This window comes from Streptomyces curacoi (assembly GCF_001513975.1).
Classification (GTDB): Bacteria; Actinomycetota; Actinomycetes; order Streptomycetales; family Streptomycetaceae; genus Streptomyces; species Streptomyces curacoi.
The window spans coordinates 56,095-165,634 of sequence record NZ_KQ947990.1; the positions used below are offsets into that span (position 1 = coordinate 56,095).

At 71.0% G+C, this 109,540-nt stretch carries 111 protein-coding genes, 1 tRNA gene, 1 pseudogene and 1 riboswitch (1 of these 114 cut by a window edge); of the genes and pseudogenes, 68 read left to right on the forward strand and 45 right to left on the reverse strand.

Annotation, left to right across the window (positions count from 1 at the left end; genetic code table 11):
• The first annotated feature begins 785 nt into the window (after positions 1 to 785).
• From AQI70_RS23315 to AQI70_RS23330, 5 genes are all read left to right on the forward strand, one after another.
• The gene (locus AQI70_RS23315; RefSeq protein ID WP_062153227.1) at positions 786 to 1,523 is read left to right on the forward strand and encodes an LmeA family phospholipid-binding protein; all 738 of its coding nucleotides are present in this window, start codon (positions 786 to 788) and stop codon (positions 1,521 to 1,523) included.
• A gap of 218 nt (positions 1,524 to 1,741) precedes the next feature.
• On the forward strand, positions 1,742 to 1,822 hold the full coding sequence (locus tag AQI70_RS40935) for a putative leader peptide (RefSeq protein ID WP_351515640.1): 81 nt from the start codon (positions 1,742 to 1,744) through the stop codon (positions 1,820 to 1,822).
• A gap of 145 nt (positions 1,823 to 1,967) precedes the next feature.
• Positions 1,968 to 2,813: a sulfurtransferase gene (locus AQI70_RS23320; protein WP_062153230.1), complete on the forward strand. Its 846-nt coding sequence runs from the start codon at positions 1,968 to 1,970 to the stop codon at positions 2,811 to 2,813.
• A 62-nt stretch (positions 2,814 to 2,875) separates the two neighbouring features.
• On the forward strand, positions 2,876 to 3,166 hold the full coding sequence (locus AQI70_RS23325) for a DUF1416 domain-containing protein (RefSeq protein WP_004000115.1): 291 nt from the start codon (positions 2,876 to 2,878) through the stop codon (positions 3,164 to 3,166).
• Between the two features lie 86 nt (positions 3,167 to 3,252).
• Complete coding sequence (locus AQI70_RS23330; RefSeq protein ID WP_037887861.1) at positions 3,253 to 3,510, forward strand: DUF3099 domain-containing protein; 258 nt, start codon at positions 3,253 to 3,255, stop codon at positions 3,508 to 3,510.
• Between the two features lie 78 nt (positions 3,511 to 3,588).
• On the opposite strand, the gene AQI70_RS23335 is transcribed toward AQI70_RS23330, so the two are convergent.
• Positions 3,589 to 3,951 (reverse strand): DsrE family protein, encoded by a 363-nt coding sequence (locus tag AQI70_RS23335; protein WP_004000117.1) that lies wholly within the window; start codon positions 3,949 to 3,951, stop codon positions 3,589 to 3,591.
• Positions 3,952 to 4,215: 264 nt separating this feature from the next.
• Here AQI70_RS23335 and AQI70_RS23340 point away from each other — a divergent pair, with 264 nt between their 5' ends.
• The 3 genes from AQI70_RS23340 to ygfZ are packed head-to-tail and all read left to right on the forward strand — an operon-like array spanning position 4,216 to position 6,252.
• Positions 4,216 to 4,791: a heme-binding beta-barrel domain-containing protein gene (locus AQI70_RS23340; RefSeq protein WP_004000118.1), complete on the forward strand. Its 576-nt coding sequence runs from the start codon at positions 4,216 to 4,218 to the stop codon at positions 4,789 to 4,791.
• A 32-nt stretch (positions 4,792 to 4,823) separates the two neighbouring features.
• Positions 4,824 to 5,276: a Fur family transcriptional regulator gene (locus AQI70_RS23345; RefSeq protein ID WP_004000119.1), complete on the forward strand. Its 453-nt coding sequence runs from the start codon at positions 4,824 to 4,826 to the stop codon at positions 5,274 to 5,276.
• Between the two features lie 10 nt (positions 5,277 to 5,286).
• Positions 5,287 to 6,252, forward strand: coding sequence for a CAF17-like 4Fe-4S cluster assembly/insertion protein YgfZ (gene ygfZ / locus AQI70_RS23350; RefSeq protein ID WP_062153232.1), 966 nt, complete (start codon positions 5,287 to 5,289; stop codon positions 6,250 to 6,252).
• Between the two features lie 427 nt (positions 6,253 to 6,679).
• On the opposite strand, the gene dtd is transcribed toward ygfZ, so the two are convergent.
• On the reverse strand, positions 6,680 to 7,105 hold the full coding sequence (dtd, locus tag AQI70_RS23355) for a D-aminoacyl-tRNA deacylase (protein WP_062153234.1): 426 nt from the start codon (positions 7,103 to 7,105) through the stop codon (positions 6,680 to 6,682).
• Positions 7,106 to 7,263: 158 nt separating this feature from the next.
• Between dtd and AQI70_RS23360 the strand changes: the two genes are divergently transcribed.
• A complete protein-coding gene (locus AQI70_RS23360) occupies positions 7,264 to 7,887 on the forward strand; it encodes an RsiG family protein (RefSeq protein WP_062153236.1) in 624 nt (207 codons plus the stop codon).
• 99 nt (positions 7,888 to 7,986) lie between these two features.
• The gene (locus AQI70_RS23365) at positions 7,987 to 9,246 is read left to right on the forward strand and encodes a GNAT family N-acetyltransferase (RefSeq protein WP_062153237.1); all 1,260 of its coding nucleotides are present in this window, start codon (positions 7,987 to 7,989) and stop codon (positions 9,244 to 9,246) included.
• 196 nt (positions 9,247 to 9,442) lie between these two features.
• On the opposite strand, the gene AQI70_RS23370 is transcribed toward AQI70_RS23365, so the two are convergent.
• Positions 9,443 to 9,628: a hypothetical protein gene (locus tag AQI70_RS23370; RefSeq protein ID WP_062153240.1), complete on the reverse strand. Its 186-nt coding sequence runs from the start codon at positions 9,626 to 9,628 to the stop codon at positions 9,443 to 9,445.
• 189 nt (positions 9,629 to 9,817) lie between these two features.
• On the opposite strand from AQI70_RS23370, the gene AQI70_RS23375 reads away from it, so the two are divergent.
• Positions 9,818 to 10,708 carry a winged helix-turn-helix domain-containing protein gene (locus AQI70_RS23375; RefSeq protein WP_062153242.1) on the forward strand — a complete coding sequence of 297 codons (891 nt, stop codon included), beginning with the start codon at positions 9,818 to 9,820 and terminating at the stop codon, positions 10,706 to 10,708.
• Positions 10,709 to 10,719: 11 nt separating this feature from the next.
• Here AQI70_RS23375 and AQI70_RS23380 read toward each other — a convergent pair whose 3' ends face one another.
• On the reverse strand, positions 10,720 to 10,911 hold the full coding sequence (locus tag AQI70_RS23380) for a hypothetical protein (protein WP_062153244.1): 192 nt from the start codon (positions 10,909 to 10,911) through the stop codon (positions 10,720 to 10,722).
• Between the two features lie 175 nt (positions 10,912 to 11,086).
• On the opposite strand from AQI70_RS23380, the gene AQI70_RS23385 reads away from it, so the two are divergent.
• From AQI70_RS23385 to AQI70_RS23410, 6 genes are all read left to right on the forward strand, one after another.
• Positions 11,087 to 11,968 carry a winged helix-turn-helix domain-containing protein gene (locus AQI70_RS23385; RefSeq protein ID WP_062153246.1) on the forward strand — a complete coding sequence of 294 codons (882 nt, stop codon included), beginning with the start codon at positions 11,087 to 11,089 and terminating at the stop codon, positions 11,966 to 11,968.
• Between the two features lie 36 nt (positions 11,969 to 12,004).
• Positions 12,005 to 12,706, forward strand: a complete 702-nt coding sequence (locus AQI70_RS23390) for an HAD family hydrolase (RefSeq protein ID WP_062153249.1) — start codon at positions 12,005 to 12,007, stop codon at positions 12,704 to 12,706.
• A gap of 195 nt (positions 12,707 to 12,901) precedes the next feature.
• The gene (locus AQI70_RS23395; protein ID WP_062153251.1) at positions 12,902 to 13,783 is read left to right on the forward strand and encodes a GntR family transcriptional regulator; all 882 of its coding nucleotides are present in this window, start codon (positions 12,902 to 12,904) and stop codon (positions 13,781 to 13,783) included.
• A gap of 288 nt (positions 13,784 to 14,071) precedes the next feature.
• Positions 14,072 to 14,845, forward strand: coding sequence for an HAD family hydrolase (locus tag AQI70_RS23400; RefSeq protein ID WP_063801617.1), 774 nt, complete (start codon positions 14,072 to 14,074; stop codon positions 14,843 to 14,845).
• 46 nt (positions 14,846 to 14,891) lie between these two features.
• Entirely contained in the window at positions 14,892 to 15,503 is a 612-nt protein-coding gene (locus tag AQI70_RS23405; protein WP_062153255.1) for a TetR/AcrR family transcriptional regulator, read from the forward strand.
• A 61-nt stretch (positions 15,504 to 15,564) separates the two neighbouring features.
• Positions 15,565 to 17,571 carry a HelD family protein gene (locus AQI70_RS23410; protein ID WP_062153257.1) on the forward strand — a complete coding sequence of 669 codons (2,007 nt, stop codon included), beginning with the start codon at positions 15,565 to 15,567 and terminating at the stop codon, positions 17,569 to 17,571.
• A 43-nt stretch (positions 17,572 to 17,614) separates the two neighbouring features.
• Here the strand turns inward: AQI70_RS23410 and AQI70_RS23415 are convergent, their stop codons facing one another.
• Positions 17,615 to 18,457, reverse strand: coding sequence for a nitroreductase/quinone reductase family protein (locus AQI70_RS23415; RefSeq protein WP_062153259.1), 843 nt, complete (start codon positions 18,455 to 18,457; stop codon positions 17,615 to 17,617).
• A gap of 169 nt (positions 18,458 to 18,626) precedes the next feature.
• Between AQI70_RS23415 and AQI70_RS23420 the strand changes: the two genes are divergently transcribed.
• Entirely contained in the window at positions 18,627 to 19,250 is a 624-nt protein-coding gene (locus AQI70_RS23420) for an RraA family protein (RefSeq protein WP_062153261.1), read from the forward strand.
• 7 nt (positions 19,251 to 19,257) lie between these two features.
• Positions 19,258 to 19,797 carry an HAD domain-containing protein gene (locus AQI70_RS23425; RefSeq protein WP_062153263.1) on the forward strand — a complete coding sequence of 180 codons (540 nt, stop codon included), beginning with the start codon at positions 19,258 to 19,260 and terminating at the stop codon, positions 19,795 to 19,797.
• Here AQI70_RS23425 and AQI70_RS23430 read toward each other — a convergent pair.
• Entirely contained in the window at positions 19,766 to 20,659 is an 894-nt protein-coding gene (locus AQI70_RS23430) for an NAD(P)-dependent oxidoreductase (protein WP_062153271.1), read from the reverse strand. The genes AQI70_RS23425 and AQI70_RS23430 overlap by 32 nt on opposite strands.
• Before the next feature lie 49 nt (positions 20,660 to 20,708).
• On the opposite strand from AQI70_RS23430, the gene AQI70_RS23435 reads away from it, so the two are divergent.
• On the forward strand, positions 20,709 to 21,053 hold the full coding sequence (locus tag AQI70_RS23435) for a winged helix-turn-helix transcriptional regulator (RefSeq protein ID WP_062153273.1): 345 nt from the start codon (positions 20,709 to 20,711) through the stop codon (positions 21,051 to 21,053).
• 168 nt (positions 21,054 to 21,221) lie between these two features.
• Positions 21,222 to 22,205 carry a phosphotransferase enzyme family protein gene (locus tag AQI70_RS23440; protein ID WP_062153275.1) on the forward strand — a complete coding sequence of 328 codons (984 nt, stop codon included), beginning with the start codon at positions 21,222 to 21,224 and terminating at the stop codon, positions 22,203 to 22,205.
• 64 nt (positions 22,206 to 22,269) lie between these two features.
• On the opposite strand, the gene AQI70_RS23445 is transcribed toward AQI70_RS23440, so the two are convergent.
• Positions 22,270 to 23,193, reverse strand: coding sequence for an RNA polymerase sigma-70 factor (locus AQI70_RS23445; protein ID WP_062153277.1), 924 nt, complete (start codon positions 23,191 to 23,193; stop codon positions 22,270 to 22,272).
• The gene (locus AQI70_RS23450) at positions 23,190 to 24,104 is read right to left on the reverse strand and encodes an NAD-dependent epimerase/dehydratase family protein (protein ID WP_062153279.1); all 915 of its coding nucleotides are present in this window, start codon (positions 24,102 to 24,104) and stop codon (positions 23,190 to 23,192) included. The genes AQI70_RS23445 and AQI70_RS23450 overlap by 4 nt, the downstream gene beginning before the upstream one ends.
• A gap of 567 nt (positions 24,105 to 24,671) precedes the next feature.
• On the opposite strand from AQI70_RS23450, the gene AQI70_RS23455 reads away from it, so the two are divergent.
• The 3 genes from AQI70_RS23455 (at position 24,672) to AQI70_RS23465 (ending at position 26,612) form a co-directional block, all read left to right on the forward strand.
• Positions 24,672 to 25,373 (forward strand): helix-turn-helix domain-containing protein, encoded by a 702-nt coding sequence (locus AQI70_RS23455; protein ID WP_062153281.1) that lies wholly within the window; start codon positions 24,672 to 24,674, stop codon positions 25,371 to 25,373.
• 102 nt (positions 25,374 to 25,475) lie between these two features.
• Positions 25,476 to 26,138, forward strand: a complete 663-nt coding sequence (locus tag AQI70_RS23460) for a hypothetical protein (protein ID WP_062153283.1) — start codon at positions 25,476 to 25,478, stop codon at positions 26,136 to 26,138.
• 141 nt (positions 26,139 to 26,279) lie between these two features.
• Complete coding sequence (locus AQI70_RS23465; RefSeq protein WP_208607442.1) at positions 26,280 to 26,612, forward strand: DUF2516 family protein; 333 nt, start codon at positions 26,280 to 26,282, stop codon at positions 26,610 to 26,612.
• 228 nt (positions 26,613 to 26,840) lie between these two features.
• On the opposite strand, the gene AQI70_RS23470 is transcribed toward AQI70_RS23465, so the two are convergent.
• From AQI70_RS23470 to AQI70_RS23480, 3 genes are all read right to left on the reverse strand, one after another.
• Positions 26,841 to 28,142, reverse strand: a complete 1,302-nt coding sequence (locus AQI70_RS23470) for a PP2C family protein-serine/threonine phosphatase (protein WP_062153285.1) — start codon at positions 28,140 to 28,142, stop codon at positions 26,841 to 26,843.
• A gap of 297 nt (positions 28,143 to 28,439) precedes the next feature.
• Positions 28,440 to 29,516 carry a C40 family peptidase gene (locus AQI70_RS23475; protein ID WP_062153287.1) on the reverse strand — a complete coding sequence of 359 codons (1,077 nt, stop codon included), beginning with the start codon at positions 29,514 to 29,516 and terminating at the stop codon, positions 28,440 to 28,442.
• 186 nt (positions 29,517 to 29,702) lie between these two features.
• A complete protein-coding gene (locus AQI70_RS23480) occupies positions 29,703 to 30,497 on the reverse strand; it encodes a hypothetical protein (protein ID WP_062153289.1) in 795 nt (264 codons plus the stop codon).
• 458 nt (positions 30,498 to 30,955) lie between these two features.
• On the opposite strand from AQI70_RS23480, the gene mshA reads away from it, so the two are divergent.
• The gene (mshA, locus tag AQI70_RS23485) at positions 30,956 to 32,293 is read left to right on the forward strand and encodes a D-inositol-3-phosphate glycosyltransferase (RefSeq protein WP_062153291.1); all 1,338 of its coding nucleotides are present in this window, start codon (positions 30,956 to 30,958) and stop codon (positions 32,291 to 32,293) included.
• Positions 32,286 to 32,786 (forward strand): type III secretion system chaperone family protein, encoded by a 501-nt coding sequence (locus AQI70_RS23490; protein WP_062153293.1) that lies wholly within the window; start codon positions 32,286 to 32,288, stop codon positions 32,784 to 32,786. The genes mshA and AQI70_RS23490 overlap by 8 nt, the downstream gene beginning before the upstream one ends.
• A 14-nt stretch (positions 32,787 to 32,800) precedes the next feature.
• On the opposite strand, the gene AQI70_RS23495 is transcribed toward AQI70_RS23490, so the two are convergent.
• Positions 32,801 to 33,379 (reverse strand): hypothetical protein, encoded by a 579-nt coding sequence (locus AQI70_RS23495; protein WP_062153295.1) that lies wholly within the window; start codon positions 33,377 to 33,379, stop codon positions 32,801 to 32,803.
• A 24-nt stretch (positions 33,380 to 33,403) separates the two neighbouring features.
• Positions 33,404 to 34,219 (reverse strand): helix-turn-helix transcriptional regulator, encoded by an 816-nt coding sequence (locus AQI70_RS23500; protein WP_062153297.1) that lies wholly within the window; start codon positions 34,217 to 34,219, stop codon positions 33,404 to 33,406.
• 49 nt (positions 34,220 to 34,268) lie between these two features.
• On the opposite strand from AQI70_RS23500, the gene AQI70_RS23505 reads away from it, so the two are divergent.
• Positions 34,269 to 34,712: a DUF2000 domain-containing protein gene (locus AQI70_RS23505; RefSeq protein ID WP_208607425.1), complete on the forward strand. Its 444-nt coding sequence runs from the start codon at positions 34,269 to 34,271 to the stop codon at positions 34,710 to 34,712.
• Positions 34,713 to 34,723: 11 nt separating this feature from the next.
• On the opposite strand, the gene fxsT is transcribed toward AQI70_RS23505, so the two are convergent.
• The gene (gene fxsT, locus AQI70_RS23510) at positions 34,724 to 37,252 is read right to left on the reverse strand and encodes an FxSxx-COOH system tetratricopeptide repeat protein (protein ID WP_062153300.1); all 2,529 of its coding nucleotides are present in this window, start codon (positions 37,250 to 37,252) and stop codon (positions 34,724 to 34,726) included.
• A gap of 137 nt (positions 37,253 to 37,389) precedes the next feature.
• Entirely contained in the window at positions 37,390 to 38,649 is a 1,260-nt protein-coding gene (locus AQI70_RS23515; protein WP_062153302.1) for an MDR family MFS transporter, read from the reverse strand.
• Positions 38,650 to 38,811: 162 nt separating this feature from the next.
• Here AQI70_RS23515 and AQI70_RS23520 point away from each other — a divergent pair, with 162 nt between their 5' ends.
• Together AQI70_RS23520 and AQI70_RS23525 are read left to right on the forward strand one after the other, a co-directional pair.
• On the forward strand, positions 38,812 to 39,573 hold the full coding sequence (locus AQI70_RS23520) for a phosphoglyceromutase (protein WP_004000165.1): 762 nt from the start codon (positions 38,812 to 38,814) through the stop codon (positions 39,571 to 39,573).
• Positions 39,574 to 39,675: 102 nt separating this feature from the next.
• Positions 39,676 to 39,906 carry an Lrp/AsnC ligand binding domain-containing protein gene (locus AQI70_RS23525; RefSeq protein ID WP_062153304.1) on the forward strand — a complete coding sequence of 77 codons (231 nt, stop codon included), beginning with the start codon at positions 39,676 to 39,678 and terminating at the stop codon, positions 39,904 to 39,906.
• Between the two features lie 16 nt (positions 39,907 to 39,922).
• Here the strand turns inward: AQI70_RS23525 and AQI70_RS23530 are convergent, their stop codons facing one another.
• Positions 39,923 to 40,600, reverse strand: a complete 678-nt coding sequence (locus AQI70_RS23530) for an HNH endonuclease family protein (RefSeq protein WP_062153306.1) — start codon at positions 40,598 to 40,600, stop codon at positions 39,923 to 39,925.
• Between the two features lie 254 nt (positions 40,601 to 40,854).
• On the opposite strand from AQI70_RS23530, the gene AQI70_RS23535 reads away from it, so the two are divergent.
• Positions 40,855 to 41,130, forward strand: coding sequence for a hypothetical protein (locus tag AQI70_RS23535; RefSeq protein WP_062153308.1), 276 nt, complete (start codon positions 40,855 to 40,857; stop codon positions 41,128 to 41,130).
• A 116-nt stretch (positions 41,131 to 41,246) separates the two neighbouring features.
• On the opposite strand, the gene AQI70_RS23540 is transcribed toward AQI70_RS23535, so the two are convergent.
• The 3 genes from AQI70_RS23540 to phoU all read right to left on the reverse strand — a co-directional run bounded on the left by AQI70_RS23540 (position 41,247) and on the right by phoU (position 43,000).
• Positions 41,247 to 41,498 (reverse strand): SCO4226 family nickel-binding protein, encoded by a 252-nt coding sequence (locus tag AQI70_RS23540; RefSeq protein ID WP_062153310.1) that lies wholly within the window; start codon positions 41,496 to 41,498, stop codon positions 41,247 to 41,249.
• Between the two features lie 44 nt (positions 41,499 to 41,542).
• A complete protein-coding gene (locus AQI70_RS23545) occupies positions 41,543 to 41,791 on the reverse strand; it encodes an SCO4226 family nickel-binding protein (protein ID WP_062154095.1) in 249 nt (82 codons plus the stop codon).
• Positions 41,792 to 42,298: 507 nt separating this feature from the next.
• A complete protein-coding gene (phoU, locus tag AQI70_RS23550) occupies positions 42,299 to 43,000 on the reverse strand; it encodes a phosphate signaling complex protein PhoU (protein ID WP_062153312.1) in 702 nt (233 codons plus the stop codon).
• 418 nt (positions 43,001 to 43,418) lie between these two features.
• On the opposite strand from phoU, the gene phoR reads away from it, so the two are divergent.
• Together phoR and phoP are read left to right on the forward strand one after the other, a co-directional pair.
• A complete protein-coding gene (gene phoR / locus AQI70_RS23555) occupies positions 43,419 to 44,753 on the forward strand; it encodes a two-component system sensor histidine kinase PhoR (protein ID WP_062153314.1) in 1,335 nt (444 codons plus the stop codon).
• 5 nt (positions 44,754 to 44,758) lie between these two features.
• Entirely contained in the window at positions 44,759 to 45,430 is a 672-nt protein-coding gene (gene phoP, locus AQI70_RS23560) for a two-component system response regulator PhoP (protein ID WP_004000192.1), read from the forward strand.
• Positions 45,431 to 45,578: 148 nt separating this feature from the next.
• On the opposite strand, the gene AQI70_RS23565 is transcribed toward phoP, so the two are convergent.
• A complete protein-coding gene (locus tag AQI70_RS23565; protein ID WP_062153316.1) occupies positions 45,579 to 46,256 on the reverse strand; it encodes a copper chaperone PCu(A)C domain-containing protein in 678 nt (225 codons plus the stop codon).
• Positions 46,257 to 46,883: 627 nt separating this feature from the next.
• Here AQI70_RS23565 and AQI70_RS23570 point away from each other — a divergent pair.
• The 6 genes from AQI70_RS23570 (at position 46,884) to AQI70_RS23595 (ending at position 53,220) form a co-directional block, all read left to right on the forward strand.
• On the forward strand, positions 46,884 to 47,366 hold the full coding sequence (locus tag AQI70_RS23570) for a CarD family transcriptional regulator (protein WP_003953493.1): 483 nt from the start codon (positions 46,884 to 46,886) through the stop codon (positions 47,364 to 47,366).
• Between the two features lie 282 nt (positions 47,367 to 47,648).
• Entirely contained in the window at positions 47,649 to 48,425 is a 777-nt protein-coding gene (gene ispD / locus AQI70_RS23575) for a 2-C-methyl-D-erythritol 4-phosphate cytidylyltransferase (protein ID WP_062153318.1), read from the forward strand.
• On the forward strand, positions 48,415 to 48,912 hold the full coding sequence (ispF, locus tag AQI70_RS23580) for a 2-C-methyl-D-erythritol 2,4-cyclodiphosphate synthase (protein WP_062153320.1): 498 nt from the start codon (positions 48,415 to 48,417) through the stop codon (positions 48,910 to 48,912). Before ispD ends, ispF begins: the two co-directional genes overlap by 11 nt.
• A gap of 89 nt (positions 48,913 to 49,001) precedes the next feature.
• Entirely contained in the window at positions 49,002 to 50,399 is a 1,398-nt protein-coding gene (cysS, locus tag AQI70_RS23585) for a cysteine--tRNA ligase (protein ID WP_062153322.1), read from the forward strand.
• 89 nt (positions 50,400 to 50,488) lie between these two features.
• Entirely contained in the window at positions 50,489 to 51,430 is a 942-nt protein-coding gene (gene rlmB, locus AQI70_RS23590; RefSeq protein WP_062153324.1) for a 23S rRNA (guanosine(2251)-2'-O)-methyltransferase RlmB, read from the forward strand.
• A gap of 134 nt (positions 51,431 to 51,564) precedes the next feature.
• Positions 51,565 to 53,220: a DoxX family protein gene (locus AQI70_RS23595; RefSeq protein ID WP_079051449.1), complete on the forward strand. Its 1,656-nt coding sequence runs from the start codon at positions 51,565 to 51,567 to the stop codon at positions 53,218 to 53,220.
• Between the two features lie 568 nt (positions 53,221 to 53,788).
• Here AQI70_RS23595 and AQI70_RS23600 read toward each other — a convergent pair.
• From AQI70_RS23600 to AQI70_RS23610, 3 genes are all read right to left on the reverse strand, one after another.
• Complete coding sequence (locus tag AQI70_RS23600) at positions 53,789 to 54,520, reverse strand: nucleotidyltransferase family protein (RefSeq protein WP_062154097.1); 732 nt, start codon at positions 54,518 to 54,520, stop codon at positions 53,789 to 53,791.
• Positions 54,521 to 54,632: 112 nt separating this feature from the next.
• Positions 54,633 to 55,091, reverse strand: coding sequence for a hypothetical protein (locus tag AQI70_RS23605; RefSeq protein ID WP_062153329.1), 459 nt, complete (start codon positions 55,089 to 55,091; stop codon positions 54,633 to 54,635).
• A 234-nt stretch (positions 55,092 to 55,325) separates the two neighbouring features.
• A complete protein-coding gene (locus tag AQI70_RS23610; protein WP_062153331.1) occupies positions 55,326 to 56,414 on the reverse strand; it encodes an ABC transporter ATP-binding protein in 1,089 nt (362 codons plus the stop codon).
• Between the two features lie 218 nt (positions 56,415 to 56,632).
• On the opposite strand from AQI70_RS23610, the gene AQI70_RS23615 reads away from it, so the two are divergent.
• The 5 genes from AQI70_RS23615 (at position 56,633) to AQI70_RS23635 (ending at position 59,461) form a co-directional block, all read left to right on the forward strand.
• Positions 56,633 to 56,707, forward strand: a tRNA-Thr gene (locus AQI70_RS23615).
• A gap of 288 nt (positions 56,708 to 56,995) precedes the next feature.
• Complete coding sequence (locus tag AQI70_RS23620) at positions 56,996 to 57,232, forward strand: hypothetical protein (protein ID WP_062153333.1); 237 nt, start codon at positions 56,996 to 56,998, stop codon at positions 57,230 to 57,232.
• Between the two features lie 481 nt (positions 57,233 to 57,713).
• Positions 57,714 to 58,076, forward strand: coding sequence for a hypothetical protein (locus AQI70_RS23625; protein WP_062153336.1), 363 nt, complete (start codon positions 57,714 to 57,716; stop codon positions 58,074 to 58,076).
• 363 nt (positions 58,077 to 58,439) lie between these two features.
• The gene (locus AQI70_RS23630) at positions 58,440 to 58,772 is read left to right on the forward strand and encodes a hypothetical protein (RefSeq protein ID WP_062153338.1); all 333 of its coding nucleotides are present in this window, start codon (positions 58,440 to 58,442) and stop codon (positions 58,770 to 58,772) included.
• A gap of 323 nt (positions 58,773 to 59,095) precedes the next feature.
• Positions 59,096 to 59,461 (forward strand): hypothetical protein, encoded by a 366-nt coding sequence (locus AQI70_RS23635; protein ID WP_244181819.1) that lies wholly within the window; start codon positions 59,096 to 59,098, stop codon positions 59,459 to 59,461.
• 138 nt (positions 59,462 to 59,599) lie between these two features.
• Here AQI70_RS23635 and AQI70_RS23640 read toward each other — a convergent pair whose 3' ends face one another.
• The 3 genes from AQI70_RS23640 to AQI70_RS23650 all read right to left on the reverse strand — a co-directional run bounded on the left by AQI70_RS23640 (position 59,600) and on the right by AQI70_RS23650 (position 61,521).
• On the reverse strand, positions 59,600 to 59,887 hold the full coding sequence (locus AQI70_RS23640) for a hypothetical protein (RefSeq protein WP_062153340.1): 288 nt from the start codon (positions 59,885 to 59,887) through the stop codon (positions 59,600 to 59,602).
• Positions 59,888 to 60,143: 256 nt separating this feature from the next.
• Positions 60,144 to 60,434 carry a hypothetical protein gene (locus tag AQI70_RS23645; RefSeq protein ID WP_004000207.1) on the reverse strand — a complete coding sequence of 97 codons (291 nt, stop codon included), beginning with the start codon at positions 60,432 to 60,434 and terminating at the stop codon, positions 60,144 to 60,146.
• 607 nt (positions 60,435 to 61,041) lie between these two features.
• Positions 61,042 to 61,521: a hypothetical protein gene (locus tag AQI70_RS23650; protein ID WP_004000209.1), complete on the reverse strand. Its 480-nt coding sequence runs from the start codon at positions 61,519 to 61,521 to the stop codon at positions 61,042 to 61,044.
• Positions 61,522 to 61,990: 469 nt separating this feature from the next.
• Here AQI70_RS23650 and AQI70_RS39245 point away from each other — a divergent pair, with 469 nt between their 5' ends.
• From AQI70_RS39245 to AQI70_RS23680, 6 genes are all read left to right on the forward strand, one after another.
• Positions 61,991 to 62,794: a hypothetical protein gene (locus tag AQI70_RS39245; protein ID WP_062153341.1), complete on the forward strand. Its 804-nt coding sequence runs from the start codon at positions 61,991 to 61,993 to the stop codon at positions 62,792 to 62,794.
• Positions 62,795 to 62,867: 73 nt separating this feature from the next.
• Complete coding sequence (locus AQI70_RS23660; protein ID WP_062153343.1) at positions 62,868 to 63,149, forward strand: hypothetical protein; 282 nt, start codon at positions 62,868 to 62,870, stop codon at positions 63,147 to 63,149.
• A gap of 161 nt (positions 63,150 to 63,310) precedes the next feature.
• On the forward strand, positions 63,311 to 64,567 hold the full coding sequence (locus tag AQI70_RS23665) for a WS/DGAT domain-containing protein (RefSeq protein WP_244181820.1): 1,257 nt from the start codon (positions 63,311 to 63,313) through the stop codon (positions 64,565 to 64,567).
• A gap of 26 nt (positions 64,568 to 64,593) precedes the next feature.
• Positions 64,594 to 64,869, forward strand: coding sequence for a phosphopantetheine-binding protein (locus AQI70_RS23670; protein WP_004000213.1), 276 nt, complete (start codon positions 64,594 to 64,596; stop codon positions 64,867 to 64,869).
• Complete coding sequence (locus AQI70_RS23675) at positions 64,866 to 66,074, forward strand: beta-ketoacyl-[acyl-carrier-protein] synthase family protein (protein WP_062153348.1); 1,209 nt, start codon at positions 64,866 to 64,868, stop codon at positions 66,072 to 66,074. The genes AQI70_RS23670 and AQI70_RS23675 overlap by 4 nt, the downstream gene beginning before the upstream one ends.
• Positions 66,075 to 66,125: 51 nt before the next feature.
• A complete protein-coding gene (locus tag AQI70_RS23680; protein ID WP_062153350.1) occupies positions 66,126 to 67,394 on the forward strand; it encodes a wax ester/triacylglycerol synthase domain-containing protein in 1,269 nt (422 codons plus the stop codon).
• Positions 67,395 to 67,414: 20 nt separating this feature from the next.
• Here the strand turns inward: AQI70_RS23680 and AQI70_RS37695 are convergent.
• The 3 genes and pseudogenes from AQI70_RS37695 to AQI70_RS23695 form a co-directional block, all read right to left on the reverse strand.
• Positions 67,415 to 67,860: pseudogene (locus AQI70_RS37695) on the reverse strand (DUF4037 domain-containing protein); the annotation flags it as partial.
• Positions 67,861 to 67,922: 62 nt separating this feature from the next.
• Positions 67,923 to 68,405 (reverse strand): GNAT family N-acetyltransferase, encoded by a 483-nt coding sequence (locus AQI70_RS23690; RefSeq protein ID WP_062153353.1) that lies wholly within the window; start codon positions 68,403 to 68,405, stop codon positions 67,923 to 67,925.
• A gap of 9 nt (positions 68,406 to 68,414) precedes the next feature.
• Positions 68,415 to 69,329, reverse strand: coding sequence for an aminoglycoside phosphotransferase family protein (locus AQI70_RS23695; protein WP_062154100.1), 915 nt, complete (start codon positions 69,327 to 69,329; stop codon positions 68,415 to 68,417).
• Between the two features lie 27 nt (positions 69,330 to 69,356).
• Here AQI70_RS23695 and AQI70_RS23700 point away from each other — a divergent pair, with 27 nt between their 5' ends.
• Positions 69,357 to 70,763, forward strand: a complete 1,407-nt coding sequence (locus tag AQI70_RS23700; protein ID WP_062153355.1) for an NAD(P)/FAD-dependent oxidoreductase — start codon at positions 69,357 to 69,359, stop codon at positions 70,761 to 70,763.
• Positions 70,764 to 70,851: 88 nt separating this feature from the next.
• Positions 70,852 to 74,106, forward strand: a complete 3,255-nt coding sequence (locus tag AQI70_RS23705) for an IPT/TIG domain-containing protein (RefSeq protein WP_062153357.1) — start codon at positions 70,852 to 70,854, stop codon at positions 74,104 to 74,106.
• Between the two features lie 60 nt (positions 74,107 to 74,166).
• Here the strand turns inward: AQI70_RS23705 and AQI70_RS23710 are convergent, their stop codons facing one another.
• A complete protein-coding gene (locus AQI70_RS23710; protein WP_062153360.1) occupies positions 74,167 to 75,147 on the reverse strand; it encodes a zinc-binding dehydrogenase in 981 nt (326 codons plus the stop codon).
• A gap of 82 nt (positions 75,148 to 75,229) precedes the next feature.
• Positions 75,230 to 76,390, reverse strand: coding sequence for an FAD-dependent oxidoreductase (locus AQI70_RS23715; protein WP_062153362.1), 1,161 nt, complete (start codon positions 76,388 to 76,390; stop codon positions 75,230 to 75,232).
• Between the two features lie 139 nt (positions 76,391 to 76,529).
• Here AQI70_RS23715 and AQI70_RS23720 point away from each other — a divergent pair, with 139 nt between their 5' ends.
• Positions 76,530 to 77,231: a pentapeptide repeat-containing protein gene (locus AQI70_RS23720; RefSeq protein ID WP_244181821.1), complete on the forward strand. Its 702-nt coding sequence runs from the start codon at positions 76,530 to 76,532 to the stop codon at positions 77,229 to 77,231.
• Positions 77,232 to 77,446: 215 nt separating this feature from the next.
• Here the strand turns inward: AQI70_RS23720 and AQI70_RS23725 are convergent, their stop codons facing one another.
• A complete protein-coding gene (locus AQI70_RS23725) occupies positions 77,447 to 77,947 on the reverse strand; it encodes a hypothetical protein (protein WP_062153364.1) in 501 nt (166 codons plus the stop codon).
• A 40-nt stretch (positions 77,948 to 77,987) separates the two neighbouring features.
• Here AQI70_RS23725 and AQI70_RS23730 point away from each other — a divergent pair, with 40 nt between their 5' ends.
• Complete coding sequence (locus AQI70_RS23730; protein WP_062153366.1) at positions 77,988 to 79,394, forward strand: M1 family metallopeptidase; 1,407 nt, start codon at positions 77,988 to 77,990, stop codon at positions 79,392 to 79,394.
• Positions 79,395 to 79,436: 42 nt separating this feature from the next.
• Here the strand turns inward: AQI70_RS23730 and AQI70_RS23735 are convergent, their stop codons facing one another.
• The 3 genes from AQI70_RS23735 to AQI70_RS23745 all read right to left on the reverse strand — a co-directional run bounded on the left by AQI70_RS23735 (position 79,437) and on the right by AQI70_RS23745 (position 82,893).
• Positions 79,437 to 80,996 carry a M4 family metallopeptidase gene (locus AQI70_RS23735; RefSeq protein ID WP_244181839.1) on the reverse strand — a complete coding sequence of 520 codons (1,560 nt, stop codon included), beginning with the start codon at positions 80,994 to 80,996 and terminating at the stop codon, positions 79,437 to 79,439.
• A 240-nt stretch (positions 80,997 to 81,236) separates the two neighbouring features.
• On the reverse strand, positions 81,237 to 82,205 hold the full coding sequence (locus AQI70_RS23740) for a bifunctional GNAT family N-acetyltransferase/NUDIX hydrolase (protein WP_062153370.1): 969 nt from the start codon (positions 82,203 to 82,205) through the stop codon (positions 81,237 to 81,239).
• A 112-nt stretch (positions 82,206 to 82,317) separates the two neighbouring features.
• Entirely contained in the window at positions 82,318 to 82,893 is a 576-nt protein-coding gene (locus AQI70_RS23745; protein ID WP_004000230.1) for a TerD family protein, read from the reverse strand.
• Positions 82,894 to 83,052: 159 nt separating this feature from the next.
• On the opposite strand from AQI70_RS23745, the gene arfB reads away from it, so the two are divergent.
• Positions 83,053 to 83,490, forward strand: a complete 438-nt coding sequence (arfB, locus tag AQI70_RS23750; protein WP_062153372.1) for an alternative ribosome rescue aminoacyl-tRNA hydrolase ArfB — start codon at positions 83,053 to 83,055, stop codon at positions 83,488 to 83,490.
• A 293-nt stretch (positions 83,491 to 83,783) separates the two neighbouring features.
• Here arfB and AQI70_RS23755 read toward each other — a convergent pair whose 3' ends face one another.
• Positions 83,784 to 84,317: a GNAT family N-acetyltransferase gene (locus tag AQI70_RS23755; RefSeq protein WP_062153374.1), complete on the reverse strand. Its 534-nt coding sequence runs from the start codon at positions 84,315 to 84,317 to the stop codon at positions 83,784 to 83,786.
• A 68-nt stretch (positions 84,318 to 84,385) separates the two neighbouring features.
• Positions 84,386 to 84,985 carry a flavin reductase family protein gene (locus AQI70_RS23760; RefSeq protein ID WP_079051451.1) on the reverse strand — a complete coding sequence of 200 codons (600 nt, stop codon included), beginning with the start codon at positions 84,983 to 84,985 and terminating at the stop codon, positions 84,386 to 84,388.
• 396 nt (positions 84,986 to 85,381) lie between these two features.
• Between AQI70_RS23760 and cdgB the strand changes: the two genes are divergently transcribed.
• A complete protein-coding gene (cdgB, locus tag AQI70_RS23765) occupies positions 85,382 to 87,037 on the forward strand; it encodes a diguanylate cyclase CdgB (RefSeq protein ID WP_062153378.1) in 1,656 nt (551 codons plus the stop codon).
• Between the two features lie 119 nt (positions 87,038 to 87,156).
• A complete protein-coding gene (locus AQI70_RS23770; protein WP_062153380.1) occupies positions 87,157 to 88,113 on the forward strand; it encodes a CBM35 domain-containing protein in 957 nt (318 codons plus the stop codon).
• A 600-nt stretch (positions 88,114 to 88,713) separates the two neighbouring features.
• Here AQI70_RS23770 and AQI70_RS23780 read toward each other — a convergent pair.
• From AQI70_RS23780 to AQI70_RS23790, 3 genes are all read right to left on the reverse strand, one after another.
• Positions 88,714 to 89,643, reverse strand: a complete 930-nt coding sequence (locus tag AQI70_RS23780; protein WP_062153384.1) for a 1-phosphofructokinase family hexose kinase — start codon at positions 89,641 to 89,643, stop codon at positions 88,714 to 88,716.
• Between the two features lie 142 nt (positions 89,644 to 89,785).
• Positions 89,786 to 90,892, reverse strand: coding sequence for an N-acetylglucosamine-6-phosphate deacetylase (nagA, locus tag AQI70_RS23785; protein ID WP_062154104.1), 1,107 nt, complete (start codon positions 90,890 to 90,892; stop codon positions 89,786 to 89,788).
• Positions 90,893 to 91,023: 131 nt separating this feature from the next.
• Entirely contained in the window at positions 91,024 to 91,968 is a 945-nt protein-coding gene (locus AQI70_RS23790; RefSeq protein WP_062153387.1) for an ROK family protein, read from the reverse strand.
• A 99-nt stretch (positions 91,969 to 92,067) separates the two neighbouring features.
• Here AQI70_RS23790 and AQI70_RS23795 point away from each other — a divergent pair, with 99 nt between their 5' ends.
• The 3 genes from AQI70_RS23795 (at position 92,068) to otsB (ending at position 94,692) form a co-directional block, all read left to right on the forward strand.
• Entirely contained in the window at positions 92,068 to 93,360 is a 1,293-nt protein-coding gene (locus tag AQI70_RS23795; protein WP_079051452.1) for an ABC transporter substrate-binding protein, read from the forward strand.
• 37 nt (positions 93,361 to 93,397) lie between these two features.
• A complete protein-coding gene (locus AQI70_RS23800; RefSeq protein ID WP_062153391.1) occupies positions 93,398 to 93,643 on the forward strand; it encodes a DUF3263 domain-containing protein in 246 nt (81 codons plus the stop codon).
• 167 nt (positions 93,644 to 93,810) lie between these two features.
• Entirely contained in the window at positions 93,811 to 94,692 is an 882-nt protein-coding gene (gene otsB / locus AQI70_RS23805) for a trehalose-phosphatase (protein WP_062153393.1), read from the forward strand.
• On the opposite strand, the gene AQI70_RS23810 is transcribed toward otsB, so the two are convergent.
• Together AQI70_RS23810 and AQI70_RS23815 are read right to left on the reverse strand one after the other, a co-directional pair.
• Positions 94,680 to 96,173, reverse strand: a complete 1,494-nt coding sequence (locus tag AQI70_RS23810; RefSeq protein ID WP_062153395.1) for an alpha,alpha-trehalose-phosphate synthase (UDP-forming) — start codon at positions 96,171 to 96,173, stop codon at positions 94,680 to 94,682. The two genes, otsB and AQI70_RS23810, sit on opposite strands and share 13 nt — an antisense overlap.
• A 94-nt stretch (positions 96,174 to 96,267) precedes the next feature.
• Positions 96,268 to 97,212, reverse strand: a complete 945-nt coding sequence (locus AQI70_RS23815) for a glucosyl-3-phosphoglycerate synthase (RefSeq protein ID WP_062153398.1) — start codon at positions 97,210 to 97,212, stop codon at positions 96,268 to 96,270.
• Positions 97,213 to 97,372: 160 nt separating this feature from the next.
• Positions 97,373 to 97,531, forward strand: a riboswitch (SAM riboswitch).
• An 18-nt stretch (positions 97,532 to 97,549) separates the two neighbouring features.
• Here AQI70_RS23815 and thrC point away from each other — a divergent pair.
• The 7 genes from thrC to AQI70_RS23850 all read left to right on the forward strand — a co-directional run bounded on the left by thrC (position 97,550) and on the right by AQI70_RS23850 (position 106,019).
• Positions 97,550 to 98,839 carry a threonine synthase gene (gene thrC / locus AQI70_RS23820; RefSeq protein ID WP_062153400.1) on the forward strand — a complete coding sequence of 430 codons (1,290 nt, stop codon included), beginning with the start codon at positions 97,550 to 97,552 and terminating at the stop codon, positions 98,837 to 98,839.
• Positions 98,836 to 99,111, forward strand: coding sequence for a MoaD/ThiS family protein (locus tag AQI70_RS23825; protein WP_004000249.1), 276 nt, complete (start codon positions 98,836 to 98,838; stop codon positions 99,109 to 99,111). Before thrC ends, AQI70_RS23825 begins: the two co-directional genes overlap by 4 nt.
• Before the next feature lie 461 nt (positions 99,112 to 99,572).
• A complete protein-coding gene (locus AQI70_RS23830; RefSeq protein ID WP_003986833.1) occupies positions 99,573 to 99,776 on the forward strand; it encodes a cold-shock protein in 204 nt (67 codons plus the stop codon).
• A gap of 351 nt (positions 99,777 to 100,127) precedes the next feature.
• Positions 100,128 to 101,750 carry a chaperonin GroEL gene (groL, locus tag AQI70_RS23835; protein ID WP_062153402.1) on the forward strand — a complete coding sequence of 541 codons (1,623 nt, stop codon included), beginning with the start codon at positions 100,128 to 100,130 and terminating at the stop codon, positions 101,748 to 101,750.
• Positions 101,751 to 102,077: 327 nt separating this feature from the next.
• Positions 102,078 to 103,205: an NADH:flavin oxidoreductase gene (locus tag AQI70_RS23840; RefSeq protein ID WP_062153404.1), complete on the forward strand. Its 1,128-nt coding sequence runs from the start codon at positions 102,078 to 102,080 to the stop codon at positions 103,203 to 103,205.
• 48 nt (positions 103,206 to 103,253) lie between these two features.
• Entirely contained in the window at positions 103,254 to 104,378 is a 1,125-nt protein-coding gene (locus AQI70_RS23845; protein WP_062153407.1) for an NADH:flavin oxidoreductase, read from the forward strand.
• Positions 104,379 to 104,537: 159 nt separating this feature from the next.
• Complete coding sequence (locus tag AQI70_RS23850) at positions 104,538 to 106,019, forward strand: MFS transporter (RefSeq protein ID WP_062153408.1); 1,482 nt, start codon at positions 104,538 to 104,540, stop codon at positions 106,017 to 106,019.
• A gap of 48 nt (positions 106,020 to 106,067) precedes the next feature.
• On the opposite strand, the gene AQI70_RS23855 is transcribed toward AQI70_RS23850, so the two are convergent.
• Both AQI70_RS23855 and AQI70_RS23860 read right to left on the reverse strand, forming a co-directional pair.
• A complete protein-coding gene (locus AQI70_RS23855; protein WP_004000254.1) occupies positions 106,068 to 106,643 on the reverse strand; it encodes a hypothetical protein in 576 nt (191 codons plus the stop codon).
• A gap of 41 nt (positions 106,644 to 106,684) precedes the next feature.
• The gene (locus AQI70_RS23860; RefSeq protein WP_167358915.1) at positions 106,685 to 107,218 is read right to left on the reverse strand and encodes a DinB family protein; all 534 of its coding nucleotides are present in this window, start codon (positions 107,216 to 107,218) and stop codon (positions 106,685 to 106,687) included.
• A gap of 141 nt (positions 107,219 to 107,359) precedes the next feature.
• On the opposite strand from AQI70_RS23860, the gene AQI70_RS23865 reads away from it, so the two are divergent.
• Positions 107,360 to 108,187, forward strand: coding sequence for a helix-turn-helix transcriptional regulator (locus tag AQI70_RS23865; RefSeq protein ID WP_062153413.1), 828 nt, complete (start codon positions 107,360 to 107,362; stop codon positions 108,185 to 108,187).
• A gap of 43 nt (positions 108,188 to 108,230) precedes the next feature.
• Positions 108,231 to 109,265 carry a methyltransferase gene (locus AQI70_RS23870; protein WP_062153415.1) on the forward strand — a complete coding sequence of 345 codons (1,035 nt, stop codon included), beginning with the start codon at positions 108,231 to 108,233 and terminating at the stop codon, positions 109,263 to 109,265.
• 39 nt (positions 109,266 to 109,304) lie between these two features.
• Here the strand turns inward: AQI70_RS23870 and AQI70_RS23875 are convergent, their stop codons facing one another.
• Positions 109,305 to 109,540: the end of an aldo/keto reductase gene (locus AQI70_RS23875; protein ID WP_062153417.1), read on the reverse strand. It continues 607 nt past the right edge of the window; 236 of the gene's 843 nt are visible here — the last part of the coding sequence; its start codon lies beyond the right edge, outside the window; it ends in the stop codon at positions 109,305 to 109,307.

Below are 109,540 nucleotides of genomic sequence, written 5' to 3' on the forward strand. Positions count from 1 at the left end.
CCTCCTGGGGGCCTGCGGCCCCCAGACCCCCGCCATCGGCCCTGAACGGGCCTCGTCCTCAAACGCCGGACGGGCTGGAATGCCGGGACCGGCGCTGGGAAGTGACCGCCATCGGTGTGCGGCGCCAGTGGGTGGGTGGGGGCTTGGGATGGTGCGGTCTCGTCGTCGAGCGCCGGACGGGCTGGAATGCCGGCACGGGCGCCGGGAAGTGGCCGGCCACCGGGTGTGCGGGCCCCTGCGGGTGGGTGGGGGCTTGGGAGGGCGTGGTCTCGTCCTCAGACGCCGGGCGGGCTGGGTGTTGTCGGCCCGGCGCCGGCGAGTGACCGCCACCGGGTGTGCGGGCCCCTGCGGGTGGGTGGGGGCTTGGGAGGGCGTGGTCTCGTCCTCTGACGCCGGGCGGGCTGGTTGTTGTCGGCTCGGCGCCGGCGAGTGACCGCCACCGGGTGTGCGGCCACAGCGGGTGGGTGGGGGCTTGGGATGGTGCGGTCTCGTCGTCGAGCGCCGGGCGGGCTGGAATGCCGGTACGGGCGCCGGGAAGTGACCGGCCGCTGAGTGTGCGGGTCCCTGTGGGTGGGTGGGGGCTCGGGATGGCGCGGTCTCGTCGTCGAGCGCCGGACGGGCTGACTGATGCCGGCCGGCGTCGCGAGGTGCCTGTCACAGGTGATCGACAATCCTCCGGTCGGGTCCCGCCTCGGGGTTACTCTCGCGCTGTACGGCCACCCGGTCGTCGTGACCGTCCTGACCGTCGTCCTTGATGACCGCCGAGGTGGGGGGAACACCACAACATGCGCGCCCTGCGGATACTGCTGATCGTCGTCGTGATACTCGGCGGCCTCTTCGTGCTCGCCGACCGGCTCGCCGTCGGGTTCGCCGAGGACGAGGCGGCCGGCAAGCTCCAGGCCACCGAGAACCTCGCCGCCACCCCGGACGTGTCCATCAAGGGCTTCCCCTTCCTCACCCAGGTCGCGAGCGGCACGCTGGACGACGTCGAGGTCGGCATCAAGGACTACGAGGCCGCCACCGGCACCGGCGGCAGGACGATCCGCATCGACGACCTCACGGCGAACATGAAGGGCGTCGAGTTCTCCGGCGACTACAGCTCCGCCACCGCGGCCACCGCCACCGGCAGCGCGTCCATCACCTACGCCGAGCTGCTGAAGACCGCCAAGTCCGAGCCCACCCAGGTCGCCCCCGGTGTCACCGCCAGCGTCGTCGGCCTCTCCGACGGCGGGAACGGCAAGATCAAGGTCGCCGTGGAGGCCACCGTCCTCGGCAACAAGCTGCCGAACCCGGTCCACGTCCTCAGCTCGGTCACCGTCCAGGGGGACACCGTCAAGGTGCACGCCGACAACCTGCCCAGCTTCGGCGGTACCGACATCGCCGAGAACCGGGCCCGTGCGATCACCGACTTCGAGCAGAAGATCGACGGCCTGCCCGGCGGCATCCAGCTCGACAAGGTCCAGGCGGCGAAGAACGGCGTCGAGATCACGGTGAAGGGTTCGAACGTCCGCCTCGCCGGGTAGTACGGGGACCGACCGGTACGACCGAGCGCGGTCAGCGCGCCGGTGTCCGACTGGCGAGACGCCGCCGTCCGTACCGTAGATGTGACCACCGATACGTCAGCCCGGAGAGCGCGCGGCGGGCGCCTCGGCGGCTCTTCATTCCCGCATCGCGGACAATCTTGTCTCAGTATGCGACACGCCGGTGACACGCCCGCATGTCCGTCCCTACGATCGAGGTCATGAAGCGACAGGCGGATCTCACGAAGCGGCGGGCAGTAGACCTGTGCCGCGTTGCCGCCATGCTCTGTCGCTCCTTCTGAGCGGACGCACCGGCCGAAGCCGGCGCCCGCATCCCCGCTGCCCTGCCCAGGGCACCCGTGCGCGCGCCCCGGCCGCACCGCCGGAGGCAACCCGCACGCCTCTCACTCGTACGCCCCGCCGCAACTGCCCCGGAGGAGAAAGAGCATGAGCCGCAGCGACGTCCTGGTAGACGCCGACTGGCTGCAGGAGCACCTCGACGACGAGAACATCGCGATCGTGGAGGTGGACGAGGACACGTCCGCCTACGAGAAGAACCACATCAAGAACGCGATCCGCATCGACTGGACCAAGGACCTGCAGGACCCGGTCCGCCGCGACTTCATCGACCAGGCCGGCTTCGAGAAGCTGCTGTCGGAGAAGGGCATCGCCAACGACACGCTGGTGGTCCTCTACGGCGGCAACAACAACTGGTTCGCGTCCTACGCCTACTGGTACTTCAAGCTGTACGGCCACGAGAACGTCAAGCTCCTCGACGGTGGCCGCAAGAAGTGGGAGCTGGACGCCCGCGAGCTGGTCGACGGCACCGAGGTGCCGGAGCGTCCGAAGACCGAGTACAAGGCCAAGCCGCAGGACACCTCGATCCGTGCCTTCCGCGACGACGTCGTGGCCGCCATCGGCTCGAACAACCTGGTCGACGTCCGTTCGCCCGACGAGTTCTCCGGCAAGCTGCTCGCTCCGGCGCACCTGCCGCAGGAGCAGTCGCAGCGTCCGGGCCACGTCCCGACCGCCCGCAACATCCCGTGGTCGAAGAACGCCAACGACGACGGCACCTTCAAGTCGGACGAGGAGCTCAAGGAGCTCTACGCCGAGGAGCAGGTGGACCTCGCGAAGGACACCATCGCCTACTGCCGTATCGGTGAGCGCTCCGCGCTGACCTGGTTCGTCCTGCACGAGCTGCTCGGTGTGGAGAACGTCAAGAACTACGACGGCTCCTGGACCGAGTACGGCTCCCTCGTCGGCGTGCCGATCGAGCTCGGCGCCAACAAGTAAGCAACCAGCACACCCATCCCGACCGGCCTTCCTTTCCGGTCAGACCCCTTCTGGAGAAAGACATGTGTGGAGCGAAGGCCGGCGGCCCCGACGCCTCGACGATCAAGCCCGGTGAGACCACGATCCAGGGTCAGGTGACCCGTGACGGCGAGCCGGTGACGGGCTACGTCCGTCTCCTGGACTCGACCGGCGAGTTCACCGCGGAGGTTCCCACCTCCGCCACGGGCCAGTTCCGCTTCTACGCGGCCGAGGGCACCTGGACCGTCCGCGCGCTCGTCCCCGGCGCCACCGCCGACCGCACGGTCGTCGTCGCCGAGAAGGGCGCCCTCGCCGAGGTCGCGATCGCGGTCTGAGCGAGCTCAGCAGCCGAAGGGCCGCATCCCACGGGTTGGACGCCTGGGGTGCGGCCCTTCGGTATGTACCGGCCTACCCTGGAGGCATGTACGCACGGCGACGTCACATGTACTTCGCCCTGATGGGGACGTGCATCACGCTCTTCGTCCTGGCGTGGGGCCTCGTGCGCCTGTGGTCGGTCCCGGTGGCCGTGGGCATGTGCATGGTCGCCATGGTCATCCCACCCGTCGCCGCGATGGTCGCCAACCGGCGGGGCCCGGAGGACCGCTGGTGGGACGACCCGTCCGGGGACCCGCAGTCCGACGAGTGGTGGGACGAGCTGGACGGCAAGAAGCGCCGGTAGCACCAAGGTGGACATGCCGACCGCGAGGAACCCCACTGGGTGCCCATCGGGCCGCCTGTGGCCGCGGACGCCGGCCGGTCAGTAGACGAGCGCCTGCGTCTCGTCCCCGAGCGCCTCCTGCACGAACACCTGCGCCCCCGCGATCCGTACGCCCTCGATGACGTCCTTCTCCGTGATGTCCCGGCGGGCCGCGCACTGGGTGCACAGGGTGACCCGGCCGCCGGCCAGCAGGGAGTCGAGCAGATCGGGCAGGGGGGCGGCGTGCGGCAGTTCGAACTCGGCGGCGCGGCCGGGCAGCGCGAACCAGGCGGACTCGCCCGTCAGCCACAGGGACACCTCGACGCCGCTGGCCACGGCCACCGCCGCCACCGTGAACGCCTGCGAGCAGCGTTCGGGGGCATCGGCCCCCGCCGTCACCTTGATCACGAGCTTCTTCGCCATGCCCGAATCGTAGTCAGCCCCGCGGGGAGCCGGTGGGGAGCGGCTGGGCGTACCTCACACGGAGCCGTGGCGCGCAGCCGCGTAAGCTGGGGGCCGCCCCTGTGTACGTACCGCACACCTCCGCTCAATCGAGGAGCACCCCGTGGAGATCTTCTTCGAAGCCCTGCTGGTCCTGGTCTGCGTCGGCGTCCTCGCCTTCGCCGGGCTGACCGTGAAGAAGCTGTACCAGGGCCAGCGCTGACCCATACCTAGGAACCGCCGCTCATGATCGAGATCCCGTCCGACCTCCACAAGGACCTCGTCCCCCTCGCCTTCCTGCTCGGCAACTGGGCGGGCGCGGGCGTGCACGACTTCCCCGGCTCCGAGAAGTGCAACTTCGGGCAGGAGGTCACCTTCAGCCACGACGGCCGTGACTTCCTGGAGTACCAGTCCCGCACCTGGGTGCTGGACAACGACGGCAACAAGGTGCGGCCGCTGGAGTCAGAGCACGGCTTCTGGCGCATCGACGCCGAGCGCAAGGTCGAGGTCACGATGGTCCGCGACGACGGCGTCGTCGAGGTCTGGTACGGCGAGCTCGCCGACAAGAAGCCGCAGATCGACCTGGTGACGGACGCGGTGGCGCGGACGGCCGCCTCCGGCCCGTACAGCGGCGGCAAGCGGCTGTACGGCTACGTCAAGAGCGACCTGATGTGGGTCGGCGAGAAGCAGACCCCCGAGGTCGAGCTGCGCCCCTACATGTCGGCCCATCTGAAGAAGGTCGTCACCCCGGAGGAGGTCGAGCGCTGGGCCAAGGCCCTGCCCGACGACCTGCCGGACGACGGGATCGCGTTCTTCAAGTAGGCCGTTCTTCAAGTGGGCCTAGACTCGTCGGTGTGGTGAGCACCGACTGGAAGAGCGACCTCAGGCAGCGCGGCTACCGGCTGACGCCGCAGCGGCAACTCGTGCTCGAAGCCGTGGACACCCTTGAGCACGCGACCCCCGACGACATCCTCGTGGAAGTGAGGAAGACGGCGTCGGGGGTCAACATTTCCACCGTCTACCGGACCCTGGAGCTCCTGGAGGAGCTCGGGCTGGTGAGCCATGCCCACCTGGGGCACGGCGCACCGACGTACCATCTCGCGGACCGCCACCACCACATCCACCTCGTCTGCCGGGACTGCCAGAGCGTGATCGAGGCGGACGTCTCGGTGGCGGCCGAGTTCACCGCGAAGCTGCGCGCGACCTTCGGGTTCGACACGGACATGAAGCACTTCGCGATCTTCGGCCGCTGCAAGGACTGTTCGCTCAAGGGATCGAACGGCAAGAGTTCAACTACCGAGTCGTAGGCTTAGACGTATGAAGAGCCCCCTGCTGTCCCTGCCCGGCGCCGTGCCCGCCGAGGGCGTGGACGAAGGCGTCGCCGCCCACTACGGCGACCTGTTCCGTGAGCAGCGCGCCCTCGCCGACGGCACCGGTTTCGTCGACCTCTCGCACCGCGGAGTCGTCACCGTCTCCGGTGAGGACCGGCTGAGCTGGCTGCATCTGCTGCTCACCCAGCATGTCAGCGAGCTGCCGGCGGGCGAGGCCACCGAGGCGCTGATCCTCTCCGCGCACGGCCATATCGAGCACGCGCTGTACCTGGTCGACGACGGCGCCACGGTCTGGGCCCATGTGGAGCCCGGCTCGCAGGACGCGCTGATCGCGTACCTGGAGTCGATGAAGTTCTTCTACAGGGTCGAAGTCGCCGACCGCACCGGCGAGTTCGCGGTCGTGCACCTGCCCGCCGGGTCCATCGCCGAGGTGCCCGAGGGCGTCGTCGTACGCGAGACCGCGCACGGCCGTGATCTGTTCCTGCCGCGCGCGGACCTGGAGTCGTACGCCGGCAAGGCGGGGCCGGCGGCCGGCCTCCTGGCCTACGAGGCCCTGCGCGTGGAGCACCACCGCCCCCGCCTCGGCTTCGAGACCGACCACCGCACCATCCCGCACGAGCTGGGCTGGATCGGCACCGCGGTGCATCTGCAGAAGGGCTGCTACCGGGGCCAGGAGACGGTGGCCCGGGTGCAGAACCTCGGCAAGCCCCCGCGCCGCCTGGTGTTCCTGCACCTGGACGGCAGCGAGGTCCACCTGCCCCCGCCCGGTACGGAGATCCGGGTGGCCGACGAGGGCCCCGACGGCCGCAGGATCGGCTTCATCACGACGTCCGTACGGCACCACGAGCTGGGTCCGGTCGCCCTCGCGCTGGTCAAGCGGAACGTGCCGGTGGACGCGCGGCTGGTGGCGGGGGAGACGGCGGCGGCGCAGGAAGTCGTCGTCGAGCCCTGAGGCCCGGCGTCCAGCGGAGGGTCCGCTCGTCCTTGGCCACCTGGGCGCGGATGAGTTTCTCCGCCGGATCGGGCGTGAGTTCCTCGCGCTGCTCGTCGGTCAGACGGGGGCCTCCTCGGCCTGGAAGCGGGCCTGCCTGGTGCCGTTGCTGTGGATGTTCTCGAAGTCGATCGCCCCGCACTTGAGCAGCGCGGCCTTCAGCGCCTGCGCCGTGTAGGGGGAGGGGAGAGGTGCTGCCGAGGCCTGCTTCCCGGGGTTGCTCGTGGCGCTCGCCTACGGCTTCCCGTCGGCCTTCCCTTCGGTCTTCCCCTTGGCCGAGCAGACCACCAGCGCGAGCAGAGCGGCTTCCGTGACGTACGCGTGTCTCTTCATGGTCCCGTCCCGCCCAGGACGGCGGCAGCGGCGATCGGATCCCGATCGGCGGTGATCAGATCTCCAGCAACACCGTGAACGGGCCGTCGTTCGTCAGCGACACCCGCATCATGGCGCCGAACCGGCCCGTCGCCACCGTCGCGCCCAGCGCGCGGAGTTGGGCCACGACCTCGTCGACGAGCGGCTCGGCGACATCGCCGGGGGCGGCGGCGTTCCAGGTGGGGCGGCGGCCCTTGCGGGCGTCGCCGTAGAGGGTGAACTGGCTGATGACGAGGAGCGGGGCGTCGATGTCGCTGCAGGACTTCTCGTCGTGCAGCATCCGGATCGACCAGAGCTTGCGGGCGAGTTGGGCCGCCTTCTCCTTGGTGTCCTCGTGGGTGACCCCGACGAGCACACACAGCCCCTCGCCGTCGATCTGCCCGACCGTCTCGCCGTCCACGACGACACTCGCGCCGTCCACCCTCTGCACCACAGCTCGCATGCCGCCATGATGCCGTGTGCGCGGAAGTGCCTCGTAAGGGGCCTCTTTTTTGATCCCTATCCCCCCATCTGGGGCTGTTCGGGGGCACTCGGTCACATAGCGGCCAGTTGGGATGGCACCATGCTTCCACACGCCGGTCGAGGGGACGGTAGAGGCATATGAGCACACCGAGTACCGGGCAGCCGCCTGGGGCTGTCGTGTTGACCAACGCGGGCCAGCCGGCGAATCTCCGGCCGCCCACACAGCGCACCGCCGACGATCCGGGCCCGGGTGCGGATCCCCGGCTGCCCATGGAGCCGCCCGAGGAGGATCTGACCGTACTCAGTCTGCCCGAGCTGCGCACCCTGCGCCGGGACGCGCAGCGCGACGAGGCGGACCTGAGTTATCTACGACGGCTGCTGCAGGGGCGGATCGACATCCTGCGGGCGGAGCTGGCGCGGCGCTCGCCGGCGGGGGCGGCGTCCGTCGTGGAGCGCCTCTCGGAGATCCTGACGGACGCCCCGGCCCGGCACCGCTCCTCGGCCCGCCATGTGACGCTGGGGACCCCGCAGAGCGAGGAGTACCGGCGGCTGGCCGCGGAGATGCTCGCCGAGGTGGAGCTGTCGGATCTGCAGGCGCGTACGGACGTCGAGCTGAACACCGCGATGGGCCGGCTCGTGCAGCACGAGCAGCAGGTGTCGCGGCGCCGCCAGCGGTTGCAGCGGACCGCCGACGACTGCAGCGCGGAGATCGCGCGGCGGTACCGGGACGGTGAGGCGCAGGTGGACGACCTGCTCACGTAGCACAGGCCGCGGCAAACCTTGTCCACAGGCTGTGGACGGCGGGGCGGGGGCGGGGAAAACCCGGCGACACCCCCGCGCCCGCCCACCTACCGTGGCCCCATGAGCCGTCCCGAACCCCATATCGACGTCCGCCCGATCACCGAGGCTGACATCCCCGACTGGTCCCGGGCCCTGAACACCGGCTTCCTGCGCACCCCGCACGTCTCCGAGCGGGAGATCGCCGACCGGAGCTCCTACATCGACCCGGCCCGCACCCTCGGCGCCTTCGACGCCGGCCGCTGTGTCGCCACCTTCCGGTCCTTCCCGCAGGAGATCACCGCCGTCGGCGGCGCCGCCGTCCCCGCCGACGCCATCTCGAACGTCACCGTCACCCCCACCCACCGCCGCCGCGGCCTGCTCACCCGGATGATGGCCCACGACCTGGCGGCCGCGAAGGACCGCGGGGACGTCGTGGCGACCCTGATCGCCGCCGAGTACCCGATCTACGGCCGCTACGGCTTCGGCCCCGCGACCTGGATGTCCCAGTGGACCGTCGACGTCCCCCGCACCGGCCTCGACGCGAGGTGGGCCGGGCCCGAGGACGGCGGCCGGATCGACCTCGTGGACGGGGCGGACGCAGGCAAGATCGGCCCGGAGCTGCATGAGCGGGTGCGGCGCGCCCAGCCGGGTGCCGTCAGCCGGGACGAGCGCTGGTGGCAGGTCAAGACGGGGGTGCTGCGCCTGGACAGGGAACCGTGGACGGATCCCTTCTTCGCCGTGTACCGCTCGCCCGGCGGCGAGGTCGAGGGACTGGTGTCGTACACGGCGGACGACCACTGGGGCGACGGCAAGCAGCCGTTGAACACGGCGAGCGTCCAGTGGCTGATCGCGGCGACACCGGCCGCCGAGCGCGCCCTGTGGCGCTACCTCTGCTCGATCGACTGGATCACGACGGTGAAGAGCGGCTGGCGGGCCCCCGACGACCTGCTGCCCTTCTGCCTCCCCGACCCGCGGGCCGCCCGGATCACCACGCTGACGGACTGGCTGTGGGTGCGGATCCTGGATGTCGTACGGGCTCTTCAGGCGCGGACGTACGAGGGGCAGGGCTCGCTGGTGTTCGAGGTCGTCGACGGGGGCGGGCTGACCGGCGGGCGGTACCGGCTGGAGGCGTCGGCGGACGGGGCGTCCTGTACGCCGACCACGGCATCCGCGGAACTCACCCTCGACGTCGCCGACTTGGCCCGCCTCTGGCTCGGCGACGAGTCCGCCGTACGGCTCGCCGCGCTGGGGCACGTGCAAGAAGAACGAGCGGGCGCCGCCCGGGTGGCCGACGCCCTGCTGCGTACGTCCAGGCGGCCTTGGTGCCCGGACATCTTCTGAGGCTCCTCTCTGCCGGCGACAGGTCTGCTCATCCGTAGCGAGCTGTTCGGTTGTGCCTGTTCGGTTGTAGCTGTTCGGTTGTGGAGATGCGGTTGTGGCTGTGCGATGTCGTTGTTCAGTTGTCGCTGTTCAGTTGTGACTGTGCTGTTGGTGCAGACTGACCAGGCTCCCGGCTCCCCTCCGGAAGGGAGCCCGGTCAGCCGGACTGGGCGAGCAGCATCACGAGGATCACCGCTCCGATACCGCCGATCATGGTGTTCCTGGCCTTGATCCCCAGGGTCAGCGCAAGGAAGGCGATGAGGCCCATCGCGCCGTACCTCATCTGGAGGAGCTGCTCGAAGCCGATGGCCAGGGCGGCGACTGCGAGGTAGATGAGCGGCATGGGGTCCGTCCTTCCGAGCGGGCGGAGCGGGCCCCGCCGACATGAGGTGGTGATGCCAACCATCGGAAAGTTCAACCATGTTGAGTAAGTTGGCAACCAACTTACTGCTGGTTGCTCCATCTTGGAAGTGTCCGGTAACCATCTTTCGGTTAACTGCCGTGAGATGGCGCAAAGTTGTAATCTTCCGATGTGACCTCGGAAGGCGCCGCCCCCGACGGCGGCAGGAAAGGGACGCGCTCGCACCGCGAAGTGGCGGACGTGCTGCGCGACCGGATCAGGTCCGGCGAGCTGCGGCCAGGCGAACGCATGCCCACGCAGGCCAAGCTGGCGGACGAGTTCGGCGTGGAGCGCGGAGCCGTGCGGCAGGCCCTGCGCATCCTCCAGTCGGAGCGCCTGCTCACCAACGTGTCCAAGGGGGCGCCGGCGACCGTCGCCCCCGACCTCGGCAGGGCGCTGACCGGCCCGGGCGCCCCGCCCCAGCCCACCACGGTGGGCCTCGCCCCGCGCATCGCCGCGGCCTTCGCGGTCCCGCACGTCCGGATCGACGCCCTGTGCCTGACCTCGGTCTCCCTCACGCTCGCCATCGGGGAACCGCTCCGCCAGATCCACGCCGGACAGCTGAAACCGGCCAGCATCGACGTGCGCGTCCTGCTTCCCGGCCGTGACATCGACCTCGCCTTCCCGGCGCCGGTGGACGCCTCGACCACCGACCGGGTGCACCGGCAGTGGCTGGCCCAGCGCAACGCCCAGGGGCAGGTGCTCCGGCACAACCTCCAGGTCCTGCGCAGCACGCACAACATCGACGTGCGCGTCTCCTTCCGCGCGCTGCCCTTCACTCCGCCGGTGAAGCTGTACCTCCTCAACGACGACGAGGCGCTCTTCGCGTTCTACGAGCTCGCCCGGCGCCAGGAGGAGGTCGACGACGAGAGCCTGGAGCTGTACACGACCAGCGGCCCCCAGTCCATGCTGTTCGCCTTCCGGCGCGGGGCCGAGCAGCGCGACACCTCGTTCGTGGAGCAGTCCCGCCTGTGGTTCGACGCGCTCTGGGAGACCATCACCACGGAACTGTTCCTGGGCTGACCATGGCCGGGTCACAGCGCCGGCCGCGAGATCATCAGGGCGAGCGCGACCGCGCCGATGGCACTGCACGTCTGGTTGCGGGCCTTGATGCCGATGACGAGCAGCGCCAGTGCCGCCAGGCCCGGGACGCCGTACCTCCACCGCAGGAACTGCTCGACCGTGAGGACGAGGGTGTCGGCGGCTGGTGCGAGGAGCTTGTTCACGGCGGTGTCTCCTTGGGGCGGGAAGGGAGGCGTCCTCCTTCGACGGCAAGTGCGCTGATATCTCAGCCGAGTTGGTTGAAGTTGGCGACCAACTCTGGTTAGTTCCTACCAACTTGGCGGGTACTCCTAAACGACTCCCGCGCAACTCCCGCAAAGTGGGAGGAGGCCGTAGCGTTTGCTCGTGGCCGAGGAGAACGTGGCAGTGAACGGCAGCAGAAGACTCTCGCCCCAGGACATCGCCGACGTCCTGCGGGAACGGATCCGTGCCGGACAGCTCAAGGCCGGAGACCGCCTGCCCACCCAGGCCGAGCTCGCCGGGGAGTTCGGTGTGGAACGCGGCGCCGTACGGCAGGCCCTGCGCGCGCTCCATGAGGACGGTCTGCTCAGCAATGTGAGCAAGGGCAGCCCGCCACGCATCGCCGAGCCGTCCCCGGTGCGCGAAGGACCCCAGCCGGCGACGGTGGGCCTCGCGCCACGGCTGGCGGCGGCCTTCGCCGCCCCGCGCGTACGGATCGCCGCGGTGTGCCTGACGGCCGAGACGCTCATGCTGGCTCTGGCTGAACCGGTGCGTCTGATCCACGAGGGCAGCATCCGCCCCGAGTCGATCGACGTCCGCATCCTGCTGCCGAGCCGGAGGATCAACCTGGCCTTCCCGGTCCCGGTCGAGGGCCCCGACGCCGAGGACGACGCGGTCCACCAGCGCTGGCTGGCCCAGCGCAACGCCCAGGGGCGCGTGCTCCGGCACAACCTGCAGGCCCTGCGCAGCACGCACGACATCGACGTGAAGGTCGCCTTCCGCGCCCTGCCCTTCACCCCGCCGATGAAGCTGTACCTCCTCAACGACACCGAGGCACTGATCGCGCACTACATGATCACGCGCCGCGAGGAGCCCTTGGACGACGGCACGCTGGACATGTACGACGCCCTCGGCACCGCGTCCCTGCTCTTCTCCTTCGAGAAGGCGGCCGGGCCGCGCGACGCGGCGTTCGTGGAGCAGTCCCGCCTGTGGTTCGACGCCCTCTGGGAGACCATCACCACCGATCTGACGCTCACGTGACCTCGGCGGCCGCCCGGTGTGGCGCAGACTGAACCGGTGACCTCGTACACGGAGAACCTCCAGGACCTGATCACCCGCACCCGGTTCGTGCTCTGGGACTTCGACGGCCCGATCTGCCGCCTCTTCGCCGGCCACAAGGCGGACTTCGTGGCCACCGAACTCGTGCGCTGGCTCGACGGGTCCGGGTGGCGGCACGTGCTGACCCACGAGGAGCGGCAGCTGACCGACCCGTATGAGGTGCTGCGGGCCGTCGCTCGCCGGCACCCGGGCAGTGACCTGGTGGCTGAGCTGGAGGCGCGGCTCACCCGGGAAGAGCTGCGGGCGGCCTCGTCCGCCTGGCCGACCGCCCACGCCGACCGCCTCGTCCGGGCATGGGCGGCGAGGGGCGCGCGCCTGGCGGTCACCACGAACAACTCGCCTGCGGCTGCCCGCACGTACTTGCGCCAACGGGGGCTGGAAAGCTGCTTCGGCCCGCACATCTACGGGCGCGTCCAGGACCCTGGCCTCCTCAAGCCGCATCCGCACTCGCTCCGGCAAGCGCTGGCCGCGCTCGGCGCGGACCCGTCGGACGCACTGATGGTCGGCGACGGGCCCTCGGACCTCCTGGCCGCACAGCGGGCCGGCGTCGCCTTCATCGGATACGCGCGCAACGACAGGAAGGAGAAGCTGCTGCGGGAGGCGGAGGCCCAGCACATCGTGCTCTCCCTGAGTGAGGTGCTGCGGGAACTCGGCGGCTGAGCGGCCCTCAGCCAAGAAGGCTGTCACGGTCACCACCTCTTTCACCCTCACCCGTCCTACAACTTTCCGTCCAATTGGCTTGCTTGCCTGACGGGTTACTGCCCAACTGGACTGATCGCTTAACTTCCAGTCCAATCGGGTCGGTTGTCTGCTGGATGTGGGTCGGTTTCGGACTGAAAGGGGTACGATCCCGGCGTGAACCAGGACCGGATCGGAGACGGAGGCGGCGCCGAGTTCGAGCGTGTCATGGGGGAACTGCTGAACCGCATGGCCAACGGGACGTACGCGCTCAAGGCGCGGCTGCCGGCCCAACGCGAACTGGCGGCACAGTTCGGCGTGTCCCGGGACACCGTGCAGCGAGTGCTGCGGCAGCTGGCCAACGAGGGCTGGATCGAGACGCGGCAGGGCAGCGGCTCCAGGGTGATCAGCAGGGTGATCAAGCCGCAGCCGCCCATATCGTCCCCCACGGGACCAGGCGTGACGCTGAACAGGCTGATGGACGCGGCCTTCGAGAAGCCCGAGGTCACCCTTGACGTCTTCACGCTCACCTCGGAGTCGCTGTCGAAGCAGGTCCAGCGGCAGAAGGAGCGGATTCTCCGTGCGGAGTGCCCCGCCCCGCAGCGCATCGATCTGCGCATGCTGCTGCCCGACGAGGATCTGACGGACTGGCTCTATCCGGTGGCCGTCGTGGACGCCGAGACGACGGCGGTGCGCAGGCGCCTGCTCAAGACCACCCACCGCCACACCGACACGATCAAGGACGAGCTGTTCGGTCTCAGGGCGGATGGCCGGGTGCCGTCCGTGGACATCAAGATCCGGCATGTGAGGGTCACGCCGCAGTTCAAGCTGTACCTGGTCAACGGCTCGGAGATGCTGCTCGCGCCGTATCTGCCGGTCGAGCGTCGTGTCGTCCTGATCGACGAGGACAACAAGGAGGTGGACGCGATCGACTCGGACGGCTCCGGGGCCACCTACACCCACGAGGTCAAGGATGACGATCCGCGGTCGCAGGCCTCCGTGACGGTGGACAGCTGGCAGGACTGGTTCAACGAGACGTGGAAGCTCCTCGCCACCTGAACTCGGGCGGGTGACGGGCTGACACGGGAGCAGTGCATACGCGCTCATCCGGTTGCTGAGCGCCGTAGCCCCGTGAGCTGTCCACGTGTCCGGACTTCGAACTCGCGCGGTCGGTGTACCCCGGCGTGCTGCGTGCCGCCTTCCGGCGCTGTGGCAGTGGCACGCGTCGGACGACCGAGTTGCGCTCGTGGGAGGGCGCGGAAAGGGAGTGTGTGGATGGGACGACTCGCGCGGGCGCAGGCGCCGGGCGATCCCGGGAGTCGGAATGCCGAACGGGATGATCGCCACATGGCTGCTGACCGGGATGACTGCGCTGCCGCGGTGGCCGCCGCGCAGGCGCTCCTGGAGTGGGCGTCCGGTGTGCTGTTCGACTTCGACGGTCCGGTCTGCCGGCTGTTTCCCCGGGACTCCTCCCGGCCGCTGGCCGACGAACTCCGCCGCCTGGTGACGGCCTTCGGCCTCGATGACGTCCTGACGGGCGACGAGCGGACCGGGAAGGATCCGCACCTGGTGCTGCGTGCCGTACACCGGGCGGCGGCGCGGTCGGCCGTCCGGCGGCGCTTCGCGGACGTGGACTTCGCGCGGCTGGTCGGAGTGCTGGAGGCGACGGTGACCGAGGGCGAGCTCGCGGCGGTGCGGGTCGCCTGGCCCACCCCGGACGCGGACGCGTTCATCGGCTCTCTGGCCGACCGCGGGCTGAGCCTCGCCGTCGTGACCAACAACTCGCCGCGCGCCGTGGAGCGCTATCTCGGCGAGCGCGGCCTGGAAGGGCGCTTCAAGGCGATCCACGGCCGTACCGCCGACCCCGGCCTGATGAAGCCGCATCCCGACGTCGTCCGGCGGGCCCTGGCCGGCCTGGGGCTGCCGCCGCAGGACGCGGTGATGATCGGGGACACGCCGACGGATCTCGAAGCCGCGCTGGAAGCGGGTGTGGGATTCATCGGGTACGGCAGGAACGAGGCCAAGCGGAAGCTGTTGCGGGACGCCGGGGCGAAGGTCGTGCTGGGCGCGTACGCTCCGTTGACCGAGGGAACGGGGGGCCTGAACGCGAGCTTTCGCTGATCCTGGGTGCGGTGGCCGCGCGAACGGTATGCGTAGGCTCGCCTCCATGTCAGAGATCGGGCTGCGCGCACGCAAGAAGCAGCGGATGTACCGGACCGTGTCGGACACCGCCATCCGCCTCTTCCTGGAGAAGGGCTTCGACGCCGTGTCCGTGGCCGAGGTCGCCGCGGCGGCCGAGATCTCCAAGCCGACCCTCTTCCGCTACTTCCCGGCGAAGGAGGACCTCGTCCTGTACCGGATCGCCGACCATGAGGACGAGGCCGCGCGGGTCGTACGGCAGGGGGCCTCGCCCGTCGAGGCGCTGCGGCGGCACTTTCTCGACGGGCTGGAGCGCCGCGATCCCCTCACCGGGCTCAATGACGAGCCGGAGGTGCTCGCCTTTCACTCGCTGCTGTACGGGACTCCGGCCCTGGTCGCCCGCCTGTACGCCTACCTGGAGCGTTCTGAGGCCGCGCTCGCCCAGGCCCTCGGTGGTGATCTCGACGCCCGGCTGGCCGCCGGGCAGATCGTCGCCGTACAGCGGATCCTCGCGCAGGAGAACTGGCGGCGGATCGCGGGCGGCGAGCGGGCCGCGGACGTGAAGGCGGCGGCCGTGGCGGCGGCCGAGCGGGCGTTCGACCTGTTGGAGGCGGGGCTGCCGGGGCCGGCCGGGCGCTGACGCCCATTGAGGCTCGGTAAAAAATTTAACTCGGTTACGTCATTTCGGTACGCTCGGTGAAATGACCTCACCGCACCATGAGCTGATCCGGGAACGCGCCCACCACGACCGCTGCCGCACCGCCCTCGCCGCACTGATCGAGGGCGCCCAGGACCACGTCGTCACCGGCGAGGACGTCTCCGCCTCCGGCGCCGACGCCGAAGTGCTCGGATTCCGGCTGCGCAGCCGTGCCAAGGAACTGCGGGAGCTGCCCGAAGGGCCGTTGTTCTTCGGGCGGCTGGACTTCGGGGCGCAGCGGCAGACCCTGCACATCGGGAGGCTGCGGATCAGTGAGCACCCCGCCGACCCGCCCCTCGTCGTCGACTGGCGGGCCCCCGTCTCCCGAGCCTTCTACCAGGCCGGCGCCCGTGATCCGCAGGGCGTCGCGGTACGTCGACGGTTCGGCTGGGCGCCCGGCAGCCGCGGGGACTCCGCCGACCTGACCGGCTTCGAGGACGAGCACCTCGACCGGGGCGAGTCCCGGGCGAGCGAGATCGTCGCCCGGGAGATCGAGCGGCCCCGGGTCGGCCCCATGCGCGACATCGCCGCGACCATCCAGCCCGAGCAGGACGATCTGGTACGAGGTGACCTCGCCGTCTCCGTGTGCGTCCAGGGCGCCCCCGGCACCGGCAAGACCGCCGTCGGCCTGCACCGCGCCGCCTACCTGCTCTACACCCACCCGCAGCGCATCCGGCGCGGCGGTCTGCTGATCCTCGGACCCAACCGGACCTTCCTGTCGTACATCTCCGAGGTGCTCCCCGCCCTCGGCGAGACCGGGGTACGGCAGTCCACGCTGCGGGACGAGATCGCCCGGCATCCGGTCTCCGGAGCCGACGACGAGCGGGCTGCCGTCGTCAAGCACGACGTGCGGATGGCGCAGGTGCTGCGGCGGGCGTTGTACGCGAGGGTGCGGGCCGAGGGGGCCGGGCCCCTGGCCGTCCCGGACGGTTCGTACCGGTGGCGGGTGCCGGAGGACGAGCTGGTGCGGATCGTCACGGAGGTGCGGGCCGAGGAACCGCCGTACGCCGTCGGGCGGGAACGGGTGCGCACCCGGGTGGTGCGGTACGTCCAGGACCGGGCCGAGCGGCGGGCCGGGCCGCGGAGCGACGCGTGGGTGCGGAAGATCTCGCGGGCGCGGCCGGTCGGGGCGTACGTCGACGCCGTATGGCCGCGGGTGCAGCCCGAGGAGGTCGTGGCTCGGCTGCTGAGCGAGCCGGAGGCACTGGCGGCCGCCGCCGACGGGCTGCTCGACGCGGGCGAGCAGAAGGCCCTGCTGTGGGCGAAGCCGCCGCGGTCGTGGAGGTCGGCGCGCTGGTCGGCCGCCGATCTGGTGCTCCTCGACGAGGTGGCCGGGCTCATCGAGCATCCGCAGGGGTACGGCCATGTCGTCGTCGACGAGGCGCAGGACCTGTCGCCGATGGAGTGCCGGGCCATCGCGCGACGGGCGTCCTTCGGGTCGGTGACCGTACTCGGGGATCTGGCTCAGGGCACCACACCCTGGGCCGCGCGGTCCTGGAAGACGGTCCTCGGGCAGCTGGGGAAGCCGGACGCGGTGGTGGTGCCGCTCACGACCGGGTTCCGGGTGCCCGGCGCCGTGCTGGCACTGGCCAACCGGCTGCTGGAGCGGCTGGATGTGGCGGTGCCGGCGGCTCGTTCGCTGCGCGCCGACGGGGAGCTGCGGATCCGGGAGGCGGCCTCCGACCTGCTGGGCGGGGTCGTGGCCGCCGTACGGGATGCGCTGGCGCGTGAGGGGTCCGTCGGCGTCGTGGCGGCCGACGCGTATGTGCCCCGGGTGCGGGAGGCGCTGGACGCGGCCGGGATCGCGGCGGCGGGGCCGGACGATCTGGGCGCCCGGGTGAGCGTGGTACCGGCGACCGTCGTCAAGGGCCTGGAGTACGACCATGTCGTCGCCGTGGAGCCGGCGGCGATCGTGGCGGCGGAGGAGCGGGGGCTGCACCGGCTGTATGTGGTGCTGACGCGGGCGGTGGCGGGGCTGGAGGTGGTGCACGCGAGGCCGCTGCCGTTCTGAGGGGTGCCTGCGCCCGCCGGGAGCGGAGGCACCCCGCCGTGTCCTACGCGGCGTCCAGGAGCGGCATCAACTGCTCCTCCTCGTAGGTCAGATGCGCCTCCAGTTCCGCCGTCAGGCGTTCCACCTCGGCACCGGCGTCGGCCGGGTCCGCGTCCTCGGCGGACACCACCCGCCGCAGCTCCTCGACGAGCTCGGCGATCCGCGCGTGCTCCTCGCCCAGTCGCGCCAGCGCCGGCGCGGACTCCGGGAAGCGGTCGGCCAGGGCGGGGAACATCATCAGTTCCTCGCCGGTGTGGTGGTTGTGCAGGCCCGCGCAGAAGGTCAGACAGTTGACGCGGAGCTGGGCGCCGAGGGTCGTACCGCCGCCCTTGCTCATCTCGTCCCGGATCAGGGCGAGTTCGCGGCGAAAGGCGTCGTGGACGACCTTGATGGCCTCGCCCATGGAGGAGGCGTTGATCTTCCCCGGGCCGCCCTCGGTGAGCGCGTGCAGCGCGACGACGGGTATCACCCGCTCCGTCTTCTCCTGGTACGCCGCCCAGCCGGGGTCCCCCTCCACGGCCCGCGCGAACGCCCGGTCGCGCTCCTCGCCGGTCAGGACGACGGCCTGGGCCTCGTAGGTGAACGTGCCGCTCTCCACGGTGACCCGGGGATTCGCGACGAGGTTGTGGAACCACGCCGGGTGCTTGGGCGCGCCCGCGGCGGAGGCGATGACGAGGACGCGGCCGTCGCCGTCGGGGAGGTAGCCGACGGGGGTGGTGTGCGGGCGGCCCGTCCGGGCGCCGGTGGTGGTGAGCAGCAGGAGCCGGGCGCCTTCGAAGTAGCCGCCCACGCGGCCCTTGTTGGCGCGGAACTCGTCGATGATGGGTTGATTGAAGTCGTTGGGCACTCTCTCTTCTTTCTCTGTCGCGGATTCTGTGTCGGTGCAGAAGGCGCAGAGAAAGCGGCGGGCTCCTGGCCCGCGCCGCCGGCCTCACTCAGAGGCCGGGCAACACCCAACTCGCTTGCGGCACAAGGCCGACCCGGCAGTCATGGACACAGACGGTACCGTCCGTCCCATGACGACCGCCACGGAATTCCAGGACGTTCCCACCACCACGCTCGCCGACTTGCTGGGGCGCGGGCAGGTCATGGGCCTCGGCATCCGGCCGCTGTGGGGCCCGGCCCCGCGCGTCGCCGGACCGGCGTACACGGTGGCGTGCCCGCCCGGGGACAACCTCATGCTGCACGCGGCCATCCACCGGGCGCCGGCCGGCTCCGTCGTGGTCGTGGAGTCGGGGGACCTGGAGTACGCGCTGGCCGGCGGGAACGTCTGCGCCGTCGCCCAGCGCCGCGGTATCGCCGCGTTCGTGGCCGACGGGGTGATCCGGGACCTCGCGGAGGTGCGGGAGATGGGCTTCCCGGTGTTCGCGCGGGGGGTCGTCCCGATCCCGGGCGCCAAGTCGGCCGTACGGCCGCTGAACGCGCGGGTGCGGTGCAGGGGTGTGGCGGTCGACGCCGGGGACGTCGTGGTGGCCGACGAAGAGGGCGTCGTGGTCGTGCCCGCCGCCCGCCAGGAGGAGATCCTCGCGGCGGCCCGGGCCAGGCTGGGCAAGGAGGCGGCCGAGTCCCTCGACGCGTGGGAGGTGGCGCACCGGGCCCGTATCGACAAGATCCTGGCCGAAGGCGGATTCGAGGACTGAGGCCCCCTTGTCCCCGGTACTCCTCTTCCTCGACATCGACGGAACCCTCGTCCCCTTCGGTGCGGACCGCCCGTACCCGGTGTACGAGGCGGCCTTCCCGCTCCCCGAGACGGCCGCCCACCCCCTCCTCTCCCGCGTCGATCCCGCCCTCGGCGCCCGCCTGGCCCGTCTCGCGGCGCTCGGCTGCGAGCCGGTGTGGGCCACGACCTGGGGGGACGACGCGAACACCTGCCTCGCTCCCTGGCTCGGCCTGCCCGCGCTGCCGGCGGTGGACTGGCCGGACGAGGACCAGGACGAGGGCGAGGAGGCCCCGGCCGGCCCACGTGGTCTGCACTGGAAGACCCGGCCCCTCGTGGCCCGGGCGGCCGGCCGCCCCTTCGTCTGGGTCGACGACGAGATCACCGACGCCGACCGGGCGTGGGTGGCCGCTCACCACCCCGCGCCCGCCCTCCTGCACCGCGTCGACCACCGCTACGGCCTCACCGACCGGGACTTCGCCGTCCTGGCGGAGTGGGTCACCGACGCGCGCGGCCCAGCAGCTCGGTGACGCGCATGAAGCCGTCCGTGCCGTGCCCGAGGGCGATGACGCGGCGCGCCTGCCCCTCGGCCGCGCGCATCAGGGCGGCTTCGATGCCGTGGGACTCGGAGGCCTCGACGATGTGGGCCATGGACGAGGCGGCGGAGGTGATCGGGTTGAGTTCACCGGAGTAGGTGCCGTCGTCGACGTCCGCCGCGAACTCCTCGAAGAGCGGCGGCAGGATCGCGCCGATGCCCTGGGCGAAGGGAGCGAGTTCGCGTGCGGTGATGCCCTCGGCCCGGGCCACGGCGACGGCGTGCGCGTAGCCGGCCATCGCCGTCCAGAAGATGTCGAGCAGGGCGATGTCGTAGGCGGCGGCCCGGCTGATGTCCTCGCCGAGGTGGGTGTGGGTGCCGCCCAGGGCGTCGAGGACGGGCCGGTGCTCGTCGTAGACCTCCCGCGGGCCGCTGTGGATGAACACCGCGTCGGGCGTACCGATGGTCGTGGTCGGGGTCATGATCGCGCCGTCCAGATAGCGGATCCCGTGCGCGGCGGCCCAGTCGGCCGTGTCCCGGGCGCGGGCCGGGGTGTCGGCGGTCAGGTTGACGACCGTACGGCCCTTGAGCGCGTCGGTGACGCCGTCCTGGCGCAGGACGGCGTCGGCGGCGTCGTAGTTCACCACGCAGACCACGGTCAGGGCACTGGCCGCGACCGCCTCCGCCGCGGACTCGGCCGCGGTGGCTCCGCGGTCGAGGAGCTCCCGGTCCCGCCCGGGGGTGCGGTTCCACACGGTGATCCGAAGACCCGCGTCGAGGAATGCACCGGCCAGGGCCCGGCCCATCGGCCCCAGCCCGAGGACGGTGACGGCGGGTTCGTCGGCGTACGTGGACATGACTCAACTCCCTATAGAGTGGCGGTAATTGCTGACAAAAGGGGTGGGTATGACGAGTCGGCGCCATGACCCGGACGTCTGCGGGGTGACCGCCGCGATCTCCGTGATCGACGGCAAGTGGAAGACCTCGCTGCTGTGGCTGCTGGAGTCCGGCCCGCACCGCCCGGCCGAACTGCGCCGCCGGCTGCCGGGGCTCACCGAGAAGGTGCTGACCCAGGCGTTGCGCGAGATGGAGGCGGACGGGCTGGTGGATCGTGAGGTGTACGACGTCCTGCCGCCGAAGACCGTGTACTCCCTGACCGGATTCGGCCGCGACCTCGCCGAGGCCCTGGCCCCGCTCTCCGACTGGGGCCATCGCCGCCTGGAGCGACTGGCCGACAGCCGGTCGGCCTGACCCCGATGCCACCTCCGTCCGACGCGGGTCCGGCGCCTTGTCGATCACCCGCATCCAGCTTCGGACGCCCGTCGCCGACTGCCAAGTACCCACAAAAAAGTGGGTATTGGGCGCAGGGCCGCGTGCGACAGTAGGTGTCGATCACCAGCGTCCGGAGGGGGCATCCGCGTGCACGACAAGGCCGACCTCATGGCGGAGACGTACGCGCTCGGCGCCGGGCCGTGGACCATGACACCCGTCACGCGGGGCGCGCTGGGCCAGATCTGGAAGCTGACCGGCGACGGCTCCGCATGGGCGATCAAGGAACTCCTCTTCGGCTGCGACGAGGAACAGGTCGCCCGCGAGGCCGCGTTGCGGCACGCCATGGCCGACCTGGGCATCGCGTCACCGCGGCTGATGCCCAACCGCCACGGCGCGTACGTCTCCCAGCTCGCCGCCTCCGCGGGCGGGTCCTACGTCAAGCTGTACGACTGGATCGACGGCACCGAGGCGGACGCGTCCGACCCCGGCATCCTGGACTGGTTCGGCCGGACCATGGCGCTGCTGCACCGGGCGGGCGAGGGCGCGAGCGAGACGCCGAACGCCTGGTACGAGCAGTGCCCGCAGGATGCCGACTGGAAGGAGCTGCACGGGCGAGTGCGCCGGGCCGGGGTGCCGTGGGCGGACGCGCTCGGCCGGTTCGTCGACACGGCCGCGCCGGAACTCGGCCAGTGGGTGACGCCGTCCGACCCGGGCGACCTGGTGACCTCACATCTCGACCTCCAGCCCCAGAACGTGCTGGTCGGCCCGGGCGGACCGGTCCTCCTCGACTGGGACAACGCCGGCCCCGCCTCGGCGGAGCGGGAGTTCGCGCGTGCCGTGTACGTGTGGTCGGGAGGCAACCGGGTGAACGCCGACGCGGCCCGGCGCCTGGTACGGGCGTACCGAAGCGCCGGGGGACGCGCGAGCGTCAAGGGGCCGGGTTCCTTCTCGATGCTCTTCGCGACGGCCCTGAACTACATCCAGGTGCAGGCCGAGTGCGCCATCGACCCCGGCGTGACCGCCGAGCAGCGGGCGTTCGCGAGCGGGCAGGTCGTCGCGTCGCTGCGGGACCTGCCGGACCTTGCGGCCGTCTGCCGGCTGACGGAGGTGTGGGAGGCCGTCGAGCGGTGAGGCGGGGGCGGTGGGTGGCTCCTGCGGGCAGCTGCTGCGGCCGGGCGGCGGGCGGCTGTCGACGTCAGTGCGTGGGCCGGCGCACTCGCCTCAGCTCGCGGTCGGCCGCCCAGACGTCCCCGACCGGGCCCACGTGCCCGAGCTTGTCGGGGTTGATCACCGAGCGGATGGCCTGGATCTGTCCGTCGAGCACGTCGAGCGCCAAGGTGTAGAGCACCTTGCCGTCCCGGTCGCGGAAGACGGCGCCCGGCTGGGCGTTCACCTCGTGCGGCTCCCACGTCACATCGATCCGCTCCAGCAGCGGGAAGACCGCGGCGAGCAGCCTGGCCACCTTGTCGGCGCCGACGACGGCCCGGGCCAGCTGCGGGGTCTTGCCGCCGCCGTCGCCGACCATCGACACATCGGCGGCGAGCAGCTCCCGCAGGCCGTCGACGTCGCCTTCCCTGAGCGCGTCGAAGAACCGCGCCGCCAGCTCCTCCCGCTCCCGGCGGTCCGCCTCGAACCGGGGGCGCCCGGCGTCCATGTGGCGCCGCGCCCGCGTCGCGAGCTGGCGGCACGCCGCCTCCGAGCGCCCCACCGCCGAGGCGACCTCGGGGAAGCCGAACCCGAACACCTCCCGCAGCACGAACACCGCGCGCTCCAGCGGGCTGAGCCGCTCCAGCAGCAACAGGGCCGCCATCGACACCGAGTCGGCGAGCTCCGCCGACCGTGCCGGATCCTCGTAGGGGTCGGTGAGCAGCGGCTCGGGGAGCCACTGTCCGACGTATGTCTCCCGCCGTACGCGGGCCGAGCGCAGCACGTCGATCGAGATCCGGGTCACCACCGCCGAGAGGAAGGCCTTGGGCGAGGTGGGCCGGGTCGGGGAGGCCTCGTAGCGCAGCCAGGTCTCCTGGACGGCGTCCTCGGCCTCGCTCACACTGCCGAGGATCCGGTAGGAGATGGAGAACAGCAGCGGCCGTAGCTCTTCGAACTCCTCGGTGCGGCTCACGCCAGTTCCTCCTTGAAGCCCTGGCGCCACGACGGGTAGCGCGGCTCCCAGCCGAGTTCGCGCCTGGCCCTGGCGTTGGAGAAGCCGCGGCCCTCGGTCATCAGGGTCACCGCGAACTCCCCGGCCAGCAGCCTGGCCAGCCACCGGGGAACCCGCATCGGCGGCTTCGCCCCCGCGCACGCGGCCAGATACGGCAGCCAGTCGCGGACCTGGGCGGGCTCGTCGTCCACGATGTTGAACACGCCCCGCGCCTGCTTCTCCACGACCAGGACGGTAGCGCTCGCCGCGTCGTCGAGGTGCACCCAGGAGTTCCAGCCCGTGCCGTCCCCCACGAGCGGGAACTTCCGCTTGCGCACGAACTCGACCACGTCGTCACTGGCGCCCGGCCCGTAGAACCCGCCGTAGCGCAGGACCGTGCCGCCGGCCTTGGCGACCACGTCCTGGATGTGCAGGACACCCGCCGAGACCCGGCGCGCCATCGCCCCCGTGCCCGGGTCGAGGGGGTCCTCCTCGGTCAGCAGCCCCGTGCCGGGCCCGTAGCTCTGCGCGAAGCTCTGCACGACCACATGGGGTACGCCGGCCGCCTCGGCAGCGGCCAGCAGGTGGTCCGTCCCCTCGATGCGCAGCCGGTTGGTGGTGGCGAACGTCCGGTCGGGGTGCCGCATGTCGGCCTTGCCGGAGATCGCGGTCATCTCGTGCACGATCGCGTCCGGCCGCGCCGCGGCCACCGCCTCACCGACCGCCATCCCGTCCAGCCCGTCCATCACGACGCCCCGCGCACCGAGCTGCTCCAGCAGACCCAGCTTGGCCGCGCTCGTCGTGGTGGCCGTCACCTGATGGCCACGGGCCACGAACTGCGGCACCAGCCGCCGGCCCAGGGCCCCGGTTCCCCCTGCCACGAACACCCGCATGATCCTCACCTTCCCGCTTCCGAAGTCCCTCTACGGAACCTGGGACGAGACAGGGCGGGCGTCTGTGACATCGGTGGGGGCAGTCGTTGGGATCGGTGGGGTCACTACGGGCCGCTGGACGGTGCGGCACGGGTGCTCGTCACGGTGGCTGCATGCCGTCCCCAACACCGCCTGGCTGGCCGCATTGTGGAGAGGACGCCAGGCCGGAAAGTACGTTCGGCTGCCCAGGCATCCGTGTATCCGGCCACACCGCATGTCTCGCCCACCTGGCCGACCCCGACCGCGATGCCTACCTTGCTGGTCTGACCTCCGGCGCTGACGTCGACCACCGCGGCACGCCCTTCACGCATCCCTCTTGGACGCCCTCCTCAACGCACTCGGCGACCCCACAACCGGACACCCCCACTTGGGCGACGCCAAGTTCGAGTCGGCGATTTTCGAGGGCGTCGCGGGGTTCGGGTCGGCAACCTTCAAGGGCAGAGCGTCGTTAGAGGTCGACACGTGGCGTGGCGCACTTTTGCAAGCAGGTGCTTGCAATAGTTAGCGAGGGTGAGGCAAGGTGGAGGCATGGCATCGCTCAACGTCGGCAATCTCGGCGAGTATCTGCGTGAGCAGCGGCGCAACGCGCAGCTGTCACTGCGGCAACTCGCCGATGCCGCCGGGGTGTCCAATCCGTACCTGAGCCAGATCGAGCGCGGGCTGCGCAAGCCGAGCGCGGAGGTGCTGCAGCAGGTCGCCAAGGCGCTGCGGATCTCCGCGGAGACGCTGTATGTGCGGGCCGGCATCCTCGACGCCGAGCGGGACCGGGACGAGGTGGAGACGCGCGCCGTCATCCTCGCCGATCCCACGCTGAACGAGCGGCAGAAGCAGGTGCTGCTCCAGATCTACGAATCCTTCCGCAAGGAGAACGGGTTCGGGATATCCCCCGAGGCGGGTGCGGCTGCCGAGGCAGTCGGGCTGGCCGAGGCCGTCTCGCGGGGCGCCGGCGTGATGGAACCCGACTCCGGCACGGACGCCGACTCCGGCTCCGGCTCGGACCGGGGCTCCCTGCAGAGCGACGGCCACCCCGACGGCGCGGCGGACGCCCAGGACGGTGACACCGCCGTCCGCCGCAGCCGTACGACCCGCACGAACAGCACGGCCGACGGCGGCCGCAAGTCCGCCACGCGCCGTACACGCACGACCCGTACGACCCGCACGACCCGTATGTCCGACGGCAGCGCCGCCGACCCGGAGAACCCGAACGACCCGCAGCAGTCGGCAGGCTGACCTCGGCCGCCGTACGCCCGGCACGCGCCGGGCAGGCAGCCGTCCGGCCGACCGCGGGAATCAAAAACCCTCACCTCGAAGCAACCCGGGAGGACCATCACCATGGCCATCACCGACGACCTGCGTAAGACCTTCAGCGACCCGACCCCGCTCTACTTCGCCGCCGGCACCGCCGACCTGGCCTTCCAGCAGGCCAAGAAGGTGCCCAGCCTGGTGGAGCAGCTGCGCGCCGAGGCGCCGGCCAGGTTCGAGGCCGTTCGCAATACCGACCCGAAGGCCGTCCAGGAGAAGGCCACCGCCCGCGCCAAGGAGGCCGGTGCCAGGGCCAAGGAGGCCCAGGAGAGCATCCAGGCCAAGGTCAACGAGTTCATCAGCGGCCTGGACGCGGACTTCAAGAAGCTGGGCAGCACTCTCGACGCCGACCTGAAGAAGCTCGGCGAAGGCGCCCAGGACCTCGCGCTGCGCGGTGTCGGTGTCGCCGCCGAGTACGCCGTGAAGGCCCGTGAGACCTACGAGAAGGTCGCCGAGCACGGCGAGCAGGCGGTGAAGCACTGGCGCGGCGAGGCGGCCGAGGAGATCGAGGAGCTCGCCGTGGCCGTCGAGCCGAACCCCGAGCCGGTCGCGGTCAAGGAGGACAAGGCTGAGGCCGAGCCCGCCGAGCCCAAGCCGGCCGCCGAGGCCGCCGCGGCGAAGAAGACGCCCGTCAAGAAGGCCCCGGCGCGCAAGACGACCACCGCCAAGAAGACGACCCCGCCCGCCAAGTAACGCGGACGGGTGAAAAAGGGCCGTTGGACACGGGCCGGGCACTCGGAGAGTGCTCGGCCCGTTGTTCGGGTAGCGGTCCCGCGGTTGCGGGTACGGTGAGCGCGTAGATACGAGCCGATTCGGGTGGTGGACGTTGTGCTGATGCAGGGCTTCGCAGGGTTCATGTGGCTGCTGAGCATGGCCCTGATCCTTTTCAGCGGCTTCGCGCTGATCGACGCGGCCACACGCCGCGAGGACGCCTACCGCGCGGCCGACAAGCAGACCAAGCCGTTCTGGATGATCATCCTAGGGCTCGCCTTCGTGGTGAACCTGATCTTCAACATCCTGTCGTTCCTGCCGATCATCGGCCTCATCGCGACGATCGTGTACATGGTGGACGTGCGACCGGCGATCAAGGGGCTGCCGGGCGGGGGCCGCAGCAGAAAGGGCTCCAGCAGCGACGGTCCGTACGGCCCGTGGAACGGCGGACGGTGACGCCCCTGGGGGCGCGGGGCTGAATCGATACCCTGTCGTTCGTGTCGTTCCTGCCGAGGGCGGCTCCGCCGCACGGGCGTGACCGGCCCCCACGCACCCGCGGACGGCGTACGACAGAACCCGCACGGCGAGTCCCCCCCGCACAAGCCCCCGGCCGCTCAGCCCCCCCGCCGTGACACCCTTCCCCCGGGGGACGCTCAGCCCCCCGGAGGCTCAGCCCCCGGCCGCTCAGACCCCTCGGTCGAGCAACAGCACAGCCACGTCGTCCGTCAGCTCACCACCGTTGAGGTCCCGCACCTCGTTCACGGCGGCCCGCAACAACGCCTCCCCGCGCAGCCCCTCCGACAGCTGCCGGCGAAGCATCTCGACCATGCCGTCCTGACCGAGCCGCTCCCGGCCCTCGCCGACGCGGCCCTCGATCAGCCCGTCGGTATAGAGCATCAGGCTCCACTCGGCCCCCAGCTCCACCTGCATCCGAGGCCACCGAGCCCCGGGCAGCAGCCCGAGCGCGGGCCCGTTGTTGTCGTACGGCAGCAGCTGAGCGGGCCGCCCCGGCCGGGCGACCAACGGCGACGGATGCCCCGCCAGACACAGACCGGCCCGCCGGCCGTCCGGCGAGATGTCCACCGTGCACAGGGTCGCGAAGATCTCGTCGTCGGGCCGCTCATGCTCCAGCACCTGCTGCAACGTGCCCAGCAGCTGGTCGCCGCACAGCCCGGCCAGCGTCAGCGCCCGCCAGGCGATGCGCAGCTCCACGCCCAGCGCGGCCTCGTCCGGGCCGTGGCCGCAGACGTCGCCGATCATGGCGTGCACGGTGCCGTCGGCGGTGCGCACGACGTCGTAGAAGTCACCGCCGAGCAGGGCGCGCGAGCGACCGGGGCGGTAGCGGGCGGCGAACCGGAGGGACGAGCCCTCCAGCAGCGGCGTCGGCAGCAGACCGCGCTCCAGCCGGCGGTTCTCCTGGGCCCGCATCCGGCCCTCGGCGAGCCGTCGCTCGGCCGTGTCGGAACGTTTCCGTTCCACGGCGTACCGGATCGCCCGGCTCAGCAGCCGCCCGTCCAGCTCGTCCCGGAAGAGGTAGTCCTGGGCGCCGACCCGCACGGCCTGAGCCCCCCGCTCGGCGTCGCCGGAGGCGGTGAGCGCGAGGACGGCGTGCCGGGGCGCGAGCTCCAGGACGTGCTTGAGCACGGCCAGCTCGTCGCCGTCGGCGGTCCGGCCGGGCGCAGGCAGCGCGAGGTCCAGCAGGATGCAGTGGACGTCGTCGGTGAGCAGCCGCTCGGCCTCCGTCAGGTTGCGGGCCGTGCGCACACGAATCGGCTTGCCGGCCGAGTCGAGCAGCTCGGGCACGATCGCCGAGCCGCCGGGATCGTCCTCGATCAACAGCAGCGTCAGATTGGTGTGGGCGGTGTTCTCGACCGTCTCTTCCTTACACGGGGCCTCTTCCATGGAGGTGCCGCCTGGGGACGCGGCCTGCGCCTGACCACTCTCCGCGGCCGGGATCGCTCTCTGCCGCGGTATGGGTACGGGCATCGTCTTGAGTTCCTTCCCTCCCCCCGAGGGCTGGTGGGAACGAGGGACCTCGATCCACCGACGGGGACCATAGCGGTTGTCGGCGCGGTAACGGAATGGTGTGAGGCACGCCGCGTTGACGCTGGCCGCTGTCATATGCCGCGTTCCCTACCGCAGTTGGACAGGGTGGGGCGGGGGCAGGGATGACGAACGTCACGTCGGCGCGGGGTTTCGTGGCCGTGCGACGTGGGGCGGGTCACGTGGGGCGGGTCACGTGGCGGGGATCACGGCCCGGTCGTCACAAGTTCCCCTGAACCCTCACGCATCGGGCCGAACCACCCCGAGGATCGACATCGAGCCGGCTCCCGCGACCGTCACCGTCCGCCCCGGGCGCGGGGCGTGGATGATCGCGCCGTCGCCGATGTACATCGCGACATGGCTGGCGTCGTCGTGGTAGATGATGAGATCGCCGGGGCGCATGTCCTTGATGTCAATGCGCTCGAGCTGCTTCCACTGCTCCTGCGAGGTCCGCGGAATCCCGCGCCCGGCGCTCGCCCAGGCCTGGGATGTGAGGCCTGAACAGTCGTAGGTCTTCGGGCCCTCGGCGCCCCACTCGTACGGCTTGCCCAGTTGGGCCGTGGCGTACTCGACGGCCTTGCGGCCCTGTTCGGACGCCTTGCCGTCGATGTCCTTCAGGATGCCGGAGTCCAGCCAGGCGGTCTGCGCCTTGTACGCGACCTCCTGTTCCAGCTTGGCGAGGCGCTCCTTCTCCTCCTTCTCCAGCCGGGATTCGAGCTGTTCGGCCGCCGCGATCTGCTGCTTTATCTTCTTCTTGGCGGTGGCCTTGGCCTTGCGGCCCGCCTCCAGCTTCTGCCACTGGGCGGAGGCGTCCTTGGCGTACAGCTCCAAGTCCTGCTGGGTGCGGGTCATTTCCGCAAGCAGTCCCTTGGCGGCGCGCTCGCCCTGGAGCACTCGGCGGGTGCCGTCGAGAAACTCCTGCGGGTCGTCGCTGAGCATCAGCCGCGCCTCGTCGGGCAGCCCGCCGGAGCGGTACTGGGCGGCGGCGGCCGCGCCCGCGCGCTTCTTCAACTCGGCGAGCTTCTCCTTGCCTTCGACGATCTTCTTGGCCAGCGCGACGATCTCGGCGGACTGCTTCTCGGCCGCCTCCTCGGCGGCGTTGTACTCGTCGGTGGCGACGGCCGCGGCGTGGTAGAGCTTCTCCAGCTTCTGCCGTACGGCCTCAAGGTCCTTGTAGGACACGGCGGTCCGGGAGAGCGAGGCGCTCGGCGACGGCGTGGGGGAGGGGGCCGCGAACGCCGTGCCCGGTGCGGCCAGCACGCCGACCGCGCAGACCACGGTCAAGGCCACGAGGACGCTGCGCTTGCCCGATCCCATACCTCTGCCCCCAAACCTGATTTACCGTCAGTAACTTACTGGCGCGCTTGGGGGATCGTGCCATGACGGCGCGCAAAGCGACAGAGGCAGTCGGAATTCCTATTTCCCCCTCTCCTGCCCCCCCATGACGCTCTCCCCGCCTCTGTGACGAAGTACTCGCGGAGATCGTTCCCCCACCCCGCACATTCAGGCGCGCGGCGCCAACGCCTCCCACCGCACCGTCACTTCCCCCTGCCGCCACCGCACCGGCCCGTCCGTCACCGGCCAGTCGGCCGCCAGGTGCCGCACCGCCCGGATCCAGCGCTGGCGCGCGCCGTACGAGGCGTAGGGCGCCGCGGCGGCCCAGGCGCGGTCGAAGTCGCCCAGGAAGGCATGTACGGGCTCGCCGGGAACATTGCGGTGGATGAGGGCCTTCGGCAGCCGCTCGGCGAGATCCGACGGCCGCTCCAGCGAGCCCAGCCGGGTCGCGAACGTCACCGTACGCGGCCCCTCCGGCCCGAGCGCCACCCACACATGCCGGCGCCCGACCTCGTCGCAGGTCCCCTCGACGAGCAGCCCACCGGGGGCGAGCCGCGCACACAGTCGCTCCCACACCCCGGCGACCTCGTCCTCGTCGTACTGCCGCAGCACATTCGCCGCGCGCACGAGCAGGGGCCGCTGCGGGATCGGGATCTCGAACCCACCGTGCCGAAACACGAGCCCCTCCCGCTCGTACGGCTTGGCGGCGGCGACCCGCGCCGGTTCGATCTCCACACCCACCACCCGTGCGCGGGGCGCCGCCGCACGAAGCCGGAGGAGGAGCTCGACCGCCGTCCAGGGGGCGGCGCCGTAGCCGAGGTCGACCGCGACGGGTTCCGCGGCCCGACGGAGCTCGGCCCCGTGCGTATGGGCGATCCACCGGTCCATCCGGCGCAGCCGATTGGGATTGGTGGTCCCGCGCGTAACGGTGCCCACGGGTCGGGCGGAGGCGCGGGCTGTCATGCATACGAGGGTATGCGCCCCCAGGGGGTGCCACCCGCACTGGCGCAACGGCGAGCAGGGGACGTGCCGGGGGGTGTCCGCCCGCAGTGGCCGGCGTCAAGGAACAGCACCTCCAGGCGCACCCTAGCCGCCGGTCCGAGGACGGACACCCCCGGCGCGGCCCCAACCCCCGACGAACCGCATGCGCAACGCGCACCCCCATCCCACCCGCACAGGCCGCCGCAGGCATGGACGCGCACCCCGACTCCCCGCCACAGGTATGGACGCGCACCCCCTCCCCGCCACAGGCATGCGCGCACCCCCACGCACCCCACCCCCGAACAGTTGAGCGACCCCCGGTAATACCTCGGCAAAAACCGCCCCACCAGGAATGGGAAGCCCTTGCTCCGGCGTTGCACCGCCTTGGAGGGCACGCACACCCCTCCACCGGCATGCCCGCAGCCAAGGAGGAACGCCACGTGAGCCACTACGTCAGCAGGCTCGGGCGTCGCTCTCCGGCGGCACACCCGCGGCTCAGGCTGCACCGCCGCCCCCGCCGCGTCGCCATGCTCTCCGTGCACACCTCCCCGCTCCACCAGCCCGGCACCGGCGACGCCGGCGGCATGAACGTCTACATCGTGGAGCTCGCGCAGCGCCTCGCCGCGATCAACATCGAGGTGGAGATCTTCACGCGCACGACCGCCACAGACCTCCCGCCCGTCGTCGAGCTCGCCCCCGGCGTCCTCGTCCGCCACGTCGACGCGGGCCCCTACGAGGGCCTCAACAAGGAGGACCTCCCCGCCCAGCTGTGCGCCTTCACGCACGGCGTGATGCAGGCCTGGGCCGGCCACCGCCCCGGCTACTACGACCTGGTCCACTCCCACTACTGGCTCTCCGGCCACGTCGGCTGGCTCGCCGCCCAGCGCTGGGGCGCCCCCCTGGTGCACGCCATGCACACCATGGCCAAGGTCAAGAACGCCAACCTGGCCGACGGCGACACCCCCGAGCCCGCCGCCCGCGTCATCGGCGAGACCCAGATCGTCGCCGCCGCCGACCGCCTCATCGCCAACACGGCCGAGGAGTCCGAGGAACTCGTACGGCACTACGCCGCCGACCCCGGCAAGGTCGCCGTGGTCCACCCCGGGGTGAACCTCACCCGCTTCTCGCCCGCCGACGGCCGCGCCGCCGCCCGCGCCCGCCTGGGCCTCCCGCAGGACGCCCTGATCCCCCTCTTCGCCGGCCGCATCCAGCCCCTGAAGGCCCCGGACATCCTGCTGCGCGCGGTGGCCGTCCTGCTCGACGAGCACCCCGAGCTGCGTTCCCGGATCGTCGTCCCGGTCGTCGGCGGCCCCAGCGGCAGCGGCCTCGCCAAGCCCGAGGGCCTGCAGAAGCTGGCCGCCCGCCTGGGCGTCGCGGACGTCGTACGGTTCTGCCCGCCGGTCGGCCAGCAGCAGCTCGCGGACTGGTTCAGGGCCGCCTCCGTGCTGGTCATGCCGTCGTACAGCGAGTCCTTCGGGCTGGTGGCCATCGAGGCGCAGGCGGCGGGCACCCCGGTGCTGGCGGCGGCGGTGGGCGGACTGCCGGTGGCGGTCCGGGACGGCCGTACCGGCTTCCTGGTCCAGGGCCACAATCCGGCCCACTACGCGCGCGTGCTGCACGCCTTCGCCGAGGACCCGCACCTGTCCTCCCGGATGGGCGAGGCCGCGGCCCGGCACGCCCAGTCCTTCGGCTGGGACACCGCGGCCGCCGCCACGGCGGACGTCTACGTGGCCGCGACCCAGGCCCACCGGCGTCGCGTACGCTCCCACCATGGCTGACGTACAGAAGGCGGCGCAGGTCGTCGAGGGAGCCCTGAAGGACGCCGAACTCGACTGGGAGAGCCCGGCCCCCGGCAACTACGTCGTCAAACTCCCCGGCACCCGCAAACTGTCGACGACGGTCTCCCTGCTCGTCGGCCGCCACTCCCTGTCGCTCAACGCCTTCGTCATCCGCCACCCCGACGAGAACGAGTCCGGCGTCCACCGCTGGCTCCTGGAACGCAACCTCAAGCTGTACGGCGTGAGTTACGCCGTCGACCAGCTCGGCGACGTCTACGTCACCGCCAAGCTGCCGCTCGCCGCCGTCACCACGGACGAGATCGACCGGCTGCTGGGCCAGGTGCTGGAGGCCGCGGACGGTGCCTTCAACACGCTTCTGGAGCTGGGGTTCGCGTCGGCGATCCGCAGGGAGTACGAGTGGCGGGTGGCCCGGGGCGAGTCGACGCGCAACCTGGACGCGTTCGAGCGTCTCACGCGGCGGCCGTCCGACTGACCCCGGGCGCTGTCTCAGGACTCGCTGGGCGGCAGAGAGGAGTCGGGCTGCGGCTCGCTGGTGGGATCGGGCTCATCCGTGGGCTCGCCCGTGGGCTCCCCCGACTGCCGGTCGAGCGCGTCGGCCATGGCGCGCAGGGCGTCGGCCAGTTCCTCCTTGGTGGGCAGCTGGTCGACCTTCCGGTCGAGCTCCGCGAGGCGCCGGTTCAGTTCTTCCAGCTTACCGGGGCTGGAGGGCACGTCCGACGGGACCGGGTCGTCGACCGGCGGGTCGTCCACGGACGTGGACGTGGGGCTGGGTTCGGTGCCGCCGGTGGTGCCCCCGTCGGTGGTGCCTCCGTCGGTGGTGCCGCCCCCGCTCGCGCCCACGGTGCCGCCGGAGCCGCCGTCCGGCGGGACGGTGCTCGACACGCTCGGCTCGGCGGTGCGCTCGTCGTCCGAGGTCGCCGCGAGCGCGACACCGCCGACGCCGAGGGCCACGACGGCCGCCGTTCCGACGACGGCGACGGAGAGGCGTCTGAAGCGTATGGGGCGAGTCTCAGTGGTATCGGTGGGCGAAGCGTGCGGGTCCTGGGTGCTCTGTGTGTCGTCCATGGGGGCGACGCTAACCGCCGGTGATCAACGGACGGACGGGTTCCGCGCATAACGGCCCGGGGTGATCCCCACCAACTTCCTGAAGTGCCGCGTGAGATGGGACTGGTCGAAGAAACCGGTCTCCGCCGCCACCTCGCCCGGCGGGCGCCCCTCCAGCAGCAGACGGCGGGCCCGGTCGACGCGGCGGGAGTTCAGGTACTGGTGCGGTGCGATGCCGTAGGCAGTGCTGAACACCCGTACGAGATGGGCCGGGTGGGCCTGCAACAGCCCTGCGGCCTCCTCCAGCGACAGGCCCTCGACGACGCGCTCGTCGAGAAGCTCGCGCAGCCGGCGGGCGAGGGCGGGGTCACGGCGCGCGAGGTGGGTGTGCAGCCGGGGCCGTAGCAGAGTCCCGAGCCGGTCGCCGATCAGCGTCAGCCTGCTCTCGGCCTCCAGCTCCTCGCCGGGCCGTACCAGCGCGGTGTGCAACTGCCCGACCCGCCGCCGCAGTACGGGATCGCGCAGGTCGGGGCCGTCCACGGCGGGTCCGATGAGGTCGTCGCCGAGATGCGTGCCGTCGAGGTAGACGACCCGCTTGCGGAAGCCGTCCGGCGTGACCGGCGAACCGTTGTGCGGCACGTGCGGCGGCAGCAGGGACACCGTGTCGTGCGGGGTGCCGTGCTCGTGCCGGTCCAGGTCGTACCGTACGGCGCCGTCGTCCACGATGAGCAGCGTCCACGCCTCGTGCACATGCATCGGGTAGGCGTACTCGGTGAAGTGGGCGTGGAACACCTCCACGACGCCCGGGACGCGCGGGCGCCAGGCGGAGACCTCCTGCCGAGCCGCTGTTCCGGGCGCCATGCAAAGAACGTACAAGACGGTCGCGTACGGCGGTCGGCAGTCTCGATGCATGAGCACCGAATCCCATGTGACCTCCGAACCGATCCGCTTCGACACGAAGATCACCGTCCTTCTGCGCGAGGACCTGGAGCCCTGGCAGCGCCTCAACGTCACCGCCTTCCTGGTCAGCGGCCTGGGCACCCAGGTCCCCGAGGTGATCGGGGAGCCGTACGAGGACGCCGACGGTGTGCCCTACCTGCCGATGTTCCGGCAGCCGGTGCTGGTCTTCGAGGGCACGAAGGAGACGCTGACGGCGGCCCACGCGCGCGTGCTGTCCCGTTCCCTCCCGCGCGCGGTCTTCACCTCCGACCTGTTCTCGACGGGCAACGACCGGGACAACCGGGCGGCGGTGCGGGCCGTGTCCACGGGGGAGCTGGATCTGGTGGGGATCGCGGTGTACGGGCCGCGGAATGCCGTGGACAAGGTGGTGAAGGGGGCGCGGATGCATCCCTGAGGTCAGCGGGGTCAGCGGGGGCGTTTCTTCGGGGACCTCTTCTGTTTGAGGGAGGCGCGCAGGCGCTGGGCGTCGTGGGTCTTGCCCTGGCGGGCCAGGGCGTTGGCCAGGTCGAGGGTGACGCTGTTGTACAGGCGGTGGTCGGTTCCGAGGGATTCCCGGATGAGAGTTCTTGTGGACCGCAGGAGCTGCTCGGCTTGGGCGTACTGGCCGGTGTCGATGAGTGTGCTGCCGAGGTGATCGGCGCTGAGGAGCGTGCTCCTGTGTCTGTCGCCCAACAACTGCCGGTGCAGCGCCAGAATCTCCGACTGGACCTGGAGGGCCTCGACGTGCCTGCCGAGACGAGACAGAACGAGGCCCAAGTAGGTCGTGGCGTCCAGGGCGGCAGGGTGGTTCTCGTTCAACGCACGCCGGTATCCGGCAAGGGCGTCCGTCAGTACGTGGTGTGCTTCGTCGAGACGACCGAGCTCCATCAGGCTGGCCCCGGTACTGGCGACGGAGAACAGGGCATCGACGTGGTCTTCGCCCAGCGTCGACTGACGACGTGCCGAGACCTCCTGGAGGATGGTGTACGCCTCGGCCTGCCTGTCCAACGCGCTCAGGGCGATACCCAGGTCGTGGGTCGCGCTCAGCGTGTCGGGATGATGTTCCCCGAGCACTCTGCGCCGTCTCTCCAGGAGATCCTCGACCAGGGGCAGGAACTCTTCGTACCTCTCCATGTCATGCAGGGCCAAGGCCACCAGATGCGCCGCGCTCAGCGTGTCGGGATGTTCCTCGCCCAGAGAAGCCTTCCACTTCTCGTGCATGATCTCGGCGAGGCCGTGGGCTACCTCGGGCTGGTCGTTGCGTGCGAGGTACTGGGCGGCCTTCAGATACGTCGGGCGCAGCTCGGCTCTGTCGATCATCGCGTCCAGCGTCGCCATCAGATGCTGGGTGAGCGACGCCCACTCCGGCCATGTCTCGGGCAGTTCCGGGTCGCCGGGATCGAGGGTGGCCAGCAGCGCGGCCACGTCTTGCACCGGCCCCCCGGCCCGGTCGGCGCTGACATGCCGCACCACGGCCTGCGTGAGCCGGTGCACCTGGAACGCCTCGGGCCCGACGACCGCCAGCCCGTACTGGGCGAGCGGCTGGAGCGCGTTTCTCGGCCAGCGGATGTCGTGCGGGTCGCCGGGCACGCTGGTCAGCGCCCCGCGGGCCGCGACGAGCCACTTCGTCGGAATGGGCTCGGGTCCGAGGAAGGCGGCCAGGCGCAACAGGGCCGCCGCCTCCGGACGGCTCGCGTCCAGACGGGCGGCGGCGATCGTGACCGTGGCCGCCACGGAGACCGGATAGTCGTAGACCTCCCCGTCGCTGAGGAGCTCGGCGGTGTTGGTCCTGAGCAGCTGGAGGTAGTGGTCGGGCGGTGTCCCCTCGCCGAGCGCACCCGCGGCGTGCGCCAGCGCGAGCGGCAGGTCGCCGAGCGCGTCGGCCAGGGCGTCCGCTGTTGGCTCGGTCAGCGTGGGCAGTTGCCCGTTGAGGTAGGCGAGCGACTCCTTGCGGCTGAACACTCCAAGGGCGAGACCCGGCCCGATGTTCTTCCAGGCCGGGTTGCGCGCCGTGATGAGCACATGGCCGGAGCCCTCCGGCAGCCAGGTGCGCAGCTGCCGCGGGTCCTCGGCGTTGTCCAGGACGATGAGCCACCGGTCGTGGGTGCGCAGGTACTCCAGGGCGTACCGGGCGTTGATCTCGGCACCGGCGTCCGGCTTGGCCACGTCGACACGGGCCGCGAGTTCCGCGTACCGGGCCGGTACCTGCTCGGCCTGTTCGGCGTCGACCCACCACACCAGGTCGTACTGCCCCGCGAACCGGTGCGCGTATTCCAGCGCCACCTGGGTCTTCCCGACCCCGCCCGGACCGTGGAGAACCCGTACGGCTGCCCGGCGCTCGCCGAGCAGACCCCCGCGTACCTTCTCGATGATCTCGTCGCGGCCGGTGAAGTGCGGGTTGCGCCGCTGCCGTACGTCCCATACGGCGGGGTCGTGGGTGGCGGACGGGAAGCGGGGCTGGAGGCCCTGAGGTGCCGATGGGCCGGTGCGCTTGGCGACCCGGGCGCCCTTGCCCGCCTTGCCGGGAAAGGCCGGCGAGGTGGTCGGGATCTCCCGTCCGCCCACCGCTTCGAGCAGTGCCTTGAGGGCCGCCGCCTCGTCCAGGTCATGCAGCTGCCGGCGGATGAGCGGCCGCAGGATCGAGGGCAGCCGGCCCGCTTCCAGGGGCTCGACGACCAGCGGGACGAAGCGGCCGCGGCCCGCCACGGCGGCGGTCCACTCCTCCTCGGTGTACCGGCCCGGGGCGAAGTACTGGGGGGAGAACAGGGCGATGACCGCGGCCGACCGCTCCAGCGCGTCGTTCATCTTCTTCACGAAGTTCTCGCCGGGGCGCCAGTGCCAGAGGTCGAGCTCGACCTCGTACCCGGCCTCCCCGAGGTGCCAGGCCACCCATTCCGCCCACTGGCCGTCGTGCCCGGCATGACTGATGAAGATCGATCCGGAACTGTCGGTCATGCCCGTCTCCCACCCCAGCGGCCCCAACGGCCCCCGTACCGCGCCTCCTTGTATACCGCGTGGGAGGCGGGCTCAGCAGGGAATCGGTATGAGGCCGGAGGGGCTTGGGAGTGCGGGCTCGCCCGGGGGGAGCGGCGTCAGACCGTACGCACTTCGGGCTCCGTATCGACGGCGGTGACGTCGGCGGCCGCCGGGGCCTCCGCCGGGAGGCGCCGCATCAGGACGCCGTACCCGATCCCCGCCGCCGTACCGACGACCGCGCACAACCCCCACAGCCACTCGGCGCCGAGACGGTCGATGACGAAGCCGGACATCAGGGGCGCGACCAGGGCCGCCACCGACCAGGACATGGTGTACATGCCCTGGTAGCGACCGCGCCCCTGCGCGGGCGAGAGCCGCACCACGAGCCCGGTCTGCGTCGGCGCGTTCAGCATCTCGCCCAGCGTCCACACGCACACCGTCAGCGCGAAGACGCCGACCGACCCGGCGAAGGCGGTGAGCCCGAACCCGTACCCGGCGAGCAGGGACGAGACGACGAGGATGCGTCCCGCGTCGCGGCGTTCGATGAAGCGCGTGACCGGGATCTGCAGCGCGACGATCAGGACGCCGTTGACGGCGATGGCGAGGCCGTAGTCGGCGGGGGAGAAGCCGGCCTCGCCCATCGCCACCGGCAGTCCGACCGCCCCCTGCTGGAAGACGAGGGCGACGAGGAAGGACAGCCCGACGACGCTCATGAAGCGCCCGTCGCGCAGAACGGTCCCGAGCCCGACCTCCTCGGCGGCCTTGTCCGCCGCCGTGCGCTCGGGCCGCGACTCCGGCACCCGCAGGAAGACGACGACGGCGCACACCATGGTCATCCCCGCCTCGATCAGGAACCCGGAGAGATAGCTGACCTCGGCGATGAACCCGGCGGCCATGGAGGAGACGGCGAAGCCGAGGTTGATGGCCCAGTAGTTGAGCGAGAAGGCGCGGACGCGGTCCTCGGGCCGGACGATGTCGGCCATCATCGCCTGCACGGCGGGCCGGGAGGCGTTGGAGGCCGCACCGACGAGGAAGGCGACGGCGGCGATGGCGGCGGGGTGGTGCATGAACCCGAGCACGGCCACGGAGACGGCGGTGGACGCCTGGGCCATCAGCAGGGTGGGCCGCCGCCCGAGCCGGTCGGTCATCACGCCGGCGCCGAGGGAGGAGATCACCCCGCCGAGCCCGTGCAGGGCGGCGACGAGACCGGCGTAGGAGGCGGAGTAGCCGCGGTCGAGGGTGAGGTACAGGGCCATGAAGGTGGCCACGAAGGCACCGAGCCGGTTCACCAGCGTGCTGGTCCACAGCCACCAGAACTCGCGGGGGAGCCCGGAGACGGTTTCTCGGGTGGCACGTCTCAGGGCGGCGAGCGGCATAGGAGTCCCCCAGGTGTGGCACGGTCGATGTAAGTGGCTCAGACGGTAACCAGAACTTACAAACCCGCTCTACGGGAGGCCACTCAATTAACAGATCCCGTCAACAGTCCGCCCATCGAGAGGCAGGCGCACCCGATCAAAGCCTTCGATTACGCTCATCGCATGGCCGACGCACCGTACAAGCTGATCCTCCTCCGCCACGGCGAGAGCGAGTGGAACGCGAAGAACCTGTTCACCGGCTGGGTGGACGTCAACCTGAACGAGAAGGGCGAGAAGGAGGCAGTCCGCGGCGGCGAGCTCCTGAAGGACGCCGACCTCCTCCCCGACGTGGTCCACACGTCCCTCCAGAAGCGCGCGATCCGCACGGCCCAGCTGGCCCTGGAGGCCGCGGACCGCCACTGGATCCCCGTCCACCGCTCGTGGCGCCTGAACGAGCGCCACTACGGCGCCCTCCAGGGCAAGGACAAGGCCCAGACTCTCGCCGAGTTCGGCGAGGAGCAGTTCATGCTGTGGCGCCGCTCCTACGACACCCCGCCGCCCCCGCTCGAGGACGGCACGGAGTTCTCCCAGTCCTCCGACCCCCGCTACGCGACGATCCCGCCGGAGCTGCGCCCCCGCACGGAGTGCCTCAAGGACGTCGTCGTCCGCATGCTCCCGTACTGGTACGACGGCATCGTCCCCGACCTCCTGACCGGCCGCACGGTCCTGGTCGCCGCCCACGGCAACTCCCTGCGCGCCCTCGTCAAGCACCTCGACGGCATCTCCGACGCCGACATCGCGGGCCTGAACATCCCGACCGGCATCCCGCTGTACTACGAGCTCGACGCCGACTTCAAGCCGGTGACGCCGGGCGGCAAGTACCTGGACCCGGAGGCGGCTGCGGCTGCCATTGAGGCGGTCAAGAACCAGGGCAAGAAGAAGTAAGCCGGAACGATCAAGCCCCCTACCTGCGGGGTCTCCGCTGGTAGGGGGCTTTTTGGCGAGGCTGGGCCGTCCCTGTGCCTTCCCATCGAGGCGCGGCTGTGGATGTCGGTACGGCCGTCCCGGCTGGCCGATGTCGCACAGCGGCCGGTCGGCCACCCCGAGATCTCCTTCGCCGCCATGACCACCGGCCCCAGCGATCTCGTTGCCGCTGTCAACTGCCGCGATGCCGAGGACCTGTGCCGTTACCTCACCGAACGCGTGGGCGCGCTCGACGCCATTCCCTCCACCGAGACGGCCCCCGTCATCCGCACCCTCAAACGCGCCGGCCGATGAGCGGTCAGCAGGTGCGCTACGGAGCCGGCTCGTACGTCACGGTCGTGCCGGGGCAGGCATCCGCGAGCTGGGTGAGTGCTTCCAGCTCGGTGGCGTCGGCGGTGAGCCCCCAGCGGAGCTTCGTCGCGGTCCACTCCGAGACGTACCGGCACAGGACGCCGACGGCCGGCGGCAGCCACTCGGCCGGGTCCTGGTCGGCCTTGCTGCGGTTGGACGCCGCGGAGACCGCGACGAGGGACGTCACGGCGTCCAGGTCGTTGGCGTACGCCTCGCGCCGCGTGGCGGTCCACTGGGAGGCGCCGGAGTCCCAGGCCTCGGCGAGCGGCACCATGTGGTCGACGTCCAGAGCGGAGGCGGAGGTCACCCACCTGGCGTCGTAGTACGACCACCAGCGCCCTCCGGACAGCCTGCAGCCCGGGAGGACGTCGGGGCGGTCGACCGCCTCGCTGAGGAGCGCCTCCGCGCGTGTGTTGCAGCCGTCGGTGGGGTGCTTGCCCGCGTTCCAGTGCTTGAAGCTCGTGCGCTGATAGCCGTCCCGCACCTCGGCAGCGAGCGGGAGGAGATGGACCGCCGCCGCCATCGGGACGGTGTACGTCTCGGCAGCACGGCCGTGAGCTCGGGCCGGAGCGGATGCCAGGAAGGGCACGACGAGGAGGACGGCCGCGATCGCGGCTCGCCTGAGGTTCTTGATCACGCATCGCAGAGTTGACCGCGAATACCTCGTTCGAGCGATTCAACTCGAACGAATGAGCCAAATGGACGCCTGAGTTCACCGGACAGGTGCGCTATGGATCACTCATTTGGGGCATGCGAGGGAGGTCGGCGATCGAGACGGTCGATGCAGTGGCCTACGACCCCGTTGGCCCGGGGGCGCCCGCCGCGCTGCCCCCGCTGCTGGCAGACTGAGCGACCGAGCGCCGGACGTGGGGGAGTGCGGGTGGGGTCGGGATGAGCAGGCGGGCGAAGGGGTGGCTGTTCGGGGGCTGGCTCGTGCTGGTCGTCGCCGGGTGGTCGTTCACTGAGTCGATCAACGACGGGATCGAGCCGACGTCGGGTCCACGGCCGAAGCCGTCGCCGTCGAGTTCGCTCTCCGGGTGCTCGCCGCCGACGCCCACCCCCTCGGTCGTACCGTCCGCCGACCCGGAGCGGGGGATCGCCGACTTCTACGTCAACGCGGAGCCCGATCGCGTCGCCACAGCGGTCGTCTGCACGACGTCCGACTAGCGGCCCCCCGAGTCCTCATCCGGCCTCGGACACGACATCCCCTGCCCGCACCGTCGGCGAGCAGGGGATGAGGGCTGTGGGTAGTACCACGCCGCGACGCACACCCGCGCCGCGACTCACACCATCAACGGCACCGCATGGATCTCGTCCGGCCGCGGGCCGCCCCCGCGTTCATGGGCGCGTCGGACCGCTTCGGGCGAGGGACCCTCGCTGAGGCAGTAGACCGTGCCGGACTCCGGGTCCGCCCAGGCGTGTTCGAAGTGGACCCCTTCCTCCGCCTCGACCGCGGCGGTGGCGTCGTGACCCTGTTGCAGCTGTTCGGCCGTGATGCCCTGCATTCCGTGGTGGACGTCCATGAAGCGTGTCACGGGCCTCGTCCTCCTTCGCGTTGTGGCGCCCCGGTGCCGCGTCGTCAGACGGACAGCGGGACCGCGTGGATCTCGTCGGCCTTGTGGCCGGCGCGCTCGTGGATGCGCTGGACCGCTTCGGCCGAGGGGGCCTCGGAGAGGCAGTAGACGACTCCGGCCTCCGGGTCGGCCCACGCCCGCTCGAAGTGCACACGCTCGTCCTTCTCGATGGCCAGGTCCGCGTTGTGGGCCTCGCGCAGCTGTTCGGCCGTGATGCCTTTCATCCCGTGATGTACGTCCATGAACTGAGCCATGCCCCGCACCTTCTTTCGCTTCCCGGGGTGCGCACACCTGCTCTCCTTCCATGCTGCGCCCGCACGGCACGACCAGCACGGCGAGCACGAGCACCACGGCAAGCACGGCAAACACCGCGAGCACGGCAAAGCATGGCAAAGGGCCCCGGCGTCCCACCGCCGGGGCCCCTCACCGTCATACGAGAGCTACGGCGCCGTACGCCGCAGTACCTTCCGCGTCCTGCACCTCACCCGCACTGGCAAGGATTCCCGGACTGGCATCCGCACCCGCACCCCGAGCCGCAGCCGCACGCGCCGAAGAGCGGGAGGCTCCTGATGTCGGCGGGCTGCTCGGTCGGGCGTTCCTGGGCGGGGTCGGGTGTCGTGCCGGCGGTGCTGGGGGATTCGGCCATGGTCCCTCCTCAAGGCTGGTGCCTGTTGCCCATTCCATGCCCGCCCCGCTGGGCGCATCAACGGCGCACAGAGGCTTGCGCACGCCCCGAACAGGCCCCCGGGAGCCTTACGGCCCTACGCCCCGTCCACCCCCGAGACCGCCTGGACCTCCGGCTGCACATCGGCCTGCAGCTCGTCCGCGTGCTCGCCGGTCACCAGGTACACCACACGCTTGGCCACGGCCACCGCGTGGTCGGCGTACCGCTCGTAGTAGCGGCCGAGCAGCGTCACGTCGACCGCGGTCTCGATGCCGTGCTTCCAGCGCTCGTCCATCAGGTGCTGGAAGAGCGTGCGGTGGAGGAGGTCCATCGCGTCGTCGTCCTGCTCCAGCTGGAGCGCGAGGTCGACGTCCTTGGTGACGATGACCTCGGCCGCCTTCGCCATCAGGCGCTGCGCGAGCTGGCCCATCTCCAGGATGGTGGCGTGCAGGTCCTGCGGGACCGCGCGCTCGGGGTAGCGCAGCCGCGTGACCTTCGCGACATGCTGGGCCAGGTCGCCCGAGCGCTCCAGGTCCGCGGACATGCGCAGGGAGGTGACGACGATACGGAGGTCGGTCGCCACCGGCTGCTGCCGGGCGAGCAGGGCTATGGCCCGCGCCTCCAGCTCGTGCTGGAGGTCGTCGACCTTCTGGTCGGCCTCGATCACGCTCTCGGCCAGCTTCAGGTCGGAGTCCAGGATGGCCGTCGTGGCGCGCCCGATCGCCGACCCGACCAGCCGGGCCATCTCCACCAGACCGTCACCGATCGAGTCCAGTTCCTCGTGGTACGCGTCCCGCATCAGGGGTCCCTCTCTTACGTCTGCCTCGGGGGTTCCGGGGGCCAGGCGACTGTCACCGAACCGGCGGTCTTCTCGCCGGACCGGCAGTCTTCTCATCGACCGGCAGTCTTCTCACCAAACCGACAGTCTTGTCGTCGGACCAGCAGTCCTGCGGTCAATCCGGAAGTCCTACCGTCATGACCTACGACAGTAGGACCGTCGCGAGAACGACAGTCGGACTGTCGTGAAACCGCCAGTACGATCTCCACGCTAAACCGCCGGGGCGAACCCGACGCTCCCACGATCCGGCCTCTACGCGTCCGTTTCCGCCACCCCAAATGAACCAATACTGGCTCCAAGGTGAACTCTGGGCGACGAGTGTTCGAGCTCGCCCTCCGACGGCTGTGGCCAGCGCCCGCCCCATGCCTAACCTGGAAGCATGGACGTGAACGCGGCGGTCGCCGCAGCGGCAGCGATCGCCGGGGTACTCACCGGCGTCATCGCCATGCTGGCGTTCCGCTGGAGCGAACGCGACCTGAAGCGACCCACCCGAACCTCCCTGCACACCGACCCGGTCCTGCCGCCCGGCGTGGACACGGTCCTGTCGGTGCTGCGCTCCTCCGCCGTCGTCCTCGACGAGGCCGACGCCGTGGTCAAGGCCAGCTCGGCGGCGTACGCCCTCGGTCTGGTCCGCGGCGGCAAGCTCTCCGTCGAGCCCATGCTCCAGATGGCCCGGGACACCCGACGGGACGGCGAGATACGGCAGGTCGAGCTGGACCTGCCGAGGCGCGGCACCGGACGCGGCGAGGCGCTCGCCGTGTCCGCCCGCGTCGCGCCCCTCGGCTCCCGCCTGGTCCTCCTGCTCGTCGAGGACCTGACCGAGGCCCGGCGCATAGAAGCGGTGCGGCGCGACTTCGTCGCGAATGTGAGCCATGAGCTGAAGACGCCGGTCGGCGCGCTCTCCCTGCTGTCCGAGGCCGTCATGGACGCCTCCGACGACCCCGAGGCCGTGCAGCGCTTCGCCGGCCGTATGCAGATCGAGGCGACCCGGCTCACCAACCTGGTGCAGGAGCTCATCGACCTCTCCCGGGTGCAGAACGACGACCCGCTGGAGGACGCCGAGCCCGTCCGCGTCGACGAACTCGTCGCCGAGGCCATGGACCGCTGCCGGCACGCCGCCGGCACCAAGCAGATCACGATGGCCTCGAACGTATGGGCGCCCGAAGGCTCCGAGCAGGGCGGCGGGCGACGGGCGGGCGGCACCACCGACCTCAGCATCTGGGGCAACCGCGGCCAGCTCGCCGCCGCGCTCGGCAACCTCGTCGAGAACGCCGTCAACTACTCGCCCGCCCGCACCCGCGTCGGCATCGCCGCCCGCCGGGTCAGCGCCCCGGGCGGAGACCTCGTCGAGATCGCCGTGACCGACCAGGGCATCGGCATCTCCGACAAGGACAAGGAGCGCATCTTCGAGCGCTTCTACCGCGTCGACCCGGCCCGTTCCCGTGCCACCGGCGGCACCGGTCTCGGTCTCGCGATCGTCAAGCACGTGGCCGCCTCGCACGGCGGGGAGGTCACGGTGTGGAGCTCCGAGGGACAGGGCTCCACCTTCACCCTGCGGCTGCCGGAGGCGGGCACGGCCCGCGACCGCGCACAGCAGCAACCCGACCTCGACGACGAGGCCGGGCCCGCCGACTCCCATCCCCGCAGATCCCCAGATTCACCCCCTGACTCAACCGCGTACGAAACGCTTTCCGCCCCGGAGGTCCTTCCGTGACCCGAGTGCTCGTCGTCGAGGACGAGGAGTCCTTCTCCGACGCCCTGTCGTACATGCTCCGCAAGGAGGGCTTCGAGGTCGCCGTCGCGACCACCGGGCCCGACGGACTCGACGAGTTCGAGCGCAACGGCGCCGACCTCGTCCTTCTCGACCTGATGCTGCCGGGTCTGCCCGGCACGGAGGTGTGCCGTCAGCTGCGCGGCCGCTCCAACGTCCCCGTGATCATGGTGACCGCCAAGGACAGCGAGATCGACAAGGTCGTCGGCCTGGAGATAGGAGCCGACGACTACGTCACCAAGCCCTTCTCCTCCCGCGAGCTGGTCGCCCGCATCCGGGCCGTCCTGCGCCGCCGCGGCGAGCCGGAGGAGGTCACCCCGGCCGCCCTGGAGGCGGGCCCGGTCCGCATGGACGTCGACAGACATGTGGTGACCGTCTCCGGCTCCAAGGTCGACCTCCCGCTCAAGGAGTTCGACCTCCTGGAGATGCTCCTGCGCAACGCCGGCCGCGTCCTCACCCGCATGCAGCTCATCGACCGCGTCTGGGGCGCCGACTACGTCGGTGACACCAAGACCCTCGACGTCCACGTCAAGCGCCTGCGCGCCAAGATCGAGCCGGACCCCGGCGCGCCGCGCTACCTGGTGACGGTGCGCGGCCTCGGCTACAAGTTCGAGCCGTAAAAAACTCGCGCGCCCGCAGCCTCGTACGACGAGGCCTGCAGCGCCGTACGACGAAGGGCGGGACCTCCTTCCGGGGAGGTCCCGCCCTTTCGTCCACTACGACCGGGCCTTTTCGTCCACTACGACCGTACGACCGCCGTACGACCGCTCAGTGACCGGCGCCGGCCTCGTGCGAGGCGGACACCGCGTCCGTCGGGGTGCCCGTCGGCGTGCCCGAGGCGGTGTCGGCCGGCGTGGGCGAGGTGCCGGTGCCCGCACCCTGGCCCGGCTCGTTCGTGGCGCTCGGGGAGGCCGTCGCGCCCGGCGCCGCCGGGACCGCGCTCGGGCCCCAGCCCTCGAAGTAGTGCTCGGCCGGGACGACGAAGGCGCGCAGACTCACGTCACCGGTCTTGCTGAAGGTGAAGGTGATCTTCTGCGCGTTGCCGTCCTGGATGGCCTCGCGGCTGCTGGGCAGCACCGCGGCGGCGTTGTCCTTGCCGCCGAGGATGAGCGAGCCGCCGGCCGGGATGGTCAGGCTACCGCCCTTGGCGGGCTTGAGCTCGGCGGTCTTGTCGGTGCCGTCCACCTTGATCGCGTCCAGCGTCTGGGCGGTGCGGCCGGAGTTGAACAGGGTCGCGGAGATCGCGGCCGGGCCGGTCGACTCCAGGTCGGGCTGGGTGATGACCACGGCGTTCTGGATCTTGATGTCACCGACCGTCGTGGCCGCGTTGTCCGGCTTGATCTGCAGCGTCTGGCTGTTGTTGCCGGCGCCGCACGCGGCGAGCGAGGCGACGGAGAACGCGATGGCGGCAGCGGCGAGGGCGCCGCGTCGAAGGCTGCTGCTCACGGCGGCGGCAACTCCTTGACTCGAACGGGGCGGGCGCATAAAGCCGCCCTAAGTGTCTGTCAGCGGCCTTAGGTTACCGAGCCGTTCCCACGCCACCGCACCCGACCCTCCCCTGAGCGCCGAACTGCCGTCCAAGTGCCTCTTGTCTCACCGGTCCCGCCACCCACAAGTGACCCACGAGTCACATTGCCCCCGCGAGTTGCCGGGAGGGCTCGTCCACCATTCACATAAGCCCCTCACAAGCACTCGCGCAAAATTTCCGTGAAGGAATGCGCGACCGCGCAGAAATTGATCAACGGCCGGGCCCGAGACCTGGCCGTGATCAATTCCGGATTCGACCGGGATCCGCCTCCGGACACCGAACGGAGTAGCGGAAGTCGCACACTTGGAACCGGACATATGCGGACGTTCGGCCACTCGGACGGCCCTCTGGATGTGTGTAACGTACGCGTTTCACCTCCCCCGTAGAGCCGCTCCGACCTGCGAATACCTTCTTCCGCTCGGCCCGCGAAGCACGTTCCTGTTGGGGTTGTCAAGCCCCGAGATATGCCCTGACCTGCGAAAACGCCATTCAGAAGACGCCGTATCCGTGTTACCCTGGATAGCCACGGAAGGGGTACCTGTCACATGACGTTCAAGGTTGGCGACACCGTGGTCTATCCCCATCACGGGGCCGCGCTGATCGAGGCCATCGAAACTCGCCAGATCAAAGGCGTGGACAAGACCTACTTGGTGCTGAAGGTCGCCCAGGGTGACCTGACGGTACGTGTGCCAGCGGACAATGCGGAGTTCGTCGGCGTGCGTGATGTGGTCGGTCAGGACGGGCTGGACCGGGTCTTCGAGGTGCTGCGCGCGCCGTACGCCGAGGAGCCCACGAACTGGTCGCGTCGTTACAAGGCAAATCTGGAGAAGCTCGCCTCCGGCGATGTCATCAAGGTCGCGGAAGTCGTGCGTGACCTGTGGCGTCGTGAGCGCGAGCGTGGACTCTCCGCCGGTGAGAAGCGCATGCTCGCCAAGGCGCGCCAGATCCTGGTGAGCGAGCTCGCCCTCGCGGAGAACACCAACGAGGACAAGGCCGAGGCCCTGCTCGACGAGGTCCTCGCGTCCTGACGCGGTCCGTCCGCCTCAGTTCAGCACAGTGCTGTGTTGTTTCAAAAAGTGCCGCGGTGCCCGATGACGTAATGCCGTCGCCGGGCGCTGCGGCATGTTCGCTCACAGGCGCTGTACGTCTCACCTCGGGGTATGCCCTGCTTCGGGAGCCCCCGATACTCGACGTGCCGGGCCCGGGCAGCTGGCTCGACCGACTGTCACGGAAGGGTCCGTCAAGGCGTCGCGCCCGGCACGCTGTGGCCATACCCAAGTTGGCCGAGCACACAAACCTGACAGGAACCGATGTCTGACGTTTCGCGTCCTTCGCCCACGGAAGCCCGCCCCGGGAGCCCTGCCGGGCCCCGTACGGCCGTCGTGATCCCGGCCGCCGGCCGGGGCGTGCGCCTTGGTCCGGGCGCCCCCAAAGCGCTTCGCGCGCTGAACGGCACGCCGATGCTCATCCACGCCGTCCGCGCGATGGCCGCCTCCCGCGCCGTCTCCCTCGTGGTCGTCGTGGCCCCGCCGGACGGAGCCGCCGAGGTCAAGAGCCTGCTCGACGCGCACGCGCTGCCCGAGCGGACCGATTTCCTGGTGGTCCCCGGCGGGGAGTCGCGCCAGGAGTCGGTGAAGCTCGGCCTGGACGCGCTGCCGCCCGACTACGACATCGTGCTGGTGCACGACGCGGCGCGCCCGCTGGTCCCGGTGGACACGGTGGACGCGGTGATCGAGGCGGTACGGGACGGCGCCTCGGCCGTCGTGCCCGCGCTGCCGCTCGCGGACACGGTCAAGGAGGTCGAGCCGGCAGCCGTCACCGGCGAGCCCGAACCGGTGGTCGCCACGCCGCAGCGCGCCCGCCTCCGCGCCGTACAGACCCCCCAGGGCTTCGACCGTGCCACGCTGATGCGTGCGCACGAGACGGTGACCGGCGACGTCACCGACGACGCCGGCATGGTGGAGCGGCTCGGCCTGACGGTGGTGGCCGTGCCCGGCCACGAGGAGGCCTTCAAGGTCACGCGCCCGCTGGACCTGGTCCTGGCGGAGGCGGTCCTGGCCCGCCGGAGGCTGAACGATGGCTTCTGAGACGGAAATGCCGCTGCCCCAGGTCGGCATCGGCACCGACATCCACGCCTTCGAGGAGGGCCGCGAGCTGTGGTGCGCGGGCCTGAAGTGGGAGGGCGAGGGACCGGGTCTCGCCGGTCACTCCGACGCGGACGTGGTCGCGCACGCCGCGTGCAACGCGCTGTTCTCGGCGGCCGGCCTCGGCGACCTGGGGCAGCACTTCGGCACGGGGCGCCCCGAGTGGTCCGGTGCCTCCGGGGTCGTACTCCTGACCGAGGCGGCCCGGATCGTGCGCGAGGCGGGCTTCCGGATCGGCAACATCGCCGTCCAGGTCGTCGGCCCCCGCCCCAAGATCGGCAAGCGGCGCGACGAGGCGCAGAAGATCCTGTCGGAGGCGGCCGGCGCACCGGTGTCCGTGTCGGGCGCGACCACGGACGGGCTGGGCTTCCCGGGGCGCGACGAGGGACTGATGGCGGTGGCCACGGCACTGGTGGTACGGGCCGGCTGAGCGGCACTCGCCGCGGGGGACGTCACGAATACGTCCCCCCTTGAGCCGAAGGTCCCAGGGCACTCCTGTCCGCCCACTACCCTGGTGTCGTGACCATTCGCCTGTACGACACCAGCGCCCGGCAGATCCGTGACTTCACCCCGCTCAAGCCGGGCTGTGTCTCGATCTACCTCTGTGGCGCCACCGTGCAGGCCGCGCCGCACATCGGGCACATCCGCTCCGGTCTCAACTTCGACATCATGCGCCGCTGGTTCGACTACCGCGGCTATGAGGTGACGTTCATCCGGAACGTCACGGACATCGACGACAAGATCATCACCAAGTCGGTCGACCAGAACCGCCCTTGGTGGTCCATCGGCTACGAGAACGAGCGCGCCTTCACCGACGGCTACACCGCCCTCGGCTGCCTCCCGCCGACGTACGAGCCCCGCGCCACCGGCCACATCACCGAGATGGTCGAGATGATGCGCGGTCTCATCGAGCGCGGACACGCCTACGAGGCGGACGGCAGCGTCTACTTCGACGTCCGCTCCTGGCCCTCCTACCTGGAGCTGTCCCGGCAGGACCTCGACGAGATGCGGCAGCCCGCCGAGGAGGGCATCACCGGCAAGCGGGACCCGCGCGACTTCGCGATGTGGAAGGCCGCCAAGCCGGGTGAGCCCGACTGGGAGACGCCGTGGGGCCGGGGCCGTCCGGGCTGGCACCTGGAGTGCTCGGCGATGGCGCACAAGTACCTGGGCTCCGCCTTCGACATCCACGGCGGCGGACTCGACCTGGTCTTCCCGCACCACGAGAACGAGATCGCCCAGGCCAAGGCCTACGGCGACGAGTTCGCCCACTACTGGGTGCACAACGCCTGGGTCACCATGAGCGGCGAGAAGATGTCCAAGTCGCTCGGCAACAGCGTCCTGGTGTCCGAGATGGTCAAGCAGTGGCGCCCCATCGTCCTGCGCTACTACCTGGGCACCCCGCACTACCGCTCCACCATCGAGTACAGCGAGGACGCCCTGCGCGAGGCCGAGTCGGCGTTCGCGCGCATCGAGGGCTTCGTGCAGCGCGTGGTGGAGAAGGCGGGCGTCGTCGAGCCGTCCGCCGAGGTGCCGCCCGCCTTCGCCGAGGCGATGGACGACGACTTGGGCGTCCCGCAGGCGCTCGCCGTTGTGCACACCACCGTCCGGCAGGGCAACAGCGCGCTGGCGGCCGACGACAAGGAAGCCGCCGTCGCCCGCTTCGCCGAGCTGCGGGCCATGCTCGGCGTCCTGGGCCTGGACCCGCTCGACCCGCACTGGGCCGGCGAGACCGACCGCGGCGAGGACCTCCACGGCGTGGTCGACACCCTGGTCCGCATGGTCCTCGACCAGCGCGAGGCGGCCCGCTCCCGCAAGGACTGGGCCACCGCGGACGCCATCCGCGACCAGCTGGGCCAGTCGGGCCTCGTCATCGAGGACAGCCCGCAGGGGCCGCGCTGGAGCCTCGGCCCGCGGTAGCACCGCGTTGATCGATTGTGCCGCCCGGGCCTCCGGGCGGCACACTGCATAGACGTACGTACGAACACTTCACGACAGACAGGTAGGTCATGGCCGCGAACAACCGCCGCATGTCCGGCAAGAAGGGCGCGCAGGTCGGCAGTGGCGGCCAGCGACGCAAGGGTCTGGAGGGCAAGGGCCCGACCCCGCCGGCCGAGATGCGCAAGGGGCACAAGAAGAACCGCATCGCCACCGCCAAGGCGAAGCAGGCCGTACGCCGTCCCGCGCCGCGCGGCCGTGGCGGCAAGGCGTCGTCCGAGCTGGTCGTCGGCCGCAACCCGGTGGTCGAGGCACTGCGCGGGGGCGTCCCGGCCTCCACGCTCTACGTCCAGCAGTTCATCGACAACGACGAGCGCGTCCGCGAGGCCCTCCAGCTCGCCGCCGAGCGCGGCGGCATCAACCTCATGGAGGCCCCGCGCCCCGAGCTGGACCGCATGACGAACGGCCTCAACCACCAGGGCCTGGTCCTCCAGGTCCCGCCCTACGAGTACGCCCACCCCGAGGACCTCGCCGACGCCGCCGCCGAGGAGGGCGAGGACCCGCTGATCGTCGCGCTCGACGGGGTGACCGACCCGCGCAACCTCGGTGCCGTCGTCCGCTCGGTCTCCGCCTTCGGCGGCCACGGCGTCGTCGTCCCCGAGCGCCGCGCCGCCGGCATGACCGCCGGTGCCTGGAAGACGTCCGCCGGTACGGCGGCCCGCACTCCCGTCGCCCGCGCCACGAACCTCACCCGCGCCCTGGAGTCGTACAAGAAGGCGGGCATCGTGGTCGTCGGTCTCGCCGCCGACGGCGAGGTCGAACTCGGCGACCTGGAGGCCCTGGGGGGCCCGGTCGTCATCGTTGTGGGCAGCGAGGGCAAGGGCCTGTCCCGGCTCGTCGGCGAGACGTGCGACTTCCGCGTCCGCATCCCGATGCCGGGCGGCGCGGAGTCCCTCAACGCCGGTGTGGCGGCCGGAATCGTCCTGTACGAGGCGTCCCGCCGACGCGGCTGAACACATGTCCGTTGCGTCACCCGTGCGGGGTAATTCTGGTGACAGTGGTGCGACCTGCGCATCTTTGACGGAGTCCGGACAGATCCGGCCGGTCAAGGCAGTGTCCTAACGTCACGTCACTCGGTTAGTTGAGTGTGGACACCAGAACACCCCGCACACCCACGGGGGACCGCTCGTCGGGATACGACGACGCTCCCGCGCTGAGCATGGTGAAGGTGCCGAGCGATCCGGCGCAGATCATCGTCAATCACGCGAGCTTCCGCGTGTTGTTGGGCGCGTCGACCGGGCGCACCAAATCCCCGCGCATCGCACGGCACTTCAGCGCCACCGAGGACACCGCCCGCATCCCCGTCGTCAACGCGGCCGCCAGAGCGGGCGCGGCCCCCGGCGCCCGCCGCCGGGTCTCCGTCTGGAACGGCACGTCCGCGCCCGACGACACCGGAGCCCACCGGCTGCTCCAGGCCGTGCGGGACGGCAGCGTCCGCCACGGCGACGAGCCGGTCCCCGGCGGCGGGGGCACCCAGGTCATCCCACGCGTGGCGGTCGGCGGCTATGACGGCCGCTACGAGGGTGGTTACGACGACGCGTTGGAGCAGACCGTCGAAACGCCGCTCGTGGGCGCGCAGCGCACGCACGAGTCCGTCGAGACCCGGCTCCTGCCCCACATGCGCACCGTCGAGAGCGCCTACGACGATCAAGTGCCGTACGACGGGGAAGCGGCCTACGACGACGGCGTCTTCGAGGAAGCCGACGGGGCGGCCGAGACCGACACGCCGCTCAAACGGCACGGCGACGACCCGGCGCGGCACGCCTACTACCCCGGCCGCCGGATGAACCTGGGCGTCGTCCTCCTCCCCCTGCGCGTCTTCCTCGGCTTCATCTCCATCTACGCCGGCATGGGCAAGCTGTGCGACCCCGTCTACTTCGACGGTGGCAAGCGCGGCTCGATGGTGAAGTGGCTCAACACCCTGCACCCCTGGGAAGTCGCCGAGCCGCTCCGCCAGTTCGCTCTCGAACACCCCATCGGTTCCGGCCTCGTCATCGCCTTCTTCCAGGTCATCGTGGGCGTCCTCACGGTCCTGGGCTGCTGGCAGCGGGTCGCGGCCGTCGTCGGCGCCCTGCTGTCCGCCGCGCTCCTGGTCACCGTCAGCTGGAAGAGCGTCCCCGTCTACGACGCCCCTGACATCATCTACCTCGCCGCGTGGTCCCCGCTGATCATCGCCGGCGCCCCCGTCTACTCGATCGACGGCCGCCTCGCCGGCATGGCCTGGCGCCGTCTCGGCCCCCGCTCCGACATCTGGGAGCTGCGCAGCTACGTCCTGCGCCGCGGCGCCCTGATCACGGTGATCGTCACCGGCCTCACTCTGCTGGTCGGCTCCCTGCTCGGCGGTGCCGTCCGCGACGCCGACCGCGTGGTCGTCCCCGGGCCCGGTGAGGCGCCCCGCAACGAACTGCCCGGCTCGCCCCTGCCGCAGGAGCCCGACAAGCGTCACAAGAGGACGCCGTCGGCCGCCGACTCGCCCACCCAGGGCGCCACGTCGGGCGCGGCCACCCCGTCCGGTGCCGCGACCACGCCGGGCGCCACCAGCGACGCGGGCAGCGTCGGCGCCGGTATGCCCAGCCAGACGCAGGGCACCGCGGGGCAGGCCCCGCCGCAGCAGTCCACCCCGGCCGACCAGGCACCCAGCACCAGCACCGGCCCGACCGGCGGCCCGTCCTCCGGCGGCGGCTCGACCGGCGGGGATTCCTCCTCCGGCGAACCGGGCCTCGTGGGCGGCCTGTTGGGGTAGAGACCTCGGCAGGCGGCCCACCGGCCGACACGCACAACAGAATGCCGAGTACGACGACGATGGGCCCCGGAGACGATTCCGGGGCCCATCGCCGTGGGACGCCATGCCGCCCCCTGCGGCTTGCCCGGCGCGGCGCCTGAGCGGACCCGTTGCGGTCGCCCCCGGCCTTTCCTCGCCCCCGCCGCCCCTACCCGTCCCACCTCCAGGGGCTCCGCCCCTTCGACCCCGCCAGGGGGGGGGCTGCCGCCCCCTGGACCCCCGCTTCGGCCCTGAAGGGGCCTCGTCCTCAAACGCCGGACGGGCTGACCAATGCCGACCGGCGTCGATGGGGCGCGTACCCCCGCGGCGCCGCAGTCGCCCACGGCGGGAAGGGGACGTGTCGGGGGGTGTCCGCCCGCAGTGGCCGGCGTCAACGCGCGGCACCTCTTGGCCTAAGGGTGCCGCCGGTCCGAGGACGGACACCCCCCGGCGCGGCCCCGCCCCACAACGCAACCCAAGGCGCTACGCGCACCCCCACCCACCCGCGCAGGCTGCCGCAGGCATCGCACCCGCCCCACCGCCGGAGGCGTCAGCGGCCCAGCGCCGCCAGTTCCTTCGCTGCCTCCGTCAGGTCCTTCGCGGTGTCGATGGCCCGCCAGTACGCGCCCTGGGGGATCGGGAAGCCGGCCAGGCGGCGTTCTCGGGCCAGGTGGGGGAAGGTGGTGCGTTCGTGGTCGCCGCGTTCGGGGAGGAGGCCGGCGAAGGCGGGCGAGAAGACGTAGACACCCGCGTTGATCTCGAAGGTCGACGGCGGGGACTCGATGAAGTCCGTGATGTGGCCGAAGCCGTCCGTCTTGACCGCCCCCCACGGGATGCGCGGCCGGGCGAGGGCCAGCGTCGCGACGGCATCGCGCTCGGTGTGGAAGTCGGCCATGTCGCGCAGCGAGAAACGGGTCCAGATGTCGCCGTTGGTGGCGTACCACGGCTTGTCGGGGTGCGGCAGGTGCGCCGCCGCGTACTTCAGTCCGCCGCCCCGGCCGAGCGGCTCCGTCTCGACGACGGTCGTGACGCGCACCGGGAGGTCGGCCGTCTTCAGCCAGTCCTGCAGGACCTCGGCGAGGTGGCCGCAACTGACCACCACGTCCGTCACGCCCTCCTCGGCGAGCCAGGCGAGCTGGTGGCCGATGATCGGCGTCCCCGTGCCGGGGATCTCGACCATCGGCTTGGGCCGGTCATCGGTGTACGGACGCAGACGGGAACCCTGGCCCCCGGCGAGCACGACGGCTTGAACGGGGCGGGACGCGGCGTTCGGATCAGTCATGACCGAACTGTACGCGGCGCCCCGCTCGCGGCATTCGCCGACAACCATTCGTGAATCAGCCGTTACGGTCTGGAACGGAAGTGTTCCTCTGAGCAGCTGTTCTGAACGGTGGCTACCTGTGCGCCGCCGCCACGCCCGACGCGAAGGCGGTGTCGCAGACCGGGCGGGCATACGACTGCGCCCGCGTCGGACCGTACACGCGCACCGCGGCGCGGCCAAGGGCGCGGGCGATCGAGGCACAGTGCCGGGCGAGCGACGGGCGCTCGTTGACGGCCTGCTGGAGGTGGGTGAGGGCGACGCCCGGGTTCTTCTCCTGCAGCTCGGTCAGGAGCCGGTCGCGCAGCACGTCCTGTGGGGCGCGCGGAGCGGTGTTCTTCGCGTCACCCGCGGTTGTGACGTCGGTCGCGGCGAGCACCGAGTCCGAGGGGTTCCCCGACCAGTTGACCCGGGTGACCGCGAGGGTCCCGGAGAGCACCAGGACGACGGGCAGGACGAGGGCGAGAGTGCGGCCGAGCTGGCGGGCGGGGCCCCGGTGGCCGCGTCGTGTCTGTTGGGTGGTGGAGTGCTTCACGCGAGTGAGGGTAGCGTTCGGTACTGATATGGCGACATTTAGTCACCGGTTCGGGGGATGAAGCAATGGCCTTCCCTTGGTCCTGTGTTGACGTACAGCGCTCGAAATGACCCGGTCTGCCGGGGTATTTGTCGACAACGAAAAGGGCCCCGCAGCGCTCTGCGGGGCCCGCTTCGTCAACCTGGGTGAATTACCCGGGGTTGTACTGCCTCTGTTCGCTCTTCAGACGCGCCCTCAGTCGGAGAGCCGCTCACCCGTCGAGGTCGAGAACACGTGGGTCTCGCCGGACCGCGGGACGATGTGCAGCGTGCTGCCCTTCTCCGGGACGTCACGGCCGCTGACGCGGACGACGAGGTCCTTGGACTCCTCGCCGACCTTGGCGGTGCCGTAGACGTACGCGTCGGCGCCGAGCTCCTCGACCACGTTGACGGTGACCGCGAGGCCTTGGTCCGACTCGGCGCCGGCCACGTCGAAGTGCTCGGGACGGACGCCGACGGTGACGGTCTTGTCGGGGGCGGCGGCGAGCGCGTCGCGGTCGACGGGCACCACCGAGTTGCCGAACTTCACACCGCCGTCGGTGATCGGCACCTCGACCAGGTTCATCGCGGGCGAGCCGATGAAGCCGGCCACGAAGAGGTTGGCGGGCTTGTCGTACATGTTGCGCGGGGTGTCGATCTGCTGGAGCAGACCGTCCTTGAGGACCGCCACGCGGTCGCCCATCGTCATGGCCTCGACCTGGTCGTGGGTGACGTAGACGGTGGTGATGCCCAGGCGGCGCTGGAGCGAGGCGATCTGCGTACGGGTGGACACACGGAGCTTGGCGTCCAGGTTGGACAGCGGCTCGTCCATGAGGAACACCTGCGGCTCACGCACGATGGCGCGGCCCATCGCGACACGCTGGCGCTGACCGCCGGAGAGCGCCTTCGGCTTGCGGTCCAGGTACTCGGAGAGGTCGAGGATCTTCGCGGCCTCCTCGACCTTCTGGCGGATCTCCGCCTTCGGCACACCGGCGATCTTGAGCGCGAAGCCCATGTTGTCGGCGACCGTCATGTGCGGGTACAGCGCGTAGTTCTGGAACACCATGGCGATGTCCCGGTCCTTCGGCGGCAGGTGCGTGACGTCGCGGTCACCGATGCGGATGGCGCCGGCGTTCACGTCTTCGAGGCCCGCGAGCATGCGGAGGGAGGTGGACTTTCCGCAACCGGACGGGCCGACCAGGACGAGGAACTCCCCGTCCTCGATGTGGATGTCGAGCGCGTCGACGGCGGGCTTCTCGGTGCCCGGGTAGATCCGGGTCGCCTTGTCGAACGAGACAGTGGCCATGGTGAATGGGCCCCCTTCTACCGGCAGGAACGTGCCGGACGATCCGTTGTAGGAAGGTGGTTGGTTTAGTCCACACGTGTGGACTGGATCTGGACGCTACCTGGCGTTCGCCCGCTCTGTCAGTACCCGGAGGCATGTGAACTTCGCGGAAATTTTCGACAGGGCCTCCCCGGAACCTGGGTACACTGCACGGGCGCGTGCGCATCAGGCGTGTGCAGGCCTCCTTAGCTCAGCTGGTCCAGAGCGGCTGTCTTGTAAACAGCAGGTCGTCGGTTCGAATCCGACAGGGGGCTCCGACAGCGGGGATCACCCCGCCGCAGTGGGCGCGGCAGTAGTGAGCGCCACCATGTGGCCACGTTCCGCCCATGGGCCGCTACTGCCCGCCACCGGCCGCTTCGGCCTCTTCCCGATGCCTGCGGGCACTCCTTCTCGGCTTCGCCGATGCAACCCCCTACGCACCATGTCCCTGATGGGACACGGGACATGGACCGGCATGGAACCGTGTCGCTACTGCTAGTGTTCGTTCCGTCACAGTGGGCAATCAGCCTCAATGTACATGTAGTGAAAGAACCGAGGGTTCCATGCGCAAGCTTCAGCAGGTCATGATCGTCGCAGCGGCGGCCGGCAGCCTGGGCGCCATCGGCGCCGGTACCGGTGTCGCCTACGACCGTGCGCCGCACGTCTCCGACCTCTACCGCCCGTACCAGGAGTGCAGCCCGCAGACGGTGGCGGAGGGCAATGTCCCGCTCGCCGTGCTCGGTCTCTCCGAGACGTTCGACACCACCTGCGGCCAGTTCAACAACGCCTTCACCGGCTGAGGTCGCCGGCGTAGTCGTGCGCGACTCCTTCCGCGGGCCCCTTCGGGCTCACCCCCGAAGGGGCCCGTTCACGCGCGGATGCCTGGGGGAGCGAGAGTGCTGCTCCGGCCCGTATGCGTGCGCGACGGCCTTCAACTCCGGTGCGCCGTCGAGTCGTTGCGGGCACTCTGCCCCGGCGCCCGTGAACCGCACGACCTGAACCTCGAACCCTCGGCGAGAGCAGGCTGCCCGGCGGTGTTCCGGGCGACGCGCTCGGCGCCGAGCGTCCGACGGGCGCCCCGGCCGAGCCGATCGGCTCGGACACGGGCGCTGCGGCAACAGTGCTTTCAGCAGGTCGGTCCTTCCCTTCGTAAGCGAAACGGCCCCGAACGGCCCGGACATGGGTCTGATGCCGGGGCCGGTCTCTCCGACATCCCACGGCGCGGCACGGCGGTTCGCGGTGCGCGGCGCCCGGGCACCCCTCACAAAGGAGACGCAACACATGTTTAACGGAAAGAAGATCGCGGCCGTTGCGGGGCTTCTCGGCGGCCTCGCCATGACCTGTCTCGGCGTCGGCCAGGCGTATGCCGCGGCGAGCCCGCTCGCCTGCACCACCGACGCCCAGGGCAACACCGTCTGCACCCAGCGGCTCACGGGCGAGACGACCGAGGGCGAAGGGTTCGTCGTCCGCCGGTCGATGAGCTGCCAGCCGACGCAGCCGCTGACCCTGCCCGCTCCCGGTCTCATGAACCACGGCAGCATCAAGATCGGGCCCGAGATCACCTGTGCCAGCACGTCACCCGACGACTCGGAGAGCAGCGGCAGCACGGAACCGCGCCTCGGGCAGCTCGGTTTGCCCATCTGAGTCACCGGACGGGGCCTGACGGCTCCCCACCTCTCGAACAGCGGATGGCCGGACCAGGCCGACCTGGTCCGGCCATCCGCTGTTCACGTATCCGCGCGGCAAATGGGTGACCGCCTCTCGCTGCCCGTTACTCGCCTTCAGGGAAATGTCGTTTCCCTCAAGGAGAACGGTGCGGGCGACCCGCCGCGGCGCCGACTCCGGCATTCCCTTCACGTCCATGGCGAGCCGGACGGAAGGGTTCTTCGTCATGAGCCGACACGACACAGAGAAGGGCCATAGATCCCAAATTGCTACGGATTAAGTGTATATGCTCACATTAAGTAGTCAGCCAGGGCGTCACGCCCGGGAAGAAAGGGTCAAACTATGCGCAGGTTTCAGCGCGTTGCCGTCGTAGCCGCCGCGATCGCGGGTCTGTCCGCCATGGGTGCCGGTGCCGGCACCGCCTTCGCCCACGAGGACGACTGGGACGGTCAGAACGTCACCGCGGTGGCCACCTCGACGGCCAACGCCATGGGCGTCTGGGGTGCTCCGCACGACAAGGGGCACTCCGCGCCGGCTGCTGCTGCTCCGCAGGCTGCTCCGCAGGCCGCCGCCCCGCAGGCTGCTCCGCAGGCCGCGCCGCAGCCCGCGCCGCAGGCCGCGCCGGAGTACATCGGCTACGGCGAGTACGCCGCTCCCACCACCGCCACCAACTAAAGAAGAAGTGCCGAGGGTTCGATGCGCGAGTTTCAGGGCACTGCGGTTGTCGTCGTGACGGCCGCGGGGCGGGTGGTTCCGTAATCCGCGCCACAGTGGGCCCCTAGCGTTGCTCACCGCCTCCGAATGTCACGACAGGCGCATCGACATCCGTCGGAACACCGTTTGCACGCGCACGATCTGAATGTCCGTCTGCTGGGCCAGGTCGGCTGCTCAACGGTGTGCTGGACAAACACCCTTAGCAAAGGCAGCCCGGACGCGCAGTAAACCCATCAGGGTGCGCGGCCGGGCTGCACCAATGCCGTCGTCGAAGGAAGCAGCACATGACCGGTCGACAGAGGATCGCAGCCGTCTCGGGGCTCCTCGGAACTCTCGCCGTGATCTACAGCGGTGCCGCGCAGGCACACGCCGATGAGCCCAAGGGTGCATGCAAGATCTCCGCCCAGGGCGACATCGTCTGCATCAAGAAGAGCGAGACCATCCGCAAGGACAAGAAGGGCAGGTATGTCATCAAGCAGAAGCATGACTGCCAGACGATCGAGCGGCCGCGCCTCATGCTGCCCGACGACAACCTGGTGAACGGCAAATCCGTTCATGCCGGGCCGGTTGTGGACTGCTCGAACAAGGCGAAGCTGCCCAAGGGATACAAGGCGCCCAAGGCTTTCAAGGTGCCCAAGTTCAATTTCTGAGGCGGGCGAAAAATGCCGGACCGGGAGCTCTCCCGGTCCGGCATTTTCTGTTTTTGCGGGCGGCGGTCGGCCGATAAAACCCCCGGTGCCCCGGCCTGTGGCCGGGGCACCGGGAAAGGATTTGGCTTACGTCACGGCCTAGAAGGCGCTGTTGTTGCAGCCCATGTCCGAGCCGAGGCCGGTCTGCTGTGCGCCCGGGTTGCCCTCGCCGTTCAGCAGGTTTCCGCCGAGGCCGTTGGCGACGCCGACCTGGCCGAGGATGTCCACGTTGGCGTCGTGCGACTTACAGGTGGTGCTCTGCAGGATCTTGATGCCCGTGCCCTTCTGGCCCCAGCCACCTCCGTCGGCGTGGGCGGCGCCGGCGCCCAGGAGCCCGACGCTCCCGAGAGCGGCGACCAGGACGGCGGCCTTGCGGAGCTTCTGCATGTTCATCTCCGGTGGAGTGAAGTGGGTGCGATCTGAAACAGATCGACTTCGTACGATTACGGAGGCTAATAGGAAATATTCCAAAGCAATCGAAGGCACGCCGAATTGAAAAAGTCACACTATTCTGGCTGATTGCTGCGTGAATTGCATTTGGGGGCCTACGGAATCGGGTCGAAAAGAAGGGTCCCGGCGTCGAGCCGGAGCTCGATGCCGGGACCTGTTTCCCGCTGTCGGTCGCCCGTGCGACCGCCAGTGCCTAGAAGGCGCTGTTGTTGCAGCCCATCGACGAGCCGAGGTGGGTGTCCTGGCCGCCGGCGTTGCCCTCGCCGTTGAGCGCGTTGCCCAGGAGGCCGTTGAGGATGCCGACCTGGCCGAGGACGTCGAGGTTCAGGTCGTGCGACTTGCAGTGGGAGCTCTGCAGGACGCTGAACTTGCCCCCGTCCTTGCCGCCGTGGCCGCCCTGGTCGGCGGTGGCGGTGCCGGCGCCCAGGAGTCCGACGCTGCCGATGGCCACGACCACGACGGCAGCCTTGCGAAGCTTGTGCATGTCATCTCCGGTGGGAGTGAGGTGGGTGCGATCTGTGAAAGATCGACTTCGTACAGTTATGGGAGATTAATGTGAAATATGGCGACATGTCTCGGCGACGCGCCGTGACTCGTGATCTCGTCGCGGAAGCACCCGGAAGCCGCATCGCGTAAGCCGGAAGCGGTATCGCGTAAGAACGCGCTCCGTTTTTGTGTGCGCGGTGATCATGAAAAGGCGCGTGCGGGGAGTTGTCGCCCGGCTGTCCGGCAGCCGTAAAGGGCCTTATAAAAGTGCTGTTCATGGCGGCCCCTTGAGGGCCGCCTGTCGTCTCCCGCGGGGACCGCGCGACGGGTCCGGGTGAGGGAGGGGCGCCGGGTCCGCGCGGGAGGGGGGAGCGCACGGCGCTCGGGGGCGGTCGTAAGTCGCCCGGAGAACGGCGGGGAGGAATACGGGGGATGGCGGAACAGGCGCCGGTGGGTCGGCTGCCGCTCGGTGTGCTCAGGCGGGCGGCCGGACATGTGCCGTTCGGCAACAACGCCTCGGTCGCCGCCCGCCGAGCCTCAGTCGGATCACCCGGAGCCGGGAGCGGTGGTCAGCGCACGAGCCAGGTCTGCTGCTGGAATTCGCCTCAGCGGCTGGAGCGGGCGTGGGCGACGGCGTTCGCCTGGCTGTTGGCCTGGTCGCAGTCGACGCCGGTGCTCTCCGCGGCGGCGAGCACGGCGACCGGGACGGCCGCGTTGAGCAGGGACTGCGGGCTGCACTCCTGGTACGGGCGGAAGAGGTTGCTCTGGTTGAAGTTCTCGGTGTGCCCCGCCGGCTGAGGGGAGATCTGCGGGCTGATCTGCGGGCTCAGCATCGGGCTGACCTGCGGGCTGACCTCGGCGCCCCGCTGGGGGGCCGACTGCCGCTGCGGAGTCGAGGTGCCGGAGCTCTGCACGGTGGCCTGCGTGCGGCTCCACGAAGTGGCCTGGGCGTCCTGCCGTGGAGCGGGGGGCGGGGCAGCACCGTTGTATCCGACGGGAGCGTCGGCGACGCTGGGGCCGACGCCGATGGCGGACAGACCACTGGCTGCTGCTACGACGAGCGCGACGTGCTGAAGCTTGCGCATGGAACCTCGGCCTTCATTGACCTGTGCATGGAACGTATGGAAAACCTGTGAGCCAGTGCAGCCGTTGCCGCTGTTGCCGCCCTGCGCGGTTGCGATGGGTCACCGCTCTGGCCTGTGGGGAACGAGGTAAGTGGCGCCCCAGTCACGTGAGTCGGGGCGTGGTCACCCGTTTGCCGAGTGATTCACATCCACCGGAAAAAGAACCGGTAATACGATCGATGGCAATTGAGTGACGGGATTTCGGATCCCGTGACCTGGCCGGTGAATTGTCGTTGCCAGCGGGGAGAGGGCAGCGATCAGGTCAGAGAGAGAGGCAACGGGATCCGCTGCCGTCTTCGGCGTGAAGTCCACATGACAGCTCAGGCATTACCCCTGTAAGGGCGCAGTACGAATATCAGACTGAGCGCACGCAAGACTGCACTGAATACAACGGATTTCCCTGCACAGGTAATGAAGGGCCGAGGGTTCCATGCGCAAGCTTCACAAGGCCGCGCTCGTCGTAGCAGCGGCCGGCGGTCTGTCCGCCATCGGCGCCGGCGTCAGCGAGGCCGCCGAATATCCCGTCGGGTACAGCGGTGCTCCGGCGCCCGAGTACCCGGCGCCTCACTACGCGGCCCCTGTTCCCCAGTACGCGCCGCCGCAGTACGCGCCCGCACCTCCTCCGCAGTACGCGCCGCCGCAGTACGCGCCGGCACCTCCTCCGCAGTACGCGCCGCAGTACGCCCCGGCACCCGCGCCCCACTACGCGCCGCCCCAGCAGAGCGCGGCGGAGGCTACGGCCCGTTCGACGGGCACCGCCCACATCTCGGGTCCCCACTCGTACGCGCAGTCGGTGCCGCAGGCGGCTCCCCCGGCTCCGGCCCCGGCTCCCATGCCCGCCCCGGCCCCGGCCCCGGCTCCCGCCCCGCAGCCGCAGGCCGGTTACGCCTCCGCCTCGGCCGCGTCGGGCGGCGCCGCTCAGGCCTCCAACTCGCCGCACGCCTCGCAGCCGGCCGCCCCGCACCCGGCCTCGCAGGTCGTGCCGCAGGTCACCCCGCAGACGGCGCCGCAGGTCATGCCGCAGGTCGCCCCGCAGGTCCACGCTCCCCAGGTCTTCAACCCGGAGCCCCCGCCGCGGGTCGCGCCGCAGGTGAACCCGCAGGTGAACCCCGAGGTGAACCCGCTGATCAACCCGCTGATCTCGCCGGCCAGCGCGCCGCAGGTGCCCGGGCTCGGCCTCGGACAGGTCGCTGCGCCTCCCGTGGGTCAGCTGGGCCTGCCCCGGGTCGGCTGAGGGCTTGGCCGTAAGCGTCCACCGTCTCAACCCGATCCGCTGCACACCACATCTGCTCGACAACGGAGAACAAATGCGCAAGCTTCAGAAGGTCGCCCTCGTGGGGGCCGTCCTCGGCAGTGTCGGCTCCCTCGGGGTCGGCACCGCCCTCGCCCACGGTGAGGCGGGGGCCCACGACCTCGACATCACGCAGGGCATCGAGTGCCGCTCGCACGACATGAACATCGATGTCCTCGGCAGCGTCGGTCTCGTCAACGGCCTGGCGGGCAACCTGCTGAACGGCGAGGGCTCCCCGGGTGCGCAGCCCAGCCACCTCGGGTCGGACATGGGCTGCAACAGCCAGGCACTCAAGTAGTCCGTACGAAGCGTTCGGTTCGACGCCCGCTCCACCATGGGGCGGGCGTTGCACTGTGAGGCATACGCGTTCAGTGAACTCGCGTAACCCTGCGTGTAGGGTGATTTCGTTGCCTTCCTGGACGGAACGGACAGCAAAGGAAGCGTATGGCGGCCTATCGCATGAGACTGTCCTGTGCCGACGAGATGCTGCTGCTCAACGGGTGTCCGGGAGTTGTCGGCCTGGCGGCGGTCTTCTCCGGCGAGCAGCCCGATGTGGGCCGGGTGCGGGCGCGCGTCGCCGAGCGGTGGACGGGGCTGGAGCGCATGAGCTGTGTGCTCGACCGTCCCCCGGGCAAGGGCGGGACGGCGCGGTGGGTGGTACCGGGTCCGTTCGATCCGGCCGCGCATGTCGCCGTGGCGCGGAACAAGTTGGACGACCTGTGGGCGCAGAGCGTGGACCGGCCGCTCCTCGACGGGGTGCCGCCCTGGCGGCTCTTCGTCGTCCCGGACGCGGCGCACGGCGGCGGGTTCGCGTTGGCGCTGGTCGCCCAGCACGTGCTCCTCGACGGGCGCTCCCTGGCGACGGTGATGCGCTCGCTGATGGACGGCCCCGCGGCGGTGCGGGACTCGGTCCGGCCGGCGCCGCTGCCGCGTACCGGGCTGCGCGCGGCGGCCAGGGAGCTCAGGGTGATGACGGCCGCGGGGCAGGCCCTGCCGATGCGGTCCGCGCAGGAGACGTACTCCTCGGTCGCGGTGACCGAACTGCCCGCGCACATGGTGCGGGCGGCACGCCGGCAGCCTGCCGACGGCCGGGGCGCGACACTGAACGAGCTGCTGGTGGCGGCGGTGGCCGGGGCACTGCGGGCCCGGTACGGTCCGATGCGGCGGTGGCGGCAGCGGGACGAGCCCGCGTACACGGCCGTACCGTGTGATCTGCGCACCCGGGTGAATCCGGGAGAACTCGGGAACACCCTCACGGTCGTCCGGGTTCCGTTGCCCGTCGACGTGGACGGTCCCGTGGCGCGTCTGCGGGCGTGTCAGGCCGCGATGGCCGCCGTGCCCGACCGGGCCGCCGTCCACGCCACCGTGCTGTTTCCGGCGGCGGAAGCGGTACGGCGGACGGGACCCTGGGTGACCCTGCTGCTGACCAACCGCGGTCGGCGCTCCTGCTTCGCGGCGACCGCGACCACCGCCATGAAGTGGCCCGGCGGTTCGAGCACCTTCCAGGACCGTCCGCTCGTGCGCACGGTCGGTCTGCCGCCCCTGCAGCACCCGGGCACGGTCAGCTTCGCCCTGGCGCAGGCAGGGGACGCGTACACGCTCACCGTGGTGTGCAACCTGCGCCCGGACGACGCGCGACGGATCGCCGACGCGGTTGTCACGGAGTTCGAGACATGGGCGCGGATGGTGACGCCGTCGGTGCGAGCCAAGCCCTGACGGCACCAGGAGATGGAGGCAGTTGCATGGAAGCGGAACACGGGGACGTATGGGAAGCGCTGCGCCCGCTGTGCGCGCGGGTGATGTCGGTGCCGCCGGAGGCGGTGGTGCCGCAGGCGCGGCTGGTCGCCGATCTGGGCGCGGACAGCCTGGACATCACCGAACTGGAAGCGGCGTCGGAGGAGTTGTTCGGGGTGTCCCTGCGGGGCACCGACAAGACCGGAGTGTCCACCGTGGGTGACGTCGCCGACCTCATCGTGCGGATGCGCGCCCACGCCGCCTCCAGCCCCCTCGCCCGATGACCGGCCGGCACGCCGTCGCCGTCACGGGCCTGGGAGTGCGCTGCGCGGCCGGGGCGACCCCGGAGGCGCTGTGGGAGAGTCTCGTGCTGCGCCGTTCGGCGACGCGGCTGCATGCCTTCGACGCCGAGGGCGCCGTCGTGTACCCCGCGTGTCCGATGACCGACTTCGACCCCTCCGGCCACCTCGCGCCCAAGGAGGTGCGGCGGGCCGACCGGTCGGTGCAGCTGGCGGTGTGCGCCGCCGCGGAGGCCGTGGAGGACGCCGGAGGACTCCATGCCGCCCCCGGCCGTCGGGCGGTGGTCACCGGCACCGGCTACGGCGGGGTGATCAGTCAGGAGAACGGCATCGGACATCCCGATGTGCTGTACGCGCCGCGGCTGATGCACAACGCGGGGGCGTACTGGATCAGCGCCAGGCTCGGCATCACCGGCCCCAGCCTGACGATCTCCACCGCGTGCGCGTCCGGGACGCACGCGGTGGGTGAGGCGATGCAGATGATCCGGGCGGGCTGCGCGGACGTGGTGGTGGCAGGAGGCCATGACAGCCCCCTGACCCCCACGACCGCGCTGGCCTTCGGCCGGTCCGGCGCGATGGTCACCGAGTGCGAGGAGCCCGGCGCCGCGTCCCGGCCGTTCGACGTCGGGCGGCGCGGCTTCGTCCTCGCCGAAGGGGCGGCGTTCCTGGTGCTGGAACGGCTGGACCTGGCCCGCGCGCGGGGCGCCCGGATCCACGCCATGCTGACCGGGTACGGACGTACCTCCGACGCCCACCACCTCACGGCACCGCATCCCGACGGTGCCGGTGCCCGGGCCTGCATGGAGCAGGCGCTCGCCGACGCCGGGACGACGGCCGAGGCCGTCACCCATGTCAACGCGCACGGCACCGGGACCGAGTTGAACGACGTCGCGGAAGCACAGGCGATCACCGCCGTGTTCGGCCCCCGCGGGGTGCCGGTGACCGCCCCCAAGTCGGTGACCGGGCACGGGCTCGGGCTGGCGGGAGCGCTGGAGGCCGTGATCACGGCCTGCTCCGTGCGCGAAGGGCTGGCCCCTCCGACCGCGCATCTCACGCGGCTGGACCCCCGATGCGAACTCGACGTGATCCACACGGAACCGCGCAAGATCCCGGACGGCCCGGTGATCAGCAACAGTTTCGCCTTCGGAGGCCACAACGCCTGTGTCGTGTTCGATTCACCCCACGCTTGATCAGCGAAGGGACCAGCGAAGGGGGGACCGAGGAACGAGAGGCTGTGGAACATGAGGCTGACGGCCGTCGAGGAAGGGCACCTGCGCAACGGGCTGCCGGGGACCATCGGCATCGCCGCGGTGTTTCCTGCGGGGCAGCCGCTCGACCTGGCGCAGGTGCGGTCCCGGGTCCGTGACCGATGGGGCGCACTGGAGCGGATGAGCCGGCTCCTCGCGCCGCCCGCCGGGCCGACGGCGGTGTCGGGCCACCGGTGGACAGCCGCCCGGCCGTTCGATCCCGACGTGCACATCACCGCCACGGACCAGGACCTGGACGCCCTGCTGACCGCCGGTGTCAGCCACCCGCTGCCGTCCGAACGGCCCCTGTGGCGGCTGCTGGTGACGGCACACGCCACCCCGGCGGGCGAACACGCGCTCGTGCTGCTCGCCCATCACGCGCTGCTGGACGGCAGATCCCTGGAGACCCTCTTCCGGCTGCTGATGGACGACGCCGCACCGCCCCGCCCCGCCGGGCCGCCCGCGACGGCCCCGCCGCGCCCACGCGTCCAACCCGCCGCGGTGGGCAGGGAGTTGCGCCGCATCGAGATCCCCGGCCAGCCCCTTCCTTCGGCTCCCCCCGGCGAACCGCGGCCGTCGGTGGCGGTGGTCGACCTCGATCCGCAGGTGATGCGTACGGCCCGCGGACGCCCGGCCGGCGGACGGGGAGCGACCCTCAACGAACTTCTGCTCAGCGCGTACGCCGGAGCCCTGCGCGCCTGCTACGGACCCCCGCGGTCCTGGCCCCAGGGGCCGACCCCCCTCTACGCCACGGTCCCGGTCGACCTGCGGACCCGCGACAACGCCGGTGAGCTCGGCAACGGCGTCACCGCCCTGCGCATCCCGCTGCCCGTCGACACCGAGTGCCCGGTGGCACGACTGCAGGCGTGCCAGGACCTGGTCGCGGCGTTCGGTCACCGCTGCGACGTCCACCGCGCGATCCTTCCCCCGCTGAAGGCCGCCGCGCGTGCCGTGCCGTGGCTGGCCGGGGTGATGGCCCGGCGGCTGGCGCGCCCCGAGGTCACCACCAGCCTGTGCACCGCCTTCAAGTGGCGGGACAACCCCAGCAGCCTGCACGGCCGTCCCCTGTCGCGCATCGTCCCCCTGCCGCAGCTCTCCCCGCCGGGCACGGCGAACCTCTGCCTCGTCCGCACCGCCGACACCTACACCCTCACCGTCGTCGGCCATCTGCGCGCCGGTGACGCGGAGATGATCGGCGAGGCCGTGGCCCAGGACCTGAAAGCGGTCGCGGCGACGGACACGCCCGCCGCCTGCGCCGGTTGACGGAAGCTCCCGGACAGTGCCCTGTCCAGAGCAGGCCGCGCCAGCACGTCCCTACTGCCGACGAACTGGTCCACCGCGCCGACGGGCGGCAGCTCCTGGAGGGCCGGGTCGCTGATGCGGGCGGTCAGGGCCGCGGCGAAGCGGTCCGCGCGCAGGACCTTGAAGGGCCGGGAGTGGTACGGGCGTACGGCCGGGTCGACGCGGTCGGTCAGGCCGAGCCGGTTGTGCCGGCGCGCGACGATCTCGCCTGGGCGAGGTGGCGCTCGCGGGTGGGCCAGTCCGTGGCGGCGAGCGCGGCGGTGAGGACGGGGGACAGGCGGGTGCCCACGGCGGTGCGGGCGAAGGCTCCCCCGCTGCCTGAAGGGCGTGGGGGCACCTCGCAGCCGAGCCATTTGCCGTACGGCGGGTAGCGGCGCTCCATCAGCAGGCACAGCCGCATCAGGTCGCGGGCCAGGCGGGCGGCGGTGGCCGGAGTGCAGTTCGCCCTGCGCTGGGTCGAAGCGGGTGTGTTCGAGGGGTGCACGGCTGTTACCGCCCTGCGGCGCCCAGCTCCGTGAGTGCCTCGTCCGTCAGTCGGTACACCGTCCACTCGTTCTGCGGGCGGGCGCCGAGGGCCTCGTAGAAGGCGATGGAGGGGGCGTTCCAGTTCAGGACCGACCACTCCAGGCGCTGGTAGCCGCGCTCCACGCACAGCCGGGCCAGTTCGGCCAGCAGGGCCTTGCCGTGGCCGGCGCCCCGGGCGGTGGGGCGGACGTAGAGGTCCTCCAGGTAGATGCCGTGGACGCCGCGCCAGGTGGAGAAGTTCAGGAACCAGATCGCGTAGCCGACGGTCTCGCCGGTCGCGTCGTCGGCCGCGATGTGCGCGTAGGCGGCCGGGTGGTCGCCGAAGAGGGCCGTGTGGAGCTGCTCCTCGGAGGCCTGCGCCTCCTCCAGGGCCTTCTCGTAGTCGGCGAGTTCGCGGATGAGGGTGTGGATGGCGGGGACGTCGGCGGGGGTCGCGGGTCGGATCATGGGGTGAGGCTAGCCGCGGGGGTCGCGCAGGCGCCTGGCGATTTCCAGGTCCTTCTCCTCCGGTACGTCGCCGTCCTCGACGCTCCACAGGAGGTTCTGGAGCAGCCGGCCGTACGTCCACGCACGCGCGCGTGCCCGGTCCAGGCCGAGTACGTCGGTCATGGCGTCGAAGCGCCAGCGGACGTCGGCGGGGTCGAAGCGGCTGGCGAGCGCGGGCCACAGCTCGAAGCCCGGGTCGCCGGCGAGGGGCTTGGGGTCGATGGCGACCCAGGGGGCGCGCTCGGCGGCGAGGACGTTCTCGTCGTGCAGGTCCCAGTGCAGCAGGCGGTCGCCCGGCTCGTCGACGACCTCCCGTACGGCTGCGGCGCAGTCGGCGGCGATACGGCGGGTCCCCGGGTCCCCGATCTGCTTCAGCGCCCAGGGCGTCTCCTCCAGCATGTCCCGCGCGATGTCGCCGAGGCGGCGCAGTCCGGCGGGCGCGGCGAAGGACGTGAGGTGGGCCAGCAGGCGGGCGATGACCAGGACGGACTCGTGGACGTCCGGAACGTGCGCGAGCATGCGGGAGGAGTCGAGGCGTTCGAGGAGCATGGTGCCGGTCGCCTCGTCGTGGTCGAGGAGGCGGACCGCTCCGTCGCCGTCCCACGCGCGCAGGGCCACCGGTTCGCCCTCGCTCTCCTCGTCGAGGAGTTGCAGCTTCAGGACGGCCGGGGTGCCGTCCCGGCGCAGCACGGGGAGGACCAGGGCGCTGACCCCGTGCATCGGCGGTCCGTCGGCCGTCAGCCCCCAGCGGTCGAGGAAGGCGGCCGTCAGGTCGGGGAGTTCGGCGATGAAGGCGCGGCCCGCCTCCCCGTTGTACTGCTGCTGTGATGCGGCGAGCTCCTGCGGAATGTCGATCACCTTGTGACCGTACTGGTCTGCCGGAATCGCCTCACCCGAATTAACGTCCTCGCCATGAGCAGCTCGGTGAGCGGTGCCGTCAACGGCGGCATCTCCTTCTGGTACGCGGACGACGGCCTCCCTGCGGTGCGGGAGCCGCTCGCCGGGGACGCCTCCGCGGACGTGGTGATCGTGGGCGGCGGGTACACGGGACTGTGGACCGCGTACTACCTGAAGAAGGCGGTCCCCTTCCTGCGGATCACCGTCCTGGAGCAGAAGTTCTGCGGGTACGGGGCTTCGGGGCGCAACGGCGGCTGGCTGTACAACGGCATCGCGGGCCGCGACCGGTACGCGAAACAGCACGGCCACGAGGCGGCCGTACGACTCCAGCGGGCCATGAACGACACCGTCGACGAGGTCGTACGGGTCGCCGCGGCGGAGGGCATCGACGCCGGTATCCACAAGGGCGGGGTGCTGGAAGTGGCGCGTACGCCCGCCCAGTTGGCGCGGCTGAAGGCCTTCCACGAGCACGAGCTGTCGTACGGCGAGAAGGACCGCGAGCTGTACGGCGCCCGCGAGACCGTCGAGCGGATCCGGGTGGCCGACGCGGTCGGTTCGACGTGGACGCCGCACGGCGCGCGCGTGCACCCCGTGAAGCTGGTCAAGGGGCTCGCGGCGGCCGTGGAGGCGCTGGGCGTGACGGTTCACGAGCTGACGCCGGTCACGGAGATCCGGCCCAAGCACGCGGTCACCCCGTACGGCACCGTCCGCGCGCCCTACGTCCTGCGCTGCACCGAGGGGTTCACGGCCGCGCTGAAGGGCGAGAGGCGCACCTGGCTGCCCATGAACTCGTCGATGATCGCCACCGAGCCGCTGACCGAGGAGCAGTGGGCGTCGGTGGGCTGGGACGGGCGCGAGACGCTGGGCGACATGGCGCACGCCTACATGTACGCGCAGCGCACCGCCGACGGGCGGATCGCGCTGGGCGGGCGCGGGGTGCCGTACCGCTTCGGGTCGCGGACCGACAACGACGGGCGGACGCAGCCCGCGACCGTCGAGGCGCTGCGGGACGTCCTCGTGGACTTCTTCCCGTCGCTGGCCGGGGTGCGGATCGAGCACGCCTGGTCGGGGGTGCTGGGGGTGCCGCGCGACTGGTGCGCGACCGTCACCCTGGACCGGTCGACCGGGCTCGGCTGGGCGGGCGGCTACGTCGGTTCGGGCGTCGCCACCGCGAACCTGGCGGCCCGCACGCTGCGCGACCTGGTGCAGCTGGACTCGGGACAGGGCATGCGGACCGACCTCACCGACCTGCCCTGGGTCGGGCACAAGGTGCGCAAGTGGGAGCCGGAACCGCTGCGCTGGCTCGGAGTGCACGGGCTGTACGCCACCTACCGGGCCGCGGACCGGCGGGAGAGCGCCGGCAACAGCGCCGAGTCGTCGAGGCTGGCGCGGATCGCCGACCGGGTGGCCGGGCGGCACTGACGAAACTTTCGCCCCCGGATACTCACGCGTGCGTTGTCACACCCGTGTGCGACCATCGCCTCAACGACCGATGATCCGGGGGGATTCCATGTCTGACGACGACTCCTGTCCGTCCGCGAGACCGAGGCGGGTGGCCGTCGCGCCGGCCGTGTTCGCCGCTGTCGTCTCGCTGTTCGCCTCGACTCTGACCCTGGCCGGCGCGAGCCCCGCCGTCGCCGCCGACCAGGAGTGCGCACCGCTCGCCCTCGCGCCCTTCGGCGACCCGGGGGACGCCGTAGGCGAGGCGACCGTCGCGCCCGACTCCAGCGTCTGCTACACCGTCACCGTCCAGACGCCGGGCCTGTATCTGGCCCCGGCGAAGGACAGCTACGGCAACGCGATGGCCAGGCAGCTGCTCGCCGCCGACGGCAGCGAGGTGGACTGCCACGGCGACGGGTACGCCACGGACGGCATGTGCGCCGTGCCCGCGGCCGGCACCTACACGCTGAAGGTCCGCAACACCGACTGGGAGGACAAGGCCACCTCCGTCACCTTCGTGCCGCTCGGCTCGGCCAAGGGCTGCGCGGACCCCGTCGGCACCAATTGGGACCAGCCGGACGTCACCCGCACCACCGTGAGCCGGGTGGAGGTCGACTGCCAGCCCTTCGAGGGCAGGAGTGGCGACCGGGTCCGGCTCACCTACGGCACGAAGGTGTACGGCGACTCCCTCGCCTGGATCACCGACGCGACCGGCAGGCGGATCTGCGAGCGGTTCCCGGAGAACGACGAGGACAGCTGCGTCCTGCCCGGCGACGGCCCCTACCGGGTGCTCTCCACCGTCTCCCGCTCGGAGAACGGCTTCCCCGCCGAGTACGGCGTGAAGGTCCGCCGGCTCAGCGACCCGCAGGGCTGCGCCACCGCCCCGGTCCGCCCGTTCGGCCCGCTGGCGGAGCAGGACCTCACCACCAACCCGTGCTTCACCTTCACCGCCGGTGCGGCGGGCCCGTACACCGTGCACTCGGTGAGCGCCGACCGGGAGGTCGGGGTGGCCCGGGTGTACGACGCGACCGGACTGAGCGTGTGCCGGTACGGGGCCGACCCGTGCCGGATCAAGGCGCCGGGCACCTACACGGCCGTCCTGGACGGCACCTACCCCTTCCGTGACACCCGCGCCGGTCCGGTCGTTCTCGACCGTGCCTCCGAGGCCGGGTGCGTGGCGGCCGGGACCGGGCTGCACAAGGGCGAGCTGAGCACGGTCGGGCAGTACGACTGTCTGACGCTGGACGTCCCGCAGGGCGCCCGGATCGCCGCGCTCACCTCGCTCTCCTCGGCCGGGCTGACCCCCGAGGTGGAGGTCCTGGACCGGGCCGGCACCCCGCAGTGCGACGACGACGAGCTCCGGGGCGGGGACTGCGCGCTCACCGGTGCGGCGCCCTACCGGGCGCTGGTGCACACCGCGGACCGGGGGGACTCGGCGACGGGCGCCTACGCGGTGGCCTTCCACCGCACCGACGTCGCCGAGGGCTGCCCGGTGCTGCCCGCCGGCAGCTTCGCCGCGGACGGCGCGAAGGCCACGATGACCACCGGGAACGGCGTCTTCTCGCACTGCCTGGGCATCCCGGCGGACGCGCACACGGCCGCCGAGGTGTTCCAGCTGATCGCCACCTCCGGGACCGCCTCCGCGGCGTTCTCGGTGCTGGACTCCGACGGCAAGCGGGTCTGCGAGCGCTACGCCACCACCAACGGCTGGACCCTCTGCTCCCTGACCCCGGGCAAGGCCCACACCGTGCTGGTCACCGGCCGGGACGAGGCGGCCACGTACACCCTGACCCGGCGGGACGTCACGGCGAGCGCCTCCTCGGCGGGCTGCACGAAGACGGCCGCCGCGAAGGTCGGCGGGCCCTCCGTGAAGAGCGCGTACGACGGCCCCGGCACCCTCGGCTGCCGTCAGGTGACCACCGCCGCGGCCACCGACGTCCTGCACGTCAACGTGCGCGACGCCCTCGGCACCGCCAACTCCGCGGTCATCGCCGGGGACGGCCGGATGGAGTGCTCCTTCCGCAACGCCCCCTGCGCGGTCACCGGGTCCACCACTCACCAGGTCCTCGTGCAGACGCCGGTCACGCAGCAGGCGGCGCCCGAGTACCGCCTGGACGCCCTGCGCATCGCGACCGCCGACGGGCCCGCGCCGGAGTGCGTCAAGGTGCCGTCGGTGGCGTACGGCTACGGGCCGGTCACCGGCACCCTGGACGAGTCGCGCACCGCGGTGTGCGCGGCGCTGCCGACCGCCGGGTTCGACCGCTTCGAGACCGACATCAAGGACACCGCCGGCGCCGCCACCACGGCGGTGCCGGTCCTGTACAACACCAAGACCTGGGCCAACGGCTGCACGCGCTACATCCCGGAGGGCTACGACTGCGACGCGCTCGGCTCCTCGCGGGAGAGCACGCCGACGGTGTTCCTCCTGGGCCTGCCCGAGAAGGCGTCCAGCACGGCCTACAGCGCCGAGCTGACCTGTACGTCCCCGGTGTGCGGCACGGAGGAGACGGCCGTCACCGCGGTCAGCCCCGACACCGGGGCCGCCGGCGGCAAGGTGAAGCTCACGGTCACCGGCACCGCGCTCGGCCCGGACGTCACCGTCCGGCTCAGCCAGGCCGGCAAGACGATCACCGCGAAGGCCGACTCGGTCGCCGCGGACAACCGGACGGTGACCGCGACCCTCGACCTGACCGGCGCGGCCACCGGCACCTGGAACGTCAGCGTGCTCACGCGCGGCTGGGAGTTCCCGCGCGGTTCCTTCACCGTGACCCCGCAGCCCGAGCTGGCGAACACGACCGCTCCCAAGATCACCGGCACGGCCAGGACGGGCGCCAAGCTCACGGCCACGCCCGGCAGCTGGTCGGCGGCCCCGTCGTCGTACACGTACCAGTGGAAGGCGAACGGGACGGCGATCAGCGGGGCGACGGCGTCGACGTACACCGTCCCGGCCTCGATGGTCGGCAAGAAGCTCACCGTGACCGTCACCGCGGTCAGGCCGGGCTGGGTCAGCGGGTCGGCGACCTCGGCGCCGGTGACCGTGGCCAAGGGCGACGCGCCCAAGGCGACCGCGCTGCCGGTGATCAGCGGCACGGTGAAGGTCGGGAAGACGCTGACGACGTCCAAGGGGACCTGGAGCCCGGCGGCGACGTCGTACTCGTACCAGTGGTACGCGAACGGCAAGGTGATCAGCGGGGCGACCAAGTCGTCGCTGGTGCTGAAGCCGGCGCAGAAGGGCAAGAAGATCACCGTGAAGGTGATCGCCCACCGCACGGGCCACAAGGACGGGTCGGCGCTGAGCAAGGCGACGCGGGCGGTCGCCGGCTGACCGCCGACACAGGGTGGGGGAGGGGCTCCGCGGTCCGGTGGGGCCCCTTCGCCCGGCTGATCACGGCTCCAGTACGACCTTTCCGGTGGTCGCGCGCGTCTCCAGGGCGCGGTGGGCGGCCGCCGCCTCGGCGAGCGGGAAGCGCTGTACGGCCGGGGTGAGGCGGCCTTCGGCGGCCTCGGCGAGGGCGCGCAGTTCGAGGGTGCGTACGGGGTCGGGGCCGCCGGCCTTCCGCATCATCGCCGGACCCAGGACGTTTTCGGAGACGCCGTCGACGACGTAGGGCTCGCTGTCGTGGAGCCCCTGGCCCGACCAGCCGAAGACGAGATGCCGGCCGCCGGGTCCGAGCAGGGCGACGCACTCGCGGGCGACATCGCCGCCGACGCCGTCGAGGACGACGGTGGCCGGCCGGCCGCCCAGGAAGGCGCGGACCTTGCCGGGCCACGAGGAGTCCTTGTAGTCGACGGCGAGGTCGGCGCCGTTCTCCCGCACCCGGGCGGCCTTGTCCGGCCCGCCCGCGAGACCGATGACGACGGCGCCGGCGTTCCTGGCGTACTGCACGAGCAGGGTGCCGATCCCGCCGGCCGCCGCCGGGATCACGGCGACCGAGTCCGGGCCGAGCTCGGCGAACTGCAGGATCCCCATCGCCGTACGGCCCGTGCCGATCATGGCGACGGCCTCGGCGAAGTCGAGGTTCGCCGGGATCTCGTGAACCCGGTCGACAGCGGTGACGGCGAGCTCGGCGTAGCCGCCCGGCGCGAAGCCGAGGTGGGCGACGACGCGCTTGCCCAGCCAGCGGGCGGCGACGCCCTCGCCGAGGGACTCGACGACTCCGGCGACCTCGCGGCCGGGGATGGTGGGCAGCGTCGGCGGGTGCGGCGCCGGACCCTGGATGCCCTCGCGCAGGGCCGTGTCGAGGAGATGGACGCCCGCCGCCGCCACCGCGATACGGATCTGGCCGGGGCCCGGCGCGGGGTCGTCGACCTCTTCGAGGGTGAGGTTCTCGGCCGGGCCGAAGGTGTGCAGGCGGATGGCGTGCATGGCGGGTCCCCCATCGGATGCGGTGCTGGGCAGTGGTCGGGAACCAACCCCGTCGCGGGGGCGGCGGATCGATGCTGCAACGTCAAGCTTGCTTGAGGTCAAGGGTGCGCCGGCCGAGGGCCAGGGACACGGCCGTGAGCGCGCTGTTGAAGGACACCTCCGACAGGACGCCGGGAGCGGCGACCTGATCCCCCGTCAGATAGACGCCGTCACCGCGGTCGACGGCCGGGCGGTCGCGCCAGCTGGTGCCGGGCAGGTCGACGGCGCCGGTACGGCCGCTCGCGACGGCCGTGCGCCGCCAGGTGACGCGGTCGCGCCAGCCGGGGAAGCCGAGGTCGAGGAGCTGCTCGGCACGCGCGACGCCGTCGGCCCTGGACTCGTGCGGCGCCAGGGGGATCTGTCCCTGGATCAGCTGCTCACCCGCCGGAGCAAGCGACCGGTCCTGCGCGGTGAACCGCTCCAGCCACCCGGTCGCGTCGAGATCGGAGACGATGAAGGAATCCCCGCGCCGGGTCCGCACGGCGAGGTCGACGAGTGCCGTACGACCGCTGGTCCAGGTCAGTGAGTCGTCCTTGAGGAGGCGGCGGGCGGCGTCGAGGGAGGTGGCGACGACCACGGGCGTGTCGGTCGGCAGTTCGTCGACGCGGGAGAGGGTCTCCATCCGCACCCCGAGATTCCACGCCCGGGCCGCCATCCGGTCGATGAGGTTCGCCCATCCGCCCTGTGGATAGTGCGCCTCCGGCGGCAGCCTGGTGGCCCGGCGCAGCCGCTCCTGCACGAACGCGGCGGACAGGGAGCCGGGGTCGTGGTGGAACAGGGCCACGGCGGAGTAGTGGGCGGCGGCACGGGCGCCCTCCTCACCGGCGATGCCGGTGGCCCAGGTCAGGAAGTCGACGTCCACGGGCGCCTGCGGCAGGCCGCGCCGCAGCAGCTTGAGCATGGCGAAGGGCGGGGTGCGGCGCAGGGCGCCCTTGTGCCGCAGCCTGAGCCGGGCGGCCTCCAGGGGCGGGATCGGCGCGAGCGGCCCGATGAGGTCGCGCTGCTTGAGCCAGGCCCAGTGCGGGCCGCCGCTGTACAGGGCGTGCGGTCCGTCGTTCGTCCGGTACGGCCCCTCGGCGGTCCGCGCCCGCCCGCCGAGGGTGTGGTGGGCTTCGTGCACGGTGACCTTGGCGCCCGCCTCGGCGGCGGTGATCGCCGCGGTGAGTCCGGCGAAGCCGCCGCCGATGACGGTGATGCGGTGCATGGCTGGGATCTCCCTCTGGCTCGGGGTCGCCTGTCTTCCCTTCTCTGTGAGTGGGACGGGCTGCGGTACCCCGAATGTGACATCGCCGGTGTCGTCGCAGGTCAGGGTGATTGTCAGTGGTGGGGTGCAGCATGGGGTCATGGTGAGGAGAGCGAGGGGTGAGGGCGGCGGTCCGGGCCGGGCCGGCGTGCGGGGCGCGCGACGGCCCGAGGTGCGGTTGCCGCCGCTCGATCCGTACCGGGACGGGGGGTTGGAGCCCGACGGGGACTACGACGGCCTGGAGTTCCGGGAGGAGGACCTCTCCGGACAGGACGGGGGCGGCGCCCGCTTCATGGACTGCGCACTGAGGGGCTGCGCCCTGGACGAGACGAGACTCCCTCACGCCCGGATTCTCGACTCGGTGCTCACGGGCCTACGGGGCGTCGGCACCGACCTCGCGGAGTCGACGCTGCGTGATGTGGAGCTGGTCGATGCCCGCCTGGGCGGGGTGCAGTTGCACGGAGCCGTGCTGGAGCGGGTGCTGGTCCGGGGCGGCAAGATCGACTACCTGAACCTGCGCAAGGCCAGGCTCAGAGACGTCGTCTTCGAGGGCTGCGTCCTGGTCGAGCCGGACTTCGGGGGAGCCCGGCTGGAGCGGGTCGAGTTCGTGGACTGCGTCTTGAAGGGGGCGGACCTCAGCGGGGTGACCCTGTCGGACGTGGACCTGCGGAAGGCGGCCGAGCTGGACATCGCCCGGGGGGTGGACCGGCTGGCCGGGGCGGTGATCAGCCCTGCGCAACTGCTGGATCTGGCGCCGGTGCTGGCGGCGGAGATGGGGGTGCGGGTGGAGGCGGCGGAGTAGGGACAGGGCACCGGGAGGGATCCGGTATGATTGATCTTGAGCTGCTCGCCGGAACTCACGGCGGACGGTGCTGCGTTGGTGGTCCAAGGAAAGACGCCCCGCTTCCTGCGGGGAGATGCAGGTGCAAGGCCTGCCCGGCGCTCTGACAAGGAGCCCCTCCCGTTCGTACGGGAGGGGCTCCTTCGTTGTCGCGGCGCGGGCCGTCGCGGCGTCGGCTACGCCACCCGCGGGAAGCGGGCCTGCAGGGTCCAGATCGCCGGGTTCTCGCCCAGGTCCTCGTGCAGGTCGATAAGGTCGGCGAGCAGGTCGTGCAGGAAGTCGCGGGCCTCGCGGCGCAGTTCGGCGTGCGAGAAGGTCAGCGGGGGCTCCTCCGCCGGCATCCAGTCCGCCTCGATGTCCACCCAGCCGAAGCGCCGCTCGAAGAACATGCGGTCCGTGGACTCCGTGAAGTCCAGTTCCGCGCGTTGTGGGCGGGAGGCGCGGGAACCGGCCGGATCCCGGTCCAGCTCCTCGACGATGTCGCACAGGGCCCAGGCGAAGTCGAGCACCGGCACCCATCCCCAGGCTGTGGACAACTCCCGGTCCGCCTTGGTGTCGGCGAGGTAGACGTCGCCGCAGAACAGGTCATGGCGCAGGGCGCGGACGTCCGCGCGGCGGTAGTCCGTCTGCGGGGGGTCCGGGAAGCGGGTGGAGAGGGCATAGCCGATGTCGAGCACGCAGTGATGGTGTCACGCCCGCGCTCATAGGATCACTGGCATGTCCCGTTCTGCGCGCGTTGTCACAACCGTCACCTGCGGCCTGCTCGCCCTCGCCCTCACCGCGTGCGGCGGCGTCCAGGGCACGCCCGGCGGTTCCGGCGTGCGCGACCCCTACTTCCCCAAGGCCGGCAACGGCGGCTACGACGTCACCCACTACGACCTCGACCTCGCCTACGACCCCGACGAGCGCCACCTCACCGGCACCGCCGAGATCACCGCACGCGCCACCCAGGACCTCTCCGCCTTCGACCTCGACCTCAAGGGCATGGAGGTCGAGCGGGTCACGGTGGAGGGCCGGCGCGCCCGCTGGAGCCGTAACGGCCAGGAGCTGGTCGTCCGCCCGCACGGCGACCTCGACGACGGGGAGACCTTCCGTGTCGTCGTGCGGTACTCCGGCCGTCCCGAGACCATCACCGACCCCGACGACTCCCGAGAGGGCTGGCTCCCCACCGACGACGGGGCCCTCGCCCTCGGGGAGCCGGTGGGGTCCATGACGTGGTTCCCGGGCAGTCACCACCCGTCCGACAAGGCGTCGTACGCCATCACGGTCACCGTTCCCGAGGAGCTGGAGGTCGTCTCCAACGGCGAGTTGGCGGCCGAGACCACCACCAACGGCCGCAGGACGTTCCGTTGGCGCACCGACGAACCCATGGCCAGTTACGTCGCCACCCTCGCCATCGGCGACTACCGGATTAGCCGCTCCACCGTCACCACCGAGAGCGGCGGCGAGCTGCCCGTCTACACCGCCGTGGCCCCCTCCCAGGACGACGCCGGCCGCGAAGTCCTCGCCGAGCTGCCCGAGGTCCTGGAGTGGGCCGAGACCAACTTCGGCCCCTACCCCTTCTCCTCCACCGGCGCGGTCATCGCCCCCGAGGAGGCCGCCGACTACGCCCTGGAGACCCAGAACCGGCCGGTCTTCCCCGGCGCCCCCGGCACCGAACTGCTCGTCCACGAGCTCGTCCACCAGTGGTTCGGCAACTCCGTGACGCCGAAGAGCTGGCGGGACATGTGGCTCAACGAGGCCTTCGCGACGTACGCGGAGTGGCTGTGGGACGAGGACAACGACGGCGACAGCGCGCAGGAGACCTTCGACGCCCTGTACGACCACGGCGAGGACGACCACGAGGACCTCTGGTCCTTCCCGCCCGCCGAGCCGCCGAGCGCCGCGCACATCTCCGACGACCCGGTCTACCAGCGCGGCGCGATGGTCCTGCACAAGATCCGCCAGGCTGTCGGCGACGACGCCTTCTACGACATCGTCCAGGGCTGGGCGGCCGACCGGCGGCACGGGAACGCGGACACCGCCGACTTCACCGCCTACGTCGAGAAGAAGGCGCCGGACACGGACTTCGGGCGGATCTGGGACGAGTGGCTGTACGGCGAGGGCAAGCCGGACCGGCCATGACGGCCGGCCCGGTCGGCGACGACAGGGCCTGGACGACAGGGCTTAGTTGACGTTGACCGCCTTCCAGGCCGCCGCCACCGCCTGGTACTCCGCGCTGTTCGCGCCGTACAGGTCGCTCGCCGCCTGCAGGGTGGTGGTGCGGGCGCCCGCGTAGTCGGTGGAGGAGGTCATGTACGTCGTCAGGGCCCGGTACCAGATCCGGTACGCCTTGTCCCGCCCGATGCCGGTGACCGTGGAGCCGTCGTAGGTCGGGGAGTCGTAGCTCACGCCGTTGACGGTCCTGGCGCCGCTGCCCTCGCTGAGCAGGTAGAAGAAGTGGTTGGCGACGCCGGACGAGTAGTGGACGTCGAGGCGGCCGACGGAGCGCGACCAGTAGTCGGCGGAGTTGCCGTCCCGGCTGGGCCTGTCCATGTAGCGCAGCGGGGTGCCGTTGCCGCGGATGTCGATCTTCTCGCCGATGAGGTAGTCGCCGGCGTCGGAGGAGTTGTTCGCGAAGAACTCGACGGAGGTGCCGATGATGTCACTGGTCGCCTCGTTGAGGCCGCCGGACTCACGGCTGTAGCGCAGGCCCGCCGTCGCGGAGGTCAGCCCGTGGGTCATCTCGTGGCCGGCCACGTCCAGCGAGGTGAGCGGCTTGAGGTTGTTCTGGCCGTCGCCGTACGTCATGCAGAAGCACTGGTCGGACCAGAAGGCGTTGACGTAGGCGTTGCCGTAGTGGACGCGCGAGTAGGCGGCCTTGCCGTCGTTCCGGATGCCGTTGCGGCCGAACTCGCTCTTGTAGAAGTCCCAGGTGACCTGGGCGCCGTAGGCGGCGTCCACGGCGGCGGTCTGGCGGTTGGCCGGGGTGCCGTCGCCCCAGGTGTCGTCGGCGTCGTGGAAGAGGGTGCCGGTGCCGCTCGTGGCGCCGTTCAGGTCGTACGTCCGGTGGCCGCCGCGGCCGGAGTCGGTGAGGTCGTGGCCGCCGGAGGCGGAGGGGGTGGTGCCGAGGGTGACGGTGCCGCTGTACTGGCTGGTGCCCGTGCCGGTGTCGATGGCCTCGAAGTCGTACAGCTTCTTGCCGGTGCGGGCGTCGGTGATGACGTGCAGCTCGCTCGGGGTGCCGTCGTGCTGGAGGCCCTTGACGACGGACTCGTAGGCGAGGACCGGCTTGTCACCGGCGGCCCAGACCACCTTGCGGGGGCTCGCCGCGGTGGCCTTCGGGGAGTCGGCGGCGGCGAGGGCGGACTTCCGTGCGGTGGCGGCGGATATCGCGGCGTCGGTGGCGGCCACGGATATGCGGGCGCCGGTCGCTTTGCTGACGCTCTTCAGGGTGCCGCTCTTTGTGACGTGCGTGACCAGGTCGCCGCCGAGGACGGGCAGACCGGCGTACGTCCGCTCGTACCGCGTGTGGACCGTGCCGTTCGCGTCCTTGACGACGTCCCGGACGACGAGCTTCTCCTGGGCGCCGAGCCCGAGTTCACGGGCGGTCGAACCGGCGTCCGCCTGGGCCGCCCGGATGGCGGCGGCGCGGGCGGAGGCGGTGAGGGGGAGGGCGGAGGCGGACGCGGACGCCGGCTCGGGGGCCGCGGTGGCGGGGCCGTTCTGCAGGGCGAGTACGACCATGGCCGCCGAGCCGATCAGGGCGGTGGCGCGCAGGGTGGTCGTGCGAGTGGTGCGGGTGGCACGGGTGGCACGGGAGTGCTGTCTCACTCGTTCTCCTTCGTCGCTGGCCTCATGGGTGAGGCACAGGTGGGGCACAGAGTTGCGGCGAGCGAGGAGAGGGTGGCACCCGGGATGGCTTGTTTGACAGAGCGCCGTCAAGACTTTACGTGTTTGTATCCGAAAGCCGTTTCCGGCGGTTCGCTATGCGGACGGTGTGCCGTCGAGTTCGTCCAGGAGGCGGGCCAGCTCCGGTGGCCACACCGGCTCGGGCGCCGCGGCCAGCTCCGCCCGCGTCCACCAGCGCCAGGTGAGGATGCCGTCGGCGGCGTGGGCTGCGGGGAGTTGGGGGCCGGTGGGGTCGCGGTGGGGGCCTCGGGTGACGTAGATGTGCTCGTGCTGGCGGACCGGAATGCCGGCGTAGGTGAAGTCGTGCTCCCAGGTGCACAGCAGGGGGCCCGGTTCCAGGTCCGTCCAGCCGGTCTCCTCGCGCAGCTCGCGCAGGGCGCCCTCGCGGGGCGTCTCGTCGGCCTCCAGCCCGCCGCCGGGGAGGGCCCAGTGGACGCCGACCTCGACGTTGTCGTACCGGAAGAGGAAGACCGAGCCGTCGGGGTCGAGTACGGCGACGCGGGCGGCTCGGCGTGGAGTGCGCGCGGGGTGGGTGAGCGGCTTGCGCAGGACCGCGCAGGGGCGGTTGAGCTTGCGGTCCCTGCGGTGGGCGAGGACCTCGTAGCCGAGGGCGGTCCAGAAGGCCAGGCCCTTGGGGTTGTTGTCGAGGGCGGCGAGGCGTACGGCCGTACGGCCCGCCGCGCGGAAACGGTCCTCGACGAGGGAGGCCAACTGCCTGCCGTACCCCTGGCGGTGGGCCGTCGCGTCGACCATCAGCAGGCCGATCCACGGGTCCGGGTCGGCCGGGTCGGGGTGGCGGCCGAGGGTGATCGCGATACCGACCAGCCGCCCCGCGCTGCGCGCGAGCAGCACCTCCACGTCCGGATTCGCCAACTCCTCCGCCAGCGCGGCCGCCACCTGCTCCGGCCGGATGTCGTCCGGGTCCGGGAAGTCACCGCTGAGGGCGTGGAAGTCGCGGTTGGCGGCGTAGAGGGCGGTGAGCTCGGTGAGCAGCGGGGCCGGGATGTCGTGGTCGGGGGTGCGGGGGAGGGGGGCGAGGATCACGCGGGGCAACTTATCGCGGGGCGCGGACGGGTGTACGCCCAAGCCCTCGGACGCCGGGAGCCCCCGGCCACGGCATACCGCGGCCCGGGGCTCCCGCACAGCGCAGCGTCCGTCAGACGTTCACGCCGAAGTCCTGCGCGATGCCCACCAGGCCCGAGGCGTAGCCCTGGCCGACGGCGCGGAACTTCCACTCGGCGCCGTTGCGGTAGAGCTCGCCGAAGACCATGGCGGTCTCGGTGGCCGCGTCCTCCGACAGGTCGTAGCGGGCGATCTCGGCGCCGCCGGCCTGGTTGATGATGCGGATGTAGGCGTTGCGGACCTGGCCGAAGTTCTGCGAGCGCGACTCGGCGTCGTAGATGGAGACCGGGAAGACGATCTTGTCGATGTCGGCCGGGAGGCCGGCCAGGTTGACGTTGATCGCCTCGTCGTCGCCCGCGCCCTCGCCGGTGCGGTTGTCACCGGTGTGGACGATGGTGCTGTCCGGGGTCTGCTTGTTGTTGAAGAACACGAAGTGGGCGTCCGAGTAGACCTTGCCCTGCGTGTTCACGGCGATCGCGGAGGCGTCGAGGTCGAAGTCCGTGCCGGTGGTGGTGCGGACGTCCCAGCCGAGACCCACGGTGACGGCGGTCAGGCCCGGAGCCTCCTTGGTGAGCGAGACGTTGCCACCCTTGGACAGGCTTACAGCCATTGTTGGGAGTCCCTTCCCTCGTTGCGGTACGGCTAGAAGCTACAGCTACCCCTATGAACGCGGAGAGGGGTACCTCAAGTTCCAGGTGTCTTTACTTTCTTTGCCAAAGAGCACCCGTAGGGGATATTCGCGTGACGTGGACCGGACAGGACGGGGAACATGGACGGCATGTCTGGTCCATACGTCATCCGTGGCTCCGTCTCGCTTCCCGAGGCCGAGCTCATGTGGCGTTTCTCGCGGTCCGGCGGCCCGGGGGGCCAGCACGTCAACACCAGCGACTCGCAGGTCGAGCTGCGGTTCGACCTGGCGAGGACCGAGGCGCTGCCGGAGGTGTGGAAGCGGCGGGCGCTCGACCGGCTGGCGAGTCGTCTCGTCGACGGCGTCGTCACCGTCCGTGCCTCCGAGCACCGCTCCCAGTGGCGCAACCGCGAGACCGCCGCCGTACGCCTCGCCGCGCTCCTCGCCGAGGCGACGGCCCCGCCACCCAAGCCACGCAGGCCCACCCGGATTCCGCGCGGGATCAACGAGCGCCGGCTCAGGGAGAAGAAGCAGCGCTCGGAGACCAAGCGGGGGCGGTCCGGGCGGGACTGGGGGTAGCCCCCGGGCGGAGCTCCGGCTGTCACATGTTCGTCGCGCGTTCCCGCAAGTCCCGAGCAGGACACGCTCCTCGCCGACTCGGTCGGCGTGGCCCTGCTTTGCGTTCGTGAGGGCCGTATCGCTGTGATCGGCACCGTGACGGACCCGGGACGGACGTCCCGGCTCGACGTCGGGCCGGTCCAGGGCGTCGCGCCTGGGGCCCTGTCGTTCGGATCATCCCGGCGTCGCGGGGTCTGGCACGCACTCCCTGCACGCACCAGACCCCGTTCGGGTCGGCTGCGAGGCACCGGACCTCACAGCCGGCCTGATCCAAACGACAGGGCCTCGCCGCGCTCCGGGGCAGCTTCGGGGGTCAGCTCCAGGACGCCCACCGTCTCGCCCTCGCTGGTCTCCCCGGTGGGGCGGAAGCCGAGGCCGAGGTAGAAGTTCTCCGGGCCGTTCGGGCCGGGGTGCCAGGTGACGTACAGCTGATCGCCGCCCCGGCGGCGGATCTCGGCGGCCACGGACTCGACGGCGAACCGGCCGTATCCCCGGCCCTGCTCCTGCGCGGCGATGTTCAGCCGCCACAGGCCGGAGCGCAGGAGGGTGCCGTCGCCGCGCCAGTCGATGTCGAAGAAGGCCATCAGGAACCCGACCGGGCGGTCGCCGTCGACGATCAGACGGGGCCAGGCGACGCCGGCGGGATGGACGTACGCCTCGGCGAGGGACTGCATCACCGGGGAGACCGCGAATTCCTGCTCGGGGCGGACGCGTATGCCGGTCGCGGCCTCGAAGTTCCGGGGTGTGATCTCTTCGAGGCGGAGTGCGGACGCGGAAGTCGATGTCATTCGGGGACCGTATGCCGGGTGATCTTCGGCGGCCAGCGGATTTTCCTCCCGCCCGCAATCCGGCGGCGTCACCCCAACTGCCGGTACCGCCCCCGGAAATACGTCAGCGGCCCGCCGTCCGAGCTCGGCAGCGAGGCCGCCAGGACGCGGCCGATCACCAGGGTGTGGTCGCCGGCCGTCACCCGCTGCTCGGTGCGGCACTCCAGGGTGGCCAGGGCCCCGCCCACCAGGGGGGCGCCGGTCTCCTTGCCGCGTACGTAGGGGATGTCGGCGAACAGCAGGCGGTCGCTGACGCGGCCCTTCATGGCGAAGCGGCCGGCGATGTGGCGCTGGCTCTCGGAGAGGACCGAGACCGCCCACAGGGGCTGCTCGGCGAGCAGGTCGTCCATGCGGGAGCCCTCGCGCAGGCTGACCAGGACCAGCGGCGGATCCAGGGACACCGACATGAACGCCGTCGCCGTCATGCCGACGTCCTCGCCGGCCGGCGCGTGCGGGTCGTCCGGGTCCAGCGGCGGCTCCAGGGCGGTCACCAGGACCACCCCCGCGGCCAGCCGCGACATGGCGGCACGGAACTCGTCGTTGCTCACTCCCTCAGCATGCCCGGAGGCGCTGCGGGAGGCGGGGACGACGGCGGTCACGGGCGGCGCGGGAGGGGAAGTGTTCGGCACGGTGAAAACGCTAATCTCGTCCTCGCCTCCGCCACATCGGGCCTCCGCCCGAGTCCGGACCTAGGACTCGCGACGGACGGGCGACGGAAGGAGTGGGCGAGAACACCGGTGAAGAGTCGAGCGGCCTCTCCGGCTCCCTCGACATGCCTGTTCAGAGCTGTTTTGTGGCGTCTCCACACACGCTCAAAGTTTGCGTTCAGTAAACGCACAGGAAAAACGCAGAAACACCGCTCAATTGTTCACGTTTACCTGTGACTTGAGTCACAAGAGGCATTAATTGTTGACCCTGTGTACCGAGTGGGCAGCGCGCTGTGATTCAGTGGCGGGGAACCAGCAAGGAACGTTACGCCGAAGAGAACCCTTGATTCGCTGCGAGGTCTCGGGGGGAGGGCGAGCATGGAGACCGAGTCGGAGCCGTATGTCCGTCTTGGCACCCTGCGACAACTGCACCAGGTCATGGCGGACATGAACACGGCCCGCAGCCTGGCGGACACGCTCCAGACCGTCGCCGACGGCGTCGTCACCGGCCTCGGCTACGAGCTGGCGTGCGTCAACCTCGTGCGCCCCGACGGCGATCTCGTCGTCGCGGCCTTCTCCGGCAACCCGGCCGCCGAGGCGCTCATCACCGGCCGCGTCGGCTCCCGCGAGTCCTGGGAGCGCCGCCTGAACATGGGCGAACGCTGGGGCGACCTGGTCTTCATCCCGCACACCGAGGGCTGGATCCTCGACGACGACGACGTACCGCAGTGGTACACCGACGGCCCCGCGCCCCGCTTCGAGGACGAGTGGCACCCGAGCGACCGGCTCTTCGCGCCGATGTACACGCCCGGCGTGCAGGGCGCGTGCGGCGAGCTGATCGGGGTGCTGTCCGTGGACCGGCCGCGCAACGGCCGGCTGCCCGGGGCGTGGGGGCGCGAGGCGCTCCAGATGTACGCGTTCCAGGCGGCGATCGCGATCAGCAACGCACGTCTACGCGCGAATATGCAGCGGGCACTGGTGAGGCTGGAACGCGAGCAGCAGGCCCTGCGCGCAAGTGAGGAAAGCTTCAGGCAGGCCTTCGAGTACGCCCCCTCCGGCATGGCCATCGCCGAGATGGGCGGCGACCAGCACGGCCGGATCCTGCGCACCAACGACGCCCTGTGCCGCCTGCTCGGCCGCCCCGCCTCCGCGATGCGCCGCTACGCCTTCTCCGACCTGGTCCACCCAGAGGACATCGGCACGCTGCTGCGGACCTCCGCCGAGGGCGGACGGGCGGAGCTCAGGCTCGGGCGCCGGGACGGTACGTACGTCTGGGTGAGCCTGCGCAACAGCGTCGTCGCCGACGCCGCCGACGGCCCCCGCTTCCTGCTCACCCACGTCGAGGACATCGAGGAGCGCAAGCGCCGCGAGCTCCAGCTCGCCCACCGCGCCTCCCACGACTCGCTCACCGGTCTGCCGAACTCCGCCGAGCTGCGCTCCCGCCTCTCCGCCCGCCTGTGCCAGCGCTCCACCCACCCGGGCGCCGCCCTGGAGTCCGTCGACGCGGCCTACGGCCACCCCGCCTACGACGCCAACGGCCACGGCTTCGACTTCCGGCCCGGCGCGGCGGCGTACGAGGCCTACGACCACCACGTCCACACCGTCGCCCCGACCGAGGGTGAGCGCGACGACGGGACCAAGGGGCTCGCGGTGCTCTTCTGCGACCTCGACGGCTTCAAGTCGATCAACGACCGGTTCGGGCACAACGCGGGTGACGCGGTTCTCATCGAGGTGGCCAGGCGGCTGACCCGAGGTGTCCGCGACGGCGACACCGTCGCCCGGCTCGGCGGCGACGAGTTCGTGATCCTCGCCGACGGGCTCGGCCGGGCCGACGCCCAGGACCTCGCCGTACGGCTGCGCAACGAGATCATCCAGCCGATCAGGGCCGAGGGACGGGCCGTCCGCGTCGGCGCCAGCTTCGGCATCGGGTGGGCACACTGCGGCATGACTGCGGACGAAGTGTTGAAGTCTGCTGACGAACGGATGTACGTCGAGAAACGATCTCGTCCCAAACAACACAGACGCGCTGGGTAACCCCCAGGTCAGCGAGCTGATGCGATCCGAGTCACCCGTTTGGGCCAGCGGGAGCGGGTAGGCTCGCCATTCATCACACGTATCGCATCCGCCCGCACCCGGTGAGGAGTACCCAAGGGATGACGTCCGGCAACAACGGCGCCAGCACGCCCGAGGACGACGACCCGTTCGGCTACCTCTACGCCGACGGGCAGGCCAACGGAGCCCAGCCACCGTCCGGTGGAGGAGGCTACGGCTACCCGGGCTCGGTCAACCGCGTCCGAGCGGTCGGCCAGCGCCAGTACGGCCAGCAGCAGCCGACGGCGGCCTACGGCCAGATCCCGCAGCAGCAGGGCGCGTACGGCCGGCCGAACGCGCACTACGCGGCACCGGAGACGTTCCCCGGCGGGGCGCCGACGGCCCAGCAGCAGCCGGCGTACAGCGGCGGCGGCGCGGGCCGCGGCGGGGGGCCCAACACCAAGGGCCTGCTGATCGGGGCCATCGCGGTCGTCGCGGCGGTCGTCATCGGCATCAGCGTCGCCATGCTGGGCGGCGACGACAAGGACAACACCGGCAACGAGGCCCAGTCGCCCCCGACACAGTCCGAGAGCGCGGAGTCCAGCCCGTCGGCGAGCAGCAGCAACGTGGCGAACGAGGAGGACCTGCCGTCGATCGACGCCAAGGCGCTGGCCCTCGGCGGCACCGCCGCCCTCGCGTCCGACATCAAGGGCGCCCAGGCGGACGGCGGCGTCTACGTCACCGGCTTCAACCAGGTCGGCTCCTCGGTCACCTGGAGCGTCGACGGCATCCCCAAGAAGGGGAAGTACACCGTGTTTGTCGGCTACAGCGTCCCGGGCAAGGACCAGACCGCCACCCTCACGGTCAACGGCACGCCGGCCAGCACCCCGGTCGACCTGAAGAACTGGGCGGGTGCCCCCGAGGGCGACTACGCCAAGGGCTGGACGAAGACCTACAACTACGTCCAGCTCAACAAGGGCACGAACACGATCAAGGTCTCCTGCGAGCAGGGCAACCAGTGCGACGCCCTCATCGACCGGCTGTGGCTGGTGAAGGGCTGGGTAAGATCCGGCAGTTAAGCCTCGGTGTGCTGCCTTCTGACGAAGGAAGCGATCACCCTCCACGCAGCATTGGTGAGTTGTGTGGAGGGTGATTCTCAGGCGCTGCCGCCGACTGCACAGACCCCGGTCGGCGACTCCCCCATCACTATGGCAGCGCCAAGGCTGCTCAGATACGTCCGACCTCGACGCACCGGGCGGCTACCCAACCTGTCTTGCCGCCCCACTTCACCTTGTACCAGTCCTTGCCGGAAGGGCCACCGGACCAGCACTTGTACGAGCCGCCGTTGTCCTCTCGTATGCACGTCCTTGTGCTGCAAGGAACCCTGGTGTCAGTGTCATAGATGGTCGCTATCTTCGAAGCAGAGGTGCTGGGGCTCGTACGGATGCTGAATGAATGAGTACCGTTCATCCAGACTCCCGCCTGGACTCCATCTGCCGATGCCGTGGGGCTCACGGAGATGATGAGCCCCATAGAGGCCATACAGAGAGCTGCGAGGTGCTTGACAGCTCTTGACTTGCGCATGTGTTCCCCCGATGAGAACGAGATCTTGGTCGTCCGTGATCATATGCTCACCGGTTGGGGGTCGGGGATTGGGCGATTGCTGGCCGAAGGCAATGTCACGCGGCCGTGACGTCACCCGTCACCGTGACGTGGTCCACTAGGTCCTCGTACATACCCCGCTCGAACTCCCCCGCCACCGGCGCCACCACGCTCGCCGCGCTCAGCGCCGCCGCGCGGGCCAGCCGGTCCGGCCATGGGAGCTTCTCCACCAAGCCCGACAGCAGGCCCGCGACCGCTGCGTCGCCGGCGCCCGTCGGGTTGCCGTGGAGGTGGGCGGGTGGGGTGGCGCGCCAGCGGCCCTCGGGGGTCAGGGCGAGCAGGCCGGCCCCGCCGAGGGAGGCCACGACGGCCCGGGCGCCGCGCCTGCGGGCGTCCTGGGTGGCGCGCGACGGCTCGTGGGAGCCGGTGAGCTCGGCGAGCTCGTCGGCGTTGGGCTTGATGATGTCCGGGCGGGCGGCGACGCCCCGGCGCAGCGCCTCGCCGCTGGTGTCCAGGAGTACGGGGATGTCGGCGGCCTTGGCGGACCGCACCAGACCGGCGTACGCGCCCACCGGAACTCCCGGCGGCAGGCTGCCGCACAGGGCGACCGCGGAGGCCGCGGGGAGCAGATCCTCGTACGCCTCCTGGAAGGCGGACCACTCGGCGGGGGTGACCGTCGGGCCGGGCTCGTTGAGCTGGGTGGTGTCGCCGGTGCGGTCGTCGACGACGGCGATCGTGCGCCGGGTCGCGCCCGTCACCGGGACCAGCGCGTCCACCACGCCGGGCGTGGCCTTGAGCCGGTCCTGGACGACGCGGCCCGTCGCGCCGCCCGCGAAGCCGGTGACCGTCACCTCGTGTCCCAGGGCCGCCAGGACGCGGGCCACGTTCAGGCCCTTGCCGCCGGGGCGTTCGGTCACCTCGGAGACCCGGTGGGACCCGTGGGGCCGTAGCGCCCGTACGCGATAGGTGATGTCGAGAGCGGTGTTCAGTGTGACCGTGAGGATCACCTGGGCCGACCTCCCCCGAAGAAGTTCGCGATGTGTTCGCCGTCTGTCTGCCGGACGCTTCGCCCGGAGGCTTGATCATGCCAAACGGGCGGCGGCCGTCCCAGTCTCCCAGGACAACCGCCGCCCTCAACAGCGGGACACATCACCCCAGTTGGGGCTCAACCACCCATTCACCACGGCGCATCACGCCCACGAGGTCGAAGCCGGAGTCCAGGACGACCAGGTCGGCGTCCTTGCCGGGCTCCAGGGAGCCGATGCGGTCGTAGCGGCCGAGCAGCTTGGCGGGGTTGGCGGACAGGGCCGTCACCACGTCCTCGACCGGCAGCCGGTCGATCGTCACCGCCCGCTTGAAGGCGCGGTCCAGGGTGAGGGTCGAGCCGGCGATCGAGCCGCCCTCGACGAGGCGTGCCACCCCGTCGGCCACCTCCACCTCCAGCGGGCCGAGCATGTAGCGGCCGTCGCCGAAGCCGGCCGCGTCCATCGCGTCCGTGATGAAGGCGACCCGGTCCGCGCCCGCGTGATGGAACGCCAGTTCCAGCGCCGCCGGGTGGAGGTGCGTACCGTCGTTGATCAGCTCGACCGTGACCCGTTCGTCCTCCAGCAGGGCCGCGATCGGGCCCGGCTCGCGGTGGCCGAGCGGCGGCATCGCGTTGAACAGGTGCGTGGCGACCGTCGCGCCCGCCTCGATCGCCTCCACCGTCTGCTCGTACGTCGCGTCCGTGTGCCCGATCGCCGCGATGACGCCGTGTTCGGCGAGGAGACGTACGGAGTCGATGCCGCCGGGCAGTTCGGTGGCGAGGGTGACCATGGTCGCGTGGCCGCGCGCGGCGTCGATCAGCTTGCGGACCTCCGCCGGGTCCGGGTCGCGCAGCAGCTCCTCGGAGTGCGCGCCCTTGCGGCACGGCGAGATGAACGGTCCCTCGAAATGGATGCCGGCGATCTCGCCCTGCTCGGCCAGCTCGGAGAGAAGGCCGGCGCGCTGTGCCAGGAAGCCCATGTCACCGGTCACCGTGGAGGCGACCAGGGTGGTGGTGCCGTGCAGGCGGTGGGTGTGGATGCCGGTGACCACGTCGTCCGCCGTGCCCGAAGTGAACGAAGCTCCACCACCACCGTGATTGTGGATGTCCACGAAGCCCGGCACCAGCCAGTGGCCGTTGAGGTCGATGCGGTGAGCGTTTTCTGGGGCTGTGCCGGTGATGCGGGTGCCGTCGACGATCACTTGCGCGTCCTTGACGGTTCCTGTGGGCATGACCACGTTGGCGCCGGAGAGGATCAGGGGCGCTCTGCCCGTCGCGGGGGGCGGGTTCGTCGTGGCCGGTCGCGCCCACGCGGCGGTAGCCGCAGATTCAGCGCTGTCCCGCGCCCCTAGGTCCGCTGCCATCAGGGAGATACCTCCGTACGGTCGGTGTGGTCGAGGAGATCCCAGGCCAGGAGGCCGGCACCCAGGCATCCGGCGGTGTCGCCCAGGGCCGCGGGGACGATGGACGGCAGCCGCTGGAAAGTCACCCGCCGCCGGACTGCGTCCCGCAGTGGTGTGAACAAGGTTTCCCCCGCCTCGGCGAGGCCGCCACCGATGATCAGGGTGCGGGGGTCCAGCAGGGTGAGCGCGGTGACCAGGCCGTCCGCGAGGGCGGCCACGGCGTCCTGCCAGACTCGTACGGCGTTCGGGTCACCGGACGCGACGGCCTTGGCGCAGTCCGCCGCGTCCGCCGCCGGGTCCCCGCAGGCGGCGGCCCACGCCTCGCTCACCGCCGCCGCGGACGCGAACCGCTCCAGGCAGCCGTGCTGTCCGCAGGGGCAGGGGGTTCCGCCGGGCCGTACGACGATGTGGCCGATCTCGCCCGCGAAGCCGTGCGCGCCCGCCTCCACCCGGCCGTCGATGCCGATGGCGCCGGCGATCCCGGTGCCGAGGGGCACGAAGAGGAAGCGGTCGGCATCCTTGCCCGCTCCGATCCGGCCCTCCGCCAGACCGCCGGTGCGCACGTCGTGGCCGAGGGCGACGGGGAGGCCGCCGAGCCGTTCGGTGAGCAGCCGCCGCAGCGGTACGTCCCGCCAGCCCAGGTTGGCCGCGTAGGCGGCGACGCCCAGATCCTCGTCGACGATCCCGGGGACGGCGACGCCGACGGCGGACGCGGGCCCGCCGAAGCGCTGCTCGCCGTACGCGCGCAGTTCGGCGGCGAAGTCGAGGATGCCGTCGACGACCGCGTCCGGGCCGCGCTCGCGACCGGTCGGGCGGCGCGCCTGGTGCAGCAGCTCGCCGTCCGCCCCGACCAGGGCGGCCTTCATACCGGTGCCGCCCACATCGAGGGCGATGACATGTCTCACGGGGGACAGTGTGGCTTGCGCACCCGCGAGAGGTCTAGTCCACTTACGTGGTGTAGACCTTAGGGGGCAATTTGTATGACGTTTCGAAAGCTTTCGAACATGGGTGTGGGGCGGTTTTGCGTGCAGCGGCGTAGGCGTACGGGAACGATCGCGGCGGTGTCCGCGCTGGGCCTGACGGCGGTACTGGGCGGCTGCGGGCTGACGGGCGGTTCGGACCAGGTGACGCTGAAGCTGGTCGCCGCGGACTACGGCGACAGCGCGGCGAACACTTCCCAGAAGTACTGGGAGAAGCTCGTCAAGGAGTACGAGGAGCAGCACCCCGACGTGAAGATCGACGTCACGGTGTACTCCTGGAACGACGTCGACGCCAAGGTCAAGGAGATGGTCGACGCCGGGCAGGCGCCGGACCTGGCGCAGATCGGGGCGTACGCCGACTACGCGGCGAAGGACCTCCTCTACGAGGCCGACGAACTGCTCTCCATTCCCGTCCAGGCCGACTTCGTCTCGCAGCTCGCGGACGCGGGGCAGGTCAACGGCGTGCAGTACGGCATACCGTTCGCCTCCTCCACACGCCTGCTCTTCTACAACAAGACCCTCTTCCAGAAGGCCGGCCTCACCCCGCCGAAGACCTGGAAGGAGCTGGCCGCCGACGCCGAGGCGCTCAAGGCGGAGGGCGTGAAGTACCCGTACGCGCTGCCGCTCGGTGCCGAGGAGGCGCAGGCCGAGACCATGCAGTGGCTGCTCAGCGGCGGGGGCGGCTACACCGACGCCGAGACCGGCACGTACAGCATCGACTCCGCGGAGAACGTCGCCACCTTCAACTGGCTCAAGAACAACCTGGTCGGCAAGGGGCTCACGGGACCGGTCGCCCCCGGCGAACTCAACCGGGCCGACGCGTTCTCCGCCTTCGCGGCCGGTGACGTCGGCATGCTCAACGGCCATCCCTCCCTGATGCAGATGGCCGCGAAGAAGGGCGTGAAGTTCGGCATGGTGCCGATGCCCGGGGCCGAGGGGCCCAGCAAGGTGTCCATGGGCGTGGCCGACTGGATGATGGCCTTCAAGAAGAACGGCCATGCCGAGCAGGTGGGCGAGTTCCTCGACTTCGTCTACGACAAGGAGAACGTCCTGGAGTTCTCCCGCGAGTACGACCTGCTTCCCGTCACGAACTCCGCGTCCACGGTGATGACCGCGGCCAAGCAGGACGCCGACCTGAAGCCCTTCCTGGAGGAGCTCCCGCTCTCCGAGCTCTACCCGGTCGGCAAGACCTCCTGGGCGGCGGTCAGCGCGGACGTCAAGCAGCGCATCGGCAAGGCGGTCTCCTCCGGGGGCAGTCCGTCGGGGATCCTGAGCCAGCTGCAGTCGACGGCCACGCGGGCGGAGAGCGCCGAGTAGGTGCCGGTTGTCGGTGGCTGGGGCTAGCGTGCGACACATGAACCAGGACCAGCCCGAGGCTTCCCTCGCCGAGCGCGAGCAGGCCATCCTCGCTCTGGAGCGCCGGGGCTTCGCGGGGCCCGGTGCGAAGGAGCGCGCGATACGTGAGGAACTGGGCCTGGCTCCCGTCCGCTACTACCAGCTGCTCAACGCGCTGTTGGACGACCCGCGGGCGCTGGCGCACGACCCGGTGACGGTGAACCGGCTGCGGCGGGTGCGGGAGGCACGGCGGGCGGAACGGTGACGACCCTCAAACGCCGGAGGGGCTGGTTTTTCAGCCCGTCCGGCGTTTGAGGACAAGGCCCCTTCAGGGCCGAAACGGGGGTCTGGGGGCCGCAGGCCCCCAGGGGACGGGAATGGGTAGGGGCGGCGGGGGCGAGGAACTCCCGGTCCACTGGATAGGGTCGCCGTATGGGCAGTCACAAGGATCTGACCGGTTCCGACTCGACCGACCCCACCATGGACCCGCTGCCGACACCCGCGACCCAGGCCGGGCGGGACGGCCTGGCCGCCGTTCTCGCGCGGCCCGGGCGGGCGCTGGTCGCGCTCGACTTCGACGGGACGCTCGCATCGATCGTGCCGGACCCGGAGAAGGCCCGGGCGCACCCGGACGCCTTGCCGGCGCTGGCCGCGCTCGCACCCAAGGTGGCCGCCGTCGCGGTGATCACCGGGCGGCCGGCCGACGTCGCCGTGCGGTACGGCGGGTTCGCCGGAGCCCCGGGACTGGAGCACCTCGTCGTGCTCGGGCATTACGGCGCCGAGCGCTGGGACGCCGTCAGCGGTGAGGTGTCCGCGCCCGACCCCCACCCCGGCGTCGCCACCGTGCGCGCCGAACTGCCCGGCCTGCTCGACCGGGCCGGCGCCGGACCCGGCACCTGGACCGAGGACAAGGGGCACGCCCTGGCCGTGCACACGCGCCGGGCGGCCGACCCGCAGGGCACCTTCGACGCCCTGCGCGAATCCCTCACCGACCTCGCCGCCCGCAACGGCCTCATCGTCGAACCGGGGCGGATGGTCCTCGAACTCCGGCCGCCCGGCATGGACAAGGGCGTGGCGCTCAGCGAGTACGTCCGTGAACTCGGCGCCGAGTCCGTCCTCTACGCCGGCGACGACCTCGGCGACCTCCCCGCCTACGCCGCCGTCGACGAACTCCGCGCCGACGGCACCCCCGGCCTGCTGGTCTGCAGCGGCAGCGAGGAGGTCACCGCGCTGTCGGAGAAGGCCGATCTCGTGGTCGACGGCCCGCAGGGGGTCGTACGGCTGCTGCGGCAGATCGCCGCTCAGGCGGGCTGACGGGGATCCTGGTCCAGCGCGTGCAGCTGGTCCAGGAACCACTGGGCCGGCGGGAGCGCGGTGGCCGCGGCAGCCAGCCGCTTCGACCGCTCCGCCCGCTCCTCCGGCCGCATCGACAACGCCTCGTGCAGCGCCCGCGCCGTCTCCAGCACGTCGTAGGGGTTGACCGAGATCGCGTCCTCGCCCAGCTCCCAGTGCGCGCCCGCCTCACGCGACAGCACCAGCGCGCAGCCCTCGTCCGACACGACCGGCACCTCCTTCGCGACGAGGTTCATGCCGTCCCGAATGGGGTTGACCAGCGCCACGTCCGCGAGGCGGTACGCGGCGAGCGAGCGCGCGAAGTCGTCCTTGACGTGCAGCACGACCGGGGTCCAACCCGGCGTTCCGTACTGGGAGTTGATCTCCTCCGCCAGCCGCTGCACCTCGGCCGTGTAGTCGCGGTACACCGCCAGGTCCTGGCGCGAGGGGTACGCGAACGCCACATGCACCACCCGTTCCCGCCACTCGGGGTGGTCGTCGAGCAGCTGCCGGTACGCCAGCAGACCCCGCACGATGTTCTTCGACAGCTCGGTCCGGTCGACCCGCACGATCGTCTTGCGGGCGCTTCCGTCCGGCGCCTCGCCGATCTCGCGCCGCAGCGCGGCCATCCGCTCCTCGACGTCCGGCCGGCGGGAGCGGTCGCGCAGGAACTCGGCGTCGGCGCCGAGGCCGTGCACCCCGATCCAGGTGGTGCTCAGGGGCGGCCGGCCGGTCGGCGTGTGCTCGATGTGCCTGGGCTCGCTCGGCACCGGTGAGTACACGGAGATCCGCTCGGCATCGATGCCGTTCGCGCAGGCCATGAAGTCATGCGCCCACCGCCAGGTCAGGAACCCCAGCCGGTCGGCGCCCAGCATGCCCCACACCAGTTGCGCGCGGATGTCGTCCGGAAGCATCCGGAAGTACTCCGCAGGCGCCCACGGCGTGTGCGAGAAGTGGCTGATCCGCAGGTCGGGGCGGAGCTCCCGGAGCATCCCCGGCACCAGGCACAGGTGGTAGTCCTGCACCAGCACCGCCGCACCCGGCGCCGCCTGCTCGGCCAGCGCCCCGGCGAACGCGCGGTTGTACGTCTCGTACGACGCCCACTGGCGCCGGAACTCCGCGTCGAAGACCGGCTCCAGCGGCGTCTGGTAGAGCATGTGGTGGACGAACCATAGGACGGAGTTCGCGATGCCGTTGTAGGCGTCGGCGTGCACGTCGGCCGGGATGGCCAGCATCAGCACGCCGTCCTCCCCGACCCCGCGGCGCACCGCCTCGCGGTCCCCGTCGGACAGCGCCGAGCACACCCACAGGGCGCCGGCGTCCGGTCCGATCGCCGACAGCCCGGAGACGACTCCGCCGCCTCCCCTCCTGGAGTGCAGCGAGCCGTCCTCGCGCACCTCGTACGAGACCGGGCCGCGATTCGACGCGACCAGCACCTTGGCAGCACCGTGCGTGGAAGCCATACGCCTCAACCTAGCCCGACCCGGAAACGCTCAAACGTGCGGTTCCCCTCAGTGAGGGGCCTTTGTACGGCCGTATACGGCCGGTTTCCGGCGTTTACGCGACCTTCCGCGTCGCGTACTCGGCGATCTCCACCATCGGCGGCCGTTCCTCCGTGTCCACGGAGAACGTGCGCGGCTCGAACCCGTCCTCGCCCCGCTCGAACTGCGTGAGGGAGGGCCGGATCAGATGGCCGCGCGCCAGCCGCAGCTGGGCCGTGCGGTAGATCGCGGCGGACATCCGGCCGAGGGCCTGCCCGTCCTGGTGGCGGTGCTTGCGCACGCCCACGTCCACCTGGGCCAGGGCGTCCAGGCCCACCAGGTGCAGGGCGTCGATCAGCATGCCCAGCTCCACGCCGTATCCGACGGGGAACGGCAGCTGTTCCAGGAGGGAGCGGCGGGCCGCGTACTCGCCGCCGAGCGGCTGTACGAAACCGGCCAGCTGCGGCCAGTGCATGTTCAGCAGCGGGCGCGCCATCAGCTCGGTGACCCGGCCGCCCTGCCCGGCCGCCCCGCCGAGGGGACGGTCGTACATGCCCTTGACCAGGTCGACGTCGGGGTCGGTGAGCAGCGGGCCGACGATGCCGGAGACGAAGTCGGAGGAGAACTCCTTCAGATCGGCGTCGATGAAGCAGATGATGTCCCCGCTGGTGACGAGCAGGGAGCGCCACAGGACCTCGCCCTTGCCGGGCACGGCCGGGATGCGCGGGAGGATCTCGTCCCGGTGCACCACGGTCGCGCCCGCGGCGGCGGCCACCTCGGAGGTGCGGTCGGTGGACCCCGAGTCGACGACGACGATCTCGTCGACCAGGGGAACCTGCCGCATGAGGTCGTGGCGGATGACCGCGACGATGTCGCCGACCGTCTCCTCCTCGTTGAGCGCGGGCAGCACGACGGAGACCGACCGGCCCGTGCGCTGCTTGGCGGCCAGGATCTGGTGGAGCGGGCGATCGGTCACGGACCAGGAGCGGGTGCGCAGCCAGCGCTCGACTTCTTCCAGCACAGCCCGGGGCTCCTCACTGTTCGTGATCACAACTGCTGACCGTGTGATCCATCTCGCGGTTCGGACGACTATCTCAACTGTCCTGGCCTTCGGTTACAGTCTTGAACAACGCGGATGACCATCGCATGTCCGGCGTCAACCGTTGTTAACAACCACATACAGCTCATCCAGAGGGGCAGAGGGAAACGGCCCGATGAAGCCCCGGCAACCCTCCAGTCGGCTCTCGTAGCGATCACTGTCGATCGTCTCCGCGGGGCTCCCGGCTAGGGAAGGTGCCAAATCCGTCTCACGGCGAGATGCGTCGTGAGGAAGATGAGGAGAAAGGGCCTCGCCTCACATGGCTGTGCAGACTGTTGCAAGCACCACCGACTCCGCCAAGACCGTCGACCTCGGTCCCGCCGCCGCTCTTTCCTGCCGCGAGTGCGGTCACCGGGTACCCCTTGGACCGGTCTTCGCGTGCGAGGAGTGTTTCGGCCCGCTGGAGATCGCCTACGACTTCTCGGCCTACGACGCCGAGGAGCTCCGCAAGCAGATCGAGGCGGGACCCGCGAACATCTGGCGCTATGCGCCCCTGCTGCCCGTCCCCGCCGACGTGGCCGACAAGCCGAACCTCAACCCCGGCTGGACCAAGCTCGTCAAGGCCGACAACCTGGCGCGCGAGCTGGGCGTGACCGGTGGTCTGTATGTGAAGGACGACTCCGGCAACCCGACGCACAGCTTCAAGGACCGGGTGGTGGCTCAGGCGCTGGAGGCGGCGCGCGCCTTCGGCTTCACGACCCTGTCGTGCTCCTCCACCGGCAACCTCGCCGGTGCGGTGGGCGCCGCGGCGGCCCGCGCCGGCTTCCGCTCCTGCGTGTTCATCCCGCACGACCTGGAGCAGGGCAAGATCGTCATGGCCGCCGTCTACGGCGGTGACCTCGTCGGCATCGAGGGCAACTACGACGACGTGAACCGCTTCTGCTCCGAGCTGATCGGCGACCCGGCGGGCGAGGGCTGGGGCTTCGTCAACGTCAACCTGCGGCCGTACTACGCCGAGGGCTCCAAGACCCTGGCGTACGAGATCTGCGAGCAGCTCGGCTGGCAGCTGCCCGACCAGATCGTCGTCCCGATCGCCTCCGGCTCGCAGCTCACGAAGATCGACAAGGGTCTGCAGGAGCTGATCAAGCTCGGGCTCGTCGAGGACAAGCCGTACAAGATCTTCGGCGCGCAGGCCGAGGGCTGCTCGCCGGTGTCGACGGCCTTCAAGGCCGGGCAGGACGTGGTCCGCCCGCAGAAGCCGAACACCATCGCCAAGTCGCTGGCGATCGGCAACCCGGCCGACGGGCCGTACGTGCTCGACATCGCGCGGCGTACGGGTGGTTCGGTGGAGGATGTGAACGACGAGCAGGTCGTCGACGCCATCAAGATCCTCGCCCGCACCGAGGGCATCTTCGCGGAGACCGCCGGTGGTGTGACGGTGGGCGTGACGAAGAAGCTCATCGAGAACGGCGTACTCGACCCCACCAAGACCACCGTCGTCCTCAACACCGGCGACGGCCTCAAGACCCTCGACGCGGTGGCCGGCACCGGCCTCACCGCCACCATCCGCCCGAACCTGGACTCCTTCCGAGAGGCTGGCCTCGCATGAGCGTGACCGTTCGCATCCCCACCATCCTGCGCACCTACACGGGCGGGCAGGCCGAGGTCGCCGCCGAAGGCGCCACCCTCGCCGAGGTCATCGCCGACCTGGAGAAGAACCACACCGGTATCGCCGCCCGGGTGCTGGACGACCAGGGCAAGCTGCGTCGGTTCGTCAATGTGTACGTGAACGACGACGACGTCCGGTTCGAGCAGGGGCTGGAGACGGCGACGCCGGACGGTGCGGGTGTCTCCATCATTCCGGCCGTCGCGGGCGGTTGATACCCGCTGATACCCGCCGGTAGTAACCGTCGGTAACACTGATTACCGAGAGTTCACCGAATTGCCCCCTCCGTAAGAGAAGCGGAGGGGGCAATTCTGTGTGGTTGAGCGAGGTACAGTTGGGGAACGTGCCGCTGATCCACGGGTCGGCAGCCCTTGATTGGCCCCTGGATTCTGCTCTGCGCCCGACAAGATGTAGCCAAAGTGTGCGCGTCTTTCGTGGCTTTTGTTCCTTTTGCCAGGTCCGACTTGACCTGAAGTCAGGGGAATTGTCCCCACATTCCCGACCGGGCGTGCCCGGATTTCTCGTCCGATTGACCTGTTGCAGACGGCAGTTGGGCAGATACATTCAGCCGCGGTCGACGCGTTCCGGCGCACGCCCCCGACCGATGGGGGGTGAGGTCTGACCCGGATCCGCGAAGTGTGGATCTGTGCAAGGGCCAGTAATAGGGGAGTTAGGCATGGCTCAGGGCACCGTCAAGTGGTTCAACGCGGAGAAGGGGTACGGCTTCATCGCGGTCGACGGTGGTGCGGATGTTTTCGTCCACTACAGCGCGATCCAGATGGACGGCTACCGCACCCTGGAGGAAGGTCAGCGGGTCGAGTTCGAGATCTCGCAGGGCCAGAAGGGGCCGCAGGCGGACATGGTCCGCGTGGCCGGCTGAAGCACGCGCCGACTGACTGCAGCGACACGTTCTTCTTCGAAGGGCTCGTACCTCACGGGGTACGAGCCCTTCGCCATGTCCGGGCATGTCGGGGCCATGTCCGGGACCCGTCGGGACCTGTTCGCGCCGGGCTGAGCGCCCCGCCCGATCCCCGAGAGCCGCTTGCACTCGCATGGGTCGAGTGCTAATCATTGGCGTTAGCACTCTGAAGGTGAGAGTGACAATGAAGGACCGGGTCGGTGAGGCCCGCAGGCCGGGTGGGGCAAGGAACCACGAGGCAGGCAGGCCGTCCGTCGCGGGCGCGGGCGCGGTCCGAAGGAATCACCCCCAGTCCTGGAGGGACCACTTCACATGGCCAAGATCATCGCGTTCGACGAGGAGGCGCGGCGCGGCCTCGAGCGCGGCATGAACCAGCTCGCGGACGCCGTGAAGGTGACGCTCGGCCCCAAGGGTCGCAACGTCGTCCTCGAGAAGAAGTGGGGCGCCCCCACGATCACCAACGATGGTGTCTCCATCGCCAAGGAGATCGAGCTCGAGGACCCGTACGAGAAGATCGGCGCCGAGCTGGTCAAGGAAGTCGCCAAGAAGACGGACGACGTCGCCGGTGACGGTACGACCACCGCGACCGTTCTCGCCCAGGCCCTGGTCAAGGAGGGTCTGCGCAACGTAGCCGCCGGCGCCAACCCGATGGCCCTGAAGCGCGGTATCGAGAAGGCCGTCGAGGCCGTCTCCGCCGCCCTGCTTGAGCAGGCGAAGGACGTCGAGACCAAGGAGCAGATCGCCTCCACGGCCTCCATCTCCGCCGCCGACACCCAGATCGGCGAGCTCATCGCCGAGGCCATGGACAAGGTCGGCAAGGAAGGCGTCATCACCGTCGAGGAGTCCCAGACCTTCGGTCTGGAGCTGGAGCTCACCGAGGGTATGCGCTTCGACAAGGGCTACATCTCGGCGTACTTCGCCACCGACATGGAGCGTATGGAGGCCGTCCTCGACGACCCGTACATCCTGATCGCCAACTCCAAGATCTCCTCGGTCAAGGACCTGCTCCCGCTCCTGGAGAAGGTCATGCAGTCGGGCAAGCCGCTGCTGATCATCGCCGAGGACGTCGAGGGCGAGGCCCTGTCGACCCTGGTCGTCAACAAGATCCGCGGCACCTTCAAGTCCGTCGCCGTCAAGGCCCCGGGCTTCGGTGACCGCCGCAAGGCCATGCTCGGCGACATCGCCATCCTCACGGGCGGCGAGGTCATCTCCGAGGAGGTCGGCCTGAAGCTGGAGAACGCCACGCTCGACCTGCTGGGCAAGGCCCGCAAGGTCGTCATCACCAAGGACGAGACCACCATCGTCGACGGTGCCGGCTCCTCCGAGCAGGTCAACGGCCGTGTGAACCAGATCCGCGCCGAGATCGAGAACAGCGACTCCGACTACGACCGCGAGAAGCTGCAGGAGCGCCTGGCGAAGCTCGCCGGCGGTGTCGCGGTCATCAAGGCCGGTGCCGCCACCGAGGTGGAGCTCAAGGAGCGCAAGCACCGCATCGAGGACGCCGTGCGCAACGCCAAGGCGGCCGTCGAGGAGGGCATCGTCGCCGGTGGTGGCGTGGCCCTCATCCAGGCCAGCGCTGTCTTCGAGAAGCTGGAGCTCGAGGGTGACGAGGCGACCGGCGCCCAGGCCGTGAAGCTCGCGCTCGAGGCCCCGCTGAAGCAGATCGCCGTCAACGCCGGCCTTGAGGGCGGCGTCGTGGTGGAGAAGGTCCGCAACCTCACCCCGGGTCACGGCCTGAACGCCGCGACCGGCGAGTACGTCGACCTGGTCGCCGAGGGCATCATCGACCCGGCGAAGGTGACCCGTTCCGCGCTGCAGAACGCCGCCTCCATCGCCGCGCTGTTCCTCACCACCGAGGCCGTCATCGCCGACAAGCCGGAGAAGGCCGCCGCGCCCGCCGGTGGCGGCATGCCGGGCGGTGACATGGACTTCTGATCGACCTGACGGTTGATCAACGTCCTTACCGAGGGCGGCACCTCCTGTTCCGACAGGGGGTGCCGCCCTCGGGCGTTTCGGCAGCGGTCCGTCGGGGGGCGAGTCAGCGCCGCGGCGCCGCCCGTGGGCCGTTGATCGTCTGCTGCGCCGTCGTGGCTGGTCGCGCGGTTCCCCGTGCCCCTTCAGGGCGCTGTGCGTGGCCGGGGTCATAGCGCGGATGCCGTGAGATGCGGAATGTGAGGCCTCGCATAGGTGGTTAGTTAAGGGAGTGCAACAATGCGCGCGCACATACCAATCGGTTAGCGCAGTCGTCTCCGAGGAGCCCGAGTGACCGTCACCACCTCTTCCGCCTCCCGTGCGGCCCAGATCCTGGGCCGTCCGACCACGATCAACGGCCTCACCGTCCCCAACCGCATCGCGATGGCGCCGATGACGCGCATGTTCTCCCCGGGCGGCGTCCCCGGCGAGGACGTCGTGTCGTACTACTCGCGTCGCGCCGCCGCCGGGGTGGGCCTGATCGTCACCGAGGGCACCTACGTCGGCCATGAGTCGGCCGGGCAGAGCGACCGCGTTCCGCGGTTCCACGGCGAGGAGCAGCTGGCGGGCTGGGCGAAGGTCGCCGAGGCGGTGCACGCGGCGGGCGGCACGATCGTGCCGCAGCTGTGGCACATCGGCATGGTCCGCAAGCAGGGCCAGCCGCCGTTCGCGGACGCCCCCGCCGTCGGCCCCTCCGGGCTGCGCATCGGCGAGACCGAGCCCGCCGGCAAGGCGATGACCCGGCAGGACCTGGACGACGTCATCGGCGCGTTCGCCGAGGCGGCCGCCGCGGCCGAGCGCACCGGCTTCGACGGTGTGGAACTGCACGGCGCCCACGGCTATCTGCTCGACCAGTTCCTGTGGGAGGGCACCAACCGCCGCACCGACGCCTACGGCGGCGACCCGGTCGCCCGGACGAAGTTCGCGGCGGAGATCGTGGCGGCCGTACGCGAGAAGGTCTCCGCCGACTTCCCCGTCATCTTCCGCTACTCGCAGTGGAAGCAGGAGGCCTATGATGCCCGGCTCGCCGAGACCCCGGAGGAGCTGGAGGCCATCCTGACCCCGCTCGCCGCGGCCGGCGTCGACGCCTTCCACGCCTCCACCCGCCGCTACTGGATCCCGGAGTTCGACGGCTCGGACCTCAACCTGGCGGGCTGGACGAAGAAGCTGACCGGCAAGCCCGTCATCACTGTCGGCTCGGTCGGCCTGGACGGCGACTTCATCCGCGCCTTCGTGGGCGAGGGCTCCGCGGTCAAGGGCATCGACGACCTCCTGGACCGCCTGGAGCGCGAGGAGTTCGACATGGTGGCCGTCGGCCGGGCCCTGCTCCAGGACCCCCAGTGGGCGGCGAAGGTCCTCGGTGACCGCCTCGACGAGCTGAAGCCGTACGACGCGGCGGCGCTGAAGACGCTGAGCTGACGCCGTACGCCCTTGTGGGACAGGGCAGTTGAGGGTGACGGTACGGCCATGACTGTCACCCCCTCGGCCTCCCGCGCCGCCCACGTCCTGTCCCGCCCCCTCTCGCTGAACGGGCTCATGGTCCCCAACCGGATCGTCATGGCGCCGATGACCCGCAAGTTCTGCCCCGACGGGGTGCCCGGCGAGGACGTGGCCGCGTACTACGCCCGCCGGGCCGCGGCCGGGGTGGGGCTGATCGTCACCGAGGGCGTGTACGTCGACCACGCCTCGGCCGGCGAGTTCGACCGCATCCCACGCCTGCACGGCCCGGAGCGGGCGGCGGGCTGGGCGAAGGTCGTCGACGCCGTGCACGCGGCGGGCGGCACGATCATGCCGCAGATCTGGCACATCGGGATGATCCGCGACCGGCCGGAAGGGGTGTACGCCGGGGCGCCGAGCACAGGCCCCTCGGGCCTGCGCATCGACGGCACCGAGGGCGCCGGCCGGGCGATGACGCTCCAGGACGTGGCCGACGTGGTCGAGGCGTTCGCGCGGGCGGCGGCCGACGCCGAGCGGCTCGGCTTCGACGGGGTGGAGATCCACGGCGCGCACGGCTACCTCATCGACCAGTTCCTGTGGGCGGGGACGAACCGCCGCACGGACGCCTACGGCGGTGACCTGCTCGCCCGGACCAAGTTCGCGGCGGAGATCGTGGCCGCCGTACGGGAGTCGGTCTCGCCGTCGTTTCCGGTCGTCTTCCGTTTCTCGCAGTGGAAGCTGTGGGCGTGGGAGGCGCGGCTCGCCGAGACGCCGGGCGAGCTGGAGGCGGTCCTCGCGCCGCTGGTGGAGGCGGGCGTGGACGCCTTCCACGCCTCCACCCGCCGCTACTGGATCCCCGAGTTCGAGGGCTCGGAACTCAATCTGGCGGGCTGGACGAAGAAGCTGACCGGCAAGCCGGTCATCACCGTCGGCTCGGTCGGTCTCGACGGCGACTTCCTCGGGGCCTTCCTGGGCGAGGGCGCCCCGCTCCAGGGGCTCGACCACCTCCTGGACCGGGTCGAGGCCGGGGAGTACGACCTGGTGGCCGTGGGCCGGGCGCTGCTCCAGGACCCGCAGTGGGCGGCGAAGGTGCTGGGGGGAAGGTTCGGGGAGCTGTCGGCGTACGACGCGGCTTCGCTGAACACGCTGAGCTGACAGCACTGAACCCAAGGGGGCCGGTCGCGTCGTGCGGCCGGCCTTCGGCGTGACCTGGGTCGCTTGAGTAAGTCAATCAGCTGCCTTAAGGTTGCCTGAGTCAATCACATGGACTCGCATTGACTCTCTTTCCCCTCGTACGCCGACGGAGGCCCCGCCATGTCCGACACCCCTGCCCGTCCCGCCGAGGCCGGGGGTTCCGCCCCGCCGAGGCCGAACGCCGTGGTGGCGGTGCTGGCCTTCGCCGGGATCGTCGTCTCGCTGATGCAGACGCTGGTCATCCCGATCGTCCCGGAGCTGCCGAGGCTGCTCGACGCCCCCGCCTCGGACACCGCCTGGGCGGTCACGGCGACGCTGCTCGCGGCGGCCGTCGCGACACCGGTGACGGGGCGGCTCGGTGACATGTACGGCAAGCGGCGGATGCTGCTGGTCAGCGTCGTACTGCTGGTGAGCGGCTCCGTCGTCTGCGGCCTCAGCGAGTCGCTGGTCCCGATGATCGTGGGCCGCGTGCTCCAGGGCCTGGCCTCGGGTGTCATCCCCCTCGGCATCAGCATCATGCGGGACGAACTCCCCGCCGAGCGCCTCGGCTCGGCCACCGCCCTGATGAGCGCCTCCCTGGGCATCGGCGGCGCGCTCGGTCTGCCCGCCGCCGCGCTCATCGCGGACAACTTCGACTGGCACGTGCTGTTCTGGACGTCGGCCGGCCTCGGTGTCGTGGCGCTGGTGTGCGTGGTGCTGCTCGTGCCCGAGTCGAGGGTGCGCACGGGCGGCCGGTTCGACCTGGTCGGTGGTGTCGGCATGGCGGCGGGGCTGGTCTGTCTGCTGCTCGCCGTCTCCAAGGGTGCCGACTGGGGCTGGGCGAGCGGCACGACGCTCGGCCTGTTCGCGGCGGCCGTGGTGATCCTGTCGGCGTGGGGCTGGTGGGAACTGCGCACGGAGCAGCCGCTGGTCGACCTCCGTACGACCGCCCGCCGTCAGGTGCTGGTCACGAACCTGGCCTCGATCGCGGTGGGCTTCGCGATGTTCGCGATGAGCCTGGTCATTCCGCAGCTCCTCCAGCTCCCCGAGCAGACGGGCTACGGCCTCGGCAGGTCGATGCTGGTGGCGGGCCTGTGCATGGCGCCGTCGGGACTCGTCATGATGGCGACGGCCCCGGTGTCGGCCGCGATCTCCCGGGCCAAGGGGCCGAAGGTCACCCTGATGGTCGGCGTCCTGATCGTCGCCGCGGGCTACGGCCTCAACATCGTCCTGATGTCCGAGGTCTGGCACTTCGTCTTGGTGGCCTGCGTCATCGGCGCCGGCGTCGGCTTCGGTTACGGCTCGATGCCCGCGCTCATCATGAGCGCCGTACCGGCGTCGGAGACGGCGGCGGCCAACAGCCTCAACACGCTGATGCGGTCCCTCGGCACGTCCACGGCGAGCGCGGTCGCGGGCGTGATCCTGGCCCAGATGACGACGGACCTGGGCGGTTACGCGCTGCCGTCCGAGAACGCCTTCAAGGTGGTCCTCGCGGTGGGCGCCGGGGCGGCGCTGCTGGCGTTCGTGGTGGCGTCGTTCATACCGCGGCAGGAGGTGGCCGCCGCCCGGGAGCCGTTGGCGGAGGGGGCGGCGGAGCCGGCGGGGGCGACGGCGCAGCGGTGACCGAAGCGGTGGCTGAAGCAGTTACCGAAGCGGTGACCGAAGCAGGCACTACAGGTTGCCCATCGGCTCGATGTCGACCTTCACCGGCGTCCCCCACACGCGCAGCACCTCGTAGTCGGTGAACTCGTGCACGAGCCGGTACGCCATGGCGGGACGCGGGCCGCGGCGCTGGGCGGCGAGATAGAGCTCCGCCTCCCGGCGGTCACGGCGCGGGGTGCCGCACAGTTGCCACTCCTGCCCGTTCCACAGCTCCGGCAGCCAGCGCTGCTGGGGCTGGGGGCGGTCGCCTCGGACGCCGTAGCGGGAGGGCACGGGGTGCTCGGGGGAGTAGGGAGCGGCGGGGCCGGGGCCGTTGAACTCGGCGCGACGGGCCGCTCGGCGACGCGTCTCGCACAGCAGGCAGAGGTCGGGCGCGGAGGTGTCGACCGGGCCGGTGGGGTGCTCGGGGCAGCGGGTGCTGGGGGCGGCGCCGGTGACGCTCTCGTCGAGGAGGTCGAGGGCGCGGCGCAGGTCCGCCCTGATCTCGTGCAGCTTGGCGTCCGGGGTCGTGGCGGTGAGGGCCTCGCCGTGCTCGCCGAGGAGGCGGAGGGCGCGGCCCAGGGCGGTCAGCTGGGCGTGGTTCATGGGTGCCAGTCTGTGCCAGTCCCCGGGCCGTCCGCCAACGGTCAGCCCATGCTCTTCGCGCCGTCCAGGGACTCGCGGATGATGTCGGCGTGGCCGGCGTGCTGGGCCGTCTCGGCGATGATGTGGAGCAGCACCCTGCGGGCCGACCAGCGGGCGCCGGTCTCGAACCACGGGGCCTTGGGCAGCGGGTGGGAGGCGTTCAGGTCGGGCAGGGTGGCCACCAGCTCGTCGGTGCGGCGGGCCACTTCGTCGTACGCCGCCAGCACGCCGGCCAGTGTCTCGCCGGGCAGCATCCGGAACTCGTCGGCCCGCTCGGCCCAGTCCTTCTCCGTCATGGCGTCGAAGTCGTCCTCGGGGGAGGGGCCGTGCTGGATGAAGTCCACCCAGTTCCGCTCCGTCGACGTGACGTGCTTGACCAGGCCGCCCAGACACAGCTCGCTGACGGTGGTCCGCTGCCCGGCCTGTTCGTCGGTGAGGTCGCGGGTGGTCAGGCGCAGGAACTCCCGGTGCTTGGCCAGCGCTTCCAGCAGGTCGGCGCGCTCGCCCGTGACGGTGGTGTGCGTGGTCTGGCTCATGCCCCTGGTCCTCCATGGATCGTGTTGCATCGGCTGAGGCCACGTTAGGAGCGATCGAGGTCAGATCCTGTCCTAGATGCCTTGCGCGCCCCCGGAATTTTCGTCCAAGACAGGACCGCCGGAGTCGGCGACGGTAGAGGCATGCGCAGCCACGAAGTGGGGTCCGCCCCCGTGCACCGCGACACCGACCACGGCTGGGAGGTCGTCCTTCCCGTCGGCGGCACGTCCCTGGACGGCGTCCGCATGGCCGGCTTCCGCGACCGTCTGGCCACCGGGCTGGACATGCGGGTGCTGCCCCAGCCCGTGGTGGTCGTCGTCATCGGGCTCGGGGACGACCCGCTCACGGTGGAGAGCGCCACCGGGTGCCGCCGTGTGCGCAGCCTCGTCGCCTCGCTGGCGCCGGGTCCCGCCCGCATCCGCGGCGAGGGCGTCGAGTGCGTCGAGGTGTGTCTGTCGCCCGCGGCCGCCTATGCGCTGCTGGGCGTCGCCCCGCGCGAACTGGACGGCTCCGTCATCGGCCTGGAGGACCTGTGGGGGCGGCACGAGCGGCGTCTGCGCGAGCGGATGACCGACGCCGGGACCTGGCCGGAACGCCTCACGCTGATGAACGAGTTCCTCGCGAGGCGGGTCGCCGGGGGGCCGTCGATGGCGCCCGAGGTGGCCGCCGCCTGGGACACCATCGTGGCCCGTCGCGGCCGGGTGCGGGTGGACGACCTCGCCGCGTCGTTCGGCTGGAGCCGCAAACGGCTGTGGTCCCGGTTCAGCGCGCAGATCGGCCTCACCCCCAAGCGTGCCGCCATGCTGGTCCGCTTCGACCACGCCGCCCGGGCGCTGTGCGCGGGCGCGAACATCAGCGACGTCGCCCTGGCCTGTGGATACGCCGACCAGCCCCATCTCCATCGCGACGTGCTCGCGCTCGCCGGATGCACGCCGGGCGCGCTGGCCGGGATGGCCACGTCCGCCGGCTAGCCGCGCCCTCGCCACCACACACACTCACGGAAGGAACGCATCTGTGCCGAACACCGACGTCCGAGCGGCAGACATGGCCGACCGCGATCTGATCGTCCGGCTCGCCTTCGGAAGCATGGCCGCGCAGACCCTGCGCGCGGCCGTGCGGTTGAAGGTGCCGGAACTCGTCGGCGACAAGCCGCGCCCGGCCGCCGAGGTGGCGGTCGCCGCCGGAGCCGAACCCCAGCCCATGACCCGCCTGCTGCGCGCGCTGGCCGCCCTCGGCCTGCTGCGGGAACACGCCCCGGACTCCTTCTCGGTGACCCCCGCGGGCGCCCTCCTCGACCCCGCCCACCCCGAGTCCCTGACGTCGTTCGTGCGGATGTTCACCGAGCCGGCGATCGTCCGTGCCTGGGAGCACCTGGACAGCAGTGTCCGCACCGGCGACATCGCCTTCGACACCGTCTTCGGCACGGACTTCTTCAGCCACCTCGCCCAACACCCGGAGCTGTCCGCCGAGTTCAACGCCGCGATGAGCCAGGCCGTCTCGGAGACCGCCGCGGTGCTGCCGTACGCCTTCGACTTCGGCCGGTTCACCTCGGTCACCGATGTCGGCGGCGGTGACGGCACGCTCCTGGCCGCCGTCCTGGCCGCCCATCCCGGCCTCACCGGCGTCGTCCTCGACACGACGGAGGGCCTCGCCCAGGCGCCGCGGACACTGGAGCGGCACGGGCTGCGGGAGCGGTGCTCCCTGGTCGCCGGGGACTTCTTCCGGTCCGTCCCGGCGGGCTCGGGCCTCTACCTGATGAAGAGCATCCTGCACGACTGGACCGACGACCAGGCGGTCACGATCCTCCGCCACTGCCGGGAGGTGCTGCCGCCTGACGGGCGGGTCCTGATCGTGGAACCCGTGCTGCCGGAATCCGCCACGGCCGACGAGGTCACTTGTCTGAGCGACCTCAACATGCTGGTGAACGTGGGCGGCCGGGAGCGCACCCGTGAGGACTTCGAGGAGGTGTGCCGGCGCGCGGGGCTGACCGTCACGTCGGTCACCCCGCTCCCGGAGGCGGCGCCGTTCTGGCTCATCGAGGCCGCCTGAGGTCCTCGACCAGGCCGGGCAGGGTGCGAACCGCCGGGATCAGGCCGGCTCGGAGACGCGGCCCAGGCGGTCGTACTGCTCCTGGGTGAGGTGGACGGAGTTCGCGCCGAGGTTCTCCTCCAGGTGCGCGACGCTCGTCGTCCCGGGGATGGGGAGGATCACCGGTGAGCGGGCGAGCAGCCAGGCGAGGACGACCTGCGTCGGCGTGGCGTCGGCTTCCTTGGCCACGGCGGCGATCTCCGCCCTCGCGCCGGACTCCCCCGCCGCGACGGGCC

What these genes read in the sequence shown, in the direction of transcription:
- AQI70_RS23735 (WP_244181839.1), bottom strand. Translation starts at nt 80,996, where the DNA reads ATGGTCGTACTCGCCCTGCAGAACGGCCCCGCCACCGCGGCCCCCGAG.
- thrC (WP_062153400.1), top strand. Translation starts at nt 97,550, where the DNA reads ATGGCTGTGCAGACTGTTGCAAGCACCACCGACTCCGCCAAGACCGTC.
- AQI70_RS23545 (WP_062154095.1), bottom strand. Translation starts at nt 41,791, where the DNA reads ATGGCTCAGTTCATGGACGTACATCACGGGATGAAAGGCATCACGGCC.
- dtd (WP_062153234.1), bottom strand. Translation starts at nt 7,105, where the DNA reads ATGCGAGCTGTGGTGCAGAGGGTGGACGGCGCGAGTGTCGTCGTGGAC.
- AQI70_RS23755 (WP_062153374.1), bottom strand. Translation starts at nt 84,317, where the DNA reads ATGACATCGACTTCCGCGTCCGCACTCCGCCTCGAAGAGATCACACCC.
- AQI70_RS23690 (WP_062153353.1), bottom strand. Translation starts at nt 68,405, where the DNA reads ATGATCCGACCCGCGACCCCCGCCGACGTCCCCGCCATCCACACCCTC.
- AQI70_RS23475 (WP_062153287.1), bottom strand. Translation starts at nt 29,516, where the DNA reads ATGGGATCGGGCAAGCGCAGCGTCCTCGTGGCCTTGACCGTGGTCTGC.
- AQI70_RS23630 (WP_062153338.1), top strand. Translation starts at nt 58,440, where the DNA reads ATGCGCAGGTTTCAGCGCGTTGCCGTCGTAGCCGCCGCGATCGCGGGT.
- AQI70_RS23625 (WP_062153336.1), top strand. Translation starts at nt 57,714, where the DNA reads ATGTTTAACGGAAAGAAGATCGCGGCCGTTGCGGGGCTTCTCGGCGGC.
- fxsT (WP_062153300.1), bottom strand. Translation starts at nt 37,252, where the DNA reads ATGACCGACAGTTCCGGATCGATCTTCATCAGTCATGCCGGGCACGAC.
- AQI70_RS23745 (WP_004000230.1), bottom strand. Translation starts at nt 82,893, where the DNA reads ATGGCTGTAAGCCTGTCCAAGGGTGGCAACGTCTCGCTCACCAAGGAG.
- AQI70_RS23675 (WP_062153348.1), top strand. Translation starts at nt 64,866, where the DNA reads ATGACCGGCCGGCACGCCGTCGCCGTCACGGGCCTGGGAGTGCGCTGC.
- AQI70_RS23715 (WP_062153362.1), bottom strand. Translation starts at nt 76,390, where the DNA reads ATGCACCGCATCACCGTCATCGGCGGCGGCTTCGCCGGACTCACCGCG.
- AQI70_RS23525 (WP_062153304.1), top strand. Translation starts at nt 39,676, where the DNA reads ATGTCGGTACGGCCGTCCCGGCTGGCCGATGTCGCACAGCGGCCGGTC.
- AQI70_RS23500 (WP_062153297.1), bottom strand. Translation starts at nt 34,219, where the DNA reads ATGGCGCCCGGAACAGCGGCTCGGCAGGAGGTCTCCGCCTGGCGCCCG.
- AQI70_RS23360 (WP_062153236.1), top strand. Translation starts at nt 7,264, where the DNA reads ATGAGCACACCGAGTACCGGGCAGCCGCCTGGGGCTGTCGTGTTGACC.
- AQI70_RS23515 (WP_062153302.1), bottom strand. Translation starts at nt 38,649, where the DNA reads ATGCCGCTCGCCGCCCTGAGACGTGCCACCCGAGAAACCGTCTCCGGG.
- phoU (WP_062153312.1), bottom strand. Translation starts at nt 43,000, where the DNA reads ATGCGGGACGCGTACCACGAGGAACTGGACTCGATCGGTGACGGTCTG.
- AQI70_RS23460 (WP_062153283.1), top strand. Translation starts at nt 25,476, where the DNA reads ATGGCCATCACCGACGACCTGCGTAAGACCTTCAGCGACCCGACCCCG.
- AQI70_RS23720 (WP_244181821.1), top strand. Translation starts at nt 76,530, where the DNA reads ATGGTGAGGAGAGCGAGGGGTGAGGGCGGCGGTCCGGGCCGGGCCGGC.
- nagA (WP_062154104.1), bottom strand. Translation starts at nt 90,892, where the DNA reads ATGCCCACAGGAACCGTCAAGGACGCGCAAGTGATCGTCGACGGCACC.
- AQI70_RS23570 (WP_003953493.1), top strand. Translation starts at nt 46,884, where the DNA reads ATGACGTTCAAGGTTGGCGACACCGTGGTCTATCCCCATCACGGGGCC.
- AQI70_RS23365 (WP_062153237.1), top strand. Translation starts at nt 7,987, where the DNA reads ATGAGCCGTCCCGAACCCCATATCGACGTCCGCCCGATCACCGAGGCT.
- AQI70_RS23480 (WP_062153289.1), bottom strand. Translation starts at nt 30,497, where the DNA reads ATGACAGCCCGCGCCTCCGCCCGACCCGTGGGCACCGTTACGCGCGGG.
- otsB (WP_062153393.1), top strand. Translation starts at nt 93,811, where the DNA reads ATGGGCAGTCACAAGGATCTGACCGGTTCCGACTCGACCGACCCCACC.
- AQI70_RS39245 (WP_062153341.1), top strand. Translation starts at nt 61,991, where the DNA reads ATGCGCAAGCTTCACAAGGCCGCGCTCGTCGTAGCAGCGGCCGGCGGT.
- AQI70_RS23370 (WP_062153240.1), bottom strand. Translation starts at nt 9,628, where the DNA reads ATGCCGCTCATCTACCTCGCAGTCGCCGCCCTGGCCATCGGCTTCGAG.
- AQI70_RS23710 (WP_062153360.1), bottom strand. Translation starts at nt 75,147, where the DNA reads ATGCACGCCATCCGCCTGCACACCTTCGGCCCGGCCGAGAACCTCACC.
- AQI70_RS23400 (WP_063801617.1), top strand. Translation starts at nt 14,072, where the DNA reads ATGGCTGCTGACCGGGATGACTGCGCTGCCGCGGTGGCCGCCGCGCAG.
- AQI70_RS23650 (WP_004000209.1), bottom strand. Translation starts at nt 61,521, where the DNA reads ATGCGCAAGCTTCAGCACGTCGCGCTCGTCGTAGCAGCAGCCAGTGGT.
- AQI70_RS23830 (WP_003986833.1), top strand. Translation starts at nt 99,573, where the DNA reads ATGGCTCAGGGCACCGTCAAGTGGTTCAACGCGGAGAAGGGGTACGGC.
- AQI70_RS23670 (WP_004000213.1), top strand. Translation starts at nt 64,594, where the DNA reads ATGGAAGCGGAACACGGGGACGTATGGGAAGCGCTGCGCCCGCTGTGC.
- AQI70_RS23325 (WP_004000115.1), top strand. Translation starts at nt 2,876, where the DNA reads ATGTGTGGAGCGAAGGCCGGCGGCCCCGACGCCTCGACGATCAAGCCC.
- AQI70_RS23600 (WP_062154097.1), bottom strand. Translation starts at nt 54,520, where the DNA reads ATGACTGATCCGAACGCCGCGTCCCGCCCCGTTCAAGCCGTCGTGCTC.
- AQI70_RS23505 (WP_208607425.1), top strand. Translation starts at nt 34,269, where the DNA reads ATGAGCACCGAATCCCATGTGACCTCCGAACCGATCCGCTTCGACACG.
- AQI70_RS23810 (WP_062153395.1), bottom strand. Translation starts at nt 96,173, where the DNA reads ATGGCTTCCACGCACGGTGCTGCCAAGGTGCTGGTCGCGTCGAATCGC.
- AQI70_RS23825 (WP_004000249.1), top strand. Translation starts at nt 98,836, where the DNA reads ATGAGCGTGACCGTTCGCATCCCCACCATCCTGCGCACCTACACGGGC.
- phoR (WP_062153314.1), top strand. Translation starts at nt 43,419, where the DNA reads ATGGACGTGAACGCGGCGGTCGCCGCAGCGGCAGCGATCGCCGGGGTA.
- AQI70_RS40935 (WP_351515640.1), top strand. Translation starts at nt 1,742, where the DNA reads ATGAAGCGACAGGCGGATCTCACGAAGCGGCGGGCAGTAGACCTGTGC.
- AQI70_RS23770 (WP_062153380.1), top strand. Translation starts at nt 87,157, where the DNA reads ATGACGTCCGGCAACAACGGCGCCAGCACGCCCGAGGACGACGACCCG.
- AQI70_RS23520 (WP_004000165.1), top strand. Translation starts at nt 38,812, where the DNA reads ATGGCCGACGCACCGTACAAGCTGATCCTCCTCCGCCACGGCGAGAGC.
- AQI70_RS23660 (WP_062153343.1), top strand. Translation starts at nt 62,868, where the DNA reads ATGCGCAAGCTTCAGAAGGTCGCCCTCGTGGGGGCCGTCCTCGGCAGT.
- AQI70_RS23340 (WP_004000118.1), top strand. Translation starts at nt 4,216, where the DNA reads ATGATCGAGATCCCGTCCGACCTCCACAAGGACCTCGTCCCCCTCGCC.
- AQI70_RS23865 (WP_062153413.1), top strand. Translation starts at nt 107,360, where the DNA reads ATGCGCAGCCACGAAGTGGGGTCCGCCCCCGTGCACCGCGACACCGAC.
- AQI70_RS23665 (WP_244181820.1), top strand. Translation starts at nt 63,311, where the DNA reads ATGAGACTGTCCTGTGCCGACGAGATGCTGCTGCTCAACGGGTGTCCG.
- AQI70_RS23645 (WP_004000207.1), bottom strand. Translation starts at nt 60,434, where the DNA reads ATGCACAAGCTTCGCAAGGCTGCCGTCGTGGTCGTGGCCATCGGCAGC.
- AQI70_RS23610 (WP_062153331.1), bottom strand. Translation starts at nt 56,414, where the DNA reads ATGGCCACTGTCTCGTTCGACAAGGCGACCCGGATCTACCCGGGCACC.
- AQI70_RS23410 (WP_062153257.1), top strand. Translation starts at nt 15,565, where the DNA reads ATGACCTCACCGCACCATGAGCTGATCCGGGAACGCGCCCACCACGAC.
- AQI70_RS23495 (WP_062153295.1), bottom strand. Translation starts at nt 33,379, where the DNA reads ATGGACGACACACAGAGCACCCAGGACCCGCACGCTTCGCCCACCGAT.
- AQI70_RS23730 (WP_062153366.1), top strand. Translation starts at nt 77,988, where the DNA reads ATGTCCCGTTCTGCGCGCGTTGTCACAACCGTCACCTGCGGCCTGCTC.
- groL (WP_062153402.1), top strand. Translation starts at nt 100,128, where the DNA reads ATGGCCAAGATCATCGCGTTCGACGAGGAGGCGCGGCGCGGCCTCGAG.
- AQI70_RS23330 (WP_037887861.1), top strand. Translation starts at nt 3,253, where the DNA reads ATGTACGCACGGCGACGTCACATGTACTTCGCCCTGATGGGGACGTGC.
- AQI70_RS23855 (WP_004000254.1), bottom strand. Translation starts at nt 106,643, where the DNA reads ATGAACCACGCCCAGCTGACCGCCCTGGGCCGCGCCCTCCGCCTCCTC.
- AQI70_RS23860 (WP_167358915.1), bottom strand. Translation starts at nt 107,218, where the DNA reads ATGAGCCAGACCACGCACACCACCGTCACGGGCGAGCGCGCCGACCTG.
- rlmB (WP_062153324.1), top strand. Translation starts at nt 50,489, where the DNA reads ATGGCCGCGAACAACCGCCGCATGTCCGGCAAGAAGGGCGCGCAGGTC.
- AQI70_RS23845 (WP_062153407.1), top strand. Translation starts at nt 103,254, where the DNA reads ATGACTGTCACCCCCTCGGCCTCCCGCGCCGCCCACGTCCTGTCCCGC.
- AQI70_RS23470 (WP_062153285.1), bottom strand. Translation starts at nt 28,142, where the DNA reads ATGCCCGTACCCATACCGCGGCAGAGAGCGATCCCGGCCGCGGAGAGT.
- AQI70_RS23490 (WP_062153293.1), top strand. Translation starts at nt 32,286, where the DNA reads ATGGCTGACGTACAGAAGGCGGCGCAGGTCGTCGAGGGAGCCCTGAAG.
- ygfZ (WP_062153232.1), top strand. Translation starts at nt 5,287, where the DNA reads ATGAAGAGCCCCCTGCTGTCCCTGCCCGGCGCCGTGCCCGCCGAGGGC.
- AQI70_RS23535 (WP_062153308.1), top strand. Translation starts at nt 40,855, where the DNA reads ATGAGCAGGCGGGCGAAGGGGTGGCTGTTCGGGGGCTGGCTCGTGCTG.
- ispD (WP_062153318.1), top strand. Translation starts at nt 47,649, where the DNA reads ATGTCTGACGTTTCGCGTCCTTCGCCCACGGAAGCCCGCCCCGGGAGC.
- ispF (WP_062153320.1), top strand. Translation starts at nt 48,415, where the DNA reads ATGGCTTCTGAGACGGAAATGCCGCTGCCCCAGGTCGGCATCGGCACC.
- AQI70_RS23620 (WP_062153333.1), top strand. Translation starts at nt 56,996, where the DNA reads ATGCGCAAGCTTCAGCAGGTCATGATCGTCGCAGCGGCGGCCGGCAGC.
- AQI70_RS23320 (WP_062153230.1), top strand. Translation starts at nt 1,968, where the DNA reads ATGAGCCGCAGCGACGTCCTGGTAGACGCCGACTGGCTGCAGGAGCAC.
- AQI70_RS23315 (WP_062153227.1), top strand. Translation starts at nt 786, where the DNA reads ATGCGCGCCCTGCGGATACTGCTGATCGTCGTCGTGATACTCGGCGGC.
- AQI70_RS23700 (WP_062153355.1), top strand. Translation starts at nt 69,357, where the DNA reads ATGAGCAGCTCGGTGAGCGGTGCCGTCAACGGCGGCATCTCCTTCTGG.
- AQI70_RS23795 (WP_079051452.1), top strand. Translation starts at nt 92,068, where the DNA reads ATGGGTGTGGGGCGGTTTTGCGTGCAGCGGCGTAGGCGTACGGGAACG.
- AQI70_RS23450 (WP_062153279.1), bottom strand. Translation starts at nt 24,104, where the DNA reads ATGCGGGTGTTCGTGGCAGGGGGAACCGGGGCCCTGGGCCGGCGGCTG.
- AQI70_RS23635 (WP_244181819.1), top strand. Translation starts at nt 59,096, where the DNA reads ATGACCGGTCGACAGAGGATCGCAGCCGTCTCGGGGCTCCTCGGAACT.
- AQI70_RS23705 (WP_062153357.1), top strand. Translation starts at nt 70,852, where the DNA reads ATGTCTGACGACGACTCCTGTCCGTCCGCGAGACCGAGGCGGGTGGCC.
- AQI70_RS23335 (WP_004000117.1), bottom strand. Translation starts at nt 3,951, where the DNA reads ATGGCGAAGAAGCTCGTGATCAAGGTGACGGCGGGGGCCGATGCCCCC.
- AQI70_RS23435 (WP_062153273.1), top strand. Translation starts at nt 20,709, where the DNA reads ATGACGAGTCGGCGCCATGACCCGGACGTCTGCGGGGTGACCGCCGCG.
- AQI70_RS23850 (WP_062153408.1), top strand. Translation starts at nt 104,538, where the DNA reads ATGTCCGACACCCCTGCCCGTCCCGCCGAGGCCGGGGGTTCCGCCCCG.
- cdgB (WP_062153378.1), top strand. Translation starts at nt 85,382, where the DNA reads ATGGAGACCGAGTCGGAGCCGTATGTCCGTCTTGGCACCCTGCGACAA.
- AQI70_RS23680 (WP_062153350.1), top strand. Translation starts at nt 66,126, where the DNA reads ATGAGGCTGACGGCCGTCGAGGAAGGGCACCTGCGCAACGGGCTGCCG.
- AQI70_RS23800 (WP_062153391.1), top strand. Translation starts at nt 93,398, where the DNA reads ATGAACCAGGACCAGCCCGAGGCTTCCCTCGCCGAGCGCGAGCAGGCC.
- arfB (WP_062153372.1), top strand. Translation starts at nt 83,053, where the DNA reads ATGGACGGCATGTCTGGTCCATACGTCATCCGTGGCTCCGTCTCGCTT.
- AQI70_RS23455 (WP_062153281.1), top strand. Translation starts at nt 24,672, where the DNA reads ATGGCATCGCTCAACGTCGGCAATCTCGGCGAGTATCTGCGTGAGCAG.
- AQI70_RS23640 (WP_062153340.1), bottom strand. Translation starts at nt 59,887, where the DNA reads ATGCAGAAGCTCCGCAAGGCCGCCGTCCTGGTCGCCGCTCTCGGGAGC.
- AQI70_RS23465 (WP_208607442.1), top strand. Translation starts at nt 26,280, where the DNA reads ATGCAGGGCTTCGCAGGGTTCATGTGGCTGCTGAGCATGGCCCTGATC.
- AQI70_RS23430 (WP_062153271.1), bottom strand. Translation starts at nt 20,659, where the DNA reads ATGTCCACGTACGCCGACGAACCCGCCGTCACCGTCCTCGGGCTGGGG.
- AQI70_RS23420 (WP_062153261.1), top strand. Translation starts at nt 18,627, where the DNA reads ATGACGACCGCCACGGAATTCCAGGACGTTCCCACCACCACGCTCGCC.
- AQI70_RS23405 (WP_062153255.1), top strand. Translation starts at nt 14,892, where the DNA reads ATGTCAGAGATCGGGCTGCGCGCACGCAAGAAGCAGCGGATGTACCGG.